Raw genomic sequence first — 115,343 nt, 5'->3', positions numbered from 1 at the left:
GACTGAATGGCGATCTCGGCCAGTTGTTCTGCGGTGGGATCCGGGTTGATCGCACAGTCACCATAGACCAGAACCTGATCAGGCAGCAGCATGAAGAATACGGAAGAAACCAGCGAACTGCCCGGTGCGGTTTTGATCAACTGCAACGGTGGGCGAATGGTATTGGCAGTGGTGTGAACCGCGCCGGATACCAGGCCGTCAACTTCGCCTTTCTCCAGCATCAGGGTGCCGAGAACCACGTTATCTTCCAGTTGTTCGCGGGCAACCACTTCGGTCATGCCCTTGCTCTTACGCAATTCCACCAGGCGTGGCACGTATTTTTCACGCACGGCAACCGGATCGACGATCTTAATGCCTTCGCCCAGCTCAACGCCCTGCGCCGCCGCTACGCGCTTGATCTCATCCGGATTCCCCAGCAGCACACATTCGGCAATGCCGCGTGCGGCACAGATCGCTGCCGCTTTCACGGTACGTGGCTCATCGCCTTCCGGTAGCACAATGCGTTTACCCGCTTTGCGTGCCAGTTCGGTCAACTCGTAACGGAACGCTGGCGGCGACAGACGACGTGAACGTTCTGAAGTGGCAGTCAAGGACGCGATCCACTCGGCGTTGATATGGCTTGCCACGTAGTTCTGCACCTGCTCAATGCGTTGGTGGTCATCCGCAGGCACTTCCAGGTTGAAGCTTTGCAGGCTCAGTGAGGTCTGCCAGGTGTTGGTATCGACCATGAATACCGGCAGGCCGGTTTGGAAGGCACGTTCGCAGAGTTTTTTGATCGACCCATCGATTTCGTAGCCGCCGGTCAGCAGCAGGGCACCGATTTCCACACCGTTCATCGCCGCCAGACAGGCGGAAACCAGCACATCTGGGCGATCTGCGGAGGTCACCAACAGTGAACCCGGGCGGAAGTGTTCCAGCATATGCGGAATGCTGCGTGCACAGAAGGTCACTGACTTCACCCGGCGGGTCATGATGTCACCTTCGTTGATCACGCGCGCTTTCAGGTGGCGGGCCATATCAATGGCGCGGGTTGCGATCAGATCGAAGCTCCAAGGCACACAGCCCAATACCGGCAGTGGGCTATTGGCAAACAGCTGAGCGGGATCGACGTTGGCCACGCTGGCTTTGGTAGAGTCATCAAAAATTTCCGACAGATCGGGACGGGTACGGCCCTGATCGTCAACCGGTGCGTTCAGCTTATTGATGATCACGCCGGTAATGTTTTTGTTCTTGCTGCCGCCAAAGCTGCTGCGGGCCAGTTCGATGCGCTCTGTCAACTGAGCCGGAGAATCGTTACCCAGCGCCAGCACGAAGACGATTTCAGCATTCAGGGTTTTGGCAATTTCAAAGTTCAGTGCGCTGGCAAACTGGTGCTTGCGGGTTGGCACTAGGCCTTCGATCAGCACCACTTCCGCATCTTTGGTGTTTGCGTGGTAACGCGCGACTATCTCTTCCATCAGCACGTCTTGCTGGTTGGAGCTCAGCAGGCTTTCCACGTAGCTCATACGCAGCGGTTCGGCGGTGGGAATGGTTGAGTTGCTGCGGATGATGGTGGTGGTCTGGTCGAGGGTATCGCCACCGCTACGTGGTTGGGCGATAGGTTTGAAAACGCTCAGACGAACGCCTTTTTGCTCCATAGAGCGGATGACACCCAAGCTGACGCTGGTCAGGCCAACGCTGGTGCCGGTGGGGATCAACATAATTGTACGTGACACAGAATAGTCCTCTTCACGGTTTTTTCAGTCTGCGGTAAACGCGCAGGCAAATCTTGGCTCTGAAACAACATCGTCAGCCTGGGCTGACGGTGTGGGGAGCATTAAGCGGTGAGACGGGAAGCGTCTTGCGCGATGACCAACTCTTCGTTGGTTGGGATCACCAGTGCCAGGCGGCTACCGTCTTTGGTGATGTTGCCGGATTTGCCGAAGCGAGCGGCCAGGTTGCGTTCGTGGTCGATCTCAAAGCCCAGCAGGCCCAGTTTGTTCAGGGTCAACTCACGCACCAGTGCCGCATTTTCGCCGATGCCACCGGTGAAGATCACCGCATCCAGACGGCCATCCATCAGTGCGCTATAGGCACCGATGTATTTGGCCAGGCGGTGGCAGAATACGTCCATGGCACGTTTGGCATCGGCTTTGGTCGCGTATTTGTCTTCAACGTAGCGGCAGTCGCTGGTGACTTCGGTCAGGCCCAGCAGGCCAGACTCTTTGGTCAGCATTTTGTTGATCTGGTCAACGCTCATGCCCAATGAGTCGTGCAGGTGGAAGATGATGGCCGGATCGATGTCACCGCTGCGGGTGCCCATCACCAAGCCTTCCAGCGGCGTCAGGCCCATGGAAGTATCGACACATTTACCGTTACGCACTGCGCTGACGGAACCGCCGTTGCCCAGGTGGCAGGTAATGACGTTCACTTCGTCAACCGGCTTGTTCAGCATCTTCGCCGCTTCTTGTGTCACATAGAAGTGGCTGGTGCCATGCGCGCCATAGCGGCGAACGCCGTGGTCACGGTACAGGCTATACGGCAGGGCGTACAGGTAGGACTCTTCCGGCATCGTCTGGTGGAACGCGGTGTCGAACACGGCGACGTTTTTATCAGCCAGATTCGGGAAAGATTTCAAGGCTTCAGCGATACCGATCAGGTGAGCTGGGTTATGCAGTGGTGCAAAGGGTACCGAATCTTTGATACCCTGCAGGACTTCGTCGTCGATCACGGCAGAGGCGGTGAACTTCTCGCCGCCGTGCACGATGCGGTGGCCGATAGCGGTCAACTGTGCGGAAAGCTCTGGTTTTTGTGCCAGAATAGTATTAACAATGAAGTTCAGCGCTTCGCTGTGTGCTGCGCCAGCACCCAGTGCTGCTTCTTGCTTAGCGCCATCCATTTTCCATTTGATACGCGCTTCTGGAAGGTGGAAGCATTCGGCAAGGCCGGAAAGATACTCTTCACCGTTGGCTGCATCAATGATAGCGAATTTGAGAGAAGAACTGCCGCAGTTAAGAACCAGTACTAGCTTACTCGACATGGAAGTACCTATTTATAGTTCGTGTTGTTAGTGGACCCAGAACACGTGGTGAATAAATCGTCAAACAGACATCAAGCGTAGCGCATAATGGCGTTGACATTTATGATTAACATCATGTCAGTGACAAAAAACACATGATGATAAAAAAACCGGTGATTTTTCCGCTGTTTAAGTAATCTTGCTTTTAAATGGGCGAAAAGTTGACAGATTTTGTGTCATCTTCTACCGGCCAAAAGGCCGGCTTAGGATACCGATAGCCCGTAGTAAACACAAAATAAATTTAAAGCTTCAACTTTTTTGTTGGTGTGTTTGCAAAAATATTTCATTTTTATACGTGAAGTTGAGGTAAGCGATGACGAGTAAGCCATCCGGTTCCGTGAATTGGTTTCAGATATTCCAGCGTGGGCAGCATTACATGAAAACCTGGCCTGCCGATAAACGGTTGGCACCCATGTTCCCAGAGAATCGCATTACGCGTGCCACTCGCTTTGCCGTGCGTGTTATGCCGCCGCTGGCGATCTTTACCCTGACTTGGCAAATTGCCCTTGGCGGCCAGCTCGGCCCGGCGATTGCGACGGCATTATTTGCCTGCAGCATGCCGATGCAGGGCCTGTGGTGGCTGGGCCGCCGTTCGGTGACACCGCTGCCTCCCTCTTTATTACAGTGGTTCCATGAGGTGCGTAATAAGCTGGCAGAAGCCGGGCAGGCGCTGGCGCCGATTGAAGGAACACCTACCTATCAAGCCTTGGCTGATGTGCTGAAGCGTGCGTTCAAGCAGTTGGATAAAACCTTCCTTGACGATCTCTGATCCCGAGCTTTTCAAGCTAGCGCTATCCGAAGCCCATTGGCTATCAAGCCCACCTTGCGATAACCCCGGTTTAAATCAAAGAAGGTGCGAGTTGTGGTTCCACACCATAACGCCGTCATGCGATGCTCTCACCCATTTGCAGAACTGAGGAATGTGAAATGGAAATGACTAACGCCCAACGTTTGATCCTGTCGAATCAGTACAAAATGATGACCCTGCTCGATCCGGACAATGCCGATCGCTATCGCCGTTTGCAGACGATTATCGAGCGTGGTTTTGGTTTGCAGATGCGTGAACTCGATCGTGACTTTGGTGAGATGAGCGAGGACGTGTGCCGCACCATCATCAACATTATGGAAATGCATCATGCATTGCAGGTGTCCTGGGAAAATCTTAAGGATCGCCAAGGGCTTGATGCCCGCCGTCTGGCCTTCCTCGGCTTTGATGCAGCAACCGAAGCACGCTACCTCAGCTATGTGCGTTTCCTGGTCAGCACGGAAGGGCGGTATACTCACTTCGATTCCGGCAGCCATGGCTTTAATGCCCAAACCAAAATGTGGGAGAAGTATCAGCGCATGCTGGCAATCTGGCTATCATGCCCACGCCAATACCATTTGAGCGCCGTTGAGATTGCGCAAATCATTAATGCCTGATGATTTGCAGTGTGAAAGATAACGGAGAGAAAAGAGGTTTTCTGTGGAATGTAAGGGTTTTTTGTTCGACCTTGATGGAACGTTAGTGGATTCATTACCTGCGGTGGAACGTGCCTGGACTCACTGGGCCGAGCGTCACGGTATCAGCCCGCAGGAAGTGTTGGCTTTTATTCACGGTAAGCAGGCCATTACTTCATTGCGTCATTTTATGCCAGGAGCGACAGAGTCGGCGATCCAACAGGAGTTTGATCTGCTGGAACAGATGGAAGCGCAGGATACCGATGGCGTCAGCGCGCTGCCCGGTGCGGTGGCGCTGTTGGAGCGGCTTAATGTGCTGGGTATTCCTTGGGCGATAGTGACCTCGGGGTCGATCCCGGTGGCCAGTGCACGGCGTAAAGCCGGTGGTTTGCCGCAGCCCGAGGTGTTTATTACCGCTGAACTGGTAAAGCAGGGGAAACCGCAGCCAGATGCTTATCTGCTGGGGGCTGAACGCTTGGGCCTGGCTCCGCAGACCTGTGTGGTAGTGGAGGATGCGCCCGCAGGGATCCTTTCCGGCCTGGCGGCAGGGTGCCAGGTGATCGCGGTTAACGCACCGGCGGAGGCAGCGAAGCTCGATCAGGTGGATCTGATACTCTCTTCGCTGGCTCAGATTAAGGTTGATAAGACACCGCAGGGTGCAAGCATCGAACTTATTGCTTAATCAGTATTTTTTTACCTCAAATTGATTAGACCCCGCATTTACGGGGTTTTTTTATGCTAATTTTTAAGGCCTGGATCACTGTAGGATGAGGCCGTTTTGAACAGCGAATTACTTTGGGTTTTGATTTTACTGCTGATAGCCATTGTGCTGTTTACGACCAATAAGCTGCGCATGGACGTAGTGGCCTTACTGGTGATTATTGCGTTTGTGCTGAGTGGCACCCTGACTCTGCAAGAGGCCACGGCGGGCTTTAGCGATCCTAACGTGATTTTGATCGCCGCCCTGTTTGTGATCGGGGAAGGTTTGGTGCGCACCGGCGTGGCTTATCAGGTTGGCGACTGGCTGGTGAAAGTCGCGGGCAGCAGTGAAACCAAAATGTTGGCGCTGTTGATGTTCACCGTGGCCGGGCTGGGGGCATTTATGAGCTCGACCGGCGTGGTGGCGATCTTCATTCCGGTGGTCCTCAGCGTGGCGGTACGCATGAAGATTTCGCCAGGGCGGCTGATGATGCCGCTCAGCTTTGCTGGGCTTATCAGCGGCATGATGACGCTGGTGGCTACGCCGCCGAATATGGTGGTCAACAGCGAATTGGTACGTGAGGGGCTGGTCGGCTTCAGCTTCTTCGGCGTGACGCCAATCGGTCTGATCATTTTGTTGATGGGGGTGGGTTATATGTTGATTGCCCGCCGTTGGCTGGGCAAAAGCAGCGATGCTAAAAACACCAAGTCTACCTGGCAGCGCCGGACGTTTCGCGATCTGGTCCGTGACTATAAATTGACCGGGCGGGCGCGCCGTTTGGCGGTTCGCAGTGGTTCACCGCTGATTGGCCGCTCCTTGGATGAATTACATTTGCGCGCCCGCTACGGTGCCAACGTTATCGGCATTGAGCGATGGAAACGTTTTCGCCGCGTGATGATCAGCGCTTTCGGTAGCACAGAGTTGCGTGAAGGGGATGTGTTGCTGATCGACATGTCGGACTGCGAGATTGATTTACGCCAGTTTTGTAGCGAACAACGACTGGAACCCATGATCCTGCGTGGTGAGTATTTCTCTGAGCAGGCGCGTAACGTGGGGATGGCTGAAGTGTCGTTAATTCCTGATTCGGCGTTGTTGGGGAAATGCGTGCGCGATGCGGCCTTCCGCAGCCGTTACGATCTGAATGTGATAGGTATCCGCCGCAACGGCAAAACGCTGGAGGGCAAACTGGTCGATGAGCCCTTGGTCTTGGGAGATATCCTGCTGGTGATCGGTGACTGGAAAGCGATCCGTCAGTTACAGGCCAAGACTCATGACTTCATCGTGCTGAATCTGCCTGCAGAGGTGGATGAAGTGGCACCAGCCATCACTCAGGCTCCGCATGCGTTGTTCTGCCTGGCGCTGATGGTGGCGATGATGCTGACCGATGAAATCCCGAATCCTATTGCCGCGTTGATCGCCTGCCTGCTGATGGGGCGTTTCCGTTGCATCAATATGGAAAGCGCTTATAAAGCGATCCACTGGCCAAGCATTATTTTGATCGTCGGTATGATGCCTTTTGCCCTGGCACTGCAGAAAACCGGTGGCGTGGATTTGATCGTGCAAGGGTTGATGGATATCGCCGGTGATGCAGGCCCGCGCGTCATGCTGGCGTGCCTGTTTGTACTTTGTGCTTCCATCGGGCTGTTTATCTCCAATACTGCGACGGCGGTATTGATGGCGCCGATTGCCATTGCGGCGGCACATAAGATGGGAGTCTCGCCTTATCCGTTTGCCATGATCATTGCCATTGCAGCTTCGGCTGCCTTTATGACGCCGGTGTCATCGCCGGTGAATACGCTGGTATTGGGGCCAGGGAATTACAAGTTTGGCGATTTTGTGCGCATCGGGGTGCCGTTCACGGTATTGGTGATGATCGTCAGCGTGGTGGTGGTGCCCTGGCTGTACGCGTTTTAGGCCCGGGTTTCGGGCCTGCGGTAATGATTACAGTGGGGAGTCAATACTGATCTCATCCAACGAAAGGCTGAAGCTGGGAATAAACACTTCCATGAAATAATCCATTTCCGGGCTTTGGCGTAGCTGCAGAGTTTTTTCCAGGCGCGCTTTAGCCAAGGTAAATTCGTTATTTCCGGCTGACAGTTCCTCCAGGCATTTCAGGTAGGCGCAGAGTGCGTCCGCCTGTTTTACCAGAAGTTTCTCTTCCTCACTGTAATAGTGTTCATCCAGAATTGAACGGAAGTCATTCTGTAATTCTTTCGGAATCATCTCTAGCAGCTTTTGTTGCGCGATCTTTTCAATTTTCTTGTATTCATGGGCGATCTGCGGATTGTAATACTTGATGGGGGTGGGCATATCACCAGTCAACACTTCGCTGGCATCGTGATACATCGCCAACAGCGCCACGCGCTCGGCGTTCAGGTTACCGTTAAATTTGCGGTTCTTAATCACCGCCAGCGCGTGGGCGACAAACGCGACCTGCAGGCTGTGCTCGGAAACGTTTTCGGTACGCACATTGCGCATCAGTGGCCAGCGGCTAATCAGTTTCATACGCGAAAGGTGGGCAAAGAAATGGCTCTGGCTCATGGTGCTCTCTTTAGACAACGGCAAGTGAGGTGTTTATTGTGAGCAGTGGCGGCAGGTTATGCAAACCCAGTTGTGCGGTGTGGGCGCAGTGCGCTGCGCCCATGAATCTTATTGGTGGTAGGTTTCGAGGAAACGCCCCAGTTTACCCACGGCCATTTCCAACTCATCTACCCGCGGCAGGGTAACGATACGGACGTGGTCAGGGTAAGGCCAGTTGAATGCGCTGCCTTGTACTAACAGCACTTTTTCCTGTAATAGCAGGTCCAGCACCATTTTCTGGTCGTCGCGGATATTAAAACGCTTGGCGTCAATACGCGGGAACATATACAGCGCACCTTGTGGCTTCACGCAGTAAACGCCAGGAATATCATTCAGCAATTCCCAGGTGCGGTTGCGCTGTTCATACAGGCGCCCGCCGGGTTGAATAAATTCGCTGATGCTCTGATAGCCGCCGAGCGCGGTTTGGATCGCGTGCTGCATCGGCACGTTGGCGCACAGGCGCATCGATGCCAGCATTTCCAACCCTTCGATATAGCCCTTGGCGTGCTTCTTCGGCCCATTAAGCACCATCCAACCTTGGCGGAAACCGGCGACGCGATAGGTTTTGGACAACCCGTTGAAGGTCACTGTCAGCAGATCCGGTGCCAGCGCGGCAATAGAGTGGTGCTCGGCGTCGTCATAGAGGATCTTGTCGTAAATTTCATCAGCAAAGATGATCAGGTCGTGCTGACGCGCGATCTCAACGATCTGTTCCAGCAACTCTTTGCTGTAAACCGCGCCCGTCGGGTTGTTGGGGTTGATGATCACAATACCGCGGGTACGTGGGGTGATCTTGCTGCGAATGTCGTCCAGATCCGGGAACCAGCCCGATTCTTCATCGCAGATGTAGTGCACGGCTTTGCCGCTGGAGAGCGATACCGCAGCGGTCCACAGCGGGTAGTCGGGGGCAGGCACCAGCATTTCGTCGCCAATGTTAAGCAGCGCCTGCATCGATTGCACAATCAGCTCAGAGACACCGTTACCAATGTAGATATCCTCAACGGTCACATCACGCATGTTACGTGCCTGATAGTGCTGCATGATCGCCTTACGCGCTGAGAAGAGCCCTTTGGAATCGCAATAGCCCTGTGCCGTAGGGAGATTACGGATGACATCGACTAAAATTTCATCAGGGGCGTCAAAACCGAACGGGGCGGGGTTGCCGATGTTCAATTTGAGGACTTTGTTGCCTTCTTCTTCAAGACGTTTAGCTTCTTTGAGCACCGGGCCACGAATGTCATAGCAGACGTTGTCCAGTTTGCTGGATTTCTCAATGGGGGACATAAAAAGTTGAGCCTTTTGCTGGATGGGGGATGATCCTACCGTGGAACACCGTAACCTGTTCAATGTACTCCTGGTGCTGCCGATTTTGAAGGGTTACGCATGCCTTTGGTGCAAACGATCGGCTAAATTGATGATTTAAACGATGATGCGTCTGTTATAACTAACAAATCAGAATTAAATTCTTTTTAATATTGATTTTTTGGGTTTTAAATTTAAATTAGAGTGCGTTGATGTAAAAATTCTCTGCCACATGTCTACTGTTGATATGTACATAACGAACGTATGGCGGAGAGGGTAATAAGATATAAATTGTAAAAAAATGATAACGAGAGAATTATCTTATGGCTGCTGTTGGGCGGTAATACGACACTTCTTAGTAAAGTGAAATTGTATTAGAAGGGTTTCAGTAATCAACTTAAGGGTTTTTTAAGTAAAGTTGTCTATTATTTAATAATAAGAAGCCTTACTAGCTGAATTTATGAAACTCTCTGATAAATGAACCTAATGATACACAAGGTAGGGTTAATCTATTGAACGAAAAGTAGCAATAGGAGCGGTGCTCTGATCCGTCTGACTCGGCATGATCGGTGAGGGAAGGTGATGGTTTGGCTGTTGTAAGCAGCTCGTCATTCAGTGATTAAGCACTTTTCGTCGTAACTTCCCTTGTATCAATAAGCTATTGCGATAGATCGTGGATAAAAAGCGATAGAGATAACGAAATATAAGTAATTTTTTTGCCCTCCTCTAATGAGTGGGGTACTGTCATGTCTGGCGCTTGCCCTTTTTAGCAGTGCCTTAGAAATACACCAGGGTAGTTTGTAAATTAGAATTTAAAAAGTGAAGAAAACACTATGATAAATGCAAATCGTCCGATACTTAATCTCGACCTCGATCTGCTAAGAACCTTTGTTGCTGTTGCCGATCTGAATACTTTTGCGGCGGCTGCCGTCGCCGTTTGCCGTACTCAGTCAGCGGTCAGTCAACAAATGCAGCGGTTAGAGCAATTGGTTGGCAAAGAGTTATTTGCTCGCCATGGGCGTAATAAGTTATTAACCGAACACGGTATTCAGCTTCTCAGTTATGCTAGGAAAATTCTGCGTTTCAATGATGAAGCCTGTACCTCATTGATGTACAACAATATCAACGGAGTGCTGACGATCGGTGCTTCTGATGATACTGCGGATACCATCCTCCCTTTCCTGCTTAATCGTGTAACGTCGGTCTACCCCAAACTGGCTATTGATGTGCGGGTAAAACGTAGCCCGTTTATGATCGATATGCTGAAAAACGGTGAGGTGGATTTAGCCATCACTACCGTGGATACGCAAGGGCATCCGCATATTGTTTTGCGTACGTCACCAACCCTATGGTATTGCGCGGCGGATTATCATTTCCAGGCAGGGGAACCGATCCCGCTGGTGGTGCTGGATGAGCCGAGCCCCTTCCGTGAAATGGCGATCAAGCATCTGGATGCGGCCGGTATTCCTTGGCGTATCGCTTATGTGGCGTCAACGTTATCTGCAGTGCGGGCGGCGTGCAAAGCGGGCTTGGGGATTACCGCACGGCCTATCGAGATGATGAGCCCGGATCTGCGGGTGCTGGGGGCGACAGAAGGTTTACCGCACCTTCCCGACACTCAATACTCATTGTGCAAAGATATGAAGTGCGAAAATGAGTTGGCAATGGCGATTTTCAGCGCTGTGCAAAATGGTAACGAGACGTACCATTTCAGCGGGGAATCAGTTGCAGTGGCGAATGGTTCTTGCTTGGCCGACGGTGAAGAAGAGTAATCGCTAACCGGGTTATTTGATGAGAAAACCTCTGCTTCGGCGGAGGTTTTTTTTACCCGGAAATCGACGAAACTGCGATTTTCAGCAAGTTTTCATTATTTATTAACTGAAAGCGTTATTTTTTCCACTATTCTTGGCCGACAGAATGGCACCAGGTCGCGGTAAATCGGTTTTGTCTGTTTTTTATGCAGAAATAACAAAGGGGTAAAACTCTGGAGTTAATGGGGGGGGTTTGGTACTTTACTGTGATTATTTTTTTAGCGGAGACTGGCAGAAATTGTTAAAGAGCCACACTTTTTTTGAAGGTTTCTGTCTGAAACGTGTCTTGGATCAAAAAAATACCCCTAGGTAGTGAGTGGAACAACAGGGAAATCCTGAGAGAATGGTATAGTAAAACTGAAATATGCATATTGGTTTATGCCTATCTGTTTCTACACGGCCATTGACTGACACGATTTAGCCTAAGCTAACGCATCATATGTTAATCAAATGGCGCGTATGTAAACTAATGTGTAGATTCTTTTGTCGAAGTTGACAAAAGGTTATAGAAAGGAGTAAAAAGCCCACAGTAAAAATGCTGCCTAACTCTCTGTAAAAGCAGTGTGTTCGTGTGGTTATTTATCCTTCCCTTAAATCGATGTGGTGCACTAACTGCCAGTAACAAGAGCAGAGCGATCGACGCCACTTTTGATGAGTAAGCATAGAGTATGTCAACAACCACTGAAGTTATCGCTCACCACTGGGCGTTCGCCGTATTTCTTATCATGGCTATCGGGCTTTGCGGCTTCATGCTGCTGGGGGCGTTCTTCTTGGGTGGGAGAGCCCAGGCGCGCGCTAAAAATACCCCTTATGAGTCTGGGATCGACTCGGTGGGTTCGGCGCGCATGCGTCTTTCTGCCAAGTTCTATCTCGTCGCCATGTTCTTCGTTATCTTCGATGTTGAAGCCCTGTATCTGTATGCCTGGTCGGTCTCCATTCGTGAGAGCGGTTGGGTAGGCTTTATCGAAGCCGCCATTTTCATTTTGGTGTTATTGGCTGGTTTGGTGTATCTGGTGCGTATCGGCGCATTGGATTGGACTCCGGTGCGTTCCAAGCGCCTGAGCAAGCCAAGCACAATCAAGAACGCTAGCAACAGTCATCCGCAGTAACAGCGAGGCATTAAGATGGACTATACGCTCACCCGCATAGACCCGAACGGTGAGAACGACCGTTATCCCCTGCAAAAACAGGAGATCGTTGGCGATCCCCTGGAGCAGCAGGTTCACCGCACGGTTTACATGGGTAAACTCGAACATGCTTTGCATGACATGGTGAACTGGGGGCGTAAAAACTCTCTTTGGCCGTATAACTTCGGCCTTTCGTGCTGTTATGTGGAAATGGTGACTTCGTTTACCGCCGTGCATGACGTGGCTCGTTTTGGTGCGGAAGTGTTGCGTGCCTCTCCTCGCCAAGCAGATTTTATGGTGGTTGCGGGTACCTGCTTCACCAAGATGGCCCCGGTTATTCAGCGCCTGTACGAGCAAATGCTGGAGCCTAAGTGGGTGATCTCGATGGGTGCCTGTGCCAACTCCGGCGGGATGTACGATATCTATTCCGTGGTGCAGGGCGTTGATAAATTCCTGCCGGTTGATGTCTACATTCCAGGCTGCCCACCGCGTCCGGAAGCCTATATGCAAGCGTTATTGCTGCTGCAGGAATCTATCGGTAAAGAACGCCGCCCGCTGTCGTGGGTGGTTGGCGATCAGGGCGTTTACCGCGCCAATATGCAATCTGAAAAAGAGCGTAAGCACGCCGAGCGTATCGCGGTAACCAACCTGCGGACGCCTGACGAGATTTAAAACGTTCATTTAACGTCCATCTTAGTGCGTTATTGGTTAGCTCCGCGAAAAGTTGTATTTGCGGCGAAATAACCCTTTAGTGTGGTGAAAAAAATTATGACAGATTTAACGACGCACGACGCCTCGCCTGCCCGGCCAGCATGGGAAACCAGGGACCATCTTGACGATCCGGTGATTGGCGAACTGCGCAACCGTTTTGGGCCGGAAGCCTTTACCGTTCAGCCCACCCGTACCGGAATGCCCGTGGTATGGGTTAAGCCTGACCAGTTACTGGAAGTCATGACGTTCCTGAGAAAACAGCCGAAGCCTTATGTGATGCTGTTCGATCTGCATGGCGTTGATGAGCGTCTGCGTACTCACCGTCAGGGCCTGCCTGCTGCAGATTTTTCTGTTTTCTATCATCTGATTTCAATCGAACGTAACCGTGACATCATGCTGAAAGTGGCGCTGTCTGAAAAAGACCTGCACGTGCCCACAGCAACCAAAGTGTTCCCGAATGCCAACTGGTATGAGCGCGAAACCTGGGAAATGTTCGGTATTACCTTCGATGGCCACCCGCATCTGACGCGCATCATGATGCCGCAGACCTGGGAAAGCCATCCACTGCGTAAAGATTATCCGGCGCGTGCGACAGAATTCGATCCGTTTGTTTTGACCAAGCAGAAAGAAGATCTGGAGATGGAGTCGCTGAAGTTCAAGCCGGAAGACTGGGGCATGAAGCGCGGCACCGAGAACGAGGACTTCATGTTCCTTAACCTCGGCCCGAACCACCCGTCTTCACACGGTGCATTCCGTATAATTCTGCAACTGGATGGCGAAGAGATCGTCGATTGCGTGCCGGACGTGGGCTATCACCACCGCGGTGCCGAGAAGATGGGTGAACGCCAGTCCTGGCACAGCTATATTCCGTACACCGACCGTATCGAGTATCTCGGTGGCTGCGTGAACGAAATGCCTTACGTACTGGCGGTTGAAAAGCTGGCCGGGATCGTGGTGCCGGATCGTGTCAACACTATCCGCGTCATGCTCTCCGAACTGTTCCGCATCAACAGCCACCTGCTGTACATCAGTACCTTTATTCAGGACGTGGGCGCGATGACCCCGGTGTTCTTCGCTTTTACCGATCGTCAGAAAGTGTACGATCTGGTGGAAGCGATTACCGGTTTCCGTATGCACCCGGCCTGGTTCCGTATCGGTGGTGTGGCACACGATCTGCCGCGCGGTTGGGATCGCTTACTGCGTGATTTCCTCGACTGGATGCCAAAACGCCTTGATTCTTACGTCAAAGCCGCGCTGAAAAACAGCATCCTGAAAGGCCGTTCCATCGGTGTTGCTTCTTACAATGCTAAAGAAGCGTTGGAGTGGGGCGTGACCGGCGCGGGCCTGCGTGCTACCGGTATCGAGTTTGACGTGCGTAAATGGCGCCCGTACTCCGGCTATGAAAACTTCGATTTCGAAGTGCCGGTCGGTGATGGCAACAGCGACTGCTATACCCGCGTGATGTTGAAAGTGGAAGAGCTGCGCCAGAGCCTGCGGATCCTTGAACAGTGCTTGAACAACATGCCGGAAGGCCCGTTCAAGGCCGATCACCCGCTGACCACGCCGCCGCCGAAAGAGCGCACGCTGCAGCATATTGAAACGCTGATCACCCACTTCCTGCAGGTTTCCTGGGGCCCGGTGATGCCAGCCAACGAATCATTCCAGATGATTGAAGCCACGAAAGGGATTAACAGCTACTACCTGACCAGTGACGGCAGCACTATGAGCTATCGCACCCGGGTACGTACGCCAAGCTTTGCTCACTTGCAGCAAATCCCGGCGGTAATCCGTGGCAGCCTGGTCTCCGACCTGATCGTCTATCTGGGTAGTATCGATTTTGTAATGTCAGATGTGGACCGCTAACTATGCATGATCATAACGATGCACTTGAGCCGATTAATGCAGTCGTTCTCGAAAACGGCGCCGATGCATTTGTGCTGAGCGCGCAAGAGCGTGATGCGATCGAGCACGAAAAGCACCATTACGAGGATCCTCGTGCGGCCTCTATCGAAGCACTGAAAATTGTGCAGAAGCAGCGCGGCTGGGTGCCTGATGGGGCGATTTATGCCATTGCTGAAGTGCTGGGTATTCCTGCCAGCGACGTAGAAGGCGTGGCCACGTTCTACAGCCAGATTTTCCGTCAGCCGGTCGGGCGCCACATAATCCGTTATTGTGACAGCGTAGTGTGCCACATCAACGGTTATCAGGGCATTCAGGCGGCACTGGAGAAGAAACTCAATATCAAGCCGGGCCAAACCACCTTCGATGGCCGCTTTACGCTGCTGCCGACCTGCTGCCTGGGCAACTGCGACAAAGGCCCAAGTATGATGATCGATGAGGATACTCACGCTCATCTGACGCCGGAAAATGCGGTCGAATTGTTGGAGCGGTATAAATGATGATAGATATCAAACGTACTGCCGAAATGCATCCGCTCACCTGGCGGTTGCGCGATGACCAACAGCCGGTGTGGCTGGATGAATATCGTAGCAAAAACGGTTACGTCGGCGCAGAAAAAGCCCTTAAAGGCCTGGCCCCCGATGAGATCGTTAATCTGGTAAAAGACGCCGGGCTGAAAGGCCGTGGCGGTGCAGGTTTCTCCACCGGGTTAAAGTGGAGCCTGATGCCGAAAGACGAATCCATGAACATTCGTTATCTGTTGTGTAACGCCGATGAAATGGAACCGGGGACGTATAAAGATCGCCTGCTGATGGAACAACTGCCGCACCTGCTGGTGGAAGGCATGCTGATTTCCGCGTTCGCGTTAAAAGCCTACCGGGGCTACATCTTCCTGCGTGGCGAATATATCGAAGCTGCAGTGCATTTGCGCCGTGCGATTGCTGAAGCCACCGAAGCGGGCTGGCTTGGTAAAAACATCCAAGGCAGCGGTTTTGATTTTGAACTGATCGTTCATACCGGTGCTGGCCGCTATATCTGCGGTGAAGAAACTGCCTTGATCAACTCTCTGGAAGGCCGCCGCGCCAACCCGCGCTCCAAGCCTCCTTTCCCGGCGTCTGCCGGTGCCTGGGGCAAGCCGACCTGCGTAAACAACGTCGAAACCCTGTGCAACGTGCCTGCAATTCTTGAGCACGGCGTTGACTGGTACAAAGGCATTTCCGCCGGTAAGAGCAACGACGCGGGCACCAAACTGATGGGCTTCTCCGGCCGGGTGAAAAACCCAGGCGTGTGGGAGTTGCCGTTTGGCACCACCGCGCGTGAAATTCTGGAAGATTACGCTGGCGGTATGCGCGATGGCCTGAAATTTAAAGCCTGGCAGCCGGGTGGTGCCGGAACCGACTTCCTGACCGCCGATCATCTGGATCTGCCTATGGACTTCGAGCATATCGGCAAAGCCGGTAGCCGCCTGGGTACCGCGCTGGCGATGGCGGTAGATCACGAAATCGGCATGGTTTCCCTGGTGCGTAACCTGGAAGAGTTCTTTGCCCGTGAGTCCTGTGGTTGGTGTACGCCGTGCCGCGACGGCCTGCCGTGGAGCGTGAAGATCCTGCGTGCATTGGAAAATGGCCAAGGGCAGCCGGGGGATATTGAAACCCTTGAGCAACTGTGTCGCTCCCTCGGCCCAGGTAAAACCTTCTGTGCCCATGCGCCAGGTGCCGTAGAGCCACTGCAAAGCGCGATTAAATATTTCCGTGACGAGTTTGAAGCCGGTATTGCCACCCAGCACTTTGGCAACACTCAGGTGATTGGCGGTATTCAGCCAAACAACTTGTTAAAACAGCGCTGGTAGCCGCTATACCTGGCGTCTTTTGCCTTGTTAAAAGACGCCGGGCATACAGAATTTTTGATTAACGCCTGCCATTAAGCAGGCCACTTGGAAGCATGCTGACTATGGCTACGATTCATGTAGACGGCAAAGAATACGACGTAGATGGAGCCGACAACCTGTTGCAGGCGTGTCTCTCCCTCGGGCTCGATATTCCTTACTTTTGCTGGCATCCGGCGCTGGGAAGCGTCGGCGCTTGCCGCCAATGTGCGGTAAAGCAATACCAAAACGCGGACGATACGCGTGGCCGTTTGGTGATGTCTTGTATGACACCGGCATCCGATGGGACCTTCATTTCCATTGATGATGCCGAAGCCAAGCAGTTCCGTGAAAGCGTGGTCGAATGGTTGATGACCAACCATCCGCACGATTGTCCGGTATGTGAAGAGGGCGGCAACTGTCACCTGCAGGATATGACGGTAATGACCGGCCACAGCTTCCGGAGATACCGCTTCACCAAGCGTACTCATAACAACCAGGAACTGGGGCCGTTTATCTCTCATGAGATGAACCGCTGCATTGCCTGTTACCGCTGCGTGCGTTACTACAAAGATTATGCCGATGGCACCGATTTTGGTGTCTACGGTGCCCATGACAACGTCTACTTTGGCCGCCCAGAGAGCGGTACGCTGGAAAGCGAGTTTTCCGGTAACCTGGTAGAAGTTTGCCCAACCGGCGTATTCACCGACAAGACCCACTCTGAGCGTTATAACCGCAAATGGGACATGCAGTTTGCACCGAGCATCTGCCAGCAGTGCAGCGTCGGTTGCAACACCAGCCCAGGTGAACGCTATGGTGAACTGCGTCGTATCGAAAACCGTTATAACGGCAGTGTGAACCACTATTTCCTGTGTGACCGTGGTCGTTTTGGCTATGGCTATGTCAACCTGAAGGATCGTCCGCGCCAGCCGCAACAACTGCGTGGCAACGACTGGATCACCCTGAACGCCGAGCAGGCGATGCAGGGCGCGGCAGATATTTTGCGTCAGGCGAAGAAAACTATTGGTATCGGATCACCGCGTGCCAGCCTGGAAAGCAACTTCGCGCTGCGCGAACTGGTGGGCGCGGAGAACTTCTATACCGGCATCAATCAGGCAGAACAACAACGCCTGAACCTGATGCTTAACGTGCTGAAAAACAGTGGCGTTACCACCCCTAACCTGCGTGAAATTGAAAGCTACGATGCGGTGCTGGTGTTGGGCGAAGATCTGACCCAGACCGGTGCCCGTATTGCGCTTTCTATTCGTCAGGCGGTGAAGGGTAAAGCCCGCGCCATGGCCGCAGCACAGCGCGTGGCCGACTGGCAGATCGCCGCGGTGCAGAATATTGGCCAGCATGCTAAACACCCGCTGTTTGTCACCAACGTGGATAACACCCGCCTGGATGATATCGCCGCCTGGAACTACCGTGCGCCGGTTGATGAGCAAGCCCGTTTAGGCTTCGCCATTGCCCATGCGCTGGATGAGTCCGCACCGGCGGTGACCGATCTGGCTGCAGATCTGAACAAGAAAATTGATGTGATCGTGCAGGCTTTAGCAGGCGCGCAGAAGCCGTTGATCATCACCGGCAGTAATGCAGGTAGTGATGCCATTATCGAAGCGGCAGCCAATATCGCCAAGGCGTTGAAAGGCCGTGGGGCCAACGTCGGTATCACCTTCGTGGCCGCGGCTGCCAACAGCATGGGGCTGGCGATGATCGGCGGCGGTTCTCTGGATGAAGCACTGTCGCAACTGGAAAACGGTGCAGCCGATACCGCGATCGTGATGGAGAACGATCTCTACCGTCATGCTCCAGCAGCGAAGGTGGATGCGGCACTGGCCAAGGTTAAAAACCTGATTGTGGCCGATCATCAGCGCACCGCTATCATGGAAAAAGCCAACCTGATCCTGTCTGCCGCCAGTTTTGCCGAGAGCGACGGGACGCTGGTCAACCAGGAAGGCCGTGCGCAGCGCTTCTTCCAGGTCTATGACCCGGCTTATTACGATGACGCCAAGAACAATATCCACAGTGTGATGCTGGAAAGCTGGCGTTGGATGCACTCGTTGCATTCGACCTACACCAGCCGCCAGGTTGACTGGACGCAGTTGGACGATGTCATCGAAGCCTGTGTGGCTGCATTGCCGCAATTGCAGGGGATTGTCGAGGCGGCACCAGATGCTACCTTCCGTATCCGTGGCCAGAAACTGGCACGTTCGCCGCACCGTTACAGCGGCCGTACCGCAATGCGTGCTGATATCAGCGTGCATGAGCCGCGTCAGCCGCAGGATAAAGACACCATGTTCGCCTTCTCGATGGAAGGGAACAACAGCCCGTTGGCCAATCGCCAGCAGATCCCATTCGCTTGGGCACCCGGTTGGAACTCACCGCAGGCATGGAACAAGTTCCAGGCCGAAGTGGGCGGCAAACTGCGTCATGGCGATCCGGGTGTGCGCCTGATCGAAGCGGGGGAGGGGAACCTCGGGTACTTCACCACGATCCCGGCGGCATTCAAGGCCGAAGGCTGGCGTGTTGCGCCGTATTACCACCTGTTTGGCAGTGAAGAAATGTCGCAACGTGCCGACGTGATCCAGCAACGTATGCCGCAGGCCTATGTGATGGTCAACAGTGCCGATGCCGCTCAGCTTGGTGTGAGCGCTGGGGCCTGGTTAGAGTTTAACTGTGCTGGTCAAACGCTGCGTTTGCCGGTGCGTTTGAGCGAAACACTGGCGCAGGGGCAGGTGGGTTTGCCGCTCGGCTTGCCAGGGATCCCGCCGGTATTGGTGGGCGCAACGGTTGAAAATCTGCGGGAGGCAGCACAATGAGCTGGTTTACGCCTGGGGTGATCGAGATTTTGATCGCCGTTCTGAAAGCGGTGGCGATCCTGCTGGTGGTTGTCACCTGCGGGGCCTTCATGAGCTTCGGTGAGCGCCGTCTGCTGGGCCTGTTCCAGAACCGTTACGGGCCAAACCGTGTCGGCTGGGGCGGTTCGCTGCAGTTGGTCGCCGACATGATCAAAATGTTCTTCAAAGAAGACTGGGTGCCGACCTTCTCCGACCGGGTGATCTTTACCCTGGCGCCGATGATTGCCTTTACTTCTTTGCTGCTGGCCTTTGCTATCGTGCCGGTCAGCCCTAGCTGGGCGGTGTCCGATCTCAATATCGGTATTCTGTTCTTCCTGATGATGGCCGGTCTGGCGGTGTATGCCGTGTTGTTCGCCGGTTGGTCGAGCAACAACAAATACTCACTGTTGGGAGCGATGCGTGCTTCTGCGCAGACGCTGAGTTATGAAGTGTTCCTCGGTTTGTCACTGATGGGCGTGGTGGCGCAAGCTGGCTCATTCAACATGCAGGCGATCGTTGAGTCACAGGCCCACGTCTGGAATATTATCCCGCAATTCTTTGGTTTCCTGACCTTTGCCATTGCCGGGGTTGCGGTGTGTCACCGCCATCCGTTTGACCAGCCGGAAGCCGAGCAGGAACTGGCTGACGGTTATCACATTGAATATTCCGGGATGAAGTTCGGTCTGTTCTTTGTGGGGGAATACATCGGTATCGTTACCGTGTCCGCCCTGATTGTGACGTTGTTCTTCGGCGGCTGGCAGGGCCCGTTCTTGCCGCCATTCATCTGGTTTGCACTGAAAACGGCCTTCTTCATGGTGATGTTCATTCTGATCCGTGCATCGTTGCCGCGCCCGCGTTATGACCAGATGATGTCATTTGGCTGGAAAGTTTGCCTGCCACTGACGCTGCTGAACCTGCTGGCAACCGCAGCGGTCATTTTGTACAACGCTCAATAAGGGGTGAATAAACCATGACATTGAAAGAGTTAGTGGTTGGTTTCGGCACCCAGGTGCGCAGCCTTTGGATGATTGGCATGCATGCCTTCGCCAAGCGCGAAACCCAGATGTATCCAGAAGAGCCGGTTTACCTGCCGCCGCGCTACCGTGGCCGGATTGTGCTGACGCGCGATCCTGACGGTGAGGAGCGCTGTGTGGCCTGTAACCTGTGTGCGGTTGCTTGCCCGGTGGGGTGTATTTCACTGCAAAAAGCCGAGCGGGAAGATGGCCGCTGGTATCCAGAGTTTTTCCGCGTCAACTTCTCACGCTGCATCTTTTGCGGCCTGTGTGAAGAAGCTTGCCCAACGACGGCTATCCAGCTCACGCCGGATTTTGAAATGGGTGAGTTCAAGCGTCAGGATTTAGTGTACGAAAAAGAAGATCTGTTGATCTCAGGGCCGGGTAAATATCCGGAATATAACTTTTACCGGATGGCCGGTATGGCGATTGACGGCAAAGCCAAGGGCGAAGCCGAAAACGAAGCCAAACCGATCGACGTCAAAGGTCTGTTGCCGTAGGAGCAAGCATGGAAATTGCCTTTTATCTGGCAGGTTTGATTGCGATTGTCGCGACGATTCGCGTGATCTCGCATACCAATCCTGTACATGCGCTGCTGTATCTGATCGTTTCATTACTGGCGATCTCGGCAGTCTTTTTCTCATTGGGTGCCTATTTTGCCGGTGCGCTGGAAATCATCGTTTACGCCGGGGCCATTATGGTGCTGTTCGTCTTTGTGGTGATGATGCTCAACCTCGGCAGCGCGGTGCAGCAGCAAGAGCGTGAATGGTTGAAACCGTCGGTATGGATCGGCCCTGGCCTGTTGTCGCTGGCGTTGTTGGTGGTGCTGATTATTGCGATCCGCAGCTTGGACGATCAGGGCATCAGCGGTGAGATGGTGGACGCTAAAGCGGTGGGGATCAGCCTGTTTGGTCCTTATGTTCTGGCCGTTGAGTTGGCTTCAATGCTGCTGTTGGCCGGTCTGGTTGTAGCCTTCCACGTTGGCCGTGAACACAAGCAGGGTGAAGTGCTGAGCACTTTCCCGGCCAGTGAAATGGCGAAAAGAAAATCGGAGGAGCAAGCATGATCCCTCTCCAACATGGTTTGATTCTGGCGGCGATTCTGTTCGTTCTGGGGCTGACTGGGTTGCTGATCCGTCGTAACCTGCTGTTTATGTTGATCAGTCTGGAAGTGATGATCAACGCGGCGGCGTTGGCGTTCATCGTGGCAGGCAGCTACTGGGCCCAGCCGGACGGGCAGATAATGTATATCCTGGCGATCAGCCTGGCGGCGGCGGAGGCCAGTATCGGCCTGGCGTTGCTGCTGCAGCTACACCGTCGTCGTCATACCCTGAATATTGATACTGTCAGTGAGATGCGCGGATGAACCTATTATATTTAACTATTCTGCTACCGCTGATCGGGTTCCTGCTGTTGGCATTTTCCCGTGGCCGCTGGTCTGAGAACACCGCAGCCACCGTCGGCGTGGGGTCTATTGGTTTGGCAGCGCTGGTCACGCTCTATGTTGCGATCGATTTTCTCGGCCAGAGAGCGGCAGGCGTACAGTTGTTTGAACAGAGCCTGTGGAACTGGATGACCGTCGGTGATTTCAACGTCGGCGTGACCCTGGTTCTGGACGGCTTGTCGTTGACCATGCTGTCGGTGGTCACCGGCGTTGGCTTCCTGATCCACATGTTCGCTTCCTGGTACATGCGCGGTGAAGAAGGCTATTCACGCTTCTTCGCCTATACCAACCTGTTTATCGCCAGCATGGTGATCCTGGTACTGGCAGACAACCTGTTGCTGCTGTATCTGGGTTGGGAAGGGGTAGGGCTGTGCAGCTATCTGTTGATCGGCTTCTACTATAAAGATCCGGCCAACGGCGCGGCGGCAATGAAGGCCTTCATCGTGACCCGCGTGGGTGACGTGTTCCTGGCTTTCGCGCTGTTCATTCTGTATCGCGAGTTGGGTACGCTGAATATCCGTGAACTGATGGTGCTGGCACCGCAGAAACTGGCGATTGGCGATACCGCTATCACCTGGGCCACCCTGATGTTACTGGGTGGTGCGGTCGGTAAGTCGGCGCAGTTGCCATTGCAAACCTGGTTGGCAGATGCGATGGCTGGCCCAACGCCGGTGTCGGCGCTGATCCACGCGGCGACCATGGTCACCGCAGGCGTCTACCTGATTGCCCGTACGCACGGTCTGTTCCTGATGGCGCCGGAAGTGCTGAACCTGGTGGGAATCGTCGGGGCGGTAACCCTGCTGCTGGCCGGTTTTGCCGCGCTGGTACAAACCGACATCAAACGCGTGCTTGCTTACTCCACCATGAGCCAGATTGGTTATATGTTCCTGGCGCTGGGCGTGCAGGCATGGGATGCGGCGATCTTCCACCTGATGACGCACGCATTCTTTAAAGCCCTGTTGTTCCTGGCATCCGGCTCGGTGATCCTGGCCTGCCACCATGAGCAGAATATCTTCAAGATGGGCGGCCTGCGTAAGAGTATTCCGCTGGTTTATGTCTGCTTCCTGGTGGGGGGCGCTGCGCTGTCGGCCTTGCCGATCGTTACCGCAGGTTTCTTCAGTAAGGATGAGATCCTGGCGGGTGCTATGGCGAACGGCCACATCAACCTGATGATTGCTGGCCTGATCGGCGCGTTTATGACCTCGCTGTACACTTTCCGTATGATCTTTATCGTGTTCCACGGTGAAGAAAAAATCAAAGCTCATGCTGGTAAAGGCATCACACACCACCTGCCGCTGTTGGTTCTGCTGGTGCTGTCGACCTTCGTTGGCGCGATGATTGTGCCACCGCTCAAGGGCGTGCTGCCGGAGACCACTGAGATGGCACACGGTAGCGTATTGCAACTGGAAATCGCCTCTGGCGTGGTGGCCATTGTCGGTATCCTGCTGGCTGCTGCACTGTGGTTGGGTAAACGCAGCCTGGTGAACAGCATCGCAAACAGCGCGCCAGGCCGCTTCTTCTCGACTTGGTGGTTCCATGCCTGGGGCTTTGACTGGCTGTACGACAAAGTGTTCGTCAAGCCGTATCTGGGCGTTGCCCGGCTGTTGCAAAGCGATCCGCTGAACTCGTTAATGAACCTGCCGGCAATCTTCTCCCGCTGGGGGAACCGTGGCCTGACGGTGAGCGAGAATGGTCAGATCCGCTGGTATATCGCGTCGATGGGTGTGGGTGCAGTGGTCGTATTGGTTCTGTTGACTTTGTTCTAACAGAACAACTCGAATACGATTGTCGGGCATAACGCTCGTTAATTCAGCGTTATGTACAATGTTTTTGCTTTATACCCAAGAATTTCAAGTTGGGGCTAGGCGGCAAGTGTACGAATCCCCAGGAGCTTACTGAAGTAAGTGACTGGGGTGAGTATACGCAGCCAACAACGCACCAGCTTGAAAGGCGAAGGGTAGAATAAGGGATACAAAACGCCATGCTATTACCTTGGCTAATTCTTCTCCCCTTTATCGGCGGTCTGCTGTGTTGGCAGTGTGAGCGTTTCGGTACAAAGGTGCCGCGCTGGATCGCGTTAATTGCAATGGGGCTGACATTGGCGCTTTCTCTGCAACTGTGGTTGCAGGGCGGCTATTCACTGACCAAACCGCTGGGCATTCCGCAGTGGCAGTCCGAGTTCCTGCTGCCGTGGATCCCACGCTTTGGCATCAATATCCACCTGGCGCTGGACGGTCTGTCATTGCTGATGGTGGTGTTGACCGGCCTGCTGGGCGTGCTGGCGATCCTCTGTTCCTGGCGTGAAATTCAGAAGTATCAGGGCTTTTTCCACCTGAACCTGCTGTGGATCCTGGGCGGCGTTATCGGTGTGTTCCTTGCCATCGACATGTTCCTGTTCTTCTTCTTCTGGGAAATGATGCTGGTGCCGATGTACTTCCTGATCGCTCTGTGGGGTCATAAGGCGTCGGATGGTAAAACTCGTATCACGGCGGCAACCAAGTTCTTTATCTACACCCAGGCCAGCGGTCTGGTGATGCTGATTGCGATACTGGGCCTGGTATTTGTGCACTACAACGCGACAGGCGTGTGGACTTTTGCTTATCAGGATCTGCTGAAGACCCCGATGTCGCACAATGTTGAATACCTGCTGATGCTGGGCTTCTTTATCGCTTTCGCGGTGAAAATGCCGGTGGTGCCGTTACACGGTTGGTTGCCGGATGCGCACAGCCAGGCACCCACCGCAGGTTCTGTTGACCTGGCGGGGATCTTGCTGAAAACCGCTGCTTACGGTCTGCTGCGTTTCAGCCTGCCGCTGTTCCCGAATGCCTCTGCCGAGTTTGCACCTATTGCCATGTGGCTGGGTGTGGTGGGTATCTTCTACGGTGCCTGGATGGCGTTTGCCCAAACCGATATCAAGCGTTTGATCGCCTACACCTCGGTTTCGCACATGGGCTTCGTGCTGATTGCCATCTATACCGGCAGCCAGTTGGCTTACCAGGGGGCAGTGATCCAGATGATTGCGCATGGTCTCTCTGCGGCCGGTCTGTTCATCATCTGTGGCCAGTTGTACGAGCGCCTGCATACCCGTGATTTGCGTCAGATGGGGGGCCTGTGGGGCCGAATCAAGCTGATTCCTGCACTGTCACTGTTCTTCGCTGTGGCAACGCTGGGGATGCCGGGCACTGGTAACTTCGTCGGCGAATTCATGATCCTGTTCGGCAGCTACCAAGTGGTGCCGGTGATCACCGTGATCTCTACCTTCGGTCTGGTGTTTGCTTCGGTTTATGCGTTGATCATGATGCAGCGTGCCTACTATGGTGCAGCGAAATCTGATCAACCGTTGCCAGGCATGTCCGTGCGTGAATTGTTCATCATTCTGCTGTTGGTGGTTCTGTTGGTTCTGTTGGGCGTTTACCCTCAACCGATCCTCGACACGTCCAGTGCGGCAATGAGCAACGTGCAACACTGGTTTGGTCCGTCAGTTTCAGCAATTTCAACAACAAGGCCGTAATTCGCCATGACAATAACTCCTCAACAACTGATCGCACTGTTACCGCTGTTGATCGTCGGATTGACGGTGGTGGTTGTGATGCTGTGCATTGCGTGGCGACGCGATCATTTTATCAACGCCACCCTGACAGTCATCGGTCTTAACCTGGCGCTGCTTTCACTCTATTTTGTCGGCCAGGTTGGCCCTATGGATGTCACTCCGCTGATGCGGATTGATGGTTATTCGATGTTCTACACCGGGCTGGTGGTGGTGGCGAGTCTGGCAACCTGTACCTTCGCCTATCCATGGCTGGTGGGCTACCCGGATAACCGTGAAGAGTTCTACCTGCTGGTGCTGATTGCCGCCATGGGCGGTATTCTGCTGGCGAGTGCCAACCACCTGGCTTCGCTGTTCCTCGGTATCGAACTGATCTCGCTGCCACTGTTTGGGCTGGTGGGTTATGCCTATCGCCAGAAGCGTTCGCTCGAAGCAGCCATCAAGTACATGGTGCTGTCCGCTGCGGCCTCGAGCTTCTTGCTGTTCGGCATGGCGCTGCTGTATGCGGAATCCGGCGATCTGTCGCTGGCGGGGCTGGGTAAAAGCCTGCAGGAACATATGGTGCACCAGCCGCTGATTCTGGCCGGTATGGGCATGATGATCGTAGGTTTGGGCTTCAAACTCTCTTTGGTGCCGTTCCAACTGTGGACGCCAGATGTCTATCAGGGCGCTCCCGCGCCGGTTTCAACCTTCCTGGCAACGGCCAGCAAGATTGCGATCTTTGCGGTAGTGATGCGTTTGTTCCTGTATGCACCGGCCGCTGACAGCGAAGCACTGCGTATGGTGTTGTCGATTATCGCCTTCTGCTCGATTCTGTTCGGGAACCTGATGGCGATCAGCCAGACCAACATTAAGCGTCTGTTGGGTTACTCCTCCATCGCTCACCTGGGGTATCTGCTGGTGGCGCTGATTGCGGTGCAAACCCATCAACTGTCGATGGAGACCGCTGGCGTTTATCTGGCAGGTTATCTGTTCAGCAGCCTGGGTGCTTTCGGTGTGATCAGCCTGATGTCCAGCCCGTACCGCGGCCCGGACGTTGACTCACTGTTCTCCTACCGTGGTCTGTTCTGGCACAAGCCAATCCTGTCTGCGGTGATGACCGTGATGATGCTGTCGCTGGCGGGGATCCCGATGACCTTGGGCTTTATCGGTAAATTCTTCGTGATTGCGATGGGTGTCAGCGCGCACCTGTGGTGGTTGACCGGTGCTGTGGTGGTGGGGAGTGCGATTGGTTTGTACTACTACCTGCGTGTGACCGTCAGCTTGTTCCTCAGCGCACCGGAAAAACTGGTTCGTGATACGCCAAATAACTGGGCGTTGACGGCGGGCGGGGTGGTGGTGCTGATCTCTGCCGCGCTGGTGCTGCTGCTGGGTATTTACCCGCAGCCGCTGATCAGTCTGGTGCAGATGGCCCAACCGATGTTCTGATGAAGATTTAAGCAGTAAAAAGGTCGCTTCGGCGACCTTTTTTAATGGCTACTCAGCGTAAGTTTGAAACGACTCTTCCAATGCCTGCACTACTGCTCGAACGCGCGCCGCGCGCTGTAAATCAGGGTGCAATACCAACCAGATATCTACCCAGTCTTTGTTTTCAGGAAAGATGCGCACCAGATCGGGATCGTTATCGGCCAGGAAACACGAAAGCAGCCCAATCCCCAAACCATTACGCGTCGCGGAACGCAGCAGCAATTGCGAATTGCATTGTAATACCACATTGGGATCGGCCAGGGTTTCGCCACAGAAGTTACTCCAGTGGCGCGGCACCAGTTCACGTGGGAACATCAGCAGATCGTGGCCGCGTAAATGATCGCCCTTGGTTGGCATTCCCTGCCTGTCGAGATAACCCTGCGTGGCATAGAGGCCCATTTCAATGGTGGCCAGGCGCTTGATCACCAGTTCATCAGAATTTGGACGGGCTCCGCGGATCGCCAGATCGGCCCCGCGATAAGAGATGTCAGAAATGTTGACCGCGGTCAGTAAGGTCACGGTAATGCGCGGGTATTTCTCGCGCAGGTTTTTTAGTGCCGGTATAACAAAGGCTTCTGCCATGGTATCGGTGGTGGCGATGCGGACGTTGCCACACAGGCTTTCGTCGCCGCTGGCGGCTTTACGGCCGATCGCCTGCACTGCGTTTTCCATATTAATCACATCGGCCAGCATCTCCTCGCCTAGCGGACTTAAGGAGAATGACTTTGGCGTGCGGATAAACAGTTTGGAACCCAAGGTTTCTTCAAGAGCGCTGACCCGCCGCCCGACGGTGGCCTGATCGACGCGTAGTTCATTCGCCGCTTTTCGTAAAGTACCGTAGCGTGCCACCGCCAGGAAGAATCGTGCATCATCCCAATTCATTGTGCCGTTTCCTTCTTGGAATCTTATCTGTTTTTAGCCCATTCCCAGCGTGAAGACCTTGTTGTAAAAGGTTTTGGCGAAAAATGAGTCTCATGTATCATAATTATACATTATGTTTCAGAATATGAAAAATGCATCCTCGTGAAGCAGCTTTGCATCTTTATTTTTATTAAACAATCTTTATGCTATCAGCGCTCGTGTTGTGATCTGGTGCACATTTCGTTTTTGGAGCAACCTTTCCAGCAGCAGCAAATAGGTATGAGAGCCGGTCTTGGCGGGCGTAATTGCTTGATGAGATCCGCTCTGAATCAGTTTGGCTTATCAAGACTGGATATAAAAAATGGAATCTCACGTAGAGAGCATGTATGCCCCCGTAGCATTGGCAACTGCGGGGGGCGTCAGAGTGGTCCCGACACCTGACGTTAAAGCGACCACAAAAAACAATGCAGATGTGATTATCGAAGGTTTGGCGTCGCGTGGAATCCAACATATTTTTCTGGTGCCAGGCAAGCTTGTTTACCCGCTGATTAAATCCATTGAACATTCGACCATTACCGGCATCGTTGGCGCTCACGAAACCGCCTGTGGTTTTATGGCTGATGGCTATGCCCGCGCCAGCCGCAAATTCGGCGTTTGCCTGGGGATTTCCGGCCCGGGCACCATGAATTTCCTACCTGCCATGGCGGCCGCACAGGCCGATAAAATCCCGGTACTCTATCTGGCGGGCGGGATTGCCACTTACCATGAAGCGCAGGGCGCATTTCAAGATGGCAGCAACAGCGGCCTTGATGAGCTGACGATCGTTAAGCCGTTGCTCTCCACGGCCATTGAAGTTAAAAACAACCTCACCCTGCCGCATGAACTGCGTCGCAGTTTGTCCTGCTTGAATACCCAGCGCAAAGGGCGCGCCTATCTCAGCGTACCTATTGATATGCAGAAGACGGTCGCTGCCGGAAGAAACCAGCCAGAGCTACTGCGCATACCGGCATGCCGCGAAGCGGCAGTGGATCAACCGGCGCTGGATATGCTGCTCGACAACTATCTCCTGCGCGGGCTGAATGTGGCTTGCCTGGTGGGGAGCCGTGTGAATAATCCGCCGGATGCCGAGCTGCTGTTACGTGTGGCTGAAAAATACCGCCTGCCGGTTGCTACCACGCTTTCGGGCAAGGGGGCTTTCCCTGAGGATCATGAACTGGCGCTGGGCCTGTATGGTTTTGCTGGTCATACCCGTGCGGTGGAAACCATTAATGGTGACAGCGTGGATGTCCTGCTGGTGCTGGGGTGCGATCTCAGCCAGCGCGATAGCCTGAATTGGGATCCTAAACTGCATGGCACTAAGACGCTGGTGGTGATTGATGAGGACTTCGATAAGGCGAGTTCTCACTATCAGCCTGACGTACAGATTTTCTCTAATCTGCACGGTTCCCTGCAGGGCCTACTGCACATCATCAATGATGACGATGCGCGCCTGGTGTGCGTAAACCGGCTGCGCGATCAGTGGATGAAACAGGTGCGTACGCTACCGCTGGAACAGCAGCAGTCGGATCTGGTAGCGCGCATCGCCCAGGGCGAAGCCAATATGTACCCCGGGGATGTGATTAAACACCTGCGCCGCCGAACGGCCGATGACGCTAATGTGGTGGTGGATTCAGGTGCGCATCGTATCTTTATGGCACACCACTGGCAGGCGCGTGGCTGCGGTGACTACCATACCTCCAGCTCTCTGGCGCCGATGGGGTGGGCAATCTGTGCCGGTATCGGCATCAAGCTGGCCGCACCGCAGCGCGATTGCCTGGTCGTCACCGGTGATGGTTGTATGCTGATGCACGGTATGGAGATCCAGACTGCGGCACGCTATCAGGTAAAAATGACCTTTGTAGTGATGAACAACAGTGCACACGGTGCAGTGCATATTGATACGCTGCAAAACCGGGGTGTTTCTGCGGCGTATACCGCGTTACCGAATCATGATTGGAAAGCCTTTGCCAACAGTTTAGGGGTGGCTTCGGCCTGTGCGGCGACGCTTGAGGAGCTGGAGCATGCCCTTAGCGCTGCGGCTGAACATGATGGCCCATACCTGATTGAAGTGATGGTGGGGAACCACGTTGCCCCTAATCATTATTATGCGGAAAGTATTCGCGCATACGAGCAGCGTATAAAAAGGATATAAAACGCGATACGCCATACCCGTGGGTGTGGCGTATCGCTATTTGCTGCACTATTGCTATCCACTTCACTTCCATGTTTCACCCCATTCTATTTTTTTATCACAACAACGATGGAGCAATAACCATGTATAAATGGGTACTTCTGGCATTAATGGCCGCATTTCAAGGCAACGCTCTGGCGGCCGGTGAACACGGCGAAGGGATCACCAAAGAAACCCTGTTGAAAACAGAAACCTCATGGGAAGGCACTGCTTACCGCCACTACCCGGCAGGGGCACCGCAAATCACCATGCTTAAGGTGACGGTGGAGCCGAATAAAGTGCTGGCCTGGCATACTCATCCTTGCATCAGTGCGGTATACATGACCGGCGGCAGCGTTTCTTTGACGGTGAAAGCCACTGGCGTGAAAAAAACCTTTAAACAGGGTGACTCATTTACCGATACGGTAGATATTATCCATCAGGGCGTTTCTGGTGATAAGGGCGCCGAAATGCTGGTGTTTTTTGCCTGTGCAGATAATAAACCATTGACGGTGAAAGCCGCCGAATAATATACCCGTCATACTTCAAGCTGCAGGTGTGTTGACTACGCTCGTTCACCCCAGTCACATAGTGGCCTATGCTCCTGGGGATTATGAGCCTCATTAATGAGGCTCACCCTACGGGCCAGCGCAAGCGCTGTTCAAATCGGTCTACGACCCATTTGTCACGAGCTTGTCGCGTTACTCGGCCCAAGTTTGGGCCTCGCCCCTGTGGGGCCAGCACAAGTGCTGTTCAAAAACGCGTTGCGTTTTTGTCCTGCAACTCGAATTATTTAGGGTATAAATCATTTTGCGGCCCTTTTGGGCCGCATTCCGGGGAAATCATGGTTGCTTTATGGATGGTCGTTGCCAGTGCGTTTTTCGCCTTGATGGGGGCCTGTATCAAACTGGCTTCAGCGAAGGTCGGTTTTTTTGACATCATTTTTTATCGTTCATTTATCAATGTGGCCATCGTGGCCGCGCTGATTAAGGTCAAGCATATCGGTTTCCGCACCCGGCATCTTGGGTTACATATGAAACGTGCCGCCATTGGCAATGCTGCAATGTACTGCGGTTTCTATTCGCTGATCCATCTGCCTATCGCGACGGCAACCACCCTCGGTTACACCAATCCCATTTTCCAGTCGGTGATCGCTTTTGTCACCACTAAAGGTCAATTGACCGGTAAACTGCTGTTCTCCGTATTGTTAGGGTTTGTCGGGATCCTCATCTTGCTGCGCCCGGATGTGCCACACGGTGAATTCGCAGCGACGTTAGTCGGCCTGTTTTCCGGGTTATTAACCGCGCTGGCTTATTTTAACGTCGGTAAACTGGTGCGTACCGGCGAGCCTGAGTTGCGCGTGGTGTTCTATTTTTCGCTGGTCGGGACGCTGGTGGGCCTGGTCATGGCGACGATCGTCGGCTTTGCGGCTCTAGATGCGGCCACGCTGCTGTGCGTTTGTGCCATCGGCATCTTCGGCAGTCTGGGGCAAATCACCATGACACGGGCTTATGGCAGCGGTAACCCGGTGATTGTCAGCATCCTTTCTTACAGCACCATTATTTTCTCCACGTTGCTCGGCTACCTGATTTTCGCAGAAGCGCTGTCTTCTCTGGCTGCTGTTGGCATGGCCTTGATTATTTTCTCCGGGGCGTTAGCCATGTTACGGCGCGCACCGGCGAAAACAGCAGCTAAAACAGCGTCGGTGTGATTTTGCATCAAAATGCATGCATTAATGAATCACTGTGATGCGTTATTGGCTATTTTGACGTTGAGATCCGAACGGTATGATGAACGCGCTTTCCGACAGGAGCAGTTGCGGCAAGCGATGTTGATTGCGGGCGAAGGCCCGATCGTTGCGGGAGAGAGTAATGTCAGAGGGTGTGGCGGTTGATGGATCAGCCAGAACGGATTCGGGGGCGTCGCGTTTTGCGATTCTGTGGTTTCTCGCGCTGGCGCTGATGTCTGCGCTGCTGAACAGCAGTGCGCCGACGCCACTTTATCCTCTTTACCAGCATGAGTTAGCGTTAACCTCGGTAAGCCTGACGGTGATTTATGGCGCTTATGCGGCAGGTGTGCTGATTTCTTTGTTCGGTGTGGGCAACCTGGCGGGTAAAGTGCGGGATCTGCGTAGCATGATTGTCCCGGCGTTGCTGGTGGTGCTGGTTGGAGCACTGCTGTTTGCGCTGGCGGACTCCTTTACCATGCTGTTTATCGCGCGTTTGCTGGCTGGGATCGGCACCGGAGCGTTGACCGGCGCGGCGAATATCGCCCTAGTGCGTTTTGGCCCCAAGGACGGGGGCAAGAATGCGGCGTTGATCGCCACGCTCTCGTTCACTACCGGGCTGGCGCTGGGGCCGATCTTCAGCGGTGTGGCATTACAGACCGGGTTCTATACCACGTCGATGCCGTTTGTCATTATTATGTTCGTTGCTGCCACCGCAGCATTGGGTGTGATGCTGAAATGGCCGCAGGATGTGGCGCTGGTGGTAAGCAGCGGGCAGGCTGTGGAAACCAGAGTGGAAAACAGCAGCCTGGCGGCAGGGTTACGCGCAACCGGCAGTCAATTTTTCCTGTGTGCTGGGGCATTATTCACCTGCTGGGCGGTAGCGGCGAGTATTCTGGCGATAGGCCCCAGCGTGGCCGAAAAGCTGCTGGGTATGCAAAGCCGCGGCGTTTATGGTTATGTGATCGCGGTGTATCTGGTTATTGCCGGTATCAGCCAGATCTTGAGCCGTCGCTTTAAGGCACGCTATTCGCTGATGTTTGGCTGCCTGGCGCAGGCGCTGTCGGTGGTGGTGTTTGCCGAGGCAATTCAGCTCTATTCGCTGGGGTTGGCCGCGGTGGGTATGGTGATTGCGGGCTATGCCTACGGGGCGATCTTTGTTGGCAGTGCCACCTTGGTGAACCTGATTTCACCGAAGGCCAGCCATGCGCGTTTGATTTCGTTATTTTATGTGATTGCCTACGTTGCCAACTGGGTACCTATTTTGTTGGGAGTGGTGATCGACCATGCCAGCCTGCATCTGGCCGTTAATCTGTTATTTCTGGTCAGCGCCGTGGTTTGCCTGGCCCTAGGTTTACTGGTAATGCGAGCCAAATTCCCACGTTAAAACGGATTAAGGGTAAGCCGTATTACTACCGATTTCCCTGGTGTTGTGTATCATTTTCAGCGTGCTTGCACGCTGTTTTTTTTATGAAAATCCCCCGATTACCTGCAATGCCGGTCAGTTAAACGCAAAACTGCATAATCATGCATCAATGGCTAAAGGCGTCGCCCTTGTATGTTTGTAGTTGATGTAAAAAGATAGGTTGTACCGTGTTCTTACCCGGCGTGGCAGCACGTACGCCCTCTGGGACACCAAGCCCGTGGGAGAGCTTATTGCGCCACGTCGGTTTCATGATGAGCCCGAACAGCTGCCTGGACGACGATGCTGTCAGTCCGTATCACGCAAGGCTGGGAGACATGAGATGAAGCAAAAGACTTACGTCGGTATTGATATCGCCAAAGAGAAGTTCGACGTGTTTATCAACACAGACCAGCGTATTGCTCAATTTGTGAACCGCCCCGGTTTTCTTGGAGAGTGTTTAGTCCTTTATTTGATTCAATTCGGCCTGGCTTGTTGCACTTGAGAACCAATGGCTCGCCCAAAAGCAGGAAGTCCATTAGCCTGCCAGCCAAAAGGCTGCATATGGATTTCACGCGCCCACCCCGCACCTTTGAATTTTGCCGCGTGGTAAATCAACCAAGCTTGTCCGTGATTGTCGGTAAAAAAGCCGTTATGTCCCGGGCCATAGACATCGGCGGCTTCATTCTTGCTAAAGACCGGTGCCGGATGTTTACGCCAATTAGCCGCTACCATCGGGTCGCCCCCGTTGAACAGCAGCAGACCAAGGCAATAATCATCTGTCCAACTTCCGCTGGCAGAGTAAACAATGAACGCCTGGCCTTTAGGGTTGAATAACACCTGTGGTGCTTCGTTAACCTGCGGTGTTCCAACCTGTTCCCACGCAAATTCGGGCCTGGATATTTCGACACGTTCACCCATTAATTGCCACGGAGTAGCCATTCTGGCGATATAAAGACGCTGCTGTTCATTAGTATCGCCTTCCCAACCCGACCAGATAAAGTAACGTTTTCCTTCAAACTCGAAAATAGTGCCATCAATAGCCCATTTATCACTGGCATCCGCTATCTTTCCAGACTGAGTTGCCGCTGGGTAATCATAGTGACTGAACGGATCGCTATTTTCTGATTGCAGCACATACATACGTTGTCGGGTCATATCACCTGCAGATGCAGCAAAATAGATGTACCAACGGCCATCCAGATAATGTAACTCAGGTGCCCAGACATGCTCGCTATTTACACTATTGGGTTTAGGCATCCATACGACTTTCTGTTCAGCATTTTCCAAATCACTCAAATCTGTCGTGCGCCATAGCGTGATATTACTCGCCGTGGTTTGAGTGTAGTAATAATAACCATCACTATGATGTACTACCCACGGATCGGCACCATCGCTCAGGACCGGGTTAGTAAACGTGGTATTTGCCTGTAATGACATGATATTTCCCATCATTAATAAAATAAAGATACCCATCCAGTGCGTTACCTGATGCTTCATATTCCTTTTCATCTGGAGATATCCTTTAACAGAGTTTCAGCAACGTAACGTTTTACCGTCTTTGTCAAACAGGTGAATGTGTTCAAACGCAATCGACAAAGAAATAGCTTCATGGCATTCAGGTATATGGGAGTCGGTGTTTATTTTTACCAACAGCAAAGGATCGACTCCGGGACATTGAACATGCAAGAATGCTGAATCCCCAAGATTCTCTACCAGCGAAACGTGGCCTCTAAGATGGCATTCGCTGCTATTCTCCTCCACGACTGCCAGGTGTTCCGGGCGAATACCCAACTTTATTTGTTGATGCCCGGTACAATCAAACCTGGCCTTGGCAATCTTGATAGGGAAATCATTCCCCAGCTCAAGATGCCATGCATCATCTTTTTCTGCGTTTACTCTGGTTGTGAGAATATTCATTCTTGGGGTTCCCAGAAAAGTCGCAACAAATTCGGTAGCAGGACGTTGATAGAGTGCGACAGGGGAACCAACCTGTTCGATGTATCCTTTATTGAAGACCACAATCCTATCGCCCAAGGTCATGGCTTCCACTTGGTCGTGGGTGACATAGATCATGGTCGTGCCCAATTTCTGATGCAAGCGCGCCAACTCTGTGCGCATTTTTCCTCTCAGCGACGCGTCCAGATTAGAAAGCGGCTCATCAAACAGAAAGACCTCCGGCTCACGGACGATGGCTCGGCCAATCGCTACCCGCTGCCGCTGTCCACCGGAAAGCTCTGCCGGTTTGCGCTTCAGCAAATGGGCCAATTGCAGGGTTTCTGCCACCTTATTAACTTTAATGGCGATCTCTTTCTTGGATGTTTTATTGAACAGTAAGGAAAAACCCATGTTTTCCTCTACCGTCAGGTGTGGATAGAGCGCGTAAGATTGGAATACCATCGCGACTCCCCGTTTTGCGGCTTCAAGCTTGTTCGCCAGCTTGTCGCCAATATGAACCTCACCCGCAGTAATATCCTCCAGCCCCGCAATCATCCGCAGCAACGTTGACTTACCACAGCCGGAAGGGCCAACAAAAACGACAAACTCCCCTTTGTTAATTTTTAGATTAACGTTATGGATGACTTGATTTCCATCAGGATAAATTTTCTTCACATCGTTCAATATTACACTCGACATTCTCTTGATCTCTTTCACCAACCTCAATGAGGTTGTAATAAAGTGAGGACCTGTTCAGGCAACCAAGCTAACCCAAACATTCATTTAACCTTTCAGTCCAGTCGCGGCGAGAAAACCTGAAGCAACCCTCTTTTGGAAGATCACATAAATAATCGCAACTGGCATACCGCCAATCAGCGCCGATGCCATATTCTGTGCATATCTGACGCCATAGCTATCATTCAATTGGGTCAAGCCAATCGGGATCGTCATATTCTCGGTAGAGCTGATCACCAGGAATGGCCAGAGGAAATTATTCCATGCACCAATAAAGGTAATAATCGCCATGGCATAAATAATATTCTTCGACAGTGGAATATAGACTTTCAATAACACCTGGATTTCGCTGGCCCCATCCAGGATTGCCGCTTCACGAAAATCTTTGGAAACCTGATCAAAGAAGCGTTTGAAGACAAAAAGCACCATAGGCGAGACGATCTGCGGCAGAATGATCCCGCCAAGCGAGTCAACCAACCCCATATGGTAAATCTGTCGAAACAGTGGGATGACCAACGCCTCAAAGGGAAAAATAATCCCGAACATGCAGCTCCAGAAAAGCAGATTGGCGCCCCGGAATCTGACTTGCGAAAAGCTATAGGCCGCCAGCACGGTAATCAGCAAAGTCACGCCGGTGATCGCTAAAGAAGTGACAACGCTGTTTATGAAGAAGGTCGGTAAGCTTCCGAAGGTCAACACATTGACGAACGCTTCAACGGTGGAAGGATCGGGCAGCCATTGTAACCCGGAGACAGTTTGTGCCTCTGAACGCAATGCCGTACTGAACGCCCACAACAGCGGGCTGCTCCAGAGAAAACACAGCAGCAGAGTCAATATCACGGCCAGCAGAGAAACTCAGCTTTATATTCATCTTAACTCCGACGATTGATAAAACGGCTAAGCAAAGATTGCAGTAACAGGATCAGCAAAATAATGAGTACGAAAGTCACCGCGATGGCAGAAGCATAACCGGCATTTTGATTAACAAATCCCGTTTCATACATGTAGTGGAGCACGACTTTTGTACTGTCAAATGGCCCTCCTCCTGTAAGCAGGTAGGTCTGACCAAATATTTTTAACGATGCAACCAATTGCAAACCAAAGACCATCAGGGTAACCGGACGTAGTTGCCGCCAGGTAATGTAGCGAAATGTTCCCCAGCGGGTCGCGCCATCCAATCCCGCGGCTTCATAAAGATCTTGAGGGATATTTTTTAATGCGGCGAGGAACAGTAATACGTTGAAACCCACCGTCCACCAGATGGTGGCAAGTGCCACCATCGGCATGGCAAAGTCAGGATCGTTAAACCACGCGACCTGGGTACCAGCAACCAGGTTCACCACGCCAAAAGTTGGATGTAACATCCAACTGGAGATCATAGCCATCACGGCGATCGGCAAGATATTAGGAATGAAAAAAATAGCCTGCACCGTACTGGCAAAGTAGCTCAAGCGGTTGATCAACATTGCCATGACCAACCCTAGAGCCGTGAGTGGAACCACCGTCAGCAGCGAGAAGTACCCCGTATGCAACATCGCAGACCAAAAACCAGGATCCTGCAACAGTTCAACATAGTTAGCTAACCCAACATAGCCGTGAGTTTCTGTTAAGCCGCTATCGGTAAAGCTGAGCTGCAATGTCTGCAGTGCAGGCAATACAAAAAAGAGCACGAATGCAAGTAAAAATGGCATTAACATCATCCAGGGTATCAACGTCTTACCTGCATTGGCCGAGATTGTTTTTTGTCCGTATTGGTTATACATACCTGAGTACCACCGTTTAAAAAAACTGCTGCTTATAACCCGCTGGCTGTCGCCACACAGTGTATTAGCGAGCGGGGCGGTTCATAAATTTACCCGCATCGCGCTCAAACATTTGCAGGGCCTTTTCGGGCGCAAGCTGGCCTGTCAACGCGGCTGGAAAGTACTTGGAAGCGGCGGCTTGTAGAGGACCGGCAGCGCCACTGTACCAACCATCGGGCTCATAGATAATGTGGCTTGCTGTTGCAGTGGCATAGTCATTCACCAGTGGCATCGCTTTAAATGTTTCGGTGCTCACCGCTGGCTCAAAAGCAGGAATATGGCCACCTTCAGCCCAGGTCAGCGCATGCTCGTTGACATAGGTAGCAAACTTCACGATGCCGAGCATCTTCTCTGCCGTGATCGGCTTCCCTTTGTTATTTGGAATGGCGATAGCATGCGAGTCAGCCCAGACGGCTGGGTTGCCATTAAAGAAGGCAGGAAGCGGAGCAACGCCAATATCCAGAGCTTGCTGCTTGTTATTCATCTTATCCATGACCGAAGGGATCTCCCACACACCGTTAAGCATGAAGGCGGAATGCCCGGTCAAGAATTCAGTCGTTGAGGAGGAGTAATCCAGTCCCTTGGTGGCATAACCCTGTAAGTACCAACTTGCCATGGCGTCCATCGCTTTTCTGCCGGCTTCACCGAAGACGAACTGGTTGTTCTGGATAGTTTGCGCACCTTGCTGGCGAATCATTGATAACCATAACCGATAAGGCATGTAGGACATGGGAGAGGTTTCCATGCTAAGCCCTGCGGCACCGGTTTGTTTGACACTCTCGAGTGCCGTGTTGAACTGTTCTAAAGAGTCAATCGGTTTAAGCTTGCCCTGCTCATCCAAAAGACCGGCTTTACGGACAATATCCTTGTTGTAATAGAGAACGAGCGCATGGGTATCTATCGGTAGGGCATAACTTTTACCTTCGACGGTACTCTGCTGCCAAAGCAATGGGAAAATTTTGTTAGAGTCATAGCGAGCACCTTTTAATGCTGCTTCTGTGATGGGTTCCAAGCCATTAGTTTGTGTAAAACCGGAAATCTTGGACAAATGAATAGTCGCCATATCTGGGCCACTGCCCAGCGATGAAGCTGTTTTCAGTTTAGTGTAGAAAGGCTCCCCCCAATTCAATACCGTTGTTTCTATTTTATATTCGTCCTGGCTGGCATTGAAACCTTCAACCAAGGTTTTCATTCGTGCGCCATCACCGCCATTAAGCAATGTCCAGTATTGGAGCGTAGTCTGTGCCATCGCGATTGGGGATAATATTGTCCCCATAGTCAACAATAACAAAATTTTTGACTTGTTCATTTTTCATGATCCTTTTATTAATTCAGTAAAGTAAATGCATCTATTTGACTGATAGGGATTGGGAAAAACAGCTGGTGATTACCACCAGGCTTCCCACATTGCCCCAACATTTAACGCATTCAGTCTGGTATCATCATTATTAAGAATGCTTTTGTTGCGCTTATTATCGACCTCACCAGCAGTGACATAGAAACGCAACATAGGTCGGAAGCTTGGCCCCATACCAATCGAGATGTTTTGTGAAAGGGTCGCTTTCCAACCTGAATTCCTGCCACCTTCTGAATAATCCACGATCTGATACCCTGTTTCAAACCAGGTGGAATGAACATCATTCCAAAAATACATAGGGCGTAGAATAATCCCGTAATTAGTTCTGTTATCTTTTCCATTACCTTCAATATGGAAATCATGATAGGCCAGTAAATACTCAACAGAGGCTTTCTTAGAGAAATTAACATTGCCTTCTGCGCTGGCAAAAATAGTCGTCAGGTCTTCTGTTTTCCAATAAACGCTGTTATCGGCACGATCACTGTAACGCATTATTAACCGGTTATAACCGTGTTCCCAACCGCGCCCAAGCACCAGCGCACTCTGCCAGGCATTCAACCTTTTGTCTTTATCAACCGCTTTAGAATCAAAACCGTAGTTACCATATAACTCAAGATCGGCAATCCCCAAATCGATGTTATACAGCTTCGACGTCAATGCGTAATGCCCGCTATCGCCAACACCACCGCCCCCTGTACAGGTAACTCGTGAAGGATTGGGGTTGTTGTTATCGCTTATCAGCCGTGGATCACACCATTCCACCGCACTGACCACCCCTAACTCCAGTTTGGTCGAGCCTAATTCAAGGTTCTTGATACCAGCGCCTTGACCATCATAATTCATCACCATGTAGTCATTAATGCCCTGTTGCAAGCGTTGGTGAAAATCGCGCCCCGCCCAGAGATAAGCATTAGGCTGGGAATCAAGTACCTGTGTCACGCCAGCATAACTTTTCTTCAGATTGACCTCATCTCCCCAGTGGTCAATCATTACGTTCACATCCCAGATAGCTCCCTGCTCGCTACGGAAAAATTTGGTAAGCTGGAATTCCCCCCCGTTACCTTCATTACCTAAACGCCCTAGCGATGAAGCACCATTAAAAGAACCATCAACACCCACATATTTCAAATCATCCGCCTGATAATGGGCCCCATAGCGCGCATAGCCGGAGAACACTAATCTATTAGGATCTTCTTTATCTGATTTTTTTTCTGACTCCGGCTGAACTTTAAGATCGGAAACTTCGCCATAAACCGGCTTCTCTTCTACAGCCTTTTTCTCAGCCATTGCCGCTTCCAGCTTCTCTTGCCTTTCATTAAGGGCTTTCTCAACGGCAGCGGCAACGATTTTGTTCAGTTCACTGCGCGAGACCATATCATCGCTCGCTGCGATGGCACTAACGGAAAACAAAGCTGTGGCAGCCAGCGGTAATACTTTCAAAGAGGCCATGAGATATCCTTTCTATTTGGTTATTTCCGTTGCCAAGTTACAAGGCACGGTGGGAAGTGGGCCATTTGCTCGTTCCTGAGCCTTATCCTGTATGCTGGCCCGGTTCGAAGATGCCCTACGGTTTTATCGTCCAGAAAAGCCATCGATTGATTTCAATGGCTGGAACTGGCTCTCTAACGGTTTACTGGGTATGAACTATTTTGGATATGGTTAAGGTGGTGGTCATTATCCAACTCGTGGATGCAAACCCACTTTACTCAGGCGAGCGACAAGCTCCACTTCCGCCTTGCGGAAAGGAATACCATGTTCGTCAAAAACGTCATGGAACCAGAGATGAGCGTAATCTTCACGTTTCTGCAGCACGACAGGCCATGGCATAAAGGTTTGGGTTTTGCCGCGTACCAGCCCCCACTGATAGGGGACGACGTTGCAGGCATGCATCAGTGGGAGTTGTTCTTCAAAGTTGCTGCCGACATGGCGTGCCAACCATTCGGTGCAGAATATAGGGCGATCGAACTGCTCCATATAGCGTAACACTCGAACCATTTTGGATGTGGCTATGTAGGCATGGAAACTGACCACATCTGACAACTTGAGAGCGGCCTGATCGATCGGATGCTGAAACATCTCTTCATCGGGCTGATCCTCGTCCAGCGGCAGGTGCCATGCACCCACGGTCAAGGGCTGTGTCGGGTTTTCCTCTCGTGCCCAACCGAATGCAAGCACCATCAGCTCCAAGGCGAATTTTTCCAGCTTCTCGTGATACAGCGTTTCTGTTATTCCGGTGGCAAAGGTGCCACGATTGCCCGGCTCGTTGTATACGTCCCATACCACAATGCGTTTGTCATTGCGGAACGTCCGCACAATATCGCGGATATAACCTTCAATTTCCGGCCAGGTACTCGGGTCGCAAACTTTATCTCGTCCGGGGCTGGCTGCCGCCTGGCTATTATGCTTACCTGGAATCGGTGCCTTTTGAGGGCCAAGGTAAGGTTCATCGCCTGAAAAACTGCAGTCATCCATCAACGTCAACATGACTCGGATGCCTTGTTTTTCAGCTATCCCGAGGAAAGTATCAATACGCGATAACAGCCCAATCCGGTCATGCTGCCAGACGATAAAAGGCAGGTTGATGCGCAAGGTGTTGTAACCGACCTGCGCCGCCCAGCTCAGCTCTTCATCAATAATAGAGGCATTGAACGTTTCAGCCTGCCAGATATCTGTCCAGTTCACCGCTGAACGTGGCAGGTAATTAAAACCGCACATCCATCCCTGTTGCCGATACCAATCATTTGCCTGCTCTTTACTCCACTGTTGGTGCATAACCACTCCTATCCTACGATCACTACAGTAATTAATATTATTAGCTAATATTTATTAGCAATGGTGGTGGACGGCAAGCCTATGATGGTGAAATTGTATGCATGGTCACACTTCTGTTATTCCCCGCCGGTGAAATGTGACGACAAACTCACTGTGATATAGTGCGAACAGATAGGCAGAAGATGATGGATGCAATGGAAAAGAAAAATAAAATCACCATGAATGATATTGCACGCGAAGCGGGTGTATCACAGGCTACGGTGTCGCTTATTCTAAACAATGCACAGAGCATCAAGCTTAGTGATGAGACACGTTCACGGGTTATCAACACGGCACAAAGGCTGGGTTATAAAAAGATCCCTTCACCACATAAAGTGGAAGGGCAAGAAGAAATTGCGATTATTATCAATTCGATGCCAAGCTATGATCCTTTTGTTGATGCACTCAGTCAGGCGCGTGATGAGGCGTGGCGCAACGACGTACTGTTGACGATTTACGATTACGGTGATGATGTTGATTTAGCGCTGCGCATTATCCGGCAGCTTGAACAGCGCCGTTGTGCCGGGATCGTTCTTGCTTCCCCAATTACCCGAGGTATCGATTTTTCGCTTTTCGATCATTGCACCACACTGCCTCTGGTATTGTTAAACGTTTATGACCATGCCTATCCACTTCAATCAACCTTCTTACCAGACGACTACGCCAACGCGCTGCAGGTTACGCGCCATCTTATTCATCAAGGCGCAAGGCGCATCGCGCATATCATGGGGGACGACTGGATGGATGCCTCTCACCATCGTCTCGCTGGGTATAAAGCGGCTTTGGAACATGCAGGTATCCCATTTGATGACGCACTAGTGATAAAAACTAACTGGCGCCTCGATGAAACACATCAAGCAACCTATCAGGTAATGCACCGTGCTTCTCGGCCGGATGCGATTTTTTGCTCAAGTGACTGGATGACGTTGGGGTGTTATCAGGCTTTAGCAGAGATGGAAGTGAAGGTGCCACAGGATATTCTGGTCGCAGGATATGACGATCAGCGAATTGCTGAACAACTCATGCCCAAGCTGACCAGTGTGCAGTTACCGTACACAGAATTGGGCCGTATGGCCGTGGAATACCTCTGCCAAGGGGAATGCACCACGACACATGTCAGGATGGCGGGGAAATTACAAATCCGTGGTTCGACAATACGGTAACTCATTTAGATGCGCAAAAATAAATGGTTGTTCCACGTTAGCGGGGCAAGTCAAAAAAGTTGCTGTGTTACTTGTTGGGCAGCCAACAGATAAAGTTTCTCCATGGGTCACTGCTCATAGTCCTATTGAAATGGCAGAGAAGATTGATGAACTGGATGCAAATTATGATCGTTCCCGTGGCTGGACCGACTGGTTTCAGGATGGCAATGATCTGGTGCTCGGTGAATCGGATCTTACGCATAGCGAATTCCTCAGGTGGACATAATTACTCATCACCCATTGACTTTAAACACAGCTGTTCTCCCTATGAGAGAGGGAATTGATTAGCCTTAACTGGCAAGCATTACCCCATTACCTGCTGCTTTACCTTTGATTGCCCCTTGCCTGCCGTTTGAAAATCACTCATCACGGTTAATCAATAAGCAACTGACTGATATGCCAACAAGCTGAAGGTATTTTTCCGCCCGCCCGTTTTGATTTACCGTATAATTCCCCACGGTGAGTTTGGTTAATGAGGTAGCAGTGGAACAACTTTCGGGATTGTTGCGGCAGTTACGCCAGCAGCTTGAGCAGGATTTTCCCTCTGCAGCCGGAATGCGGCAGATAACATTACCGATTCCCGATCGTCTGGCCGCTATGTTGCTGGAATGGCTGGCAGCACAGACGCAGTTTCCGCAGTTTTACTGGCGCCACCGCGAAGCACAGCAAGAGGCTGCGGTATGCGGTGCGGTCAGGCAGTTTTCGCACCCTTTGCAGGCGCAGGCGTTTTTGCATGCCTATCCTTGTGCCCGCCTTTGGGGGCTTAACGCTTTCGATGACAGTGCATTGCTGCTGTTGCCACGTGTGGAGATCCTGAGCCGCAGCGGCAAGGGGCAACTGACGCTGAATCTGTTCTCTGAATCTTCACTGCGTGAAGACGCCGTAACCGCAGGCCGTTGGCTTGATGAACTGCGGGTAGCGAAACCGATCGCGGCACTGCAGGTAAAGGTAAAATCGGTGCTGCACCAGCCTGAGCGCCCAGCCTGGGATGCGATGTTGCATGACGCGCTGGAGGCGATCGAAAATCAACAACTGGATAAAGTGGTATTGGCGCGCAGCACGTTGCTGACGCTGGCAAACCCGCTGTTTGCGCCTGCGCTGATGGCCGCCAGCCGCAAGGTTAACCATCGCTGTTACCATTTTATGATGCGTTTCGATGCGCACTCGGCGTTTCTAGGCTCCAGCCCGGAAAGGTTATATCTGCGCGAAGGGCAGCACCTGCTGACTGAAGCATTGGCGGGTACCGTTGCCAGTCACACGGATGAGCGGCAGGCGCGCGCGTTGGCGCAATGGTTGCTGCAGGATGCCAAGAACCGGCAGGAAAACCTGCTGGTGGTTGATGATATCTGCCAGCGTCTGCAAGGTGGTGCCAGTGCGGTAGACGTTCTGCCCCCCGAAGTGGTGCGTTTGCGCAAGGTGCAACACCTGCGGCGGCAGATTGAAGGGCAACTGAACCGTGGTGACGACGCCGACTGCCTGCAAAGGCTGCAGCCGACCGCTGCGGTGGCCGGGTTGCCACGCCAGGCTGCGCGTGACTTTATCCGCCAGCATGAGCCTTTTTCTCGCCATTGGTACGCCGGATCGGCCGGTTATCTCTCTATTGCGCAATCCGAGTTTTGCGTGGCATTGCGATCTACCCAGATCGACGGGGCGCAGGTGCAACTGTATGCCGGTGCCGGGATTGTCAGCGGTTCGGATCCGGCGCAGGAATGGCAGGAAATCGAAAATAAAGTGGCCGGCTTGCGGACGCTTCTGCAGCCTGAAGGCGGCTTTTGAGCTTTCCTCCATCGGAATTGATTTGTGCCAGGTAAGCCCGCCGCCGTGAATGATGGCGTTTTTGCGCCAGCGCAAAAGCCGCAAAGATGATTGCTTATATAATTCAGAGTTATGGTCCCTAGAGCGATACTTCTTATTAGTTATCCTCAGTGCATAACCTCTGTTTACTGACTCGTGAGCGAATTATGTCGACAAGTGTTTTTAATCGCCGGTGGGCGGCTTTGCTGCTGGAAGCGTTAGCCCGCCATGGGGTGCGGCATGTCTGTATCGCTCCGGGATCGCGCTCCACGCCATTAACGCTGGCCGCCGCTGCGCACCGCTCTTTTACCTGCCATACCCATTTTGATGAGCGCGGGCTGGGCCATTTGGCGCTTGGTCTGGCAAAAGCCACGCGTGAACCGGTGGCGGTGATCGTCACTTCTGGCACCGCGGCGGCCAATCTCTATCCTTCGCTGATTGAAGCTGGGCTGACTGGTGAACGGCTGGTGTTTCTCACCGCCGATCGGCCACCTGAGTTGATTGACTGTGGCGCTAATCAGGCGATTCGCCAGCAAGGCCTCTATGCCAGCCACCCAACGCTGAGTATTGATTTGCCCCGCCCCAGCCCGGATATTCCCGCCCGTTGGCTGGTTTCCACCCTCGACAGCGCCATGGCGCGTCTGCTGCATGGCGCGTTGCATATCAACTGCCCGTTTGCCGAACCGCTGTACGGTGGCGATGAACAACAGTATGCCGAATGGTCGGCGGCGTTGGGGGATTGGTGGCAAAGCAGCCAGCCTTGGTTGCGAGAAGAAGATGCGCGTCAGGTATGGCAACAGCCGGATTGGGGCTCCTGGCGGCAAAAGCCTGGTGTGGTGCTTGCCGGGCGAATCAGTGCTGAAGAGGGGGTTCAGTTAGCCGAATGGGCCGCTATGTTAGGGTGGCCATTGATTGGTGACGTACTTTCACAAACCGGCCAACCGCTGCCCTGTGCCGACCTGTGGCTGGCGCAGCCGCAGGCGCGTCAACTGCTGGAAAAGGCGCAACTGGTGGTGCAGTTTGGCAGCAGCCTGACCGGCAAACGTCTGTTGCAATGGCAGGAGCATTGCCAGCCAGAGGAATATTGGCTGATTGATTCCCTGCCGGGGCGGCTCGATCCGGCGCACCATCGTGGCCGTCGTATTCGCGCCAGCGTAGGCGAGTGGCTCGATCTGCACCCGGCACAAAACGTTACTCCGTGGGCCGCAGACCTGGCACTACTGGCACAAGAGGCTTTTGACAGCGCGTCTGAGTATTTGGATGACCGTTTCGGCGAGGCGCAATTGGCTCACCGATTGCCGGAATTATTGCCGGAAAACGGCCAGCTGTTTCTTGGCAATAGCCTGATTGTGCGCTTGATCGACGCGCTGGCGCAGCTACCGGCCGGTTATCCGGTGTTCAGCAATCGCGGGGCGAGCGGTATTGATGGGTTGATTTCCACCGCCGCGGGCGTGCAGCGAGCCACTGCTAAACCGACGCTGGCGGTAGTCGGCGATCTTTCTGCCTTATATGACCTGAATGCGCTGGCGTTGCTGCGCCACTGCTCGGCACCGACGGTGCTGATCGTGGTGAATAATAACGGCGGCCAGATCTTCTCGTTGTTACCCACGCCGGAACTGGAGCGTCAGCGTTTTTACTGCATGCCGCAGAACGTGGATTTCAGCCATGCGGCGGCGATGTTCCAGCTTCATTACGCCTGCCCGGAGAATTGGGCACAGTTGCAACAGGCGGTGGCGCAAGGCTGGCACCACAACGGGGCGACATTAATTGAACTGCAGGTGCCACCGAGCGATGGCGCAGAGACGTTACAACATCTGGTACAACACAGGGCGGTGAACTGATGCTGGCTTCACGTGTTTTACAACGGGGCGAGAGTCATCGCCCGTGGTTGGTCTGGTTGCATGGCCTGCTGGGCAACAATAATGAGTGGCGGGTTATCGCCTCACGTTTTGAGCCGTGGTCCTCGCTGGCGATCGATCTGCCCGGCCATGGTGATTCTGCCGCTCAACCCTGCAAGGATTTTGCCGATATCAGTCAGCAAATCACCGCCACGCTGCAGCAGCACCAGATTACCCGTTACTGGCTGGTGGGCTATTCGCTCGGTGGCCGGATTGCCATGTATCACGCTTGCTACGGTGAACACCAGGGGCTGCAAGGGATAGTGATCGAAGGCGGCAACCCTGGGCTGGAAAGTGAAGAGCTGCGTGCCCAGCGGCGGGCGCATGATGCCAACTGGGCCCGCCGTTTCCGCTCGGAACCGATCGCCCAGGTGCTGCTGGATTGGTATCAGCAACCGATATTTGACGATCTGAGCGCGGTACACCGTGAAGCGCTGATCGCAGCCCGTTCAGCCAATGTTGGTGCGGCAGTGGCCGACATGCTGGAGGCCACATCGCTCGGGCGGCAGCCGTGGCTGGTGCCACAATTACAACGTTTGACGTTGCCGATGCGAGTGCTATGCGGCGTTGATGATCACAAATTTCAAATGCTGGCGCGTGAGGCCGGCCTGCCGCTGCGTACCGTGCCACAGGCCGGACATAATGCACATTTAGCGAACCCGGCGGATTTCGCTGCCGCGTTACATGAATTTCTTGCCAATGAAGGAACCGAATATGCTGTATCCCAATGAAGAACAACTGTATGCCGCCATTGATTGGCAGGATTGCTCCGGCGATTTCGAGGACATCCTGTACCACAAGTCCAGTGACGGCATTGCCAAAATCACCATCAACCGCCCACAGGTGCGTAACGCTTTCCGCCCGCATACGGTGAAAGAGATGATCGACGCGCTGGCGAACGCGCGTTATGACGATGGGATTGGCACTATCATTCTTACCGGTGCCGGTGATAAAGCCTTCTGTTCCGGTGGCGATCAGAAAGTGCGCGGCGACTACGGCGGCTATCGTGACGACAGCGGCGTGCATCACCTGAACGTGCTGGACTTCCAGCGCCAGATCCGCACCTGCCCGAAGCCGGTGGTGGCGATGGTGGCTGGCTATTCAATTGGCGGCGGCCACGTGCTGCATATGATGTGCGATCTGACCATTGCCGCCGATAATGCCATCTTCGGCCAGACCGGGCCGAAGGTCGGTTCCTTTGACGGTGGCTGGGGGGCTTCTTATATGGCGCGCATCGTCGGCCAGAAAAAAGCCCGTGAGATCTGGTTCCTGTGCCGCCAGTACGACGCCGCAGCCGCCTTGGATATGGGCCTGGTCAATACCGTGGTGCCACTGGCGGATCTGGAAAAAGAAACCGTGCGTTGGTGCCGTGAGATGCTGCAAAACAGCCCGATGGCCCTGCGCTGCCTGAAGGCGGCACTGAATGCCGACTGTGACGGCCAGGCCGGGTTACAGGAACTGGCGGGTAACGCCACCATGCTGTTTTATATGACCGACGAAGGCCAGGAGGGGCGCAACGCATTTAATGAAAAACGCCAGCCAGACTTCAGCAAATTCAAGCGTAATCCGTAATGACCGCGCTAACCCGTAACGCAACGCTTTATCGTTACTGTGTGCCGATGGAGGCGGGCGTAGTGCTGCGTCATCAGCGCTTAAAAACCCGTGATGGTTTGCTGATCCATCTGCAACAGGGGGAACAGCAGGGCTGGGGAGAGATCGCACCACTGCCGGAGTTCAGCCAGGAAACGCTTGAGCAGGCGCAGCAGGCCACCTTGGGGTGGCTGCAGGCGTGGGTTGCGGGTGAGAACAGGGCTGCTAACGAACTGCCTTCGGTGGCTTTTGGCACCAGCTGCGCGTTGGCTGAATTAGCAGGGCAGTTGCCGCAGCAGGCTGACTATCGCAAGGCTCCGCTTTGTACCGGCGATCCCGACGAGCTGTTTGACGTGTTGAATGCTTTGCCGGGCGAGAAAGTGGCCAAGGTAAAAGTGGGCCTGTATGAGGCAGTGCGCGATGGCATGGTGGTCAACGTGCTGTTGGAAGCCTTGCCGGATCTCCAACTGCGGCTGGACGCCAACCGTAGCTGGACGCGCGCCAAAGCCGACGGCTTTGCCAAGTATGTCAACCCGGCCTGGCGCGATCGCATCGCGTTTCTGGAAGAACCTTGCAAAACCCGTGAGGAGTCACGGGATTTTGCGCAGGCGACCGGTATCGCTATCGCCTGGGACGAGAGCGTGCGTGAAGCGGATTTTGTGGTGCAGGCCGAGCCGGGCGTAGCCGCCATCGTGATCAAACCAACTCTTGTGGGGAGCCTGCAGCGCTGCCGTGAACTGGTCGAACAGGCGCATCAGGCCGGGCTGGTGGCAGTGATCAGTTCCAGCATTGAATCCAGCCTGGGGTTGACGCAGTTGGCGCGTATTGCCCACTGGCTGACGCCGGATACCGTGCCGGGGCTGGATACCTTGAACCTGATGCAGGCGCAATTGCTGCGCGGTTGGCCGGAAAGCACGCTGCCGTTGCTGGATACGGATGCGTTGGAGTGCGTATGGCACAGCTAAACGACTGGCCGTGGTGCCATTGGGCGGCGCAGCGCCCGCAGGCTACCGCGGTGATTGTTGAACATCAGCCGATAAGTTGGTTGGAGCTGCAACGGCAGGTTGAACAGTTGGCAGCGGATTTTCAGCATCAAGGGGTGTTGCCAGGCAGTGGCGTAGCGCTGTGCGGTAAAAACAGTTATCCGTTGCTGTTGGCTTACTTGGCGCTGCTGCAGTGCGGAGCACGTTTGCTGCCGATCAACCCGGCGTTGCCTGCCTCGATGCTGGCAGCGTTGCTGCCGGATCTGGACATTGCTTTTGCTTTTAGCCCCGATGAATTGCCTGAGTTATCTTCTGCCATTATCCGTCTATCGCCCCCGGCGGTGGCAGAATGTCAGCTGCAATGCCTGCCGTGGGATGCACAACGTCTGGCAACCTTGACGCTGACTTCCGGTTCCAGCGGCCTGCCAAAAGCGGCAGCCCACAGCTATGCCGGGCACCTTGCCAGTGCCGAAGGGGTGTTGCATCTGATGGATTTTCAGCCGCAGGATTGCTGGTTACTTTCTCTGCCGCTGTTCCATGTTTCTGGGCAAGGGATTGTCTGGCGCTGGCTGGCGGTGGGGGCGCAGTTGGTGGTGCGTGACATGCAGCCGTTGGCCGACGCGCTGGCCGGGTGCACTCATGCCTCATTGGTGCCGACCCAGTTGTGGCGTTTATTGTCCGAGCCGATGACTGAACATGCGTTGAAAGAGGTGCTGCTCGGCGGGGCGATGATCCCGGTTTCGCTCACCCAGCAGGCTGAAGCGATGGGGATCCGCTGCTGGTGTGGTTACGGTTTGACCGAGTTGGCCTCCACGGTGTGCGCCAAGCGTGCCGATGAACGGCCGGGCGTGGGCTTGCCGCTGCATGGCCGTGAGATACGGCTGGTGGATCAGGAAGTATGGATCCGTTCGCCAAGCCTGGCTCTGGGGTATTGGCATCAGGGGGCGCTATTGCCGATCGCTGATGAGCAGGGCTGGTTCCACACGCGCGATCGCGGTGCGATGGAGCAGTGTGAGCTGCGGATTATCGGGCGGCTGGATAATCTGTTCTTCAGCGGTGGCGAAGGGGTGCAACCCGAAGATGTCGAGCGCGTGCTGGCGGCGCATCCGCAGATCCTGCAGGTGTTTATCGTGCCGGTTGACGATCCTGAATTTGGTCAGCGGCCAGCGGCGGTGATCGACTGCGAGGGCGCGTTGACGTTGGAGGCTTTGCTGGCATGGGCGGACGGCAAGCTGGCGAATTTCCAGCGGCCTATCGCGCTATTTGCTTTGCCTGACGCGCTGAAAACCGGCGGTATCAAGATCTCACGCCGTCGCCTGCGGCAGTGGGTTGCTGGGCAGTTGCAGGCTTGTTGAGCATAATGCTGAAATATCTATACACTAAGTAAAAGCATGTGATATTACCGATGTTCGTAGGAATGAGGGGCAAACAATGGCAAAAATAGAAGGTTTTCGTATAAAAAACTTCAGAGCACTGAAGGATATTACACTTGGCCGTTTGTGGAATCAGCAACGAGCTAAACCTCTCGAAGCAATGACGGCAGTTATCGGTAAAAACGGTGTTGGGAAAAGTACTTTATTTGATGCTTTTGGTTTTTTGGCCGATGCACTAAAGCTAGGGGCTGAAGAGGCTTGTGATGCTCGCGGTAGAGGCGGATTTGCAAGAATTAGATCACAAGGGCAAATTGGTGCAGTTGAATTTGAGATCTACTACAAAGAGGACGGTAATGCTCGGCCTATTACCTATGAAATTGCCATAGATATCGATGATTCTGGCCGCCCATTTGTATTGAAAGAACGCCTTAGGCAGAGACGTAAGGGGCAAAAGCACGGTTGGCCGTTTTCATTTCTTGTATTGGATCGTGGTAAAGGTGTTGTATGGAAAGGGGAACAGGAGGGGCGTCAGATAGATGAGGATCAGGGAGTATTTGATCTGATTGGTCTGATTGAATCCATTAAATCAAGTGAAACTGAAGAAGAATCCAAGGAAACCGAAGTTGTCGAATTAGAAGATATTCGCAAGCTTGGTATTGCCACTCTTGGATCATTGAAGCAGCATCCACGTATTTCTGCATTTCGTCGGTTTATAGAAGGGTGGTATCTCAGCTACTTTACTCCTGATGCTGCTCGGAGTTTGCCGCTGGCAGGTCCGCAAAAACACCTCAATATCCATGGTGATAATCTTGGTAATGTCGTGCAATTTATGGAACGTGAACACCCGAAACGTTTTCAGACTATTTTAAATGAAATTGCTGATAAAATACCGGGAATCGATAGGATTGATACTGAAAGAACCAATGATGGCCGATTACTATTGCGCTTTAATGACAAAGGTTTCCAAGATCCATTTTATTCACAGCAGATGTCTGATGGTACATTAAAGGTTTTTGCTTACCTTCTGTTACTGGCAGACCCAACTCCCCCACCATTTCTATGTATCGAAGAACCGGAAAACGGTTTATATCATAAACTACTTGAATCTTTGGCTAGGGAGTTTCGTGAACATGCGACGGGCCGAAAAGGTGGCTCTCAGGTCTTTATCACAACCCATCAACCTTATCTAGTTGATGCATTGGAACCTGCAGAAGTCTGGATCTTGGAAAAAGGGAGTGATGGTTACTCGGCTATTCGTAGGGCAAGTGACGATACATTAGTAATGAATATGGTCGCTGAAGGGTTACCTTTGGGTGGGTTGTGGTATAGCGATTATCTGGATGGGAGATGAATGGATGCACTTTGAGATATTGGTTGAAGATCAATCAGGTAAAAAAATGCTTGATATTCTGCTCCCAAAGATTATTGACACTACCGTCCATACATTTATTGTCCACTCCTATAAAGGAGTGGGACGTATTCCCAAGAACCTTACAGCAACAGGGGATGCTAGCAAACGTATTTTGCTCAACCAGTTACCTCGGCTTTTGAGTGGATATGGGAAGTCTTTTGTCAATTTTCAAGCAGCAGTGATAGTGGTCTGTGATCTTGATGACAAATGCCTGAAAACCTTTCGCCAGGAATTGTGCAATCTACTTGACTCTTGCAATCCGAAACCAGAAACGCGTTTTTGTATCGCCATTGAAGAGGGCGAAGCTTGGTTTTTGGGGGATATTTCCGCAATTAAAGCTGCATATCCTAAAGCTAAAGATGCTGTTTTACGTGCTTATGTGAATGATTCCATCTGTGGTACATGGGAGTGTTTGGCCGATGCTCTCTATCATGGGGGAGCATCTTTACTTTCCACAAGAGGGTGGCAGGCCGTGGGTACTGAAAAATCACAATGGGCTGAAAAAATCAGTCCACACATGGATATCAGCAATAACGTATCTCCAAGCTTTGCATATTTTTGCGATAAACTACGCGAATTGACTAATGCTACTGCTTGATTGGTATAGAACGCCAATGGAGCTACGAACCGACGTAACTCCATTGGTTAAATATCTTACTAGTTCTATTTCAAACCCAGTGCTTTGGCGACACCGGCACCGTAATCCGGGTGCACCTTGGTGAACAGCTCAACCTGACGGCGTTGGATCTGCTCCGGTACCTGCGACAGTTCACCGGCAATGCGTGTGAACATACGCTGATGCTCTTCGGCACTCAGCAGATTGAACAGCGCCCGTGGCTGGCTGTAGTAATCGTCGTCTTCGCGGTGGTTCCAGTGATCCGCCGCACCTTCGAGGCTCAATGGCGGCTCGCTGAAATCCGGTTGCTCCTGGAACATGCCAAAGCTGTTTGGCTCATAGGTCACACCATTGCCGCTGTTGCCGTCCACGCGCATCGCCCCATCGCGGTGATAGTTGTGGAACGGGCATTTTGCACCGTTGACCGGGATCTGGTGATGGTTGACCCCCAGGCGGTAGCGATGCGCATCGCCATAAGAGAACAAACGCCCCTGCAGCATTCTGTCCGGCGAGAAACCGATACCTGGCACCACGTTGGCCGGGTTCATCGCCACTTGCTCCACTTCAGAGAAGTAGTTGTCCGGGTTACGGTTCAGTTCAAAGAAGCCGACATCGATCAGCGGGTAGTCGCCGTGTGGCCAGACTTTGGTCAGGTCAAACGGGTTATACGGGATTTGCGCCGCTTCGTGTTCCGGCATGATCTGGACTTGCAGCTTCCAGCGCGGGAAATTGCCCTGGTTGATCGCGTCAAACAGATCGCGCTGTGAGCTTTCACGATCTTTCGCGATGATCGCTTCTGCTTCATCGTCCATCAGGTTTTCGATGCCTTGTTCGCAGCGGAAGTGGAATTTCACCCAAAAGCGCTCGTTATTGGCATTGATAAAACTGAACGTATGGCTGCCAAAGCCGTGCATATGGCGGTAAGATTTTGGCAGGCCACGATCGCTAAAATCGATGGTCAACTGGTGCAGGGCTTCCGGCAGGTGCGAGAAGAAATCCCATTTATAGATCGGGTTGCGTAGATTGGTGTGCGGATCGCGTTTAACCACATGATTGAGATCGGGGAATTTCAGCGGATCGCGCAGATAAAAGACCGGGGTATCGTTGCCCACCAGATCCCAATTGCCTTCCTCGGTGTAAAACTTCATCGCAAAACCGCGGATATCACGCTCGGCATCCGCTGCACCGCGCTCACCGGCAACGGTGGAGAAGCGGACGAACAGATCGGTTTTTTTGCCAATATAGGAGAAGATCTTGGCGCGGGTGTATTGGGTAATGTCGTGCGTCACCGTAAAGGTGCCATATGCGCCAGAACCTTTGGCATGCATGCGGCGTTCTGGGATCACTTCGCGGTCAAAGTGAGCCAGTTTTTCCAGGAACCATACGTCTTGCAGCAGCATCGGGCCGCGTTTTCCGGCGGTGATAACATTATTATTATCAACAACCGGCGCACCAGCTGCAGTGGTTAATCCTTTCTTGCTCATCAATTGCTCCTTACTGTTTCGCAGTTAATTTGATTGCCTATGCTTGGGGGGGCATAACCGTAATTAATGAAAAGCCTTAGGTTGCCGGCTTATATCAATGGCACTACTAGTTGTAGTCCTATTCTCAGGCAGGGGCAAATAGGTACCGGTTATCGTTGCGATACGGTGATGGCTGATTTTCACTTTTTTACAATTTATTGAAAAATTAGAGAATTATTGCTTTAAATTCCCGCCGGTAGCGTGATGATTCGGTTACACTCATCACCGCACTATTTTCGGGGTAAGACATCATCACTTTCTGATGATGAAGCATGAAAGGAAAAGATAATGAAGAAAACGTTAGTCGCGTGTGCAGCCGGTTGGCTGTTTGTGACGGGTTCGGCTAATGCTATCAGCATGCAGGGTGAGGCAGGGCAACATTATACGAATCTGGGCGTTGGCATGGGGACGTCAACTTCCGGTTTGGCAGTGAGCGGTAATTGGTTACGCAGCGATCATGACGGCAACGTCGGTAGCCTGGGGCTGGGATTCAGTCTGCCGGTCGGCCCGATGATGGCAAGCGTGGGCGGTAAGGCGCTTTACCTCAGCCCGAATGATGGCAAGAGCGGCGCGGCGCTTGCTGTGGGCGGTGGCCTGCAGTGGCCTATCAACCGTTATTTCAGCCTGTACGGTGAGGGCTATTTTGCCCCAGAAGCGCTGACCAGCGGCGTTAAGGCGTATAGCGAAGTCAACGGTGGCCTACGCTGGAACGTTTTCAGCCCGTTCAGCGTTAATGCGGGCTACCGCTATGTCAACATTGAAGGTAAAGAGGGGCATCGTGATAACACGGTGGCAGATGGTCTTTATATCGGTGCCGGTCTGAGCTTCTGATCCTGCCTATGATGGGGGCATTATGCCCCCATGCCGTTATCCGACCGCCGGTAACATACCGCTGGCGATGCTAATCTGAATCACGATCACCGTGATCCCACAGGCAAACACCAGCGCCAGTGCCGGTGTACCGCCCCAGACACGATAATTGGCTTGATGCTGCTGACGTGTTCGCCACACTAATAGGGAAGGTAGTAACAGCGCCAGTATCGAAAGCGCAATGGCGGCAAACCCTAATGCCAGGACAAAACCCCGTGGATAGAACAAGGCAAATGCCAGCGGTGGCAGAAACGTAATAGCTCCGGTCTGCAAGCGGCCGCGCAGGTTGTCTTGGCGTTTGAACAGGTCGGCCAGAAAATCAAACAACCCGAGTGAAACCCCAAGGAATGAGGTTGCCAGCGCCAGATCGGCAAACAGGTGCACCGCCAGTTCGACATGAGGGGAGGCAACCACACCGCGCACCGCCTGCAATAAACCGTTCAACCCGGCCTGCTGTGCAAGAATGCCCACAAAGGTATCGGAACTGATGCTGCCCAGCGTTGCCAACTGCCAGAAGATATAGGCAACCAGCGGAATGGCGCTGCCGATGATGAAAACCCAGCGCAGCTTACGGATGTTGCCACCCATGTAGTTGACGATGCTGGGCACGCTGCCGTGAAAACCAAACGAAGTGAAAATCACCGGAATAGCGGACAGCGCCAGCCCCTGCTGCAATGGCAACGTCATCAGGTTGGTTTGATGGATGTGCGGCATCATCAGGCCGAGCATGACGATCAGAAAAATGATTTTGGCGCTAAACAGAATGCGGTTGAACAGATCGACCGAGTGAGTGCCAATACAGACCACGCCGCCTGCGACCAGCGTGAACAGCAGTACGCCGAGCGAGATAGGGAAATCCTGCGCAATCCATTGGCTAATACTGACCGCCAGCAGTTCACCGGCTCCGCTGATATAGGCCGCCGTCAGTGCGTACATCAGGAACATCATACTGAAACTGGTCAGCCATTGTCCGCCGCCGCCCAGATAGCGCCGGGCCAGCGTGGCAAGGCCGCTGTCTGCCTGTTCATGCTGATAAACCTCCACCAGCAGCAGAGCGGTATAACACATCAGTAACCATAGCCCCACCAGCAGGGCGAGGGTAACACCAAAACCAACGCCTGCCGCCGCCAGCGGCATAGCCAGCATTCCGGCACCAATGGTGGTACCCGCTACGATAAAAACACTGCCCAGAGTGCGATTTTTCACGTTTTTCTCTACTAATCGGTGATTTGGGGAGATTATAGGTAACTTATTTTTGGTGTGGCAGAATAGTGGATTGCTCATTTCGTGTCAAACCGGCGTTACGCAATGTGTATAGATAAGTTTACGTTTTTGCAGCAATCAGTAAAAGTGTGTTAGATAAAGAATATCGTTTAACACAGGGTGAAAAGTTGTTTACAGGCTTCTGTATACCCTTCATCTTGCAAGTTGCAGCGTTGTTGATCGCGGCCAGAAAGCGGCTGTGAATAATGGATGGATCAAAAATGCAGGAGAGACCAATGTTAAGGGTGGAGATGCTTAGCACCGGTGATGAGGTGCTGCATGGGCAAATTATCGATACCAATGCTGCCTGGCTGGCGGACTATCTGTTCCAACAGGGTTTACCGATGAGCGGGCGCGAAACGGTAGGGGATAGCCTTTCCTCGCTGGTGGAAATATTACAGGAACGCAGCCACATCGACGATGTGCTGATCGTTAACGGGGGCTTGGGGCCAACCAGTGACGATCTCAGCGCGTTGGCAGCGGCCAAGGCCTGTGGTGTGGGTTTGGTGGAGCATCCTGAATGGATTGCCCGTATGGAGGCTTTCTTCGCGGAACGTGGCCGCCCGATGGCGGCGTCCAACCGTAAACAGGCGCAAATCCCGGCGAATGCTGAAATGCTGGATAACCGCGTAGGTACCGCCTGTGGTTTTGCGTTAACGCTCAATAAATGCCGGATGTTTTTCACCCCTGGCGTGCCTTCTGAATTCAAAGTGATGGTCGAAGAACAGATTCTGCCGCGCTTGCGCCAGCATTTGACGCTGCCGGAACCCCCGCTGTGCCTGCGTTTAACGACGTTTGGTACCTCGGAGAGCGACTTGGCCGCTGAGTTGGACGGGATGGTATTACCCCCCGGCGTGGTGTTGGGGTATCGTTCTTCCAGCCCGATTATTGAATTGAAGCTGACAGGCCCACGTGCCCAGCAGAGCGCGATGGAACAGGCGTGGGAGCGGGTACGTGAAGTGGCGGGGGACAACAAGATTTTTGAAGGCACGGCAGGGTTACCCGCATCGTTAGCAGAACGCCTGCAGCGGCAAGGGTTGAAATTAGCCCTGAGTGAACAATTTACCGCGGGTTTAATCAATCTGCAGTTACAGAACGCAGCGGCACCGCTGGCAGGGGGGGAATTGCTGCCCGCGCACTGCTGCGAGACGCTGGAAACGGTGTTGGCGCGTGCGCATTCTTTGGCCCAACTGACAGGTTCGCCATTGGCGTTGGCGGTCAGCGCAATGGAGGGCGATCGTGTCAGTGTGGCCCTGCATACGCCGAAGGGCGGTGTTGGCCAGACGGTGAGCTATCGTGCAACACGCCATGGTCTGCGGTTGCGTCAGGAATCGGTGGCGATGTTGGCGTTAGATATGCTGCGCCGTTGGTTGAATGGCGAAAAAGTGTGTGGCAAAAATAGCTGGCTGGAAATTGTGGAAATCATTGAGTAATTCATGCCTTCAGCACGGTGATATATCCCTTATTAATCATAATATTATAGGGGATATTCGGCGTGGGATTATGCTGTTACACTCTTTGCGGGTGCTTGAGACTGTTCGTCTTGGGCATTGTGTGATAAGGCGGATAGATGAAAGCCCCAGACTGACTCTCAATCAGAATGGGGCTGCACATACCGCCTAGACACCGGTATGGTAGCCCCTTCACAGCAAGGAGGCAAGCCATGTATAAAAAACATGCGCTATATGCGTTAACGGTTGTATGTATAACGATTTTGGCATCTATTTGGATGATTAAAGACCGGTTTTGCGGGTTGGCAATCTACCAGAAGGATATCACTATCCTAATGTCGTTAACCTGTATGTGAAGTGGTAATCATTGGGCGGGGGGAAACCCCGCCTTCTGGTATCCTGGCGTGGGTTTCAGGCACCCGACTTTATATTTCCAGCTCAATATCGATCAACGGCATGCAGCAGCAGGGCAGGATCTCACCTTCGTTGATAAACGCCAGCGGCTGTTGACGATAGGCCACTTTACCTTTCAGCAACTTCATGCGGCAGGCACCGCAATAGCCTGAACGGCACTGATATTCCACCGCGACGTCGTGCAGTTCTAGCACGTCGAGCAGGCAGTTTTCGCCTTCAGGGCAGGAGAGCTGCGTACCGGTGGCACGCAGCGTCACGGTTGGCGCAGCCACTTACAGCTCGAAGTCGCTCAGGTCGTCAGCATTGACTTCCGAGTCAATCTGGCCCACCAGATAGGAGCTGACTTCCACTTCTTGCGGAGCCACTTGAACGTTATCCGAAACCAACCAGGCATTGATCCACGGAATGGGGTTAGAGCGCGTCTGGAACGGCAGGCCCAGGCCGACCGCCTGCATACGGATATTGGTGATGTATTCGACATATTGGCACAGAATATCTTTATTCAGACCAATCATAGAACCATCGCGGAACAGGTATTCAGCCCACTCTTTCTCCTGCTGTGCGGCCAGGACGAACAGATCATAACATTCCTGCTGGCATTCTGCGGCGATCTCGGCCATCTCGGGGTCATCCGCACCCGAGCGCATCAGGTTGATGATGTGCTGAGTACCGGTCAGGTGCAGAGCTTCATCGCGGGCGATCAGTTTGATGATTTTGGCGTTGCCTTCCATCAATTCACGTTCAGCAAACGCGAATGAACAGGCGAAGCTGACATAGAAACGGATGGCTTCCAGCGCGTTAACGCTCATCAGGCACAGATACAGCTGCTTTTTTATCGCGCGCAGATTGACGATAACGGTTTTTCCGTTGACCTGATGCGTGCCTTCACCTAACAGGTGGTAGTAGCTGGTCATTTCGATCAGATCGTCGTAATAGCCGGAAATATCTTTCGCACGCTTTTTGATCTCTTCGTTGGTAACGATATCGTCAAACACCAGTGCCGGATCGTTAACGATGTTGCGAATGATATGGGTGTAAGAACGGGAGTGAATGGTCTCAGAGAATGACCAGGTTTCCACCCAGGTTTCCAGTTCCGGGATTGAGATCAGCGGTAACAGTGCCACGTTCGGGCTACGGCCCTGGATGGAGTCCAGCAGCGTCTGATATTTCAGGTTGCTGATGAAGATGTGTTTTTCATGCTCCGGCAGCGCCTGATAATCGATGCGGTCACGCGAGACGTCAACTTCTTCCGGGCGCCAGAAGAAAGAGAGTTGCTTTTCAATCAGCTTTTCGAAGATTTCGTGTTTCTGCTGGTCAAAGCGTGCCACGTTGACTGACTGGCCGAAGAACATCGGCTCAAGCAACTGGTTGTTTTTGTTCTGAGAAAAAGTGGTGTAAGCCATAAGCTTGAATCCATTAGTGCAGTGCTGAATTAAAGGGGCCAGAAGAACTCTGGCCCGCTGCGTTGAACGTTAGATCTTGCAGGCGCCGCTTTCACAGTCGTCATCGCCGCCTTTGGCTGGCTGCATGTCTTCCTGGATATCGTCTGCACCGTCACGGGTGTTCTGATAATACAGCGTCTTCACGCCGAACTTGTAGGTGGTGAGCAGGTCCTTCAGCAACTGCTTCATCGGAACCTTACCACCTGGGAAACGGGTCGGGTCATAGTTGGTGTTGGCAGAGATCGACTGATCGATAAACTTCTGCATCAGACCAACCAGTTGCAGGTAACCGTCGTTATTCGGCATTTCCCACAGCAGTTCGTAGTTGTCTTTCAGACGTTCATACTCAGGCACCACCTGACGCAGAATGCCGTCTTTCGAGGCTTTGATGCTGACATGGCCACGTGGTGGCTCAATGCCGTTGGTCGCGTTGGAAATCTGTGAAGAGGTTTCCGACGGCATCAGCGCAGACAGCGTTGAGTTGCGCAGGCCGGTTTCTTTAATCTCCTGACGCAGAGTTTCCCAGTCGTAATGCAGCGGTTCGCTACAGATAACATCCAGGTCTTTCTTGTAAGTGTCGATCGGCAGGATGCCCTGCGAGTAGGTGGTTTCATTGAACCACGGGCAAGCCCCTTGCTCCTGAGCCAGACGGTTCGACGCTTTCAGCAGGTAGTACTGAATAGCTTCAAAGGTCCGGTGGGTCAGGTTGTTGGCACTGCCATCGGAGTAACGCACGCCGTTCTTCGCCAGATAGTAAGCGTAGTTGATCACGCCAATGCCCAGGGTACGGCGGCCCATCGCACCACGGTAAGCGGCTTTGATGGGGTAGTCCTGGTAGTCCAGCAGCGCGTCGAGCGAGCGCACGGCCAGCGTCGCCAGCTCTTCTAAATCGTCCAGGCTATCGATAGCACCCAGGTTAAAGGCCGACAGCGTACACAGCGCGATCTCACCATTTTCGTCGTTTACATCATCCAGTGGCTTGGTCGGCAGAGCGATCTCCAGGCACAGATTGGACTGGCGTACTGGCGCAACTTGCGGATCAAACGGGCTGTGGGTGTTGCAGTGATCGACGTTCTGGATGTAGATACGGCCGGTTGAGGCGCGTTCCTGCATCATCAGCGAGAACAGCTCTACCGCTTTCACCCGCTTCTGGCGAATGCTGTCATCTTGCTCATATTGGGTATACAAACGCTCAAATTCGTCCTGATCGGCGAAGAAGGCGTCGTACAGCCCAGGAACGTCAGACGGGCTGAACAGGGTGATATCTTCGTTCTTGATCAGGCGCTGATACATCAGGCGGTTGAGCTGCACGCCGTAGTCCATGTGGCGCACGCGGTTACCTTCAACGCCACGGTTGTTTTTCAGCACCAGCAGGCTTTCGACTTCCAGATGCCACATCGGGTAGAACAGCGTGGCGGCACCGCCGCGTACGCCACCCTGAGAGCAGGATTTCACGGCAGTCTGGAAATGCTTGTAGAACGGAATACAGCCGGTATGGAAGGCTTCACCGCCGCGGATCGGGCTGCCTAGCGCACGGATGCGGCCAGCGTTGATACCGATCCCCGCACGCTGTGAAACGTATTTCACAATGGCGCTGGAGGTGGCGTTGATGGAGTCCAGGCTATCACCACATTCGATCAGCACGCAGGAGCTGAACTGACGGGTAGGGGTGCGCACGCCAGACATGATTGGCGTAGGCAAAGAAATTTTGAAGGTAGAAATCGCGTCATAGAAACGTTTGACGTAATCCAGACGGGTGGTGCGCGGGTAGCCGGAGAACAGGCAGGCAGCGACCAGGATATACAGGAACTGTGCGCTCTCGTAGATCTCGCCGCTGACGCGGTTTTGCACCAGATACTTCCCTTCCAACTGCTTGACTGCCGCGTAGGAGAAATTCATATCGCGCCAGTGATCGATAAAGGAGTCCATCTGCTCGAACTCTTCAGCCGTGTAGTCTTCCAGCAGATGTCTATCGTACTTGCCCATCTCTACCATGCGCACCACGTGAGCGTGCAGCTTTGGCGGCTCAAACTGGCCGTAGGCTTTTTTACGCAGGTGGAAAATGGCTAAGCGAGCAGCCAGATATTGATAGTCCGGCGCATCGCGGGAGATCAGATCGGCGGCAGCTTTGATGATGGTTTCATGGATATCGGCGGTTTTGATGCCGTCGTAGAACTGAATGTGTGAACGTAACTCTACTTGAGAGACCGAGACGTTATGTAAACCTTCTGCGGCCCAATCGATGACCCGGTGGATTTTGTCGAGGTTGATGCGCTCTTTACGGCCATCGCGTTTAGTTACAAGTAGACTTTGGTTCATTTTTACCTGTCCGTATGATTCCCCTTAAGCAAGAAGTGTAGTCGCTCTGCTCAGTATGTAAACACTACATATAGGGGGTGGGTGTCGATGAGGTAACAAGATAGTGAGAAAGCAGGGCGTTTGCAAGTGAACAAAATCGCCCGATTTTGTGGATAACTTGGGGGTGAAATCTTGCCGCCCGTTCCCAGTGCGCACTGTGACTGGCACGACAAGCTTGTCAATAAGCGGGATAAGATTTTGCGAAAATCTAGAAAATTTGGATCGTTTGCCGCTTTATTAAACGTTAGAAAAAAACGGCATATTGATCTGATTTAATATTCTTAAAAACTGCTTACGCCGCATTTTTTGATCGAAAGCCGGTAAAAGGGGTATTTTTCTTAAATCCAACGCGTTACGGAGCCAGCAAAGCCAGCTCCGAAGCGGTATGGCAGCGTTAGCCTTCGTGCTGGGTATGAACCATATAGTTCACATCAACATTGCGGCCAAGCTTGAAATGATCGGTTATCGGGTTGTAATGCAAGCCAATGATGTGTTTTTCACGGAGTGGTGTGCCGTCTACCCAGCCAATCAGTTCAGAGGGGCGAATGAACTTTTTATGGTCGTGCGTACCCTGCGGCACCATCTTGAGCACGTACTCTGCTCCGATCACCGCCATCAGCCAGGATTTGGTATTGCGGTTGATGGTGGAGAAGAACACGTGGCCACCGGGCTTCACCAAATGAGCGCAGGCACGCACTACCGAAGCAGGGTCGGGGACGTGTTCAAGCAGTTCCATACAGGTGACGATGTCATACTGCTGAGGATGAGCCTGGGCATGATTTTCTACCGTTTCCTGAACATAGGTCACATCCATACCGCTTTCCAGCGCATGCAGACGCGCCACCTGCAGCGGTTCGGCCCCCATATCCAACCCGGTGACCTCTGCGCCTTCTCGCGCCATGCTTTCTGCCAGAATACCGCCGCCGCAGCCGACGTCGAGCACCTTCTTGGCAAAAATGCCATCTGCATGTTGCATGATATAATTCAGGCGCAGCGGGTTGATTCGGTGCAGCGGTTTGAACTCACCCTCCAGATCCCACCAGCGTGAGGCCACGGCCTCAAACTTGGCGATCTCTTGGTGATCAACGTTCTGCACGTGGCGGGATGATTCTGCATTCATGGGCGTTATTAGCTCCTTGTTTTCCATTGAGCGGATTATACATGTTCCGGCGCAGTAGCCCCAATAACGCGAAGTTGCCGGGTATATTTTCCCGTAAAGCGCGCTTTGTGATATAGTTTTACCCCTTTGGCACTATGCCAGGGCAGATGAATCATTCAGTATGAGGGATAGCAGCTCCATGAGCGACCTTGCCAGAGAAATCACACCGGTAAATATCGAAGAAGAGCTGAAAAGCTCGTATCTGGATTATGCGATGTCCGTTATTGTCGGGCGTGCGCTGCCAGATGTTCGTGATGGACTGAAGCCGGTACACCGCCGCGTTCTGTACGCGATGAATGTATTGGGTAACGACTGGAATAAACCCTACAAGAAATCGGCCCGTGTCGTCGGGGACGTCATCGGTAAATACCACCCGCACGGTGACAGCGCGGTTTATGACACCATTGTCCGTATGGCCCAACCGTTTTCGCTGCGCTACATGCTGGTAGACGGCCAGGGTAACTTCGGTTCTGTTGATGGCGACTCCGCCGCGGCAATGCGTTACACCGAAGTGCGCATGTCGAAAATTGCTCACGAACTGCTGGCGGATCTGGAAAAAGAAACCGTCGACTTTGTGCCTAACTACGACGGTACCGAGCAGATCCCAGCGGTGATGCCGACCAAGATCCCAAACCTGCTGGTGAACGGTTCATCCGGTATCGCCGTGGGGATGGCCACCAACATTCCGCCGCATAACCTGTCTGAAGTTATCAGTGGCTGTCTGGCCTATATCGATGATGAAAACATCAGCATCGAAGGCCTGATGGAGCACATTCCTGGCCCGGACTTCCCGACGGCGGCGATCATCAATGGTCGCCGTGGTATCGAAGAGGCCTACCGTACCGGCCGTGGCAAAGTGTATATCCGCGCCCGTGCAGAAGTGGAAACCGACGGCAAAACCGGCCGTGAAACCATCATCGTGCATGAAATCCCGTATCAGGTGAACAAAGCGCGCCTGATCGAGAAGATCGCCGAGCTGGTGAAAGAGAAACGTGTTGAAGGCATCAGCGCGCTGCGTGACGAGTCTGATAAAGACGGGATGCGCATCGTGATCGAAGTCAAACGCGACGCGGTGGGTGAAGTGGTGCTCAACAACCTGTATTCACTGACCCAGCTCCAGGTGACCTTTGGTATCAACATGGTGGCGCTGCATCAGGGCCAGCCGAAGTTGCTGAACCTGAAGGATATTCTGAAGGCGTTTGTTCGCCATCGCCGCGAAGTGGTCACCCGCCGTACCATCTTCGAACTGCGTAAAGCCCGCGATCGTGCACACATCCTGGAAGCCTTGGCGATTGCTTTAGCCAACATCGATCCGATTATCGAACTGATCCGCCGTGCGCCAACCCCGGCCGAAGCGAAAGTTGCGCTGGTTGCGCAGGCTTGGGACTTGGGTAACGTGGCAGCCATGCTGGAACGTGCCGGTGGTGATGCCGCGCGGCCAGAATGGTTGGAGCCGGAGTTCGGTATCCGTGATGGCAAATATTACCTGACCGAGCAGCAGGCTCAGGCGATTCTGGATCTGCGCCTGCAGAAACTGACCGGCCTGGAGCACGAGAAGCTGCTGGACGAATATAAAGAACTGCTGAACGTCATCGCTGAGCTGATCTTTATTCTGGAAAACCCAGATCGTCTGATGGAAGTGATCCGCGAAGAGCTGGAAGCGGTTCGCGATCAGTTTGGTGATAATCGCCGTACCGAAATCACGGCTAACACTTCTGACATTAACATCGAAGATCTGATCAATCAGGAAGATGTGGTGGTCACGCTGTCGCATCAGGGCTATGTGAAATATCAGCCGCTGAGCGACTATGAAGCACAGCGTCGTGGTGGTAAAGGCAAGTCTGCCGCCCGTATTAAAGAAGAAGACTTTATCGATCGTCTGCTGGTGGCGAACACCCACGATACGATCCTGTGCTTCTCCAGCCGTGGCCGCTTGTACTGGATGAAGGTGTATCAATTGCCGGAAGCCAGCCGCGGTGCACGTGGCCGTCCAATCGTCAACCTGCTGCCGCTGGAAGCCAACGAACGTATCACCGCGATCCTGCCGGTACGCGAATACGAAGAAGGGCGCCATGTGTTTATGGCCACCGCCAGTGGCACCGTGAAGAAAACTGCTCTGGTCGAATTCAGCCGTCCGCGCAGTGCGGGCATCATTGCCGTAAACCTCAACGAGGGTGACGAACTGATCGGTGTGGATCTGACCGATGGCAGCAACGAAGTGATGCTGTTCTCCTCTAACGGTAAAGTGGTGCGTTTCCCTGAAGGGCAGGTTCGCTCGATGGGCCGTACGGCCACCGGTGTTCGTGGTATCAACCTTGGCGAAGGCAGCAGCGTGGTTTCGCTGATTATCCCACGCGGTGAAGGTGATATCCTGACGGTGACCCAGAATGGTTACGGCAAGCGTACTGCGGTGACGGAATATCCTACCAAGTCGCGTGCGACTCAAGGGGTTATCTCAATCAAGGTGAGTGAGCGTAATGGTTCGGTTGTGGGTGCGGTACAGGTAGAAACCACCGACCAGATCATGATGATCACCGATGCCGGTACCTTAGTGCGTACCCGTGTCGCCGAAGTCAGCGTGGTTGGCCGTAATACCCAGGGTGTAACGCTGATCCGCACTGCTGAAGACGAGAACGTTGTTGGCCTGCAGCGCGTTGCCGAACCGGTTGAGGATGAAGAACTCGACAGCCTCGAACCGGGTGTGGCAGAAGCGGAAGAAGAGAGTACGCCGCTTGATGAGGGTGACGACATCGCGCCTGACGACCTGGATGACGAAGACGCGTAAAGATTACCTTGGATAACGCAGTTATCCGTGGTGAAGCAAAGGGCTTGGCAGCGATGCTAGGCCCTTTTTCAGTTATATGGTTTAATTGCCCGATATACTCATCATACTTCAAGTTGCATGGGGGCAGCTCCCGGCAGCGTTGTCGCACCAGTCACACAGTGCCCTAGGCTCCTGGCGACTCGGACGTGCCGCCTACAGGCAACTCGAATTATGAAGAGTATATGGTCCAGCGGTGTTTCCCCGGAATAGCCATTTTTGTGATGAACACGCACGTTACCACTCATTTTGATATGGTATCCGATTGAAATATTTAGCCTCTTTCCGCACCACCTTAAAGATTTCCCGCTATTTGTTCCGGGTGCTGGCGCTTATGCTGTGGTCGCTGGGGGCGTTGCTGACGACGTTTTATATTCTGGATATTCTGCATGAAAAAGAATCAGATATCCGGCAGGAGTTTAATCTCAACTTCGATCAGGCACAGGGGTATATTCGCCACTCTTCTGATATTATCAGAGATATCAAATACATGGCGGAAAACCGCCTTAACCGTTCGGTGGGTAGCCTGGATGCATTTACCGGCGTCATTAACGGCAAGAGCAGCATTCCGTTATCGTTTATCCCGCTTTACCCTGAGTCTAACTGCGCTCTCAACGGTGCTTATCACGAATCCCTCGCTTCATTGAGCAGCCAGGTACAATACTGGAAAGAGAACTTTGTTGCCGCCTACGACCTCAACCGGGTGTTTTTCATTGGCGGTGATAGCTTGTGTATGACGGAGTTTGGCAGCAGCAGTGGTACCGCCGATCGACAAAGTGTCCTGAAGTCATTGCATGAGCAGATTCTGAAATATCGTAATACCAACAACCTGGATCGAAGCAGCAATCTCTACTGGATCAGCCCTAGCACTCAGCGGCCAGATGTTGGCTATCTGTATGTCATGGCCCCCCTCTATGTTGGCAACAAGCTGGAAGCCTTGTTGGGGATTGAACAAACCATTCGTCTGGAGGATTTTGTCAATTCGGGCAACCTGCCGGTGAGTGTGACGGTGCTGGATGAGAACAGCGAGCCCGTGTTGCGCCTGACAAACGGCGATCGCTACGTGGCTTCATCTTATACTTATCCGCAGGCTCACACGTATTTTGGCTATGTCGATAGTTATCACGATCTGATCATGAAGAAGGCGTTACCGCCGTCAGCGCTCAGTATTGTCTATTCATTGCCGGTGAAGAGCGTGGCGGACCGCTTTAAAGTGTTGATCCTCAACGCGGTGCTGTTGAACTTGCTGTCGGCCTTCGTGATATTCAGCCTAGCCTGGCTGTTTGAGCGCAAAATGTTCCTGCCCGCAGAAGAGAATGCTTTTCGTCTGGAAGAGCATGAGCAGTTCAACCGTAAGATCGTCGCTTCGGCTCCGGTGGGGATCTGTATTCTGCGTATCAGCGACGGCAGCAATATTCTGAGTAACGAATTGGCGCACAACTATATCAATCTGCTGACCCACGAAGATCGCGAGCGCATTACGCGCATCATCTGTGAGCAGCAGACGAATTTTGTCGATGTGATGACCAGCAATAACAACAATCTGCAAATCAGTTTTGTGCATTCCCGCTATCGCAATGAAGATGTGGCCATCTGCGTATTAGTGGATGTGAGCGCCCGCGTGAAGATGGAGGAGTCGCTGCAGGAGATGGCGGCGGCGGCGGAGCAGGCCAGTCAGTCTAAGTCGATGTTCCTGGCTACCGTCAGCCATGAACTGCGCACGCCGCTGTACGGCATTATTGGCAATCTGGATCTGCTGCAGACCAAGGAACTGCCACAAGGGGTAGAGCGTTTGGTCAATGCGATGAACAACTCCTCGGGGCTGTTGCTGAAGATCATCAGTGACATTCTGGATTTCTCCAAAATCGAGTCCGAGCAGTTAAAGATTGAGCCGCGCGAATTCTCGTGCCTGGAAGTGATCACCCATATAGCAGGCAACTATCTGCCGCTGGTGGTGAAGAAACACCTCGGGCTGTACTGTTTCATTGAGCAGAACGTGCCAGAGCGTATTAATGGCGATCCGGTACGTTTGCAACAGGTTCTCTCTAATCTGCTGAGCAATGCGATCAAATTTACCGATACTGGCTGTATTATCCTGCAGGTGTGCACTCGCAATAGCTATCTGGAATTTACCGTGCGCGACACGGGCGTAGGCATCCCCGAGAAAGAAATCCCGCGCCTGTTTGATCCTTTCTTCCAGGTGGGTAGCGGGGTGCAGCGCCATTTCCAGGGGACCGGTTTGGGTTTGGCGATTTGTGAGAAGCTGGTCAACCTGATGGACGGCGATATCTCCGTGGAGTCTGAACCTGGGCTCGGTAGTATGTTCACTATTCGCATTCCCCTGTTTGGGGCTCAGTTCCCAGCGCCGCAGGCCAGCGATACCTGGCAGGGGAAAGCGCTGTGGCTGCAGATCCGTAACCAACGGTTGGAAAGCTATCTGATGGCCATCTTGGGGGGATATGGAGCGAGGATCCAGCGCTATGAAGGGCAGGAGACGACAGCGGGGGATATTCTGCTGAGTGATTATCCGTTGCAATTAGCAACGCCGTTATTGGCACAAATCGAATTTTCCATCGGGCACATTGGGCCTGCATTGGAAACCCATCCGGGTTACTGGATGCATAGCACTTCGACATCGCGGGATACCATTGTGCTGTTGAATCGCCTGTTTGGTGTTGATGCCGACGATACTAAACCCCTGTTAACACTGCCTTCACCAGCGAAACCCTGCGCAGTGGATAACGGGGATATCCGTTTATTGGTGGTGGACGATCATCCGATCAACCGCCGTCTGTTATCCGATCAGTTAACGTCGCTGGGTTACCCGGTGATTACTGCTAACGACGGTATCGATGCGTTAGGGGTCTTGAATCACAATGAGGTGGATATTGTACTGACTGACGTCAATATGCCGAATATGGATGGCTATCGCTTGACGCAGCGTTTGCGGCAGTTGCGGGTTATCGCACCGGTAATTGGCGTAACGGCCAATGCTTTGGCGGAAGAGAAGCAGCGTTGCATCGAAGCCGGGATGGATAACTGCCTGTCGAAACCGGTCACCTTGGAAACGCTCAATCAGACATTATCCTATTACAGCCAGCAGGTGCGGCGCAGCAGGATCGAGCAGGAAGAGGTCTAAAACGACAAAAAGGCGCATGAAGCGCCTTTTCCGTTTGCCCGTAGTGGACTTAATCTTTATCTAACTGCGTCATGCTGACGGAGGAGAGATAGTTAAGCAGGGCAATGTCGTTATCAACGCCCAGCTTCATCATGGCCGATTTCTTTTGGCTACTGATGGTTTTGATGCTGCGGTTCAGCTTTTTGGCGATTTCGGTCACCAGGAAACCTTCAGCAAACAGGCGTAATACTTCGCTTTCTTTCGGCGAAAGACGTTTGTCACCGTAACCACTGGCATTGATTTTTTCTAGCAGTTTGGACACGCTTTCCGGCGTAAACTTCTTGCCTTTCTGCAATGCGGCCAGCGCCTTAGGCAGATCGGTCGGCGCACCTTGCTTCAGGACGATGCCTTCGATATCCAGATCCAGCACGGCGCTGAGAATTGCCGGGTTATTGTTCATGGTCAGAACAATGATCGACAACTGCGGATAGTGGCGCTTGATATATTTAATCAGTGTGATGCCATCGCCATACTTGTCACCAGGCATCGAAAGATCGGTGATCAGTACGTTAGCATCCAGCTTGGACAGATTGTTGATCAGTGCTGTTGAGTCTTCAAACTCCCCAACGACATTCACCCATTCAATTTGCTCAAGTGACTTCCGGATGCCAAACAGTACGATAGGATGGTCATCAGCAATAATTACGTTCAGGTTATTCATGTTGTTGGCTACCTTGCTGCAGCAGTCTACTGATGAAAAAATCAATCTGACTGATGTTATTCTCGATCTTAAGCGTATCACCGTCTGCGATGTGCTGTTCTAACGATTCACACAATTGCTTGCCGGGAAGCAGGTTTAACATAGCAAACACGCCTTTCAGGCGGTGTGCGGTTTGAGTCAGTGCAGCAAAATCACTGCTGCCCACTTCAGTATACAGTTTTCTGACATCCTCGGGTACTGTATCGATAAATAAACTATAGTAATCGCTTGATTTCAATTGTTTTTCATAGTGTTGAATATCTTTTTCCGTTAAGGATTGCGGGCTTTCCTCCCGATCGAGTGCGGCCATCTGCTGTTCCATCAGCATCAGAATGGCATCGATCATCGCACCGCTCAGATTATAGTTGACCCGAATATAGCCTTTGTCGAGCTGTTGCCAGCCGGTTTCATCGCTGGCCAGCAGTAACGTATAATCATCGGCCTGCTGCGGATTATCGGTCAGCAACACGTCATAATTGCGGTTGAGCTGGTGCTCTTCGGCGACGATACAGTCAGCGCCATAGGCATTCAACAGGTGGGTGACAATGCTGCGAACTTCTTCTGAAGTGATGTCCAGCAGGGCCGTTACCCCGTCCAGCAACTTTTCTTGCACTTCCTCTTCTTGCTGGCTCTTTTTCATCTCCAGGCCGACGCGGATAGTGTAACGGGTGCCAATATCGATTTTACTGTGGATCTCCAACTGGCCGTTCAGCTTCTTGCATAGTTGATTACACAGGAAAAAGGTGAGCCCAGAGCCTTGGTTGAAACGATCGGCTAACGTCTGGCTGAGGAAGGGGTAAGTGAGATTGCTGATTTCCTCACTGGAAATGCCCGAGCCCGTATCGTTGATATGGAACACCAGATGATTCGGGCGATTCGCTTCATGTTCTACAATCAGCGTAATCTTGCCGTAGGATGTCGTGATAGTCGCGTAGTGAAGCAGTAGCGAGATAACTTTGCGCAGCGCATGGGTATCGCCGATGTATTGCTGGTCTGCAGCAAGATGGAAATGGCTGAATAGCGCCAATCCCTTCTGGTTGATAGCGGGCAGGGCGTCCTGCAGCAGCTCATCGATCAGCACCAACGGGCTGAACGGCTGGCGCGAAGGCTGCCACTCCTGGGTTTCCAGCCGCGTGAGCAGGGTAATGTTCTCGATTAAACCTAGCACTGATGATGAAGCCAGGTTCAGTTGATTAAGCAGCGTCTGCCGCTGTTCTTCGTCTGACGGCGTGCGCAGGCGCTCAGCCAATTCATGCATCTGCCGTACCGGCTGATTGAGTTCGATCCCCAGGTTATGCAACATCAGCTTGCGTGCCTGAACGTTTTTATCGTACTCATGGCGTGCCAACTGCAAGCGTTTGTTCACCAGCACTTCTCTGTCCTGATCGTGCAGCAGGAACAGATAGGTTTCGGCGGATAATTGGCTAGGGAAAATCCGGATTTCATAAACCTCGTTATTCACCGTTACCTGGATCACCCCGTGGTGCTGTTCTGCCATATGGGCGATTTTTTGCAAGCTGAGATGTGGCAGCAGGTGTTCGGCGATTTTGTTGCTGGTAATCACGCTGTTGCTGGCAAAATCGTACACCAGCAGCCCTGAGGGGAGGCTGGCGACAATTTCCCGGCTCAGCGCACGCACCCTCTCCAGCTCGGCGGCCATGTTCTCGCTTGGGCGTATGTATTGTTGGCGGATAAAGTAAATCCCCATCATCGACAGCGCCATCAGCAACAGATTAACCACTAGCAGCCAGAGATTATTGCGTAACAGGTCAATGGCCAGATTGATGGCAGAAACGCGGTAGACCAGTTTCAGCGGCGCATTGGGCAAGACAACGCTGAATTCAACCCAACTGCCTTTCAATACGGCACTGGTCTCGGTAACGGTTTCGTTTGGCACTGCGCTTTCATCCAGTTCGCTACCATCAGGCAGCAGCAGGAAGTTGGCACGCGCCATATGGAGCGGAATGATATCGTTAATCGGCAGATCAAAGGCGATCACCGTGGCCAAATGCCCCGGCTGATTAAACGTAGTGCGGATCGAAAATGAATAGGCGTTCTGAAAACGTTGCTTGCGCAGGCCTGAGAAGCTTTCCCGTTCGTCCAACATATTGGCCTGTTGCAGCATTTCTGCCCGGCGTTCCGCGGCGGAGGTAGTGAGATAGTTTTCCTTTAAACGCGAGGTCAGGTCTTTTAGCGATTGGGTTGTCACCAGGCTCAGGCTATTATCCTGCCCATTGAGGTAATACATCGCATAGCTTTCGGTTTTTGCCCCCCAACGGACATCAAGGAAGTCTGAAATATTGGCGATCATCGTCAGCGTGCTGCTGTCGTGGTTGCCAAAAATCACCGCGTCGGTCTTCCTGCGCAGCTTTTCCACGTAATAAACATCTGGGTACAGGCGGGCTTCCTGCCGGTGGATTTCGCTGGGCTGCGAGGTGGCATTACCAAATTTGTCGTAGATCTGGTAGGTGAGGTAGCGGTAGCTATCAATGCGTTTTTGCAGGGCATTGGCGATGGTGCTGACGGAATACTTTTTTTCCACCAGATAGGCATTGGTGTAGTTGTAACCATACAGGCCGAGCGCTACGGCCAGCAGCACGATGAACAGCCAGAAACAGCGGGTGAGGTAGCTGGAGCTGATGGTCAGTCGTTTATTTTGCATTATACCCTTCGTATTTGAAGCCGCGGGAGGAGTGGCGGCGCTCACTTATCCGAGCCGCTGAAGAAGCATGCTCACCAGGATTCGTTCGCCTGCTGCCTACCTGCAACGCCAAGTGCTTTGGGTCTGTAGGCAGCCCGTTTATGAATTAGCGAGTGATCGCCTTAGCACTCGCGGTAACGATCAGTAACAAGGTGGCCACGCAGGCCAAGGCAAACGTCAGGCTGGAAAGCTGGGCGATGAAACCGATCAACGCCGGGCCTGCGAGAATACCGGCATAGCCGACCGTGGTGACAGAGGCGATAGCCAGGTTGGCAGGCATCGCCTGCTGATTCCCGGCCGCGGTAAACAGGATAGGCACCACGTTGGAAGCACCAATGCCAACCAGCATAAAGCCAAGCAGCGACGTCAGCACGTTGTCGATGGCGATCGCCAACACCAGGCCGATGGCTGCACACAGGCTGCCCAATAACAGCACCCGATATCTGCCCATGGCATTGACCACGCGATCGCCGTTCAGCCGACCGAGCGTCATGGTGATAGAGAACAGTGCATAACCGAGCCCTGCTTGGCTATGATCCATGCCACGGGATGCGGTGAGGAACAGTGCGCTCCAATCGAGCATTGCTCCTTCTGCCAGGAACATAATAAAGCACAGCAAACCAATGAACATCACCCAGCCACGCGGCAGCACGAACATTGGGCCACCGGCATCCCCGCCACTTTCCCGCAGCAGATTTTTACTGGCGATAGCAAGCAGCGCCAAAATCATGGCGACGGTAACCAGCGTGGCCTGAAGCGGCCCACAGCCTAGCCATAGTAAGGCGCTGACGCCGCCAGCACCGACGATGCCCCCTACGCTGAAAAAACCGTGAAAACCCGACATCATGGCTCGCCCGCTGGCGCGCTCAACCACCACGGCCTGTATATTCATGGCCACATCGATCATACCGATTGCCGCACCAAACAGCAGTAGTGCCAGTGCCATACCCGCCGTTGAGTCCATAAGGACGAGCAGTGGCAAATCGATACACAGCAGCAACCCAGCCAGTAGGATCACGCGTCTGCAGCCGAATTTGCCGGTCAACAGGCCGGTCAGTGGCATTGCCAACATTGAGCCAGCACCGATGCACAGCAACAGTAAACCTAATGAGCCGTCATCGATGCCGACACGCGTCTTGGCAAAAGGTACCAGCGGAGCCCAGGCGGCCATGCCGAGACCCGCAATAAAAAAGGCCAGGCGAGTGGCAATCTGCGCGGGTACGCCGGGTTTGGGGTGTTCATTGCACAAAGTGGCTGTCATGTGGGTATCGGGATCGATTTTGTTTAAGTGACTCAAATGAGCCCTGTTTTTATCACAATCTGCGATCGGGGTCGAAAGGATTCGCGTTGCTGTCACCGTTGCTCTGGGAACAGGCACAGATTGCTATTCTGCGGTTTTCTCCTCTGTCTACTCTATCAATGAGAATTTAAATCATGAGGTTAGCATGGATCTGAAAATCGAGCGGGTCATCGAAACGGTTCTGTATGTGCATGATATTGAGCGTGCTGCCGTTTTTTATCAACAGGTGTTAAAGCTGCCAGTGATGGTGGCGAATGAACGTTTCCGAGCTTACAACGTGGCGGATAAAAGCGTGCTGCTGCTGTTTATTGAAGGGGATTCGATGAACGGTGCTCATTATCCAGAAGGATATATTCCGCCGCACGATGGCCGTGGGCCACAGCATCTTGGTCTGGCCGTCAGCAAAGTACAATTACCGCTGTGGGAACAGCATCTGGCTGAACATGGCATCAGGATCGAAGGGCGCATGCGCTGGGAGCACGGGGGCGAAAGTATTTATTTTCGCGATCCCGATGAGCACTTGCTGGAGTTGGTGACGCCAGGCATTTGGGCTAATTACTGAGTAGGTCAGGTTTATGCCCATATCATGCGTCGGCTCTCATTGCTGATGTCATTTGCGGCAAATAGCACTGAGAGACAAAGCATTATTTGTAGGACAGCTAGGCTTAGGGCACGGCACATGCATTTCAACAGGATGAGCTATGACCAAAAAACGGGTATTAATCGTTAGTATTGCGGCAGCATTTTCTGTTCTTGCTGGTTGCACCGCTTACGACAGGGCCGCGAGCTATGTGAAAGAGCCTGTGGTAAGCGATGTAAAAGTCGGGATGACTAAACAGCAAGTACGGGCTATTGCCGGGCCGCCATCAACCTCTGCAACACTGATCCACGCAAAGGGAACCTGTGACACCTATGCCGTGGCACCGCGTGATGGCAAAGCACAAACTTATTTTGTCAGCTTTAACGAGACGGGTCATGTGATGAACAAGGGGTATCAGAGTTGTTCCGATTACGATACGCAGCCTAAATAATCGTCATCCATGATTTAAAAGAACCTCATTTTCGCGAGGTTCTTTATTTTTTAACCGCTAGTGGTCTGAAATTTAAGCAAGTGAACGTTTCTCCGCATTTTTTTGCATGGGAACGGTAGACATTTCATAACGGTATCGCTAATATCTGCGCCCATTGGAAGGATGGCCGAGTGGTTTAAGGCAACGGTCTTGAAAACCGTCGACGGGCGACTGTCCCAGAGTTCGAATCTCTGTCCTTCCGCCAAATTCAGCCGGCTTAGCTCAGTAGGTAGAGCAACTGACTTGTAATCAGTAGGTCACCAGTTCGATTCCGGTAGCCGGCACCATGATTAGATGTACGTAGTCTCTTAAGCCCAGCAATCTTAATGATTGCTGGGCTTTTTTGTTATTCTGGTGCTAGAAAGCCTGCTCTCGTTAAGAACAAAGATAGAGTAGGGAAGACGTGGGGTACGCCGGTTGATTGAACCGGCGCGGGAGAGCGGCAGGCCTAAATATCATTGGTCAGCCACTGATCGGATTCGTCGAACATTTCTTCAAGCAGACGGTTTAGCTTCTCGCGGTCACTTTTGCTGGCATCGGAATTCAGAGCGTTTGCCTGCATGGGTTTTACTTTCACTTCAGCGTCAGGGAAGAGACGGTGCACACGTTTTGTCAGCTCGGCTTTAATAATTTCAGCAGCTCCTGGAATGCCAGTAACGTTGCGTTTATCAAACACCAATTCAACGAACATAGTTAAACCTTAAAATGACTGTTTATGTATACAGTTATTTTGACCGAGAGCCAGGGCATAGTGCAAGAAAAATATGAAGAAAATCTTGCGCTGACAACGCATTGGCATAAGCGCCATCCACGAAAATACCAACGGTTCAAACGGGGTCTTCCGTACCATGGAAGACGGCCTCAATGTTGTAGCCATCCGGATCGTATACAAACGCGGCATAGTAATTTTTGTGATAGTGGTGACGGAACCCTGGAGCTCCGTTATCGTTGGCTCCTGCTGCCAATGCGGCTTCATAAAAGGCCTTCACCTGCGCTTGGCTTGTGGCGCGAAAGGCAATATGGATACGTGGCGTGCAGGGGGCACCGGTAGAGATCCAAAAATCCCCTCCTGGATCACCCCCCGGTTGCAGCACGGCTTCACCATAACCTGCTGCAGCATCGCCGAGCTGCAAACGCAGCACATATCCTAATGGTGCCAGCACCTTCGAGTAGAATTCTTTACTTCGGGCAAATTGGCTTACGTTGATACCGGTGTGATCAATCATGCTTTACCTCCAAGTCAGAACAAGTCGGTTTGCGGCGATTGCCACTGTGATTATTGACGGCAAGAGCCAGCGAGAATCTGTTCTGAACGATAACTATCCAAGGTTGAACGTACAATAACCATACCAGCAGAGTAGGATTCAAATCACAGGGCAGGGGCCAATGAGCGAGAGCTATTTCATGATCGGTAAATCACAAGCATAAAAAAACCAACCGTAACAGGTTGGTTTCTCTATAAAAAGTTGGTCGGCATGAGAGGATTCGAACCTCCGACCCCCGACACCCCATGACGGTGCGCTACCAGGCTGCGCTACATGCCGACGCAGTGCGACCTATACTACCGTTTCTCGTCATGAATTCAAGATGGCTTATCGCTGATTGCTTTAGATTTAAGCAGTTAGTTGGCAATAAAGCGTTTAACGTCTGTCAGCACCTGCAATAATAGCGCTAACGGAGGTTTTTCATCTTTTATCTCTTTATCATCCTGATCGTAGGCATGATAGCTGCCGTTGCTGTCCAATAGCAGTGTCTGCTTGGGGGTAGTAATCACCAGCAGGCTACGGTTGCCGGTAGCCAGCCAGTCGTTTTTCCGCTGTGCGGCAAACAGATCTTCACCCTGCGAATAATCGTTGGCGGCAGTGCTGACGTGTAACAGGCGCTGCATCAGGGTACGCATCACGTCATTGTGGTTGGTCAGTTTATTGATCGTCTGCGCTGGTGTGCCAGGCCAATGAATGACCAGAGGAACCTGAAGCTGGCTGCGGTTGAAGCGGGTGCCCGCACCCCAGTCCCCTTTGCCGCTATCGTTGAATTCGACGCCGTTCTCCGCGGTGATCACCACCACCGTGTTATCCAGCATCTGTTTTTCTTTCAGCGTTGCCAGCACCTGTGCGATCTGGGTATCGACGTCTTTCGCCGCCATACGGTAGTGCTGGATAAATGCATCCTGTGTCTTGTCACTGTTTTGCAGGTTGGCCCCGCTGAAATTGATGTAGGAGAACCAGGGGGCGCTATGATTCTGGTCGGCCAACCAGCGCTGCCATTGCTGGGTAGTGAGTGCATCGCTCTGCACGGCGGGTGCGGGGAGCGAGAAGTCAGCCAGCAACGCCTGGCGATAAAGCGCGGCATTGAAGCCGTCGGAAGAGAACAGCCCGAATTGATAGCCTTGATCGCTCAGCGCATTGATCAGTGCAGAAGGTTTACGCCCTGCCAGAATGCCATCCAGATAAGTGGGCGAAATACCGTAGAACAGGCCAAACAGGCCGGTATCAGCATGGTTGCCGGAGCTGTAATGATTGCTGAAGCGGATGTTTTCCTGAGCAAAACGGGTGAGAGCAGGCATATCTTGTTCAAGATCGGCCTTACGAATGCCATCCACCACAATCATCAGCAGATTGTAACCGCTGCCTTTATCACGGTAGTTCAGTGGGCTCAGCGGGTATTCTACCGCGGCTGCTTCAGGGCTACCCTGCTGAATCAGGCGGCGTTCGTACTCTTCTTGGTTCAACAGACCGTGTTTTTCCAAAAACTTACGCGCGGTCATCGGATAAGAGAGCGGCAGATTGGCGCGCTGCATGGTGATCGGGCGATAGAAATTGGCATCGGCCCAGATATAAATCAGATGTGAAGCGAAGAACGAGCAGATAAACAGCGCTGCCAGCGGCTTGCCAAAGCTACGCCGGTTAAGGCTGCGCAGCTTCTGCCAGCTCCAGGTGGCAAACAGCATTTGAATCAGGAAGATCACCGGTACGCTGATGAACATCAGTTGCCAATCGCGTGCCAGTTCACTTTGATCTGGGTTGATCACCAGTTCCCACACCACCGGGTTAAGGTGCAGGTGGAAGTGGGAAAAGACGGCGCTGTCGACCAGCAGCAACGTTAACCCGGCGGTGGCCAACGCGGCAGAAATAAATCGCAACAGGCGTTGCGACATCACCACAAAGGTGAGTGGGAAGACGATCAGCAGATAGGCAGCAAACACAATAAAGCTGAACTGCCCAATCAGGCTGACTAACGCATAAATCCGCCCCAACAATGAGGACGGCCAGTCGGTGACAAACAGGTAGCGGCTGCCCAACCCAATACTGAGCAGAATGTTAAACAAGGCGAACCAGTGCCCCCAACTGATCATCTGGGAGACTTTTTCACGATAACGCTGACGGTTTGTCACCATAAATAATTATTAATGCGCTTTATCTTCACGGATCGAAGCCTGTAGAGCTTCAGCAAAGGATCTTGCCAGTGACTTCCGCTGCGCGGGAGCAATACTGGTATTGATCAGGTTGGTTACCATGTTGCCCAGCACCATCAAAGAGAGATCGGTGGGAGTATGGTGTTTTTCCAAAACATTGACCAGTTCAGAAAGCAATTGTTCAACGTGTTCGTCACTGTAACGAGATGATTGTGGCATAAAGATTGTGCTCAAAGCCTGACAAAGTCCAATATCTTACCGTATAGGGCCGTGTTTTTCCGCTCTTTTATAGTGCGAAGATCGTTAAGGAAGTGATTATAGCTGCTGCCCGGCAGGAGACAGGGGCGTTAGCGGCTTCATTGATGCCAGCATCTGCCCGCGCTTGAAATCCATTGGGTATCTGTTGCGGTTCGCAGCCTTCAGTGCTTGAATACGCGCTCAAAGAACAGGAGGATTAATCATGAGTCTGGATATCGACCAGATTGCGCTGCACCAGTTGGTAAAACGCGACGAACAGACGTTGGACGTGGTGCTACGCGATTCCCTTCTCCCCACCAATGCGGCGGTGGAAGAGATGATGGCAGAACTGCACCGCGTTTACAGTGCCAAGAGTAAAGCTTACGGCTTGTTCAACGAGGAAAGCGAGTTGGCGGACGCGTTGCGTACCTGCCGCAAGGGCGATGAAGACTTCCTGGCATTCAGCCGTGCGGCGACCGGTCGCCTGCGTGATGAACTGGCGAAATACCCGTTTGCCGATGGTGGCGTGGTGCTGTTTGGCCAATACCGTTTCCTGGCGGTGGAGTATTTGCTGATTGCCGTGCTGAACAGTTGTAACAGTATGCGCGTCAATGAAGAGCTGGACATCAGCACAACTCACTATCTGGATATCAACCATGCGGATATCGTGGCGCGTATTGATCTGACCGAATGGGAAACCAACCCGCAATCAACGCGTTATCTGACCTTCCTGAAAGGGCGCGTGGGGCGCAAAGTTTCTGATTTCTTCATGGACTTCCTGGCGGCGGCGGAAGGTTTGGATACCAAGGCGCAGAACCGTGGCTTGTTGCAGGCGGTGGACGATTACTGTGACGATGCGCAGTTGGGTAAGAACGAACGCCAGTCGGTGCGCCAGCAGGTTTATAGCTACTGCAATGAGCAATTACAGGCGGGTGAAGAGATTGAGTTGCAGGCTCTGTCGCAAGAGCTCGCGCCGGTTGGCGAAAAAGATTTCCTGCAGTTTTCCAGCGAGCAGGGCTATCAACTGGAAGAGAGTTTCCCGGCGGATCGCGGCACGCTGCGGCAGCTGACCAAGTTTGCCGGTAGCGGCGGCGGTATCAGCCTGAACTTTGATGCCATGCTGTTGGGGGAGCGGATTTTCTGGGATCCAGCTACGGACACGCTGACGATCCGCGGGACACCGCCGAACCTGCGCGATCAGCTGCAACGCCGCTCAAGCGGCGGCAAATAAGCCGGATCGCAGCCAATAAAAAACGCCGCAATTGCGGCGTTTTCTACTTCGGCGTCCCGAAAGATCGATAACGTGGCGATTAAACGCGAACGAAGTCGATGTGAGCCAGTTTTGGCTTGAACGGGTGACGCTGTACAGCCTGAACCTTAACTTTGGTTTCTTTACCGTCGATAACCAGAGTTACTGCTTCGCTGTAGAATTCTGGTTTAACTTCCATGTTCTTTACAGAATCATGGTCTAATTCGATGGAAACTGCAGCTTCTTTGCCACCGTAAACGATAGCTGGGAATTTGTTTGCTGCACGCAGGCGGCGGCTCGCACCCTTACCCTGGTCTTTACGTACTTGTACGTTGATAGTGAACATTGTTTTTTCTCTTAAAAGAAAATTTACCCTGCTACAGGCGACCCAGTAACAGGCTCGATAACCTGCTTTCACACTGGGTAAACCCAGGCAAAGCGGGCGGCATTTTAACGGAAAGCCACTCTATGGGCAACGAAAACCTGCCACGCGCCGCTTAATAGAGCTCATTGGCCCGGCGAAAGCGCCCCTGATAATCAAAAACCTTTTCGCGTATTTGCCAGAACTGGCCGCGTTTGCGCGCCACGACAAAGTCCGGATGGCGCAACAGCGCCTGCTGCGCCAGAATATCGGCCGCATTCTGCCAACTGAATGGCACCCCAGGAGCGCGCTGATGCGGCCGCAGGAACAGCATTTCAAACGCTTTTCGCTGGGCCGGGGTGTGCAGGCGGAAGCGTTCACTGGCGCTGGTGCCGTCTTCGTCGTAGTACGTGGCCTTCAGCCACTCCCCTTTATCATCGCGGCCGTTTTGTAACTCCATGCCGCCACAGCGCAGTACCAGCGCATCTTTCAGCTTCAAAGCGGCTTTCAGCATATCATCAGGATCGACCAGCACTTCCTGGCACTGATGGCAGCGGCGGGCGGCGATATCGTTTTCCGCGCCGCAGTGCGGGCAGTTTTTGAAACGGAAGCGATAGTCACATTGTTCACGGTGGCCGTCGTTGTCCTCAAGCCAGCCTTGGCAGCGGCGGCCATAGTGCTCGATGATCGCACCGCTCTCGGTACATTTTCCCCAGAACAGGTTGGCGAAGCCGCAGGCCGGGCAGAACACCTGCACCGGTTGGCTGCCCGCGTGGGGTTTGCTGACCCCTACTTCTGGGGTGAACAGATCGTGCGGGTTGCCTGCGTAGTCGAGAATCAAACACTCTTTCTTGCCGGGAGCCAGCCGCAGCCCGCGCCCGACGATCTGCTGATACAGGCTGACGGATTCGGTTGGCCGCAAGATCGCGATCAGATCAACATGCGGGGCGTCAAAACCGGTAGTCAATACCGCCACGTTAACCAGATAGCGCAGTTGCTGCTGCTTAAAGGCTTCGATCAGCGCATCGCGTTCGGCGGCGGGCGTTTCGGCGCTCACCAGGGCGGCTTCTCCGGCGGGCAGCAGGCCGTGAATTTCGCGGGCATGTTCTACCGTTGCAGCAAAGATCATCACGCCTTTGCGGGTTTGCGCATATTCCACAATCTGGCTGATGATGTGCGGCGTGATGCGATGCTGTTTTTTCAGTTCGCGGTTGAGATCGACTTCGCTGAATAAACCATTGCTTCTGGCCTCCAGCCGGCTGAAATCGTACTGCACGATGGGCATATCCAAGCGCTCTGGCGGAACCAGAAACCCGTGCTTGATCATATAACGCAGCGGCAGTTCATAGATGCAGTCGCGGAACAGGCTGCTGCTGTCGCCGCGGATGAAGCCGTGATAATGGAACTGATAGATCCACCCTTTCCCCAGCCGATAAGGGGTGGCTGTCAAGCCAAGCAGGCGCAGTTGTGGGTTGGCTTTTTGCAGATGCTGAATAATCTGTTGATACTGGCTGTCATCGTCGTCGCTGATGCGGTGGCATTCGTCGATAATCAACAGCGAAAAGGCGCTATCAAACAGCGCAAGATTGCGCGCTACCGACTGCACACTGCCAAAGACCACTTTACCGCTGCTCTCTTTCTGTTGCAGCCCGGCGGCAAAAATGTCTGCCTCCAGCCCGTAAGCACAATATTTGGCATGGTTTTGCGCCACTAACTCTTTGACGTGCGCTAACACCAGCACTCGCCCACGGGCGCGCTTTGCCAGTTCGGCAATCACCAGGCTTTTGCCCGCACCGGTCGGCAGCACGATCAGCGCCGGTTCAGGGTGCTGACGAAAATGTTGGATGGTGGCCTCGACCGCCTCCAACTGATAGGGGCGCAGGGTAAATGCCATGAATTAACGCCGTTTGCTGGAATGGGCCGCCGAGAGCCGGCTTTGCAATAGAAAGCCTTGCTGAAATCCTGTCATGCTGCTCCCTGAAGGGCGGATAAAGTTTCCCTTATTATGCCCTTCTGGCGCCACGGGTGCGAGAAGCTTGGAAATTGCCGCTGTTATGGCACCCTTTCCGCCGCTATACTTATGTGACAGCAATCGCTGTTTCCCCACGCGATTTTACTGATTCCTCCTCTTCGAACCTGCTTTTTGCACCTGGTGTAAGGGTGGGGCGTTATATTCAGCAACCCGATCAATGCGATCATAACAACGACAGGCAAAGCAGATTCAATGCGACTGGACAAATTTTTATCTCAACAATTAGGCATCAGCCGCGCACTGGTGGCGCGTGAACTGCGTGCCAAACGCGTTACCGTGGACGGTGAAGTGGTGAAGAGCGGGGCGATCAAGCTGACTCCAGAACAGGAAGTGACGTTCGACGGCAACGTGTTGTCGCAACTGACCGGGCCGCGTTATTTCATGCTCAATAAACCGCAGGGGTACGTGTGTTCCACCGAAGATCCGGATCACCCGACGGTGCTCTATTTCCTCGATGAACCCGTGGCCTACAAGCTGCATGCGGCGGGGCGATTGGATATTGATACCACCGGCCTGGTGTTGATGACCGATGATGGCCAGTGGTCGCACCGGATCACCTCGCCAAAACATCACTGTGAGAAAACCTATCTGGTTACGCTGGAGCATCCGCTGGCTGAAGACACCGCCCAGCGCTTTGAGCAGGGGGTGCAATTGCACAATGAAAAAGACCTGACCAAACCGGCGCGCCTGGAAAAGATCGAAGATAATCTGGTGCGCTTGACCATCAGCGAAGGGCGCTATCACCAGGTAAAACGTATGTTTGCCGCCGTAGGCAACCGGGTCGTTGAACTGCACCGTGAACGCATTGGGGCTATTGCGCTGGATGATGATTTGGCCCCGGGAGAATATCGTCCGTTGACCGAAGAAGAGATTGCCAGCGTGGGTGCGCCGCACCTGCAGGATTGATTTTGCTGCCGATGAAGGAGTCATTGAACGTGCAACAGAAACGGACATCTCACCTGGGCTTGATCTTTATTCTCGGCCTGCTTTCCATGCTGATGCCACTGGCGATCGACATGTATTTGCCCAGTATGCCGATTATCGCCCAGGAGTTTGGCGTGGCGTCTGGTCGGGTACAGATGACGCTCAGCGCTTACGTGCTGGGCTTTGCCTTAGGCCAACTGTTCTATGGGCCGATGTCAGACAGCGTTGGCCGCAAGCCGGTGATCCTGTGGGGCACGTTGATTTTTGCCATCGCGGGCGGGGCCTGCGCCATGGCGCAGTCGGTTGAACAGCTGATCAACCTGCGTTTCCTGCATGGCCTGTCGGCGGCCGCCGCCAGCGTGGTGATTAACGCGCTGATGCGCGATATGTTCAGCAAAGATGAATTCTCACGCATGATGTCGTTCGTGATCCTGGTGATGACCATTGCGCCGTTGCTGGCTCCGATGATCGGGGGCGCGTTGCTGCTGTGGTTTAGCTGGCATGCCATTTTCTGGACCATGGGAGCGGCGGCATTGCTCGGCTCGGTGCTGGTGGCGTTCTTCATCAAAGAAACCTTGCCCAAAGCGCGGCGGCAGAAATTCCATCTGCGCACCACGCTGGGGAATTTCGGCTCATTGTTCCGTCATAAGCGGGTGTTGAGCTATATGCTGGCCAGCGCTTTTTCGTTTGCCGGGATGTTTTCCTTCCTCAGCGCCGGGCCTTTTGTTTATATCGAGCTGAATAACGTTTCCCCCCAGCATTTTGGTTACTACTTTGCGCTGAATATCGTGTTCCTGTTCCTAACCACTCTGATCAACAGCCGCAATGTACGCCGTGTCGGAGCCGTCAAAATGTTCCGCTTCGGTTTATCCGTGCAGTTAGTGATGGGGATATGGTTGCTGCTGGTAAGTGCCAGCGGGCTGGGGTTCTGGGCACTGGTGCTGGGCGTAGCGGTTTATCTTGGTTGTATCGCCATGATCTCCTCCAACGCGATGGCAGTGATTCTGGACGATTTTCCGCATATGGCGGGAACCGCCTCTTCGCTGGCAGGCACCTTGCGTTTCAGCATTGGTGCGCTGGTTGGCACAATACTTGCCATGGCACCGGGTAAAAGCGTATGGCCGATGGTCTCTTCCATGGCATTGTGTAGCATTATTGCCATGTTGTTTTACCGCTTTGCCAGCGCGCCTAAGAAATAACCGGCATTCCCCCTGCATTTCGAAAATACAGGGGGATTATTGTAGTGATAGTGCTAAATTATTTCTGTGGGAAAGTATTATTACCCCGCGGGCTTTATATGAATCGCATATTCCTAGCGTAATATTATTCCTCTCTCCCTCAGTAATTAATTGTGAATGAAATCACATTGTGCAATAAGATAATTCCCCGAGAAAAGTAAAAATTATATTTTAATTCCCTGCCAGTCGGTAACTTTTTAACACTTGTGTTGCGTTTGGTTAGCGGTGGGATACATACTATGAGGTGGTGCAGTCTATACGGTTTTATGTATGGGAAAATAGTGCACGCTTAGTTATGTTGAATAGACCCTGAACGATTTTTTATACCTAATGAATTTCAAAATGCAACCAGACTAAAGTCTGGGGGCTTGGTAAGCTAGCATCTATATATTCTGAAAGGTATCAGAGATACATGCATTAAAAAATATAATAATTGCACTAACAATAACTCTAGGAAGGAGATACCGTGAAAAAAATACGTTTCTTGCGTTCTTTATGCATTGGGATATTTGTTGCCACACTCTCTGCCTGTGATTCTGGTGGGGGAGATTCATCAAACACAGATACGTCAACTCCACCCATTAGTCCCCCCGTTACTCCACCAGTAACACCTCCTGTTATTCCACCAGAGCCTCCTATCGTCAGCCCACAGACTGCGGCTCTGGATATTATTACGCAAGGCAAGGATGGCGTTGTTCTGGCGGGCGCTGAAGTATTCTTTAATGAAATCAAGCTTTCATCCAGCGATCAAAACGGCGTAGCGCAGCTTTCTTCTCTCCCAGCGGATGATAAGGGGTTCTGGGTAGTGAAAGTGAAAAAAGCGGGTTATGTGACGCAGGCTGTTAAAGTCGCGGTGCAAGAAAAAATGCCACCGCTGATCGTTCATCTGATGCCTGTGACAGAGACCAAATACCTTGAGCATATTGAAAAAGCACAGGGTATTTCCAGCCTGACCATGGATGCCCACGTTATTCTGCCTGAGGCTGCGCTGGTTTATGCCGACGGAACGCCGGCTACGGGCAAAGCGCGGGTGGAGCTAACGCCTTGGAATATCGACAGTGATGACCTGAAAGCCATGCCTGCCAATGGGCGTGCTATCACCGCAGGTAATCAGGAAGTCGACTTGATCAGCGCTGGGCTGATGGCCGTGGCGTTTTATGATGAAGCCGGTAACGCCTTGAATCTAGCCGAAGGTAAAACCGCTACCCTGCAAATGAGCCTGCCGTTCTCCAGCATTGACGGCCATGACTTATCGGCGGGTGGGGCAATCCCAATGTGGTATTTCAACGAGAGCCTGGGACTGTGGGAAGAAACGCCTGATGTCAAAGGATCTGCCGTCGTGGTGACCCGCGATGGAGAGAAAATGCTGCTGGTAGAAGCCAGCGTGCCACATTTCTCATCATGGAATTGGGATTTTAAATATGAATCTGCAGGCACTACCTTCTTGCAATGTCTGGATCCCGAATCTAAACCTATTGCCTGTAGCGTCACCGCTTCTGTAGTGCTGACCAATGGGTCAAAACTGGTAAGAAACAGTAGCATTAGTGCTGAAGGGGCGACAGTTTACAATATGCCCGATCGGGTCAAAGAGATTACCTGGGAGGCCACTGCCATACTGTCGGAAAGTGAGCGCCTTATGGGTAAAGTGAAAGACCCATCCGATGCTTTTGGTGCAGTAATACCAGGTTCGATATCTATTCCTCTGTCAGCCCCTTCGCAACTTTTTGCTCAATGCCAGTTATCCGATCTTACTCCGATAGCCTGTAGAGCAAAAATAGCACTTAACGGTGGATCTGAGTTTAAGGAATATAATTTACCGGTGGAAGGTGCCAGCATTTATTCACTAGAGTCACTGTTATCGGCAAGTTGGAGTGCATATCAGTACGTTTCTAACGAGAATGGTGAGGTTTGGAAATATACAGGGGAAAGTAGCAATACATCACTGATCGAAAATAAGTTGGCGATGACATTTGCTACGCCTCCGGAAAAAATCGACCAGAAACATATCTATGTTCGTTGCGATCCTCGTGCGCGTAGTTATAACTTAGATGAATATTTCGCTATTTCACTATGTAACGTTTCAGTAAGGCCAGAGGGTTGGGAGCCAGTCTTTCCTACACAGTCTATGAATATTTTTGTGACCATTCCTGCGGGAGTCAATTACCCTATAGCCGTCCTTCCTGAATGGATTGATGAGGGGTATGAGCGCGTTTATCTTGATGCAAATAGTTCTATTACTCCTGTGGGAGGCCTTGGTGAAGGGTGCTATTTCTCTGCAGGCCGTGAATTGCAGGTAAGTGAGATATTTAGCAATATTAGCCAGATATATGATTTAAGTTTAGAAGGTTATTGCGGAGCACCGATGCGTTGATTCGGCAATACCTGGGCCTTTTGAGCAGTGTTAAACGATGAATCTGCTCTCAGTGTAGTCAAGCTTGGGAGCCCACGAATACGGGCTCCCAGTATTGCTATCCCACCCAGCTCATTCGCTTGCAACCTCATAACCCTGACGCCTTTGGTCTCTCCCATCAGTGGGCGAATCGACTGTAGTTTTTTTGTTAAAAATCACGCAGTCGTTTAATAGGCTGCCAGAGCTGCAACCTTGCTGGCTGCATGAGGCCGCTTCTCTATTATTCCTGATTTTAATCATATCGTTATAATGAGATATGGAGGTTACGTATTAGCCAAGTGTTTGCGTGATGTAAAATTATAGCAATTGTAAAGTAACTACATTGCTATAAAAAAATGTTGAGTTCAGGGTCTGAAAGGGTTACATATAACGCAAAAAATGCGAGCTGAGTCGCAAAATGCTGTGAAATAAGATTTTACGGTAGGTGATAAAACCGTGTGATATCAGCGAGTACAATGATTTGGTTAATTTTTTGTGAAAATTTTACGTTTAAATAACATTTGTTCGCAGCAAAGTGGGTTGATTACGGCTATAACTAAGTAGTCCTGTGCTGTAAAAAAGTGTTTCACCTTTTCATACTAGGGATTTGATGTGGATACTCTCCAGCTTTCGGTAGTGCACCGCTTGCCGCAAAGTTATCGTTGGCTATCAGGTTTTACCGGCGTTAAGGTTGAGCCGACCCCGCTCAGCGGCATAGACGAAGATAACACTCTGATCGGCCTCAAGCTGCTCAGCCATGATGGAAATGATGCCTGGCTTGTGATGCAGCAACTCAACCAATCTCTGCAAGAGATTCAGGTCAATTGCGCCATTGTGGAATGGGAAGGTGAGCCTTGCCTGTTTGTTCATCATCGCGATGAAAGTGCCGCCATGTGTCGGCTAAAAAACGTGGGCGCCGCAATTGCTGAACAGCTTAGTGCACAATACCCCTTCTAGACCCCCTGTTAATCGACTAACTGCAATAATTGCCGCGTATACGCCGCCGAGGGTGCATTGAAAATCGTCTGGCAGTGCCCTTGCTCGACCACTTCTCCCTGACGCAGCACAATGACCTGATGGCAGAGTGCGCGTACAACGTGCAGATCATGACTGATGAACAGATAAGCTAATTGGTGACGCTGCTGTAACGATTTCAGCAACATCAGGATCTGTGCCTGGACCGATTTATCCAATGATGAGGTAGGCTCGTCCAGGATCAGCAACTGTGGTTGCAGGATCAGCGCACGGGCAATGGCAATCCGTTGGCGTTGCCCGCCGGAGAATTCGGTTGGATAGCGATGACGCAGCGCCGGATCCAACCCAACTTCCTGTAATGCCGCGATCACCCGCTGTTCACGTTGCTCCGCCGTCAGCTGCTGATGAACCTCCAAGCCTTCGGCGATAATCTGCTGTACGTTCAGCCGCGGGTTTAACGCAGAGTAGGGATCCTGGAAGACGATCTGCATACGGCTGCGGTAAGGCAGCATCTGCTGGTTATTGAACTGGTGCAGCGGTTGGCCATCAAACCAGATGGCACCTTGAGAACTCAGCAACCGCAGCAGCGCCAGGCCGGTGGTGCTTTTACCGGAGCCTGATTCGCCAACCAGGCCTACGCTTTCGCCCGGCTGCAGCTCGAAGCTCAAATTCTTCAAGGCATAGTTCTGATCGACGACGCGCCGCAGCAGGCCGCGTTTGATCGGGAAGCTGACCTGCAAATTCTCTACTTTCAGCAGCGGGTTGCCTGATTGTTGGTTAACCGGAAGCGGCAAGGGCTCACCGACGTCCTCGGCGGCCAGCAACTGGCGGGTATAGGCATGTTGCGGTGCGCTGAACAGGCGTGCGCGGCTGTTGTGTTCCACGCATAACCCTTGGCGCATCACCGCCACATTGTCAGCCAGGCGGCGCACGATATTCAGGTTATGGGTGATAAACAGCAGTCCCATGCCCAACTCCTGCTTCAGCTCTTTCAGCAAGATCAGGATCTGGGCTTGGATGGTGACATCCAGTGCGGTTGTGGGTTCGTCGGCAATCAGCAGTTTTGGCTGCGTCAGCACTGCCATGGCGATCATTACCCGCTGCCGCTCCCCACCGGAAAGCTGGTGTGGGTAATCTTGCAGACGTCCTTTGGCATTACGGATGCCAACCCGATCCAGGCACTGGATAATCTCACTGCGCGCGCTATCACGCCGCATGCCCCGGTGCAGCATCAGCACCTCTGCCAGCTGTTTCTCAATGGTGTGCAGCGGATTCAGCGACACCATCGGTTCCTGGAAGATCATGGAGATCTGGTTGCCGCGCACCTTACGCAGTTCGGTTTCTGTGGCATGCAACAACGAATTGCCGTTAAACAGGATATCGCCACTAGGGTATACCACCGGTGGTGCAGGCAACAAGCGCAGCACCGAAAGGGCGGTGACGCTTTTACCCGAGCCGGATTCACCGACCAGTGCCAGCGTTTCCCCTTGTTCAATCTGCAGCGAAACGCCGTTAACCACCTGAGTCAATGCTCCCCCCTGACGGAAAGCGATACTGAGATCCTGAATGGCAAGCAGAGGAGTCGTCATATCAATGCGCCTTGCTGGGGTCGAAGGCGTCACGAACCGCTTCGCCAATAAAAATGAGTAATGAGAGCAGCACCGCCAGCACCAGAAAAGCGGTAATGCCTAACCAAGGTGCCTGCAGGTTATTCTTGCCCTGCAATAACAATTCACCGAGTGAGGGTGAGCCAAGCGGCAGGCCGAAACCGAGAAAATCGAGTGAGGTGAGGGTGGTAATCGAACCGCACAGAATAAACGGCAGGAAGGTCAAGGTAGCGACCATAGCATTCGGCAGCATATGGCGATACATAATCACTCGGTCTGGTACGCCCATGGCTCTGGCGGCGCGTATATAGTCATAATTGCGGGTACGCAGGAACTCGGCGCGCACGACGCCCACCAGGCTCATCCAGCCAAATAGAATAGTGATTGCCAGCAACCACCAGAAGTTGGGCTGCACGATGCTGGAAAGCAAAATGATCAGGAACAGCGTTGGCATCCCAGACCACACCTCAATAAAACGTTGTCCCCACAGATCGAACCTGCCGCCATAATAGCCCTGCGTAGCTCCGACACAAATGCCGATCACGCTGGAAAACAGCGTCAGCGCCAGCCCGAACAACATGGAGATGCGGAAACCATAAAGCACCCTAGCCAATACGTCGCTGCCGTTACTGTCGGTGCCGAGCAGGTTCTGCCGCGAAGGTGGTGAGGGGAAGGGGACTTTGGTGGCAAAGTTAATGGTGTTGTAACTGAAGCGGATCGGAGCCCAGATCGCCCAACCGTGCTGATCGATCTGTTTCAGCACGAAGGGATCCTGAAAGTCGGTGATGGTGTTCAGCTTGCCGCCAAAGGTGGTTTCACTGTAATTGACCATAAACGGCACATACAGGCGGCCTTCATAGCGCACCAGTAAAGGTTTGTCGTTGGCAATCAGATTGGCGGCCAGGCTGAGAATAAAGACCACCAGAAACAGCCACAGTGACCAGTAACCGCGGCGGTTAGAGCGAAAGCGTGCCCAGCGGGCCTGATTGATGGGGCTTAAGCGGCTCATTGACGTGCCTCGAAATCAATGCGCGGATCGACCAGGGTATAGGTGATATCGCTGACAATATTCAGCAGCAGACCGATCAGGGTAAACATATACAGCGTGCCGAACATCACGGGATAGTCGCGTTGCAGCGTGGCGTCATAACCCAGCAGCCCAAGGCCGTTGAGTGAGAACATCACTTCGATCAGCAGCGAGCCGGTGAAAAACATGCTGATAAAGGTGGCCGGAAAGCCGGCGATCACCAGCAGCATGGCGTTGCGGAACACATGGCGGTAGAGGATTTTTTTCTCGTCCAGCCCTTTGGCACGGGCGGTGACCACATATTGCTTGCGGATCTCATCCAGGAACGAGTTCTTGGTCAACATGGTCAGGGTGGCGAAACCGCCGATCACCGTCGCCAGCACCGGCAGGGTGATGTGCCACAGGTAGTCGATAATTTTGCCGTACCAGGGCAGGGTATCGAAATTACTGGATACCAGCCCGCGCAGTGGGAACCAGTCAAGGTAGCTGCCGCCGGCGAACAGCACGATCAGCAGGATAGCGAACAGGAAGGCCGGAATGGCATAGCCGATGATGATCAGCGTGCTGCTCCAGGTATCAAAGGCGCTGCCGTTATGAATAGCTTTACGGATCCCCAGCGGTATGGAGACGAAATAGATGATCAGCGTACTCCATAGCCCCAGGCTAATGGAAACCGGCAGGCTTTGGCCGACGAGCTGCATCACCGAAGCGCCACGGAACAGACTATCGCCAAAATCTAAGCGCATATAGTTCCACAGCATGGCAAAGTAGCGTTCATGCAAGGGTTTATCGAAGCCATAGCGCTGGGTGATTTCTGCGATCACTTCAGGATCCAGCCCGCGTGAACCACGGTATTGGCTGTCGCCAACGTTAGCAACGCCCGCTTTGACATGCCCAAGGCCATCACCACCGCCTCCGCCGCCAAAACCGCTGGTTTGGCCCAGCTCAATGGTGGCGATTGCCTGATCGACCGGCCCACCAGGCGCAATTTGCACGATAAAAAAGTTGATCGTGATGATCGCCCACAGCGTGGGGATCACCAGCAATAATCTGCGTATCAGATAAGCGGCCACCACAGACTCCTTATTGCCGTTGTGCGGGCAGGCGTGCCGCCTTGTTGACGTCAAACCACCAGTTATCAAACCCAATAGAATAGGTTGGGCGTATCGCCGGTGAGGAGAACTTATCCCAATAGGCGTAGCGATCGTGATTGGAGTACCACATTGGCAGCATGTACATGTTCCAGGTCAGCACTCGGTCCAGTGCCCGCCCAAGGGACAGTAAGGCTTTTTCATCCCCTTGGTGCTTCATGATTTGCCGCACCAGGCTATCGACGGCGGGATCGCTGACGCCAGGCGTGTTCCAACTGGAATCGATATAATCCGAATCCCAGCGGATCTGCAGCGAAGAGTTTGGGAATGGCATTGCAGAATACACCGTCGGCATCATATCAAAGTCACGCTTACGCATGCGGCGCGTGAACTGGCTGGCGTCTATTTCGCGGATCTGCATATCAATGCCCAGGCGTTTCAGGTTGTGCTGGAATGGCAACACATACTGGAAGTTACTGCCGCTCAGCAGCATCAGCTCGAAAGTAAAAGGCTTGCCGGTTTGGCTATTGACCAACTGCTGATCTTTCACTTCCCAACCGGCCTGTTGCAGCAGTTCGGTGGCTTTCAACAGGTTTTCCCGGTTGTTACCGCTGCCGTCGGAGGTCGGCGGCTGGTAGATTGAAGTAAAGACCTCTTCAGGCACTTTGCCTTTGAGCGGAGCCAACCAGGCCAACTCGGCGGCATCCGGGTAGCCGCTGGCTGCGTACACCGTATTCTGAAAATAGCTGTTGGTGCGCTGATAGGCATCGTAATACAGCGCTTTATTCATCCAGTCGAAGTCAAACGCCAGCGTAATGGCTTCCCGTACCCGGCGATCGGCAAAGATTGGGCGTTGAACATTAAAGGCCAGCCAGCGCGCATTTTGCGCAGCCTGATTGGTTTCATCCTGCTTGATGATGAAGTTGCGCGCGAAGTTACCGCCTTGATACTGAGTAGCCCAGCTTTTGGGCGATCCTTCCGGGCGGAAATCGTAAGCCCCGGCTTTAAAGGCCTCAAGGGCCACTTTATCGTCCAGGTAGTAATCATAACGCAGCGTATCGAAGTTATAACGCCCGCGATTCACCGGCAGGTTGGCGGCCCAGTAGTCGCGTACTCGCTCATAGGTAATGTATTGGCCCAGGCGGTAGCTACCGACTTTATAAGGGCCGCTACCGAGCGGTGGGGTATTCAGCGGTTCACTGAGCTTGTGGTCCTGCCAGAAATTTGCTGACAGGATAGGAAGGCCGAAAAGGCCGAGCAGTTGGTCTTTATCGGGTTTGGGAAGCTCTATGCGTACCGTTAAGCGGGAAATGGCTTTCACCGTGACGCCTTTATAAATGGTACGAAATTGCGGCACGCCTTCGGTCATGAATTTATTAAACGTGAAGGCCACATCAGCAGCGGTAATCGGGCTACCGTCATGAAAGCGGGCGCGGGGGTTGATATCCAGCTCCATCCAGCGCATATCGGGCGGAAAGCGCGCCGATTCGGCGATCAGCGGATAATAGCTGGAGGGTTCATCGTCAGAGTTGGTAAAGAGCGTATCGTAAAGTTCCCCGGTTCTCTCGCCGGGAACGCCGCGCGAGGCGAAACGGTTGAAATTATCATAGGTGCCGATGGCTGCCAGCCGTACGTCTCCCCCTTTAGGCGCTGCGGGGTTTACGTAGTCAAAATGGCTGAAATCGGTGGCATACTTAGGCTCACCGAGCGTGGCGAAAGCGTAGCTTTCGTTGAGGGTTTCGGCCTGCACACCGAAACTGAGTGCCGAAAGCACCAGGGCAGCAAAAAGGCGCACGGACATCTTTACGGTAAGCTCCTGCTGTGTAGTCAATTAAACCGGCCATCAGCATACCATTTCAGGCCAGCTTGCTGAGTAAAGAAGTTTAAATATCAGAGATTAACGATGCCTGATGATCAAATGCCGGATTGGCGCGGCAAAATTCGACCAGTTCCTCAATGCTGAGTGGCTTACAGAAATAATAGCCCTGCATAAAGTTAACGTCGCGTTCTTGCAGAAAGCTCATTTGTTCTGCGGTTTCGACGCCTTCGGCAACGGTGAGCATTTTCAGTTTTTTCGCCAGTGAAATCACAGCGTCTAACACAGGAGTGGTCACGGTATCCTGGCCAATAGAGTTGACAAAACCCCGGTCGATTTTCAGATAGTCCAGTGCAAAACGCTGTAGATAGATTAAGGCGCTATGCCCGGTACCGAAGTCATCGACCGCAATCTCAATGCCTTGGCTGTGCAGCCAGGCAAATTCAGCCAGCGCATGCTCTTCCTCTACCATGCCACGTTCGGTGATTTCAAATACCAGCGTGAAATAGTTATTCGGCATTTTTGACAGCAATCCAGACACATCGTCATGAAATGACGGGGCGCTGAGATGGGAAGGGGAAAGGTTAAGGCCCAGTTTGGCATGAGGCGGTAAGGCCTGCATCAGTTGCGGAAGATCGGCCACGATGAGGCTGAACAAATGGCGAGTCAGCGGGACGATCACCCCTTCGTTTTCCGCATAGGGAATAAACAGATCGGGCGAAATGCGTCCTTCCGTTGGATGCTGCCAGCGTAACAGGGCCTCAACCCCGCCCAGTGAAGCGGTAGCGGTATGGAATACCGGTTGATATTCAACAAAAAACTCCCCACGCCGGATCCCCCGCCGCATCGCCCGCTCAGGGCTCTGACGTAACAGCAGCATGTAGTAGTACAACGCCCCCAGCATCAGCGAAAGCACCAGGCTACCGAGTACGGTCAAACGAATATCATTGGCCGTCACTGGCCGGTTATAGAAAATGATGGTTAATGGATAGCCTGGGATTTCCACTCGGCGGGCATGATTTAGCGGCAACTGCGTCATGGGTACCAGGTGCGAATTGAAAGTAGTGACCGCATTTTGTCCTATCACGATGGCCAGGCCGGGGGTATCACTACGCTGCGAGGTCATCAGCTGGTAGGGGGTCAGACTGAGATCCAGCGTTGCCAGGACACCGGCATTATTTGCTTGCCCCGGCTGACGTAGCCACAGGGCAATCACCGGTTTGTCCGGCACCAGCGGTGTGCCCTGCTGCAGTTGCATATCAAGAGGCTTCTGCCAGTCGATCTCCGGGTAGAGTTGCGTGCTCGGCAATGCCATATCGCCAGTTGCGGAGGAGCAATACACAATGCCATCTTTTACCAGCAGAAAGGTGCGCACCCCTGCGGTGAAAGCTGCCCGGTAAGTGAGATTGGCCTGATTGCTAACACAGGGTTTAGCGGTAAGTGGCATGATCTCCTGCATCGTGTTTTTCAGACGCTCGAGATAGTCCAACGTGAGTTTCTGTGTGCGGGTTTCGAGCTGATGCTGATATTGCAAACGTTGGTGATTAATCAGGAACAGTGTGGCGGAGGTAAAAACAGTAAAAAGTATCAGAGCGGCAATACTGCTTTTGATCAGGCTACGTCGTTTCTGTGAAACATGGCGTACGAATGCCCTCTTTAAGCCCATCACTTGCCCCCTGAGCATGGCGAAACGTTATTCGTTGTTATGATAGTGGTGATTAATATATCTCATTGATACTACTTGAGTCATTATCCATCTGACGGGATAAACGGCACCTCTCAGGTACGCCGTAAATTGCATTCACTGCATCATTCGCCCTGTGACGATAATAGGCTAATTTTCCCTCAACCGTGCAGTTTTCTTTAACTAATTTAACGTTATAGATCGGTGGTGTGATAGGTGCATCCAAAGGTGCGTTCTGACGTTGATTTTTCGTGAGTGGCACATAGGAGCGGCGAAAAAAACGCCGCCCTAGGGCAGCGTATTGTCTCGTTCGTTTGGTTTTCAGGACTGCTTCAGATATTAAGCACTTAGCTCCTGCCAAGCACCCGGCGGGCTTCGCGATAGCGTTTATCCCAGTAGGTTTCATTCATGCTGGAGATAGTGACACCGCTGCTGGTAGAGGCGTGAACGAATTTATCGTTACCCAGATAGATACCCACGTGGCGGCCGGTGGAACCCGCACGGAACAGCACTAAATCACCAGGGCGCAGCTTGGTACGCTGGATTTTCTTGCCCATGTCTTCTTGCTCATAAGTCGAGCGAGGCAGGTCCATACCAAACTGTTCGCGGAAAGTGCGCTGGACAAAACCTGAGCAGTCAATGCCGCGTTTGGTATCACCACCTAAACGGTAGCGCACACCTTTCCAGTCGGCATACTGGTCCATAATCTTTGACTTGATGTCAACATTACGCACCATAGCTTCGAATTCATCCTGAGAGGCTTGCAGTAAAAGACTGTTTTTGTCATTAACTGCATGCATCTCAGTTTGTGAGTTATCTAACTTCGAAGTATTCATTGAGCTACAGGCGGAGAGCATAGCTGCTGCCGCAATTGCAGGGAGTACCCGCAAGAAATATCTCATAAAAGGTTGAGATTTGACCATTGTAATCGTTTTCCCTTGAAGTCCTTAACGACAAAAGTCGCTATCTGAAAAATGCCAAACGGAGCGAGATTAATCGGCGCCAGCAGGAAGGACAATCAGATACCGTAGAAAATGTGCATGAACGCACACATTTAGAATGTTTGGTTCTGAATCCATCTAAACCAAGCGCAAACGCAGCCGAGATTACCGTAATCAAAAGGGGATTGCGAGTTTTTTTGTGGCATTCGTTATATGAAATTGTGATGTAACATAATGTAAATCTTCATATAAAAAATGGCGAATACGCATTGTGTTACTTTCGGGTTAATTTTGTTGGCAGATCTGTTGGTGGCAGGTTGATGAATAATTAACGGAAACACGGCGGCACGGGAGGCGACAGCGCCCCTGAGTGGCCCGATGAACGGGCGTCATGCGCGGACGCCACGTTGATTTCAGACCAGCGCTGGGCGTTCTCATACTAACTTAAGCGAATGTTAAACAAGGCCGACTGCAAGGCGTTCCAATCCGCTTCACTGCTGTGGATTAATTCGATACGGCTGTCTAGCGGGGCAACGGAACGTGTCTCGATATTCAAATCCTGCCCTTGACGGTTGATCAGTAAACTCCCTTCGGGAATGCGTACCACCGCTTTAGCGCGCTCAACGGGCGCCAGCCTGATCCATTCCATCATCCCCACGGTGTCGAATTGCGTATCGCCATCAAAAATCCAGCCGCAACTGGTATAGCCTTGGCCCTGATTCAAGGCGCGACGCCAGCGAGCATTCTCTGGCAGACGCAATGCCGCCAATCCCCGGGTTTTGTTATGGGCATGATGGTGCTGCGCATCCGGTAATTCGGTGTGATTGGTTCGTGGCAGGTCAAGCAAAGTAACGTCCATGCGCCCTTGCTCGATAGGGTAAAGCGGGCGCTGATGGCCAAAGCGCACCTGCCATGTTTCCAAGGCCTGGGTATCCTCGGGTTGCCAAGTATCCATCTTATTGGCGATGATGATATCTGCGGCCGCTAACTGATCGCGGAAATTTTCATTATCGCGATAGTGGGGTTGGCTGAGTTGGCGGGCATCGAGCAGGCAAACCGTTGCCAGCAAGTCGATCCAGCCTGCGTAAGTATCCTGCGTCAGCAATTCCAGGATCTGTTTGGGGTGGCCAAGACCGGTGGGTTCGATCAATAACCGGTCGGGTTTTGTCTGCTGTAACAACATATTTAGCCCAACCTGCATCGGCAGGCCGTTGACGCAGCACATGCAACCACCGGGGATCTCTTTCAATACTGCGCCACTGTCTGCCAACAGGGCTCCATCAATACCAATCTCTCCAAACTCGTTGACCAGAACCGCCCAGCGCTCATGTGGCGGCTTATTGGCCAACAGATGACGGATCGTGGTGGTCTTGCCACTGCCAAGGAAACCGGTGATCAGGTTGGTTTTTGTCATTTTGCATTCCTGACTTATATGTTTAAAGCTGATTGATAGTCATGGATTATGAACGTTGCATGCCGCTTTGGCATTTTATATGTGCAAAGTCACAAATTTTACATCTTAAGGGTTAAACTTTTTAATCATTCAGAATTTCCCATGCAACAGGATAAATCCTATTTAAAACCTGGAATTATAGAGTCAATCAGCATTGTCTTACCTGGTTTTTAAGCCACTGATTCGCTGAATAGCTGCCAAAACAGCCTCCTGACCTTACGATTATTCTTAAGAAAACACTCTATGATTTAAAGTGACTTAACATAAGTGAGGTTGCCATGAATAGCTTACGGTTATTTTTGATCGCAGGAGCGTTACTTTCATGGATGGCAGCAGGTCAGGTAGGTGCTACAAGTGGGGTTATTCACTTTGTCGGTGCCATTGTCGAAGGCCCTTGTTTAGTAAATGTTGTCAACTCATCAGCCAATACGCAGTGTTATCGTAATGGGCAGAACTACACAGACACGCAAGCTCTGGCGAGTTTTAATGCTAGTAGCCAAGAACTCCCACTGAATTTAGGGACCACCGAAATGAAGTGGGTTGATCAGCAAAAGAAGCTTGCGATAATGACTGTGGTGTATCGTTAAGTCGCATGCGTCATGCCGGGCGAAAGCCCGGCATGACCTCCCAACATCAGGCCATTTGCGTTACTACCCACTCCTTTACCGTTTGACGTGCTCCGCGATCGCGCAGTGACAGATAAGCCTGAGTTACCGCCGCAACAAATTTCTCATCAGCCGGTAATTGTTCACCGAAAATACTTTTGATCGCCAGCAAGGCCGCAACGCGTGGTTCACCGTCTGGTGTAGCGCTAACCACCTGCTGCAACGTTGCTAACATGGGATCGCGAACATCAATCGGTTGCCCGGCGTCGTCAATACCGCCAACGTAGCGCATCCAGCCAGCAACACCTAAAGCTAGCCCGGCATAGCTGCCGCCATGCTGCAGATGCCAGCGAACAGAGTCCAGCATACGCTGCGGTAATTTCTGCGTGCCATCCATAGCGATCTGCCAGGTGCGGTGCTGCAGTGCCGGGTTGCTGTAACGCGCGATCAGCCGATCGGCATAGGCGGTTAGATCGATACCGCTTACTCGCAGCGTCGGGGCTTGCTCATGCAGCATCAGGTGATAGGCGGCCCGGCGATAATATTCGTCCGCCATGCAGTCATTAATGTGCTGATAACCCGCCAGATAACCAAGATAAGCCAGAAACGAGTGGCTGCCGTTCAGCATGCGTAATTTCATCTGTTCGAACGGCAACACATCATCCACCAGCTGTACACCAGCGGCTTCCCACTCTGGGCGGCCAGCAACAAAGTTATCTTCTATTACCCACTGAATAAAAGGTTCACAGGCGATGGCACATTCGTCGCGTACTCCGCCAAGTGCAGCTGCGACTTCATCTAACGTTCCCGGCGTGCTGGCAGGGACGATGCGATCGACCATGGTGCTGGGGAAGGTCACGTTGCTGGCAATCCACTGAGCCAGTTCCCGATCGCGTGCCTGTGCCAGGCCGGTGACGGCATTACGCACCACATGGCCGTTTTCTGGAATATTGTCGCAAGAGAGCACGCTGAAAGCGGGCAGGTTGCGCTGGTGCCGACGGTGTAGCGCTTCCACCAGGATCCCTGGCACGGTAGTGGGATGGGTGGGGTCAGCCAAATCGGCTCGAATGGCATCATGCTGCAAATCTAACTGGCCGCTGCCAGGTTCGATGCAATAACCTTTTTCCGTAATGGTCATCGAAACGATCGCCACCTGCGGTTCGGCCAGTTTTTCTAATACCGCATCGATATCCTCCAGCTTGCGGTGCACGCTTTCGTGAACGGCACCGATAACGATCGCCTGATTACCCGCCGCCCCTTTTTCCAGCACGGTGTAGAGATGATCTTGAGCGCGCAGGGTTTGGAACAGCTTATCACCGCCGAACAGGCTGATCTCACAAATCCCCCAGTCTCCTCCTTTACGGTTGAGCACGCGATCGGTCAGCAGCGCCTGATGGGCACGGTGAAAGGCACCGAAGCCCAGGTGCACCATGCGGCTGCGCAGCAGGCGGCGATCGTACTGCGGTTGCTGTACTGCAGCAGGCAGTGGTGAGTTGGCGATAGTTTTCATGAATGGCTCCATTACAAGAAAAAGTCCTGGCCGGTAGCTTGCATAAAGTTATCAGACCAGTTGGCCGCGCGTAGCCTGTTGTTGCTGCGCCGGTCTCTGTGCGTTGTTATCTGCCGCCACTCTAGGGTGGCTGCGGGGGAAATAAAATGAGTCGGTCCAAAATAAGCCAGAAGCGTGAGTTGGATCAACTCATTAAGGTTTCTATTTTGACAGCATGCAGCGAAAGAGTAAGGTTAAAGATGAATGATATCTATCGCAATGTGGTATAACAAGATTGATTTTGTTTTGCGATCTACCTCACCACTGATGACAAACCTCAGATGACTGAGCGGACTATTGATAAGGATAAAGTTATGGAACAAACATGGCGTTGGTACGGGCCAAACGATCCGGTTTCGCTGGACGATGTGCGTCAAGCGGGGGCAACCGGTGTGGTGACGGCGTTGCATCATATCCCTAACGGCGAAGTGTGGCCGGTTGAGGAAATAAAAACGCGTCAGGCCCTGCTGGCTGAGAAAGGGCTGGTGTGGTCTGTGGTGGAAAGCATCCCGGTGCATGAAGAAATCAAAACCCGCAGCGGCAATTATCAGCGTCATATCGCCAATTATCAGCAGTCGCTGCGTAACCTGGCGGCCTGCGGTATCGACACCGTATGCTACAACTTTATGCCGATCCTCGACTGGACGCGCACCGATCTGGAGTATTTATTGCCAGACGGTTCAAAAGCGCTGCGCTTTGATCAGATCGCCTTTGCCGCTTTTGATTTGCATATCCTGCAGCGTGCGGGGGCTGAAAAAGACTATACCGCCGAAGAGCAAAGCGAGGCTCGTGCCTATTTCAACGCGATGAGTGCGGCAGAGATTGCCAAGCTGACCGGTAATATCATCGCCGGGTTGCCAGGCGCAGAAGAGGGCTACACGCTCGATCAGTTCCGCGCGCGGCTGGCCGAATATGATCATATCGACAAAGCTCAACTGCGTGAAAACATGGCGGTGTTTTTGCGCGCCATTGTACCGGTGGCGGAAGAGGTTGGGGTGCGTCTTGCGGTACACCCGGACGATCCGCCGCGCCCGATCCTCGGCCTGCCGCGCATTGTTTCCACTATTGAGGATATGCAATGGCTGAAAGAAACCGTTGATAGCATCCACAATGGTTTCACCATGTGCACCGGTTCCTATGGCGTGCGGGCGGATAACGATCTGGTCAAGATGATCGAAACCTTCGGCGATCGTATTCACTTCACCCACCTGCGCGCCACCTGCCGCGAGCAGAACCCGAAAACCTTCCATGAAGGGGCACATTTGCAAGGGGATGTGGATATGGTGTCGGTGATTGAGGCCATTCTCACCGAAGAGCAGCGCCGCTTACAGGCGGGCGATCGTCGGCCAATCCCGATGCGGCCGGATCATGGCCACCAGATGTTGGACGATCTGAAGAAGAAAACCAACCCAGGCTATTCGGCGATTGGTCGCTTGAAGGGGTTAGCGGAAATTCGTGGCGTAGAATTGGCGCTGAAGCGGCGCTTCTTCCCAGAATTACTCTGAGGCGCAAAAAAGGCAGGGCGCACCGCTGCGCCCTGAGTCACAATCAGTCGGCACGGCCCATATAACGGCGCTCGGCGATATGAATGCGGATTTTGTCCCCTGGGCTCAGGTATTCCGGTACCAGAATGGTCAAACCGGTGGCCATGGTGGCCGGTTTATTTCGGGCGCTGGCAGAAGCCCCTTTGATGCCCGGTGCCGTTTCAACAATCTCCATATCCACGGTTTGTGGCAATTCCAGGGCTAACACCTGGCCTTCCAGCGTTAATACCTGCATCCCTGGCAAGCCCGCTTCTGGGATAAACAGCAGTTCGTCTTCGATCTGGTCTTTTTTGAAGATATACGGCGTGTAATCTTCGTCATCCATGAATACGTACTCTTCGCCGTCGATGTAGGAGAAGTTCACCTTGCGGCGCGACAGGGTAATGGTATCCAGAATATCATCGCCTTTAAAACGCTCTTCCACCTTTAGCCCGGTACGCACGTCAGAGAAACGCATTTTGTAAAGGGTGTTGGCACCGCGCGCGGTTGGGCTTTGCACATCAATGTCTTTCACCAGCAGCAGTTTGCCGTTGTAGTTGATCGCCATACCACGCTTGATTTCGTTAGCTCTTGCCATTGGAATAACCTGTCGATAAGGAGTTTTGAGAAGTTGCGACAAGTTACTCGTACCGCGCTTTTCAGGCAAGAGCCGCGCAAAAAAAGAGTGAGCAAAGCCGGGAGTTGCAGTGGGAAAAGAGGGCGGCAATCGTCACCCTCGGTGAGCGGTTTTATTTAAATACCGGCAGCATATTCAGCAGGGTGAGTACGTGAGCGACGGCGTTAACCACGCCAAACAGGATGATAAACAGGATCATGCCATGGCCGCCGGGGGCGCGATACGTTGCCTGCGGAAAGCGGCGGCGGCTGGCGCGTGCCATCATGGCGGGGACGATTACCGCCCAAATGGTGGCAGCCAGGCCAGCAAAGCCGATGGCATACAGGAAACCGTTCGGGAACAGCAGGGCTGCCAGGGTTGGTGGAACGAATGTCACCAGCGCTGACTGGGTGCGGCCTGCGGCGTTATCGCTGAACTTGAAGAAATCGGCCAGATAATCGAACAACCCCAGAGAAACCCCAAGGAAAGAGCTGGCCAGTGCCATATAAGAGAACGCACTGAGCAGTTGGCCCACCGTCTGGCTGCTGGACACGTTGCCCATCTGCTTGAGCAGGCTACCGATATTGCCCCCCTCGGCGATCACCTGTTTGAACGCATCACGGGTGATATTGCCCTGAATCACATACTGCCACAGGATGTAAATCGCCAATGCCAGCAGCGTGCCGTAAACCAGGCTGCGCACCACGGCGCGGCTGTCTTTATGGTAATACTTCACCAGCCCCGGCACGTTGCCGTGGTAACCAAACGAGGTTAGCAAGTAAGGCAGGGCAGCCAGGGCGTAGGGCAGATAACTGGCGTTGCTGTCGCTACGGTTGAACAACACCGCAGGCTGGACGTGAGTAAACATATCGCCGACCGACATCACGAAAGTGATCACCATACCACCAATCAGAATGGTGCTCAGGCGATCCACCGCGCGGGTCGATAACCAAACGATAAACGCCACCAGCAAGGCAAACACCAGCCCGGCGATGGCTTGGTGAGTGCCGACAATCCCTTCCAGCGTATGAGCGATGATCGAACCACCGGCTGAGATATAGGCATAGGTCAGAATATACAGCACGAAGGTTATGGACAGGCCATTTAGGGTATTCCAGCCTTTACCGAGCAGGTCTTTGACTAGGGTATGGAAGCTGGCACCGGCCGGATAATTGAGCGTTGCTTCGAGGATCATCAGGCCGGAAATCAACATACAGGCCCAGGTATAAATCAACAATGCGACGGAGCCGCCAAACCACACGCCAGAAGTGACAATGGGAATAGAGAACATACCGGCACCGACTGCGGTGCCAGCGATGATCATCGCGCCGCCGAGTACGGAAGGGCGGGAAAGTTTCTGAGTGATGTCCGCGGACATTGTGGCTCCTGAATGGTAGGGGTTCTTTTGTACTAGCTAAATAGTACAATGCATGATGTGAGCATGTAAAGGAGCTAATTTGCTATTTATATGCAAAATGGTTGGGGTAATGGTGTCTTTGTGCGAAAGGCATTGCGGTTTCTGCCGCATTAAAGCAGCGTAAGGAGATAAAGATTCGGGTTCACAGCGGATTCTGCTGGCAGCAATCACGGGGGGCTGCTATTGTCCGGCTTCAATTCTGCCAGCTGCCAGGAGAAGCGCTGATGGACTGCCGTCCCGACTGTGGCGCCTGCTGCATTGCACCTTCAATTTCCAGCCCTATTCCCGGCATGCCGAATGGCAAACCGGCGAATACCCGTTGCATTCATCTGGATCAGCAACTGCGCTGTGGCCTGTTTCATTCACCATTACGGCCCCGCGTTTGCGGCAGCCTGCAGGCCAGCCGGGAGATGTGTCACGATCGCCGTGACGAGGCGTTAATCTATCTGGCTAAGCTAGAGGTAGATACTGCCCCCTAACTGGCTCAGGCATTCTTGAGCCGCCAAAGGCACAGCACCGCACCTATCACCATCGCCAGTGCGGAGTAAAATACCGCATGGTAGTTCCAGATTTCGGCAACGAAACCGGCAATCGAACCGGCAATGATCCAGCCTACGCGCGTGGTGTTGGTAAATAGCGTGGTGGCTGCTCCTGCTTGCCCTGGCATCAAATCCTGAAAATAGAGCATGCCAATGCCTGCCAGCACACCGATAAACAGTGCGTTCAGCAATTGTAGCGCGATCAACTGCCAGGTACCGGTGATAAACAGCAATCCAGCATAGAAAAGCACGCCTGCGATCACCGCGCAGCGCATCAGGAAGCGTTTACCGAAACGTTTGGCGGCCATCCCGGCCAGCAGCATGGTTGGGATCTCCAACCCGGCCGCTGTGCCCATCAAAATCCCGGTCAGTTTTTCCGGCAAACGTAGCTCTTGCACCATATACAGCGGCATGTTGATCAGATACATGCCGTTAGCGGTCCACATCAGGGTGCAGGCGGCAAACAGCAGCAGTGCGTCGCGGCGGTTCTGGCGCGGAGCTTCCAGCGTAGCGCCTTTGGCTGAAGGGGTTTTGGGCATTGAGGGCAGGGTTTTCCACACCAAGGCGCCACAGAGGATGAAAGTCGCTGCCGCCGCCAGGTACATCACCTGAAAGCCAAAACCCAGCGCCAGCGCAAAGGCAATTGGCGGGCCGAACACCCAAGCCAACGACACCTGGGCGCGCAGGATGGAACTGAACATCACCGCTTCTCGCCCGGTGTGCTCGGCATGCTCGCGCGCCAGCGCAAACATCTGTGGGTTGGCGGTGGAGCCAAAACTGCTGAGCAGCACGCCGACAAACAGCAACAGATAATAGTTACGGTTCCAGGCGAACAGCGCGCAGGCCAGTGCGCCGAGCATGCAGCAGAGAAAAATCAGTGATTTGCGATCGCCTTTTCTATCTGAGCGGCGGGCAAGAAATTGGCTGACCAAGATGCCGATCACCGCGCTGCCGGTAAAGAACAAACCCACCATGCTGGGGCGAACCTGCACTTCGGTGGAAAGGAACAGGCTCAGCGTGGGGGTTTGCAAAGCACCGGCAATGCCGGTGAGAAAGGCCACGACAATAAATGCCAGGGAAGTGAAATCAGGCAAACGTCGTGTTACCGCAGTTGAAGTACGCATAGTGGTGAGCAAATAGCCAATAGAAAAATAAGTCGCGCGTAGAGTACGCGTTTTTAAAAAAAACGAAAAACGGTTTCAATCAACAACAGGGTAAAAAGCGCTTTTCTGCGGAAAATACGCTTCAGATAGCGGGTTGATAGACGTTACCACTCAGCCATAAGGCGATCGCGGTACGGCTGGCTTCAAAATGTGGTTCCGGCAGGGCTGTTGGGGAACACCAACGCCATTCGGCACACTTTTCTGGCTCTTTGAGTTCGGGGTGGCCGCCGGGGTGCTGAACCCACATGCAGATTGATACCGTATGTTTGCCTTCGGCTTGCCAGGTTTGCAGATTATTGCTGATGCCAATGAATCTTGGGGGAGCGATCAGTAATCCCGTCTCTTCAGCCACTTCGCGCCGGGCGCATTGTTCAAAGGTTTCGCCAGCATCCAAGTGGCCGCCGGGAATCGACCAGAAAGGGGCATGAGAACCACAGCGCTTACCCAATAGAATCAGGCCTTGCGGGTTAACGATGATCACGCCAACGCCGGTAGCTACCATTATCTCTTTCTCCTTCAGCAGTGTTTCAGCACAGTATGTCATTTTGCCCTTTTAACTGGCTATTTGCAGGAAAAATGTGCGTGATGTCAAAAAACCATCATATGGGAATTAAGAAAACTTGCTTTCAACAAAAGCTGATCCCACACTCATTGAAACGTTTCAGCGTTATCGGACGGACTCATCCGGTTCTGGTAACGCTTCTTTTTCCCTACATGGCTGAAACGATTCAATTCAGCAGGAGAGGAGAACTATGTTCCAGTTGTCACAGCAAGACATTCATCTGGGCGCCGCCGCCAGCGGCAAACAGGAAGCTATCCGGCAGGTCGCGGCAGCGCTCACCTCCGCCGGGTGCGTCAGCGCCGCCTATGTGGACGGCATGCTGCAGCGTGAGCTGCAAACGTCCACTTATCTGGGCAACGGTATCGCCATTCCGCATGGCACTACCGATACCCGCGATCTGGTACTGAATACCGGGGTGCAGGTATTCCAGTTCCCGCAGGGGATTGAATGGGGTGAAGGCCAGACCGCCTATGTGGTGATCGGTATCGCCGCCCGTTCAGATGAACACCTGGCGCTGCTGCGTCAACTGACGCACGTGCTCAGCGACGACGGCGTTGCGGCGCAGCTGGCAAAAACCACGTCAGCAGAAGAGCTGCGCAGCCTGCTGATGGGCGAAAAGCAAACGGCTGAGTTCCAGTTCGATGTGTCCTTGATCGCACTGGACGTAGCGGCTGATTCGCTGATGACGCTGCAGGCCTTGAATGCGGGCCGCTTGCAGAAGATCGGTGCGGTCGACGCCCGGTTTGTCAGCGATGTGATCACCCGTAAGCCGCTGAACCTGGGGCAAGGCATCTGGTTGAGCGACAGCGCTGAAGGCAACCTGTTCAGTGCCGCAACCCTGAGCCGTCCTGCGCAGGCTTTTGACGAAGCCGGCGAGCCGGTCGCGCTGCTGCTGACCGTGGCGATTGCCGATCAGCAACCGCTGACGCTGCTGAACTACCTCAGCGACCTGCTGTTAAGCCATCAGGCTGAACGCTTGCTGAACGCCGATGCTGCCAGCGTGCTGGCGCTGCTGACCAGCGATGTCGCCGCAGAGAGTGCGGTACTGAGCGCAGAATATACCATTCGCAACGAACACGGCCTGCATGCCCGCCCGGGCACGGCGTTGGTTAACGTGATCAAACAGTTTTCCAGTGAAATTACCGTGACCAATCTCAACGGCAGCGGTAAACCGGCTAACGGCCGCAGCCTGATGAAGGTGGTGGCACTGGGGGTGAAGAAAGGCCATCAGTTGCGCTTTACCGCCAGCGGTGATGATGCTGAAGCGGCGCTGAAAGCGATTGGCGAAGCCATCAGCACAGGCCTGGGTGAGGGTGCGGCATGAGCAGAAGAGTAGCAACCATTACCCTTAACCCAGCTTACGATCTGGTGGGGTTCTGCCCGGAGATCGAACGGGGTGAGGTTAATCGGGTAAGAACTGCCGGGCTGCACGCCGCTGGTAAAGGTATCAACGTTGCCAAAGTACTGAAAGATTTAGGTATCGATGTGACCGTGGGAGGCTTCCTGGGGAAAGATAATCAGGATGGTTTCCAACTGTTGTTCAGTGATTTGGGCATTGCCAACCGCTTCCAGGTGGTGCCTGGGCGTACCCGTATCAACGTGAAACTGACGGAAAAAGACGGTGAAGTGACCGATTTCAACTTCTCTGGCTTTGAAGTTACGCCGCCAGATTGGGAACGTTTTGTGAACGATTCCCTGAGTTGGCTCGGCCAGTTCGACATGGTGGCGGTGAGCGGCAGTTTGCCGGAAGGCGTGCCACCAGAAGCCTTTACCGAATGGATGATCCGCCTGCGCGCGCAGTGCCCATGCATTATTTTCGACAGCAGCCGTGAGGCGCTGGTAGCAGGGCTGAAAGCCGCGCCCTGGCTGGTGAAACCGAACCGGCGTGAACTGGAGATCTGGGCCGGTCGCCCATTACCCACGCTGGAGGCCGTGGTGGAGGCCGCTCATGCGCTGCGCGATCAGGGGATCGCTCATGTCGTGATCTCGCTGGGCGCAGAGGGCGCACTGTGGGTCAACGCCTCGGGTGCCTGGATCGCCAAGCCTCCTTCCTGTGAGGTGGTTAGCACGGTAGGGGCCGGTGATTCGATGGTCGGTGGTTTGATTTATGGCTTGCTGATGCGTGAATCCAGCGAGCATACCTTACGTTTGGCCACCGCCGTGGCTGCCCTGGCGGTGAGCCAGAGCAACGTTGGCGTGACCGATCGCCCGCAGTTGGCCGCGATGATGGCGCGTGTCGATCTGAAACCTTTTAACTGACAGTAGGAGGCAGAATGAAAACGCTGCTGATGATAGACGGTTCGCTCGGGCAGGCTCGTGGTCACCTGGCGAAACGCATGCTTGAAGGCGCTGCGGCCAAAACCGACCTGGTGCTGGTGGATGTGCTGAACGAAGCTGAATTGGTGGTCGTAGCCGGTCAAGCTGCGCTCACGGATGCAGAACTGAATGGCAAAGTGGTTTACGTGGGTGATGTGGAACACGCGGTGCGCGATCCCGAGGCCTTTTTGGCGCAGGCTAAAACCGAGGCCAAGCCTTATCAGGCTGCGGTTACCGCACCTGTGAAAGCGGCTGGCCCGAAACGTATCGTTGCGGTTACCGCTTGCCCGACCGGCGTGGCGCATACCTTTATGGCGGCCGAAGCCATCGAGAGTGAAGCGAAAAAACGTGGCTGGTGGGTGAAGGTGGAAACCCGTGGTTCCGTAGGGGCTGGTAATGCCATCACCCCAGAAGAAGTGGCGGCAGCCGATCTGGTGATTGTGGCGGCAGATATCGAAGTGGATCTGGACAAGTTTGCCGGTAAGCCGATGTACCGCACTTCTACCGGGCTGGCGTTGAAGAAAACCGCGCAGGAGCTGGACAAAGCGCAGGCGGAGGCAGAAATCTTCCAGCCGCAGAAGAGCAGCAGTGTCCCAGCCGCAGGCAAGAAAAAAGAGAGCGCAGGGCCATATCGTCATCTGCTGACCGGGGTGTCCTACATGCTGCCGATGGTGGTAGCGGGCGGCCTGTGTATTGCGCTGTCGTTCGTGTTTGGTATCGAAGCGTTTAAAGAAAAAGGCACGCTGGCCGCAGCGCTGATGCAGATCGGCGGTGGTTCAGCCTTCGCGTTAATGGTGCCGATTCTGGCGGGTTACATCGCGTTCTCGATTGCCGACCGTCCTGGCCTGACGCCGGGCCTGATCGGCGGTATGCTGGCGGTGAGCACCGGTGCTGGCTTCCTCGGCGGCATTATCGCCGGTTTCCTGGCGGGTTATGTTGCTAAAGCGATCAGTAACAAGCTGCATCTGCCGAAGAGTATGGAAGCGCTGAAGCCGATCCTGATTATCCCGCTGTTGGCGAGTCTGACCACCGGTCTGATAATGATTTACGTGGTCGGTACGCCGGTGGCGAGAATCATGGAAGGCCTGACCCATTGGCTGCAATCGATGGGAACGGCTAACGCAGTGCTGTTGGGCGCGATCCTGGGTGCGATGATGTGCACCGATATGGGGGGCCCGGTGAACAAAGCTGCTTATGCCTTCGGCGTAGCGCTGTTGAGTTCCTCGGTGTATGCGCCGATGGCGGCGATTATGGCGGCAGGGATGGTGCCACCGTTGGCGATGGGCCTGGCGACGATCATTGCGCGCAACAAGTTCGAGAAATCCGAGCAGGAAGGCGGCAAAGCGGCGTTAGTGCTGGGGCTGTGCTTTATCAGTGAAGGGGCGATTCCGTTTGCTGCCCGCGATCCGATGCGTGTGTTGCCGTGCTGTATCGCCGGTGGTGCGTTGACCGGGGCACTGTCGATGGCCTTCGGTGCCAAACTGATGGCACCGCACGGTGGCCTGTTCGTGCTGTTGATCCCTGGCGCTATCTCTCCGGTGCTGCTGTATCTGGTGGCGATTATCGCCGGTACGCTGTTGGCGGGTGTCGGTTACGCGGTGCTGAAACGCAGTGACGTTGCGGCGGCGAATGTGGCCTGATAGATAAACAATACAGTTCCCTCTCCCTCGGGGAGAGGGTTAGGGTGAGGGGAATTTCACTGAACTAAAGCCCCTCACCCCGCCCTCTCCCACAGGGAGAAGGGGCGACGCCTTGAGCAATTAACGCATGATTATGCCGCTTTGCGCCTCCCCGACCAATGTTAGCGCTCAGGTTCCGGTTTTTGCATTATGGGAAGAAGCTCACTGCTGCGCTTTCAGCCAGGCGATTTCTTCTGCCCAGATATCGGGGTTCACCGTTTCCAGAATCAGCGGGATGTTATCAAAGCGCGCATCGCGCATGATGTAGCTGAACACCGTCTTGCCGATATTGCCTTCACCGAGGCTATGGTGGCGGTCAACGCGGCTGCCAAACTCGCTTTTGGCATCATTAAGATGCATGCCACGCAGGTAATTGAAGCCCACCACGTTCCCCAACTCTTGGAACGTCTTTTCGCAGTCCTCTTCCGTGCGCAAATCATAACCGGCGGCGAAGGTGTGGCAGGTATCGATGCACACGCCAACGCGGCTTTTGTCTTCCACGCCGTCGATGATGGCCGCCAAATGCTCAAATTTGAACCCCAGATTGCTGCCCTGGCCGGCGGTGTTCTCGATCACCGCCGTCACGCCCTGGGTTTGATCCAGCACCATGTTGATCGATTCGGCGATCCGCGCCAGGCATTTATCCTCATCAATCTGCATCAAGTGGCTGCCCGGGTGGAAGTTCAGCAGCGTCAGCCCCAGTTGCTCACAGCGCTGCATTTCATCGAGAAACGCCTCGCGGGATTTTTCCAGCGCATCTTCTACCGGGTGACCAAGATTGATCAGGTAGCTGTCGTGAGGCAGGATCTGCCCTGGGCCGAAACCGTATTGTGCGCAGGCACGTTTAAACTTATCGATCACGTCGGCAGGCAGCGGGGCCGCTTTCCATTGACGCTGATTTTTGGTGAACAGGGCGAATGCGGTCGCCTCTAATTCATGTGCGCGGATCACCGCTTGATCCACGCCGCCTGAAGCGCTGACATGTGCACCGACAAACTTCATTTTCATTCTCCTGTGTTATCGCCATCATTATGGCATTGATACACACAGGATTGAATGGTGGGGCAAAAGAAGCGGGCCCGTAAGCGCGGGCCCGAGGGGAGGGGATTTACAGCAGGGTCTGAACCAGTTGGTTAATCGCGCCACCGCCGATAACCAGCCAGATAAACAGCAACGTCGCCAGCAGAATCGGTTTCATCCCTGCCTGGCGTACTGCGCTGATGTGGGTGGTCAGGCCCAGTGCCGCCATGGCCATCGCCAGCATCCAGGTGTCGGCGGTAATCAAGTGCTGAACCAGTGCCGCAGGGAGCAGGTTGAACGAGTTCAGCCCGGCAACGGCAATGAACAGCACGGCAAACCAGGGGATGGTAATGGCCGATTTCTCGCTTTTGTTACCCGCAGTACCGCGGCTGATATAGCCGGATAACAGCAGCAGGAACGGGGCCAGCATCATGACGCGGATCATTTTGGCGATCACCGCCGCGTTTTCGGCATCTGGGCCAATGGCATGGCCGGCTGCTACCACCTGAGCCACTTCATGAATCGTTGAGCCGGTATAGATGCCGAAGGTTTCCTGGGTAAACGGCATCCACTGGAAATGCTCATTCAGGTGATATAGCCAAGGGTAGGCGAAGATCGCCAGGGTGCCGAACACCACCACGGTAGAGACGGCCACCGCGACTTTGCTGGAATCCGCCTTCAGAACCGGTTCGGTGGCCATCACCGCCGCCGCGCCGCAGATACTGCTGCCTGCGCCGATCAGCATGGTGGTCTGGCTGTCGAGGCCGAAAACTTTTTTACCTAGCCAACAGGCCAGCAGGAAGGTGCTGGTCAAGGTGAGGGCATCGATGATGATACCGCTGGCCCCGACATCGGCAATTTGCTGAAAGGTCAAACGAAAACCGTAAAGGATAATCCCTAAGCGCAGCAGGCGTTGCTTGGCAAGCTGAACGCCGGTGTGGCACTGGGGCTGTAACCAGGGGTACAGCGTATTGCCGACCAGAATACCAAACAGGATCGCCAGCGTTAGTGCACCTAACCCCAAGCCAGCAACCCAGGGGATACTGCTGGCCCAGATCGCCAGTGCGGTTAACGCGCCGGTTAACAGTAAGCCGGGTATCAGCCGTGGTAGCCCCAACAGTGGGAAACGCTGCTCGGGGTATGTGTGGACGGTATCGCTCGCCATGGTTCAATCCTCTTCTGAATTTCTTGCCAACTAGAGTAAAAGTTGGTGACCTAAAAGAGAAATTGATTATATGCTTATAATCTATCTGAATAAGTGGTCGATGCATCACAGGTACCAGGCCGAATTCTGTAAACATGATAATCTTACTGGTATGACCGTCGGTTTTATTACCGCGTATTCACAGGCTTTTGTTTTAATTTCACAGGCTTTCTCGGCATATGCTGTCCGTGAAGGCTTTTTATACCGAGACCCCTATGCATATCACCTTGCGTCAACTGGAAGTCTTTACCGAAGTGCTGAAAAGTGGCTCGACGACGCAGGCCTCGGTGGTATTGGCCTTGTCACAGTCAGCGGTCAGCGCGGCGCTGGCGGATCTGGAAGGGCAACTGAATGTGCTGTTATTTGATCGGGTAGGCAAACGATTGGTTATCAACGAGCACGGCCGTTTGCTGTATCCGAAAGCGCTGGCACTGTTGGAACAGGCCGGGGAAATAGAACAGTTATTTCTCCACGATAACGGTGCGCTACGCATCGCGGCCAGCAGTACCATTGGCAACTATATGCTGCCAGCGATGATCGCCCGTTACCGTAAGGATTTCCCCGCCACGCCGCTGGAGCTGAACGTGGGTAACAGCCAGGACGTGATTGTTGCCGTGGCGGATTTCCGCGTCGATCTCGGCCTGATTGAAGGGCCCTGTCATATGCCTGAATTGGTAACCCAGCCGTGGCTGGAGGATGAGTTGGTGGTATTTGCCGCCCCCGATAATCCTTTGGCGCGCCAGCCATTGACCATGGCCGCGCTGGCGAGTGCGCCGTGGATCCTGCGTGAGCGCGGTTCTGGTACGCGAGAAGTGCTGGATCATCTGCTGCTGGCGCATTTGCCAAACTTCCAACTGGTGATGGAGTTGGGCAACTCCGAGGCGATTAAGCACGCGGTACGCCATGGCATTGGCATCAGTTGCCTGTCTCGCCGGGTGATCGAGGAACAGCTGACAAGTGGCGTGCTGGTGGAGTTGAAAATCCCGTTGCCGCCGTTGATTCGGACGCTATATCTGATCCATCACCGCCAGAAGCATATTTCCAATGCTCTGCAACGCTTTTTGAGTTACTGCGTTCTGCCCGCGGAGGTTTGAAGCAGCCATGGCGATTAGCTCTGTTGCTAATAATTGCTGTTGGATTATGAAGCTATCTTATATCAGCGCAATGTCACTAGTGTACAGACGGGTATTTGTTACAATCCGCCCTCATTTTTTGACGAGCAGATAGGGTAAGAATGGCTCAGCAGGATATAAAAACAGCGGGGCAGCAAGCACCCGGATTACGCCGCGAACTGAAAGCGCGGCATTTAACCATGATTGCCATCGGCGGTTCTATTGGTACCGGCCTGTTTGTCGCCTCTGGCGCGACAGTTTCGCAGGCTGGCCCCGGCGGCGCACTCCTTTCCTACGCACTGATCGGTCTGATGGTTTACTTCCTCATGACCAGCCTGGGCGAACTGGCTGCGTTTATGCCGGTTTCCGGTTCGTTCTCGACCTACGGTGCCAAATACGTTGAGGAAGGCTTCGGTTTTGCACTGGGTTGGAACTACTGGTACAACTGGGCGGTGACCATTGCCGTTGATCTGGTAGCAGCACAGCTGGTAATGAACTACTGGTTCCCCGACACGCCCGGCTGGATCTGGAGCGCGCTGTTCCTCAGCCTGATGTTCTTGCTGAACTACATCTCGGTCAAAGGCTTCGGTGAAGCGGAATACTGGTTCTCGCTGGTCAAAGTGACCACGGTGATTATCTTTATCGGCCTCGGCATGCTGATGATTTTCGGTATCTTGAAGGGCGGTGAAAACGCAGGCTGGCAAAACTGGACTATCGGCGATGCGCCGTTTGCCGGTGGTTTCTCGGCGATGATCGGGGTAGCGATGATTGTTGGTTTCTCTTTCCAGGGGACAGAGCTGATCGGTATCGCGGCCGGTGAATCCGAGGATCCGGGCAAGAACATCCCGCGTGCGGTGCGTCAGGTGTTCTGGCGTATTCTGCTGTTCTATATCTTCGCGATTCTGATTATCAGCCTGATTATTCCTTATACCGACCCGAACCTGCTGCGTAACGATGTTAAAGACATCAGCGTCAGCCCGTTTACCTTGGTATTCCAGCATGCTGGCCTGCTGTCTGCGGCGGCGGTCATGAATGCGGTGATCCTGACGGCGGTACTGTCTGCCGGTAACTCTGGGATGTATGCCTCAACGCGTATGCTGTTTACGCTGGCGTCGGAAGGCAAAGCGCCGCGTATTTTCGCCAAGCTGTCGAAAGGCGGCGTTCCGCGTAACGCGCTGTATGCGACCACCGTGGTGGCAGGGCTGTGCTTCCTCAGCTCGATGTTTGGCAATCAGTCAGTTTATCTGTGGTTGCTGAATACCTCGGGGATGACCGGCTTTATCGCCTGGCTGGGGATTGCCATCAGTCACTATCGTTTCCGCCGTGGCTACGTGATGCAGGGGCTGGATATTAACGATCTGCCGTACCGTTCCGGTTTCTTCCCGCTGGGGCCGATCTTTGCCTTTGTTCTGTGCTTGATTATCACGCTGGGGCAGAACTATCAGGCGTTCCTGGAAGACAAAATTGACTGGTACGGCGTGACCGCAACTTACATTGGTATTCCGCTGTTCTTGATCATCTGGTTCGGTTACAAGCTGACGCGTGGCACCCGCGTGGTGAAGTACAGCGAAATGGAATTCCCGAAGTGGGATGCGAAGTAAGCGTTTAGCCTTTTCAACGCGGCGGAGTCATACCGCCGCGTTTCCTGTTATCAGAAGCTGTAGGTCATGCCAACGGTATAACGGCGGCCATCCAGAACGGTGTTGTAATGATCGTAATCGACGGTCTTGTCGAAAATATTGTATACCCCACCGCTCACCGTCAGATGTTTGTTGGCCTGGTAGCTCAAGCCGGTATCAACAAAGGTGTAAGACGGCGTACCCATGGCCATGGAGGTGCGGCTCAGGTATTCAGAGGTTCTGCTGCGGAAGTTGAGGCGTGACCACAGGCTGACGTCCCGCGTTGCCTGCCAATCCAGCGTGGTATTGAGCATATGTTTCGGCATCTGGTTCAGCGGCTTTCCTTTCTGGTCTCCGCTTTTCTGTTCTGACTGAGTAAAGGTGTAGTTGGTCGTCAGTTCCCAATCTTTCGTGATCTCCCAGCCCAGAGTGGCTTCAACACCGCGCATATTGGCTTCATCCACATTGATGCGATCGCTGATAAAGTAATAGGCAGTGTTACCGATGAAGCATTCTGGTGAACCGTTGCCGCTGTCACAGCGACGAACCTCGGTGATTTTGTCTTTGAAGTCGGTGTTAAACAGGGTGACACCGGCATTCATCCCTTGCTGGCTGTCCCACAGCAGGCCGATCTCTTGGCTCAGGCTCTTTTCCGGCTTCAGATCGGGGTTGCCAATGATGATTGAGGTGCGGCCACCACCGGTGATCTGCCCCCAGTTGGCGGAAGACTGGCGCAGATCAGGTGAGCGATAACCGGCAGACACGCCGCCTTTCAGCGTCCACTGTTCTGCCAGATGCCACACGCCGTACAGGCGCGGCGTCCAGTGGTTGCCATAGTTCTGATCCTGATCCATGCGGACACCGCTGGTCAGGGTAAAATCGTTGGTCATGGACCACTCGTTTTCGGCAAACAGCGCCCAACTCCAACGCGTCAGCTTGTTCAGGCCGTCAGCGGCGGCGAGTTGGTTGCCTTCATCATGCAGATCTTCATAGCGATACTGTCCACCCAGGCTTAGCAGGTGATCGCCGAGATCGAACTGCGTTTGCGTATTGAAGATGGTGTTGTTCAGCTTCATTTCGCGGCCTGGGTTGTTGGTCTCTTCGCGTTGAATATAGCTGTTGCTGCTACCGAAATCGTAATAGCCGCTGTGGGTGATCGAATAATGTGTGCGCTCGTAGCGGCTGTTGCTGGCACTGTTCGGCGTGCATTTGCCGTTGCG

Annotated in this window: 93 protein-coding genes and 3 tRNA genes (2 of these 96 cut by a window edge); 53 read left to right on the top strand and 43 right to left on the bottom strand. The window is 53.1% G+C overall.

The window, feature by feature from the left end:
- Both pta and ackA read right to left on the bottom strand, forming a co-directional pair.
- A protein-coding gene (gene pta / locus WG891_RS05150) for a phosphate acetyltransferase (protein WP_337261777.1) crosses the window boundary here: on the bottom strand, positions 1-1,715 show its 5' portion. The gene continues 445 nt to the left of window position 1, outside the view; 1,715 of the gene's 2,160 nt are visible here — the first part of the coding sequence; its start codon is at positions 1,713-1,715; the stop codon falls past the left edge of the window.
- A gap of 101 nt (positions 1,716-1,816) precedes the next feature.
- A complete protein-coding gene (gene ackA, locus WG891_RS05145) occupies positions 1,817-3,019 on the bottom strand; it encodes an acetate kinase (RefSeq protein WP_337261776.1) in 1,203 nt (400 codons plus the stop codon).
- Positions 3,020-3,371: 352 nt separating this feature from the next.
- Between ackA and yfbV the strand changes: the two genes are divergently transcribed.
- The 4 genes from yfbV to WG891_RS05125 all read left to right on the top strand — a co-directional run bounded on the left by yfbV (position 3,372) and on the right by WG891_RS05125 (position 7,112).
- Positions 3,372-3,827, top strand: coding sequence for a terminus macrodomain insulation protein YfbV (yfbV, locus tag WG891_RS05140; RefSeq protein ID WP_337261775.1), 456 nt, complete (start codon positions 3,372-3,374; stop codon positions 3,825-3,827).
- A 158-nt stretch (positions 3,828-3,985) separates the two neighbouring features.
- The gene (locus tag WG891_RS05135; protein ID WP_337261774.1) at positions 3,986-4,480 is read left to right on the top strand and encodes a YfbU family protein; all 495 of its coding nucleotides are present in this window, start codon (positions 3,986-3,988) and stop codon (positions 4,478-4,480) included.
- A gap of 43 nt (positions 4,481-4,523) precedes the next feature.
- Entirely contained in the window at positions 4,524-5,180 is a 657-nt protein-coding gene (locus WG891_RS05130; protein ID WP_337261773.1) for a sugar phosphatase, read from the top strand.
- 96 nt (positions 5,181-5,276) lie between these two features.
- Positions 5,277-7,112, top strand: coding sequence for an SLC13 family permease (locus WG891_RS05125; protein WP_337261772.1), 1,836 nt, complete (start codon positions 5,277-5,279; stop codon positions 7,110-7,112).
- Between the two features lie 27 nt (positions 7,113-7,139).
- On the opposite strand, the gene yfbR is transcribed toward WG891_RS05125, so the two are convergent.
- Positions 7,140-7,739 carry a 5'-deoxynucleotidase gene (gene yfbR, locus WG891_RS05120; protein WP_076941583.1) on the bottom strand — a complete coding sequence of 200 codons (600 nt, stop codon included), beginning with the start codon at positions 7,737-7,739 and terminating at the stop codon, positions 7,140-7,142.
- 108 nt (positions 7,740-7,847) lie between these two features.
- Positions 7,848-9,062, bottom strand: coding sequence for a pyridoxal phosphate-dependent aminotransferase (locus WG891_RS05115; RefSeq protein WP_337261771.1), 1,215 nt, complete (start codon positions 9,060-9,062; stop codon positions 7,848-7,850).
- An 851-nt stretch (positions 9,063-9,913) separates the two neighbouring features.
- Between WG891_RS05115 and lrhA the strand changes: the two genes are divergently transcribed.
- From lrhA to nuoN, 14 genes are all read left to right on the top strand, one after another.
- A complete protein-coding gene (gene lrhA / locus WG891_RS05110) occupies positions 9,914-10,852 on the top strand; it encodes a transcriptional regulator LrhA (protein ID WP_337261770.1) in 939 nt (312 codons plus the stop codon).
- Between the two features lie 707 nt (positions 10,853-11,559).
- A complete protein-coding gene (locus tag WG891_RS05105; protein ID WP_337261769.1) occupies positions 11,560-12,000 on the top strand; it encodes an NADH-quinone oxidoreductase subunit A in 441 nt (146 codons plus the stop codon).
- 15 nt (positions 12,001-12,015) lie between these two features.
- Positions 12,016-12,690, top strand: a complete 675-nt coding sequence (locus tag WG891_RS05100) for a NuoB/complex I 20 kDa subunit family protein (protein WP_076941579.1) — start codon at positions 12,016-12,018, stop codon at positions 12,688-12,690.
- A gap of 96 nt (positions 12,691-12,786) precedes the next feature.
- Positions 12,787-14,592 (top strand): NADH-quinone oxidoreductase subunit C/D, encoded by a 1,806-nt coding sequence (nuoC, locus tag WG891_RS05095; protein ID WP_443006027.1) that lies wholly within the window; start codon positions 12,787-12,789, stop codon positions 14,590-14,592.
- 2 nt (positions 14,593-14,594) lie between these two features.
- The gene (gene nuoE / locus WG891_RS05090; RefSeq protein WP_337261768.1) at positions 14,595-15,128 is read left to right on the top strand and encodes an NADH-quinone oxidoreductase subunit NuoE; all 534 of its coding nucleotides are present in this window, start codon (positions 14,595-14,597) and stop codon (positions 15,126-15,128) included.
- On the top strand, positions 15,125-16,477 hold the full coding sequence (gene nuoF / locus WG891_RS05085) for an NADH-quinone oxidoreductase subunit NuoF (RefSeq protein WP_337261767.1): 1,353 nt from the start codon (positions 15,125-15,127) through the stop codon (positions 16,475-16,477). Before nuoE ends, nuoF begins: the two co-directional genes overlap by 4 nt.
- Positions 16,478-16,578: 101 nt before the next feature.
- Positions 16,579-19,314, top strand: a complete 2,736-nt coding sequence (nuoG, locus tag WG891_RS05080; protein WP_337261766.1) for an NADH-quinone oxidoreductase subunit NuoG — start codon at positions 16,579-16,581, stop codon at positions 19,312-19,314.
- A complete protein-coding gene (nuoH, locus tag WG891_RS05075) occupies positions 19,311-20,288 on the top strand; it encodes an NADH-quinone oxidoreductase subunit NuoH (protein WP_076941574.1) in 978 nt (325 codons plus the stop codon). Before nuoG ends, nuoH begins: the two co-directional genes overlap by 4 nt.
- A gap of 14 nt (positions 20,289-20,302) precedes the next feature.
- Positions 20,303-20,845, top strand: coding sequence for an NADH-quinone oxidoreductase subunit NuoI (gene nuoI / locus WG891_RS05070; protein ID WP_076941573.1), 543 nt, complete (start codon positions 20,303-20,305; stop codon positions 20,843-20,845).
- A gap of 8 nt (positions 20,846-20,853) precedes the next feature.
- A complete protein-coding gene (gene nuoJ, locus WG891_RS05065) occupies positions 20,854-21,411 on the top strand; it encodes an NADH-quinone oxidoreductase subunit J (RefSeq protein WP_337261765.1) in 558 nt (185 codons plus the stop codon).
- Positions 21,408-21,710: an NADH-quinone oxidoreductase subunit NuoK gene (nuoK, locus tag WG891_RS05060; protein WP_156292564.1), complete on the top strand. Its 303-nt coding sequence runs from the start codon at positions 21,408-21,410 to the stop codon at positions 21,708-21,710. The genes nuoJ and nuoK overlap by 4 nt, the downstream gene beginning before the upstream one ends.
- Positions 21,707-23,554: an NADH-quinone oxidoreductase subunit L gene (nuoL, locus tag WG891_RS05055; RefSeq protein ID WP_156292565.1), complete on the top strand. Its 1,848-nt coding sequence runs from the start codon at positions 21,707-21,709 to the stop codon at positions 23,552-23,554. The genes nuoK and nuoL overlap by 4 nt, the downstream gene beginning before the upstream one ends.
- 215 nt (positions 23,555-23,769) lie before the next feature.
- Complete coding sequence (gene nuoM / locus WG891_RS05050; protein ID WP_337261764.1) at positions 23,770-25,299, top strand: NADH-quinone oxidoreductase subunit M; 1,530 nt, start codon at positions 23,770-23,772, stop codon at positions 25,297-25,299.
- Between the two features lie 6 nt (positions 25,300-25,305).
- Positions 25,306-26,763: an NADH-quinone oxidoreductase subunit NuoN gene (nuoN, locus tag WG891_RS05045; RefSeq protein WP_337261763.1), complete on the top strand. Its 1,458-nt coding sequence runs from the start codon at positions 25,306-25,308 to the stop codon at positions 26,761-26,763.
- Positions 26,764-26,811: 48 nt separating this feature from the next.
- Here the strand turns inward: nuoN and WG891_RS05040 are convergent, their stop codons facing one another.
- Positions 26,812-27,684: a LysR family transcriptional regulator gene (locus WG891_RS05040; protein ID WP_337261762.1), complete on the bottom strand. Its 873-nt coding sequence runs from the start codon at positions 27,682-27,684 to the stop codon at positions 26,812-26,814.
- Positions 27,685-28,024: 340 nt separating this feature from the next.
- On the opposite strand from WG891_RS05040, the gene WG891_RS05035 reads away from it, so the two are divergent.
- The 4 genes from WG891_RS05035 to WG891_RS05020 all read left to right on the top strand — a co-directional run bounded on the left by WG891_RS05035 (position 28,025) and on the right by WG891_RS05020 (position 32,985).
- Positions 28,025-29,854, top strand: coding sequence for a thiamine pyrophosphate-binding protein (locus WG891_RS05035; RefSeq protein ID WP_337261761.1), 1,830 nt, complete (start codon positions 28,025-28,027; stop codon positions 29,852-29,854).
- 122 nt (positions 29,855-29,976) lie between these two features.
- Positions 29,977-30,402, top strand: coding sequence for a cupin domain-containing protein (locus WG891_RS05030; protein ID WP_337261760.1), 426 nt, complete (start codon positions 29,977-29,979; stop codon positions 30,400-30,402).
- A gap of 314 nt (positions 30,403-30,716) precedes the next feature.
- Positions 30,717-31,583, top strand: a complete 867-nt coding sequence (locus WG891_RS05025) for a DMT family transporter (RefSeq protein WP_337261759.1) — start codon at positions 30,717-30,719, stop codon at positions 31,581-31,583.
- A gap of 160 nt (positions 31,584-31,743) precedes the next feature.
- Complete coding sequence (locus WG891_RS05020) at positions 31,744-32,985, top strand: MFS transporter (RefSeq protein WP_337261758.1); 1,242 nt, start codon at positions 31,744-31,746, stop codon at positions 32,983-32,985.
- Positions 32,986-33,477: 492 nt separating this feature from the next.
- Here the strand turns inward: WG891_RS05020 and WG891_RS05015 are convergent, their stop codons facing one another.
- From WG891_RS05015 to WG891_RS04985, 7 genes are all read right to left on the bottom strand, one after another.
- The gene (locus WG891_RS05015) at positions 33,478-34,512 is read right to left on the bottom strand and encodes a glycoside hydrolase family 43 protein (RefSeq protein WP_337261757.1); all 1,035 of its coding nucleotides are present in this window, start codon (positions 34,510-34,512) and stop codon (positions 33,478-33,480) included.
- A gap of 24 nt (positions 34,513-34,536) precedes the next feature.
- Positions 34,537-35,637, bottom strand: coding sequence for an ABC transporter ATP-binding protein (locus WG891_RS05010; protein WP_443006032.1), 1,101 nt, complete (start codon positions 35,635-35,637; stop codon positions 34,537-34,539).
- An 84-nt stretch (positions 35,638-35,721) separates the two neighbouring features.
- Positions 35,722-36,507 carry a carbohydrate ABC transporter permease gene (locus WG891_RS05005; protein ID WP_337261755.1) on the bottom strand — a complete coding sequence of 262 codons (786 nt, stop codon included), beginning with the start codon at positions 36,505-36,507 and terminating at the stop codon, positions 35,722-35,724.
- 38 nt (positions 36,508-36,545) lie between these two features.
- Complete coding sequence (locus tag WG891_RS05000) at positions 36,546-37,436, bottom strand: carbohydrate ABC transporter permease (RefSeq protein WP_337261754.1); 891 nt, start codon at positions 37,434-37,436, stop codon at positions 36,546-36,548.
- Positions 37,437-37,500: 64 nt separating this feature from the next.
- Positions 37,501-38,784 carry an extracellular solute-binding protein gene (locus WG891_RS04995; RefSeq protein ID WP_337261753.1) on the bottom strand — a complete coding sequence of 428 codons (1,284 nt, stop codon included), beginning with the start codon at positions 38,782-38,784 and terminating at the stop codon, positions 37,501-37,503.
- 78 nt (positions 38,785-38,862) lie between these two features.
- On the bottom strand, positions 38,863-40,281 hold the full coding sequence (locus WG891_RS04990; protein WP_337261752.1) for a carbohydrate porin: 1,419 nt from the start codon (positions 40,279-40,281) through the stop codon (positions 38,863-38,865).
- Between the two features lie 225 nt (positions 40,282-40,506).
- Entirely contained in the window at positions 40,507-41,604 is a 1,098-nt protein-coding gene (locus WG891_RS04985; protein WP_076942037.1) for a cellulase family glycosylhydrolase, read from the bottom strand.
- Positions 41,605-41,798: 194 nt separating this feature from the next.
- On the opposite strand from WG891_RS04985, the gene WG891_RS04980 reads away from it, so the two are divergent.
- The 9 genes from WG891_RS04980 to WG891_RS04940 all read left to right on the top strand — a co-directional run bounded on the left by WG891_RS04980 (position 41,799) and on the right by WG891_RS04940 (position 52,492).
- Positions 41,799-42,806, top strand: a complete 1,008-nt coding sequence (locus WG891_RS04980) for a LacI family DNA-binding transcriptional regulator (protein WP_076942081.1) — start codon at positions 41,799-41,801, stop codon at positions 42,804-42,806.
- A 522-nt stretch (positions 42,807-43,328) separates the two neighbouring features.
- Complete coding sequence (gene menF / locus WG891_RS04975; RefSeq protein ID WP_337261751.1) at positions 43,329-44,621, top strand: isochorismate synthase MenF; 1,293 nt, start codon at positions 43,329-43,331, stop codon at positions 44,619-44,621.
- Between the two features lie 185 nt (positions 44,622-44,806).
- Positions 44,807-46,480, top strand: coding sequence for a 2-succinyl-5-enolpyruvyl-6-hydroxy-3-cyclohexene-1-carboxylic-acid synthase (gene menD / locus WG891_RS04970; RefSeq protein WP_337261750.1), 1,674 nt, complete (start codon positions 44,807-44,809; stop codon positions 46,478-46,480).
- Positions 46,480-47,268: a 2-succinyl-6-hydroxy-2,4-cyclohexadiene-1-carboxylate synthase gene (gene menH, locus WG891_RS04965; RefSeq protein ID WP_076941559.1), complete on the top strand. Its 789-nt coding sequence runs from the start codon at positions 46,480-46,482 to the stop codon at positions 47,266-47,268. The genes menD and menH overlap by 1 nt, the downstream gene beginning before the upstream one ends.
- Positions 47,252-48,109 carry a 1,4-dihydroxy-2-naphthoyl-CoA synthase gene (gene menB, locus WG891_RS04960; protein ID WP_076941558.1) on the top strand — a complete coding sequence of 286 codons (858 nt, stop codon included), beginning with the start codon at positions 47,252-47,254 and terminating at the stop codon, positions 48,107-48,109. The genes menH and menB overlap by 17 nt, the downstream gene beginning before the upstream one ends.
- Positions 48,109-49,092: an o-succinylbenzoate synthase gene (gene menC / locus WG891_RS04955; protein ID WP_337261749.1), complete on the top strand. Its 984-nt coding sequence runs from the start codon at positions 48,109-48,111 to the stop codon at positions 49,090-49,092. The genes menB and menC overlap by 1 nt, the downstream gene beginning before the upstream one ends.
- A complete protein-coding gene (gene menE, locus WG891_RS04950) occupies positions 49,080-50,465 on the top strand; it encodes an o-succinylbenzoate--CoA ligase (RefSeq protein WP_337261748.1) in 1,386 nt (461 codons plus the stop codon). Before menC ends, menE begins: the two co-directional genes overlap by 13 nt.
- Before the next feature lie 76 nt (positions 50,466-50,541).
- Positions 50,542-51,834 (top strand): AAA family ATPase, encoded by a 1,293-nt coding sequence (locus WG891_RS04945; RefSeq protein ID WP_337261747.1) that lies wholly within the window; start codon positions 50,542-50,544, stop codon positions 51,832-51,834.
- The gene (locus tag WG891_RS04940; protein WP_337261746.1) at positions 51,824-52,492 is read left to right on the top strand and encodes a DUF4276 family protein; all 669 of its coding nucleotides are present in this window, start codon (positions 51,824-51,826) and stop codon (positions 52,490-52,492) included. The genes WG891_RS04945 and WG891_RS04940 overlap by 11 nt, the downstream gene beginning before the upstream one ends.
- A gap of 65 nt (positions 52,493-52,557) precedes the next feature.
- Here WG891_RS04940 and katA read toward each other — a convergent pair whose 3' ends face one another.
- Positions 52,558-53,994: a catalase KatA gene (gene katA / locus WG891_RS04935; RefSeq protein WP_337261745.1), complete on the bottom strand. Its 1,437-nt coding sequence runs from the start codon at positions 53,992-53,994 to the stop codon at positions 52,558-52,560.
- A gap of 327 nt (positions 53,995-54,321) precedes the next feature.
- Here katA and WG891_RS04930 point away from each other — a divergent pair, with 327 nt between their 5' ends.
- Entirely contained in the window at positions 54,322-54,864 is a 543-nt protein-coding gene (locus tag WG891_RS04930) for a YfaZ family outer membrane protein (protein WP_337261744.1), read from the top strand.
- A 36-nt stretch (positions 54,865-54,900) separates the two neighbouring features.
- On the opposite strand, the gene tyrP is transcribed toward WG891_RS04930, so the two are convergent.
- On the bottom strand, positions 54,901-56,109 hold the full coding sequence (gene tyrP / locus WG891_RS04925) for a tyrosine transporter TyrP (protein ID WP_443006025.1): 1,209 nt from the start codon (positions 56,107-56,109) through the stop codon (positions 54,901-54,903).
- Between the two features lie 293 nt (positions 56,110-56,402).
- Here tyrP and WG891_RS04920 point away from each other — a divergent pair, with 293 nt between their 5' ends.
- On the top strand, positions 56,403-57,599 hold the full coding sequence (locus WG891_RS04920) for a nicotinamide mononucleotide deamidase-related protein YfaY (protein ID WP_337261743.1): 1,197 nt from the start codon (positions 56,403-56,405) through the stop codon (positions 57,597-57,599).
- Positions 57,600-57,766: 167 nt separating this feature from the next.
- Positions 57,767-57,973, top strand: a complete 207-nt coding sequence (locus WG891_RS04915) for a Hok/Gef family protein (protein WP_337261742.1) — start codon at positions 57,767-57,769, stop codon at positions 57,971-57,973.
- Between the two features lie 69 nt (positions 57,974-58,042).
- Here WG891_RS04915 and yfaE read toward each other — a convergent pair whose 3' ends face one another.
- The 4 genes from yfaE to ubiG form a co-directional block, all read right to left on the bottom strand.
- The gene (yfaE, locus tag WG891_RS04910) at positions 58,043-58,303 is read right to left on the bottom strand and encodes a class I ribonucleotide reductase maintenance protein YfaE (RefSeq protein WP_076941550.1); all 261 of its coding nucleotides are present in this window, start codon (positions 58,301-58,303) and stop codon (positions 58,043-58,045) included.
- The gene (nrdB, locus tag WG891_RS04905) at positions 58,304-59,434 is read right to left on the bottom strand and encodes a class Ia ribonucleoside-diphosphate reductase subunit beta (protein WP_076941549.1); all 1,131 of its coding nucleotides are present in this window, start codon (positions 59,432-59,434) and stop codon (positions 58,304-58,306) included.
- 69 nt (positions 59,435-59,503) lie between these two features.
- On the bottom strand, positions 59,504-61,792 hold the full coding sequence (gene nrdA, locus WG891_RS04900) for a class 1a ribonucleoside-diphosphate reductase subunit alpha (RefSeq protein WP_076941548.1): 2,289 nt from the start codon (positions 61,790-61,792) through the stop codon (positions 59,504-59,506).
- Between the two features lie 433 nt (positions 61,793-62,225).
- On the bottom strand, positions 62,226-62,951 hold the full coding sequence (ubiG, locus tag WG891_RS04895) for a bifunctional 2-polyprenyl-6-hydroxyphenol methylase/3-demethylubiquinol 3-O-methyltransferase UbiG (RefSeq protein ID WP_337261741.1): 726 nt from the start codon (positions 62,949-62,951) through the stop codon (positions 62,226-62,228).
- 178 nt (positions 62,952-63,129) lie between these two features.
- On the opposite strand from ubiG, the gene gyrA reads away from it, so the two are divergent.
- Together gyrA and rcsC are read left to right on the top strand one after the other, a co-directional pair.
- Positions 63,130-65,775 carry a DNA topoisomerase (ATP-hydrolyzing) subunit A gene (gyrA, locus tag WG891_RS04890; protein ID WP_337261740.1) on the top strand — a complete coding sequence of 882 codons (2,646 nt, stop codon included), beginning with the start codon at positions 63,130-63,132 and terminating at the stop codon, positions 65,773-65,775.
- A 301-nt stretch (positions 65,776-66,076) separates the two neighbouring features.
- Positions 66,077-68,950 carry a two-component system sensor histidine kinase RcsC gene (rcsC, locus tag WG891_RS04885; RefSeq protein WP_337261739.1) on the top strand — a complete coding sequence of 958 codons (2,874 nt, stop codon included), beginning with the start codon at positions 66,077-66,079 and terminating at the stop codon, positions 68,948-68,950.
- Positions 68,951-68,999: 49 nt separating this feature from the next.
- Here the strand turns inward: rcsC and rcsB are convergent, their stop codons facing one another.
- From rcsB to WG891_RS04870, 3 genes are all read right to left on the bottom strand, one after another.
- On the bottom strand, positions 69,000-69,650 hold the full coding sequence (rcsB, locus tag WG891_RS04880) for a response regulator transcription factor RcsB (protein ID WP_025122830.1): 651 nt from the start codon (positions 69,648-69,650) through the stop codon (positions 69,000-69,002).
- Complete coding sequence (gene rcsD / locus WG891_RS04875) at positions 69,643-72,351, bottom strand: phosphotransferase RcsD (protein WP_337261738.1); 2,709 nt, start codon at positions 72,349-72,351, stop codon at positions 69,643-69,645. The genes rcsB and rcsD overlap by 8 nt, the downstream gene beginning before the upstream one ends.
- Before the next feature lie 145 nt (positions 72,352-72,496).
- On the bottom strand, positions 72,497-73,651 hold the full coding sequence (locus WG891_RS04870; RefSeq protein ID WP_337261737.1) for an MFS transporter: 1,155 nt from the start codon (positions 73,649-73,651) through the stop codon (positions 72,497-72,499).
- 184 nt (positions 73,652-73,835) lie between these two features.
- Here WG891_RS04870 and WG891_RS04865 point away from each other — a divergent pair, with 184 nt between their 5' ends.
- The 4 genes from WG891_RS04865 to WG891_RS04850 all read left to right on the top strand — a co-directional run bounded on the left by WG891_RS04865 (position 73,836) and on the right by WG891_RS04850 (position 75,047).
- Complete coding sequence (locus tag WG891_RS04865) at positions 73,836-74,252, top strand: VOC family protein (protein WP_337261736.1); 417 nt, start codon at positions 73,836-73,838, stop codon at positions 74,250-74,252.
- Between the two features lie 139 nt (positions 74,253-74,391).
- Positions 74,392-74,721: an osmotically-inducible lipoprotein OsmE gene (osmE, locus tag WG891_RS04860; RefSeq protein ID WP_337261735.1), complete on the top strand. Its 330-nt coding sequence runs from the start codon at positions 74,392-74,394 to the stop codon at positions 74,719-74,721.
- 156 nt (positions 74,722-74,877) lie between these two features.
- Positions 74,878-74,965: transfer RNA gene (locus WG891_RS04855), tRNA-Ser, on the top strand.
- Positions 74,966-74,971: 6 nt separating this feature from the next.
- A tRNA-Thr gene (locus WG891_RS04850) sits at positions 74,972-75,047 on the top strand.
- A gap of 161 nt (positions 75,048-75,208) precedes the next feature.
- Here WG891_RS04850 and WG891_RS04845 read toward each other — a convergent pair.
- The 5 genes from WG891_RS04845 to WG891_RS04825 form a co-directional block, all read right to left on the bottom strand.
- Positions 75,209-75,451 (bottom strand): DinI family protein, encoded by a 243-nt coding sequence (locus WG891_RS04845; RefSeq protein WP_337261734.1) that lies wholly within the window; start codon positions 75,449-75,451, stop codon positions 75,209-75,211.
- Positions 75,452-75,587: 136 nt separating this feature from the next.
- Positions 75,588-75,986, bottom strand: coding sequence for a VOC family protein (locus WG891_RS04840; protein WP_337261733.1), 399 nt, complete (start codon positions 75,984-75,986; stop codon positions 75,588-75,590).
- 241 nt (positions 75,987-76,227) lie between these two features.
- Positions 76,228-76,304 (bottom strand) — tRNA-Pro (locus WG891_RS04835).
- Between the two features lie 77 nt (positions 76,305-76,381).
- Positions 76,382-78,157, bottom strand: a complete 1,776-nt coding sequence (gene yejM / locus WG891_RS04830; protein WP_337261732.1) for an LPS biosynthesis-modulating metalloenzyme YejM — start codon at positions 78,155-78,157, stop codon at positions 76,382-76,384.
- A gap of 9 nt (positions 78,158-78,166) precedes the next feature.
- The gene (locus WG891_RS04825) at positions 78,167-78,394 is read right to left on the bottom strand and encodes a YejL family protein (RefSeq protein WP_076941538.1); all 228 of its coding nucleotides are present in this window, start codon (positions 78,392-78,394) and stop codon (positions 78,167-78,169) included.
- Positions 78,395-78,635: 241 nt separating this feature from the next.
- Here WG891_RS04825 and yejK point away from each other — a divergent pair, with 241 nt between their 5' ends.
- Positions 78,636-79,643 (top strand): nucleoid-associated protein YejK, encoded by a 1,008-nt coding sequence (gene yejK / locus WG891_RS04820; protein WP_076941537.1) that lies wholly within the window; start codon positions 78,636-78,638, stop codon positions 79,641-79,643.
- A gap of 79 nt (positions 79,644-79,722) precedes the next feature.
- Here the strand turns inward: yejK and rplY are convergent, their stop codons facing one another.
- Both rplY and WG891_RS04810 read right to left on the bottom strand, forming a co-directional pair.
- Positions 79,723-80,007, bottom strand: coding sequence for a 50S ribosomal protein L25 (gene rplY / locus WG891_RS04815; RefSeq protein WP_076941536.1), 285 nt, complete (start codon positions 80,005-80,007; stop codon positions 79,723-79,725).
- 151 nt (positions 80,008-80,158) lie between these two features.
- Complete coding sequence (locus tag WG891_RS04810) at positions 80,159-81,916, bottom strand: DEAD/DEAH box helicase (protein ID WP_337261731.1); 1,758 nt, start codon at positions 81,914-81,916, stop codon at positions 80,159-80,161.
- 330 nt (positions 81,917-82,246) lie between these two features.
- Between WG891_RS04810 and rsuA the strand changes: the two genes are divergently transcribed.
- From rsuA to WG891_RS04790, 4 genes are all read left to right on the top strand, one after another.
- Positions 82,247-82,960 (top strand): 16S rRNA pseudouridine(516) synthase RsuA, encoded by a 714-nt coding sequence (gene rsuA / locus WG891_RS04805; RefSeq protein WP_076941534.1) that lies wholly within the window; start codon positions 82,247-82,249, stop codon positions 82,958-82,960.
- Between the two features lie 29 nt (positions 82,961-82,989).
- Entirely contained in the window at positions 82,990-84,177 is a 1,188-nt protein-coding gene (locus WG891_RS04800) for a Bcr/CflA family multidrug efflux MFS transporter (protein ID WP_337261730.1), read from the top strand.
- A 505-nt stretch (positions 84,178-84,682) separates the two neighbouring features.
- The gene (locus WG891_RS04795; protein WP_337261729.1) at positions 84,683-86,587 is read left to right on the top strand and encodes a hypothetical protein; all 1,905 of its coding nucleotides are present in this window, start codon (positions 84,683-84,685) and stop codon (positions 86,585-86,587) included.
- A gap of 630 nt (positions 86,588-87,217) precedes the next feature.
- Complete coding sequence (locus WG891_RS04790) at positions 87,218-87,562, top strand: YejG family protein (protein ID WP_337261728.1); 345 nt, start codon at positions 87,218-87,220, stop codon at positions 87,560-87,562.
- An 8-nt stretch (positions 87,563-87,570) separates the two neighbouring features.
- Here the strand turns inward: WG891_RS04790 and yejF are convergent, their stop codons facing one another.
- The 7 genes from yejF to WG891_RS04755 form a co-directional block, all read right to left on the bottom strand.
- Positions 87,571-89,169, bottom strand: coding sequence for a microcin C ABC transporter ATP-binding protein YejF (yejF, locus tag WG891_RS04785; RefSeq protein WP_337261727.1), 1,599 nt, complete (start codon positions 89,167-89,169; stop codon positions 87,571-87,573).
- Position 89,170: 1 nt separating this feature from the next.
- Positions 89,171-90,196 (bottom strand): ABC transporter permease, encoded by a 1,026-nt coding sequence (locus WG891_RS04780; RefSeq protein ID WP_337261726.1) that lies wholly within the window; start codon positions 90,194-90,196, stop codon positions 89,171-89,173.
- Complete coding sequence (locus WG891_RS04775; RefSeq protein WP_337261725.1) at positions 90,193-91,287, bottom strand: microcin C ABC transporter permease YejB; 1,095 nt, start codon at positions 91,285-91,287, stop codon at positions 90,193-90,195. Before WG891_RS04775 ends, WG891_RS04780 begins: the two co-directional genes overlap by 4 nt.
- 10 nt (positions 91,288-91,297) lie before the next feature.
- Entirely contained in the window at positions 91,298-93,106 is a 1,809-nt protein-coding gene (locus tag WG891_RS04770) for an extracellular solute-binding protein (RefSeq protein WP_337261724.1), read from the bottom strand.
- Between the two features lie 82 nt (positions 93,107-93,188).
- Positions 93,189-94,787, bottom strand: a complete 1,599-nt coding sequence (locus WG891_RS04765) for a cyclic di-GMP phosphodiesterase (protein ID WP_337261723.1) — start codon at positions 94,785-94,787, stop codon at positions 93,189-93,191.
- A gap of 365 nt (positions 94,788-95,152) precedes the next feature.
- Positions 95,153-95,728: a bifunctional murein DD-endopeptidase/murein LD-carboxypeptidase gene (mepS, locus tag WG891_RS04760; RefSeq protein ID WP_337261722.1), complete on the bottom strand. Its 576-nt coding sequence runs from the start codon at positions 95,726-95,728 to the stop codon at positions 95,153-95,155.
- A gap of 457 nt (positions 95,729-96,185) precedes the next feature.
- Complete coding sequence (locus tag WG891_RS04755) at positions 96,186-97,160, bottom strand: CobW family GTP-binding protein (protein WP_337261721.1); 975 nt, start codon at positions 97,158-97,160, stop codon at positions 96,186-96,188.
- Between the two features lie 317 nt (positions 97,161-97,477).
- On the opposite strand from WG891_RS04755, the gene WG891_RS04750 reads away from it, so the two are divergent.
- Positions 97,478-97,786: a type 1 fimbrial protein gene (locus WG891_RS04750; protein ID WP_337261720.1), complete on the top strand. Its 309-nt coding sequence runs from the start codon at positions 97,478-97,480 to the stop codon at positions 97,784-97,786.
- Positions 97,787-97,832: 46 nt separating this feature from the next.
- On the opposite strand, the gene WG891_RS04745 is transcribed toward WG891_RS04750, so the two are convergent.
- Entirely contained in the window at positions 97,833-99,314 is a 1,482-nt protein-coding gene (locus WG891_RS04745; protein ID WP_337261719.1) for a mannitol dehydrogenase family protein, read from the bottom strand.
- 353 nt (positions 99,315-99,667) lie between these two features.
- On the opposite strand from WG891_RS04745, the gene uxuA reads away from it, so the two are divergent.
- Entirely contained in the window at positions 99,668-100,858 is a 1,191-nt protein-coding gene (gene uxuA, locus WG891_RS04740) for a mannonate dehydratase (protein WP_337261718.1), read from the top strand.
- Between the two features lie 43 nt (positions 100,859-100,901).
- On the opposite strand, the gene yeiP is transcribed toward uxuA, so the two are convergent.
- Positions 100,902-101,474 (bottom strand): elongation factor P-like protein YeiP, encoded by a 573-nt coding sequence (yeiP, locus tag WG891_RS04735; RefSeq protein ID WP_076941521.1) that lies wholly within the window; start codon positions 101,472-101,474, stop codon positions 100,902-100,904.
- A gap of 151 nt (positions 101,475-101,625) precedes the next feature.
- Entirely contained in the window at positions 101,626-102,870 is a 1,245-nt protein-coding gene (mtr, locus tag WG891_RS04730; RefSeq protein WP_337261717.1) for a tryptophan permease, read from the bottom strand.
- A gap of 263 nt (positions 102,871-103,133) precedes the next feature.
- Between mtr and WG891_RS04725 the strand changes: the two genes are divergently transcribed.
- Positions 103,134-103,388, top strand: a complete 255-nt coding sequence (locus tag WG891_RS04725) for a YkgJ family cysteine cluster protein (RefSeq protein ID WP_076941519.1) — start codon at positions 103,134-103,136, stop codon at positions 103,386-103,388.
- A gap of 5 nt (positions 103,389-103,393) precedes the next feature.
- Here WG891_RS04725 and WG891_RS04720 read toward each other — a convergent pair whose 3' ends face one another.
- Both WG891_RS04720 and WG891_RS04715 read right to left on the bottom strand, forming a co-directional pair.
- Positions 103,394-104,572 carry a sugar efflux transporter gene (locus tag WG891_RS04720; protein WP_337261716.1) on the bottom strand — a complete coding sequence of 393 codons (1,179 nt, stop codon included), beginning with the start codon at positions 104,570-104,572 and terminating at the stop codon, positions 103,394-103,396.
- A 121-nt stretch (positions 104,573-104,693) separates the two neighbouring features.
- Entirely contained in the window at positions 104,694-105,116 is a 423-nt protein-coding gene (locus WG891_RS04715; protein WP_337261832.1) for a nucleotide triphosphate diphosphatase NUDT15, read from the bottom strand.
- A gap of 247 nt (positions 105,117-105,363) precedes the next feature.
- Between WG891_RS04715 and fruB the strand changes: the two genes are divergently transcribed.
- From fruB to fruA, 3 genes are read left to right on the top strand one after another with little or no spacing between them, the layout of a single operon-like run.
- Complete coding sequence (gene fruB / locus WG891_RS04710) at positions 105,364-106,497, top strand: fused PTS fructose transporter subunit IIA/HPr protein (protein ID WP_337261715.1); 1,134 nt, start codon at positions 105,364-105,366, stop codon at positions 106,495-106,497.
- Positions 106,494-107,432 (top strand): 1-phosphofructokinase, encoded by a 939-nt coding sequence (gene fruK / locus WG891_RS04705; protein WP_076941516.1) that lies wholly within the window; start codon positions 106,494-106,496, stop codon positions 107,430-107,432. The genes fruB and fruK overlap by 4 nt, the downstream gene beginning before the upstream one ends.
- A gap of 14 nt (positions 107,433-107,446) precedes the next feature.
- Positions 107,447-109,129, top strand: a complete 1,683-nt coding sequence (gene fruA, locus WG891_RS04700; protein WP_337261714.1) for a PTS fructose transporter subunit IIBC — start codon at positions 107,447-107,449, stop codon at positions 109,127-109,129.
- 201 nt (positions 109,130-109,330) lie between these two features.
- Here the strand turns inward: fruA and nfo are convergent, their stop codons facing one another.
- Both nfo and WG891_RS04690 read right to left on the bottom strand, forming a co-directional pair.
- Positions 109,331-110,170: a deoxyribonuclease IV gene (gene nfo, locus WG891_RS04695; protein ID WP_337261713.1), complete on the bottom strand. Its 840-nt coding sequence runs from the start codon at positions 110,168-110,170 to the stop codon at positions 109,331-109,333.
- A 106-nt stretch (positions 110,171-110,276) separates the two neighbouring features.
- A complete protein-coding gene (locus tag WG891_RS04690; protein ID WP_337261712.1) occupies positions 110,277-111,353 on the bottom strand; it encodes a YeiH family putative sulfate export transporter in 1,077 nt (358 codons plus the stop codon).
- Positions 111,354-111,607: 254 nt separating this feature from the next.
- On the opposite strand from WG891_RS04690, the gene yieE reads away from it, so the two are divergent.
- Both yieE and WG891_RS04680 read left to right on the top strand, forming a co-directional pair.
- On the top strand, positions 111,608-112,486 hold the full coding sequence (gene yieE / locus WG891_RS04685; RefSeq protein ID WP_076941511.1) for a DNA-binding transcriptional regulator YeiE: 879 nt from the start codon (positions 111,608-111,610) through the stop codon (positions 112,484-112,486).
- Between the two features lie 140 nt (positions 112,487-112,626).
- Positions 112,627-114,105 (top strand): amino acid permease, encoded by a 1,479-nt coding sequence (locus WG891_RS04680; RefSeq protein ID WP_337261711.1) that lies wholly within the window; start codon positions 112,627-112,629, stop codon positions 114,103-114,105.
- 50 nt (positions 114,106-114,155) lie between these two features.
- Here WG891_RS04680 and WG891_RS04675 read toward each other — a convergent pair whose 3' ends face one another.
- On the bottom strand, positions 114,156-115,343 hold the 3' portion of the coding sequence (locus WG891_RS04675) for a ligand-gated channel protein (RefSeq protein ID WP_337261710.1). The gene runs 798 nt beyond the window's last position; only the last 1,188 of its 1,986 coding nucleotides appear in the window; the start codon falls outside the window, past its right edge — the gene reads right to left on this strand; it ends in the stop codon at positions 114,156-114,158.

This window comes from Serratia sp. MMO-28, from assembly GCF_037199905.1.
GTDB lineage: Bacteria > Pseudomonadota > Gammaproteobacteria > Enterobacterales > Enterobacteriaceae > Chania > Chania oryzae.
Note: the sequence above shows the minus strand (reverse complement) of the source record. Positions and strands in the feature narration are given on the sequence as shown.

Coding starts and splice junctions, on each gene's coding strand:
- WG891_RS04990 (WP_337261752.1), bottom strand. CDS start 40,281: ATGGCCTCTTTGAAAGTATTACCGCTGGCTGCCACAGCTTTGTTTTCC.
- WG891_RS05000 (WP_337261754.1), bottom strand. CDS start 37,436: ATGTATAACCAATACGGACAAAAAACAATCTCGGCCAATGCAGGTAAG.
- fruB (WP_337261715.1), top strand. CDS start 105,364: ATGTTCCAGTTGTCACAGCAAGACATTCATCTGGGCGCCGCCGCCAGC.
- rcsB (WP_025122830.1), bottom strand. CDS start 69,650: ATGAATAACCTGAACGTAATTATTGCTGATGACCATCCTATCGTACTG.
- nuoE (WP_337261768.1), top strand. CDS start 14,595: ATGCATGATCATAACGATGCACTTGAGCCGATTAATGCAGTCGTTCTC.
- rplY (WP_076941536.1), bottom strand. CDS start 80,007: ATGTTCACTATCAACGTACAAGTACGTAAAGACCAGGGTAAGGGTGCG.
- katA (WP_337261745.1), bottom strand. CDS start 53,994: ATGAGCAAGAAAGGATTAACCACTGCAGCTGGTGCGCCGGTTGTTGAT.
- WG891_RS04720 (WP_337261716.1), bottom strand. CDS start 104,572: ATGCGTACTTCAACTGCGGTAACACGACGTTTGCCTGATTTCACTTCC.
- ackA (WP_337261776.1), bottom strand. CDS start 3,019: ATGTCGAGTAAGCTAGTACTGGTTCTTAACTGCGGCAGTTCTTCTCTC.
- WG891_RS04770 (WP_337261724.1), bottom strand. CDS start 93,106: ATGTCCGTGCGCCTTTTTGCTGCCCTGGTGCTTTCGGCACTCAGTTTC.
- menC (WP_337261749.1), top strand. CDS start 48,109: ATGACCGCGCTAACCCGTAACGCAACGCTTTATCGTTACTGTGTGCCG.
- mepS (WP_337261722.1), bottom strand. CDS start 95,728: ATGGTCAAATCTCAACCTTTTATGAGATATTTCTTGCGGGTACTCCCT.
- WG891_RS04745 (WP_337261719.1), bottom strand. CDS start 99,314: ATGAAAACTATCGCCAACTCACCACTGCCTGCTGCAGTACAGCAACCG.
- menB (WP_076941558.1), top strand. CDS start 47,252: ATGCTGTATCCCAATGAAGAACAACTGTATGCCGCCATTGATTGGCAG.
- WG891_RS04845 (WP_337261734.1), bottom strand. CDS start 75,451: ATGTTCGTTGAATTGGTGTTTGATAAACGCAACGTTACTGGCATTCCA.
- WG891_RS05015 (WP_337261757.1), bottom strand. CDS start 34,512: ATGAAAAGGAATATGAAGCATCAGGTAACGCACTGGATGGGTATCTTT.
- WG891_RS05135 (WP_337261774.1), top strand. CDS start 3,986: ATGGAAATGACTAACGCCCAACGTTTGATCCTGTCGAATCAGTACAAA.
- nuoI (WP_076941573.1), top strand. CDS start 20,303: ATGACATTGAAAGAGTTAGTGGTTGGTTTCGGCACCCAGGTGCGCAGC.
- WG891_RS04995 (WP_337261753.1), bottom strand. CDS start 38,784: ATGAACAAGTCAAAAATTTTGTTATTGTTGACTATGGGGACAATATTA.
- WG891_RS04765 (WP_337261723.1), bottom strand. CDS start 94,787: ATGGGCTTAAAGAGGGCATTCGTACGCCATGTTTCACAGAAACGACGT.
- WG891_RS05010 (WP_443006032.1), bottom strand. CDS start 35,637: ATGTCGAGTGTAATATTGAACGATGTGAAGAAAATTTATCCTGATGGA.
- WG891_RS04940 (WP_337261746.1), top strand. CDS start 51,824: ATGGGAGATGAATGGATGCACTTTGAGATATTGGTTGAAGATCAATCA.
- WG891_RS05025 (WP_337261759.1), top strand. CDS start 30,717: ATGGTTGCTTTATGGATGGTCGTTGCCAGTGCGTTTTTCGCCTTGATG.
- lrhA (WP_337261770.1), top strand. CDS start 9,914: ATGATAAATGCAAATCGTCCGATACTTAATCTCGACCTCGATCTGCTA.
- nuoH (WP_076941574.1), top strand. CDS start 19,311: ATGAGCTGGTTTACGCCTGGGGTGATCGAGATTTTGATCGCCGTTCTG.
- yejF (WP_337261727.1), bottom strand. CDS start 89,169: ATGACGACTCCTCTGCTTGCCATTCAGGATCTCAGTATCGCTTTCCGT.
- WG891_RS04840 (WP_337261733.1), bottom strand. CDS start 75,986: ATGATTGATCACACCGGTATCAACGTAAGCCAATTTGCCCGAAGTAAA.
- WG891_RS04810 (WP_337261731.1), bottom strand. CDS start 81,916: ATGGCATTTACCCTGCGCCCCTATCAGTTGGAGGCGGTCGAGGCCACC.
- osmE (WP_337261735.1), top strand. CDS start 74,392: ATGACCAAAAAACGGGTATTAATCGTTAGTATTGCGGCAGCATTTTCT.
- WG891_RS04980 (WP_076942081.1), top strand. CDS start 41,799: ATGGAAAAGAAAAATAAAATCACCATGAATGATATTGCACGCGAAGCG.
- WG891_RS04985 (WP_076942037.1), bottom strand. CDS start 41,604: ATGCACCAACAGTGGAGTAAAGAGCAGGCAAATGATTGGTATCGGCAA.
- uxuA (WP_337261718.1), top strand. CDS start 99,668: ATGGAACAAACATGGCGTTGGTACGGGCCAAACGATCCGGTTTCGCTG.
- yieE (WP_076941511.1), top strand. CDS start 111,608: ATGCATATCACCTTGCGTCAACTGGAAGTCTTTACCGAAGTGCTGAAA.
- WG891_RS04750 (WP_337261720.1), top strand. CDS start 97,478: ATGAATAGCTTACGGTTATTTTTGATCGCAGGAGCGTTACTTTCATGG.
- rcsD (WP_337261738.1), bottom strand. CDS start 72,351: ATGCAAAATAAACGACTGACCATCAGCTCCAGCTACCTCACCCGCTGT.
- menD (WP_337261750.1), top strand. CDS start 44,807: ATGTCGACAAGTGTTTTTAATCGCCGGTGGGCGGCTTTGCTGCTGGAA.
- menH (WP_076941559.1), top strand. CDS start 46,480: ATGCTGGCTTCACGTGTTTTACAACGGGGCGAGAGTCATCGCCCGTGG.
- WG891_RS05100 (WP_076941579.1), top strand. CDS start 12,016: ATGGACTATACGCTCACCCGCATAGACCCGAACGGTGAGAACGACCGT.
- nuoM (WP_337261764.1), top strand. CDS start 23,770: ATGCTATTACCTTGGCTAATTCTTCTCCCCTTTATCGGCGGTCTGCTG.
- ubiG (WP_337261741.1), bottom strand. CDS start 62,951: ATGAATGCAGAATCATCCCGCCACGTGCAGAACGTTGATCACCAAGAG.
- fruA (WP_337261714.1), top strand. CDS start 107,447: ATGAAAACGCTGCTGATGATAGACGGTTCGCTCGGGCAGGCTCGTGGT.
- WG891_RS05115 (WP_337261771.1), bottom strand. CDS start 9,062: ATGTCCCCCATTGAGAAATCCAGCAAACTGGACAACGTCTGCTATGAC.
- WG891_RS04930 (WP_337261744.1), top strand. CDS start 54,322: ATGAAGAAAACGTTAGTCGCGTGTGCAGCCGGTTGGCTGTTTGTGACG.
- nrdA (WP_076941548.1), bottom strand. CDS start 61,792: ATGAACCAAAGTCTACTTGTAACTAAACGCGATGGCCGTAAAGAGCGC.
- WG891_RS04825 (WP_076941538.1), bottom strand. CDS start 78,394: ATGCCACAATCATCTCGTTACAGTGACGAACACGTTGAACAATTGCTT.
- WG891_RS04870 (WP_337261737.1), bottom strand. CDS start 73,651: ATGACAGCCACTTTGTGCAATGAACACCCCAAACCCGGCGTACCCGCG.
- WG891_RS05020 (WP_337261758.1), top strand. CDS start 31,744: ATGTCAGAGGGTGTGGCGGTTGATGGATCAGCCAGAACGGATTCGGGG.
- yeiP (WP_076941521.1), bottom strand. CDS start 101,474: ATGGCAAGAGCTAACGAAATCAAGCGTGGTATGGCGATCAACTACAAC.
- nrdB (WP_076941549.1), bottom strand. CDS start 59,434: ATGGCTTACACCACTTTTTCTCAGAACAAAAACAACCAGTTGCTTGAG.
- mtr (WP_337261717.1), bottom strand. CDS start 102,870: ATGTCCGCGGACATCACTCAGAAACTTTCCCGCCCTTCCGTACTCGGC.
- WG891_RS04945 (WP_337261747.1), top strand. CDS start 50,542: ATGGCAAAAATAGAAGGTTTTCGTATAAAAAACTTCAGAGCACTGAAG.
- WG891_RS05105 (WP_337261769.1), top strand. CDS start 11,560: ATGTCAACAACCACTGAAGTTATCGCTCACCACTGGGCGTTCGCCGTA.
- yfbV (WP_337261775.1), top strand. CDS start 3,372: ATGACGAGTAAGCCATCCGGTTCCGTGAATTGGTTTCAGATATTCCAG.
- nuoG (WP_337261766.1), top strand. CDS start 16,579: ATGGCTACGATTCATGTAGACGGCAAAGAATACGACGTAGATGGAGCC.
- yfbR (WP_076941583.1), bottom strand. CDS start 7,739: ATGAGCCAGAGCCATTTCTTTGCCCACCTTTCGCGTATGAAACTGATT.
- WG891_RS05040 (WP_337261762.1), bottom strand. CDS start 27,684: ATGAATTGGGATGATGCACGATTCTTCCTGGCGGTGGCACGCTACGGT.
- nuoJ (WP_337261765.1), top strand. CDS start 20,854: ATGGAAATTGCCTTTTATCTGGCAGGTTTGATTGCGATTGTCGCGACG.
- gyrA (WP_337261740.1), top strand. CDS start 63,130: ATGAGCGACCTTGCCAGAGAAATCACACCGGTAAATATCGAAGAAGAG.
- rsuA (WP_076941534.1), top strand. CDS start 82,247: ATGCGACTGGACAAATTTTTATCTCAACAATTAGGCATCAGCCGCGCA.
- WG891_RS04780 (WP_337261726.1), bottom strand. CDS start 90,196: ATGAGCCGCTTAAGCCCCATCAATCAGGCCCGCTGGGCACGCTTTCGC.
- nfo (WP_337261713.1), bottom strand. CDS start 110,170: ATGAAGTTTGTCGGTGCACATGTCAGCGCTTCAGGCGGCGTGGATCAA.
- WG891_RS04725 (WP_076941519.1), top strand. CDS start 103,134: ATGGACTGCCGTCCCGACTGTGGCGCCTGCTGCATTGCACCTTCAATT.
- yejK (WP_076941537.1), top strand. CDS start 78,636: ATGAGTCTGGATATCGACCAGATTGCGCTGCACCAGTTGGTAAAACGC.
- yejM (WP_337261732.1), bottom strand. CDS start 78,157: ATGGTGACAAACCGTCAGCGTTATCGTGAAAAAGTCTCCCAGATGATC.
- WG891_RS04915 (WP_337261742.1), top strand. CDS start 57,767: ATGGGGCTGCACATACCGCCTAGACACCGGTATGGTAGCCCCTTCACA.
- WG891_RS05030 (WP_337261760.1), top strand. CDS start 29,977: ATGTATAAATGGGTACTTCTGGCATTAATGGCCGCATTTCAAGGCAAC.
- WG891_RS05035 (WP_337261761.1), top strand. CDS start 28,025: ATGGAATCTCACGTAGAGAGCATGTATGCCCCCGTAGCATTGGCAACT.
- WG891_RS04690 (WP_337261712.1), bottom strand. CDS start 111,353: ATGGCGAGCGATACCGTCCACACATACCCCGAGCAGCGTTTCCCACTG.
- menE (WP_337261748.1), top strand. CDS start 49,080: ATGGCACAGCTAAACGACTGGCCGTGGTGCCATTGGGCGGCGCAGCGC.
- nuoL (WP_156292565.1), top strand. CDS start 21,707: ATGAACCTATTATATTTAACTATTCTGCTACCGCTGATCGGGTTCCTG.
- nuoN (WP_337261763.1), top strand. CDS start 25,306: ATGACAATAACTCCTCAACAACTGATCGCACTGTTACCGCTGTTGATC.
- WG891_RS04680 (WP_337261711.1), top strand. CDS start 112,627: ATGGCTCAGCAGGATATAAAAACAGCGGGGCAGCAAGCACCCGGATTA.
- WG891_RS04865 (WP_337261736.1), top strand. CDS start 73,836: ATGGATCTGAAAATCGAGCGGGTCATCGAAACGGTTCTGTATGTGCAT.
- nuoC (WP_443006027.1), top strand. CDS start 12,787: ATGACAGATTTAACGACGCACGACGCCTCGCCTGCCCGGCCAGCATGG.
- nuoK (WP_156292564.1), top strand. CDS start 21,408: ATGATCCCTCTCCAACATGGTTTGATTCTGGCGGCGATTCTGTTCGTT.
- WG891_RS04755 (WP_337261721.1), bottom strand. CDS start 97,160: ATGACAAAAACCAACCTGATCACCGGTTTCCTTGGCAGTGGCAAGACC.
- fruK (WP_076941516.1), top strand. CDS start 106,494: ATGAGCAGAAGAGTAGCAACCATTACCCTTAACCCAGCTTACGATCTG.
- WG891_RS04920 (WP_337261743.1), top strand. CDS start 56,403: ATGTTAAGGGTGGAGATGCTTAGCACCGGTGATGAGGTGCTGCATGGG.
- nuoF (WP_337261767.1), top strand. CDS start 15,125: ATGATGATAGATATCAAACGTACTGCCGAAATGCATCCGCTCACCTGG.